This is a genomic window from Geodermatophilus telluris (genome assembly GCF_900102745.1).
Lineage (GTDB): Bacteria > Actinomycetota > Actinomycetes > Mycobacteriales > Geodermatophilaceae > Geodermatophilus > Geodermatophilus telluris.
The window spans coordinates 1-115,343 of the sequence record NZ_FMZF01000008.1 but is presented as its reverse complement, the minus strand read 5'-3'; the positions used below and the strand labels follow the sequence as shown (position 1 = coordinate 115,343).

The 115,343-nt window shown below is 77.2% G+C and carries 98 protein-coding genes, 1 pseudogene and 1 riboswitch (1 of these 100 running past the window's edge); of the genes and pseudogenes, 46 read left to right on the top strand and 53 right to left on the bottom strand.

Annotated elements, in window-relative coordinates:
• The 4 genes in view from BLQ97_RS21650 to BLQ97_RS24325 are tightly spaced (at most 34 nt apart) and all read right to left on the bottom strand, a layout consistent with a single transcriptional unit that may run on beyond the window.
• A protein-coding gene (locus tag BLQ97_RS21650; protein WP_217637314.1) for an alpha/beta hydrolase crosses the window boundary here: on the bottom strand, positions 1-717 show its 5' portion. It extends 333 nt beyond the left edge of the window; the window shows 717 of its 1,050 coding nt (coding positions 1-717); it begins with the start codon at positions 715-717; its stop codon lies off the left edge, out of view.
• A gap of 34 nt (positions 718-751) precedes the next feature.
• Entirely contained in the window at positions 752-1,957 is a 1,206-nt protein-coding gene (locus BLQ97_RS21645) for an MFS transporter (RefSeq protein WP_091368915.1), read from the bottom strand.
• Positions 1,958-1,981: 24 nt separating this feature from the next.
• On the bottom strand, positions 1,982-2,536 hold the full coding sequence (locus BLQ97_RS21640) for a TetR/AcrR family transcriptional regulator (RefSeq protein WP_091368913.1): 555 nt from the start codon (positions 2,534-2,536) through the stop codon (positions 1,982-1,984).
• Positions 2,533-2,814 carry an LbetaH domain-containing protein gene (locus BLQ97_RS24325; RefSeq protein WP_217637313.1) on the bottom strand — a complete coding sequence of 94 codons (282 nt, stop codon included), beginning with the start codon at positions 2,812-2,814 and terminating at the stop codon, positions 2,533-2,535. The genes BLQ97_RS21640 and BLQ97_RS24325 overlap by 4 nt, the downstream gene beginning before the upstream one ends.
• 78 nt (positions 2,815-2,892) lie before the next feature.
• Here BLQ97_RS24325 and BLQ97_RS21630 point away from each other — a divergent pair, with 78 nt between their 5' ends.
• Genes BLQ97_RS21630 through BLQ97_RS21620 form a run of 3 tightly spaced genes read left to right on the top strand, consistent with a single transcriptional unit; the run spans position 2,893 to position 6,063 of the window.
• The gene (locus tag BLQ97_RS21630; RefSeq protein WP_091368910.1) at positions 2,893-3,399 is read left to right on the top strand and encodes a helix-hairpin-helix domain-containing protein; all 507 of its coding nucleotides are present in this window, start codon (positions 2,893-2,895) and stop codon (positions 3,397-3,399) included.
• 10 nt (positions 3,400-3,409) lie between these two features.
• Positions 3,410-4,354 (top strand): phosphoglycerate dehydrogenase, encoded by a 945-nt coding sequence (locus BLQ97_RS21625; RefSeq protein ID WP_091368907.1) that lies wholly within the window; start codon positions 3,410-3,412, stop codon positions 4,352-4,354.
• Between the two features lie 50 nt (positions 4,355-4,404).
• Positions 4,405-6,063, top strand: a complete 1,659-nt coding sequence (locus BLQ97_RS21620) for a bifunctional 3'-5' exonuclease/DNA polymerase (protein ID WP_091368902.1) — start codon at positions 4,405-4,407, stop codon at positions 6,061-6,063.
• On the opposite strand, the gene BLQ97_RS21615 is transcribed toward BLQ97_RS21620, so the two are convergent.
• Both BLQ97_RS21615 and BLQ97_RS21610 read right to left on the bottom strand, forming a co-directional pair.
• Complete coding sequence (locus BLQ97_RS21615) at positions 6,060-7,460, bottom strand: MFS transporter (RefSeq protein WP_245692604.1); 1,401 nt, start codon at positions 7,458-7,460, stop codon at positions 6,060-6,062. The genes BLQ97_RS21620 and BLQ97_RS21615 overlap by 4 nt on opposite strands.
• A 68-nt stretch (positions 7,461-7,528) precedes the next feature.
• Positions 7,529-8,053, bottom strand: coding sequence for an ArsC/Spx/MgsR family protein (locus tag BLQ97_RS21610; protein WP_091368895.1), 525 nt, complete (start codon positions 8,051-8,053; stop codon positions 7,529-7,531).
• Positions 8,054-8,163: 110 nt separating this feature from the next.
• On the opposite strand from BLQ97_RS21610, the gene gdhA reads away from it, so the two are divergent.
• Positions 8,164-9,513 (top strand): NADP-specific glutamate dehydrogenase, encoded by a 1,350-nt coding sequence (gene gdhA / locus BLQ97_RS21605; protein ID WP_091368892.1) that lies wholly within the window; start codon positions 8,164-8,166, stop codon positions 9,511-9,513.
• 160 nt (positions 9,514-9,673) lie between these two features.
• A riboswitch (cyclic di-AMP (ydaO/yuaA leader) is annotated at positions 9,674-9,796 on the top strand.
• 202 nt (positions 9,797-9,998) lie between these two features.
• Positions 9,999-10,940 carry a VldE C-terminal domain-containing protein gene (locus BLQ97_RS21600; RefSeq protein ID WP_091368890.1) on the top strand — a complete coding sequence of 314 codons (942 nt, stop codon included), beginning with the start codon at positions 9,999-10,001 and terminating at the stop codon, positions 10,938-10,940.
• Here the strand turns inward: BLQ97_RS21600 and BLQ97_RS21595 are convergent.
• Genes BLQ97_RS21595 through BLQ97_RS21585 form a run of 3 tightly spaced genes read right to left on the bottom strand, consistent with a single transcriptional unit; the run spans position 10,924 to position 14,122 of the window.
• On the bottom strand, positions 10,924-11,790 hold the full coding sequence (locus BLQ97_RS21595) for a sugar phosphate isomerase/epimerase family protein (protein ID WP_091368888.1): 867 nt from the start codon (positions 11,788-11,790) through the stop codon (positions 10,924-10,926). The genes BLQ97_RS21600 and BLQ97_RS21595 overlap by 17 nt on opposite strands.
• Positions 11,787-12,968: a dihydrodipicolinate synthase family protein gene (locus BLQ97_RS21590; RefSeq protein ID WP_091368885.1), complete on the bottom strand. Its 1,182-nt coding sequence runs from the start codon at positions 12,966-12,968 to the stop codon at positions 11,787-11,789. Before BLQ97_RS21590 ends, BLQ97_RS21595 begins: the two co-directional genes overlap by 4 nt.
• Positions 12,965-14,122 (bottom strand): Gfo/Idh/MocA family protein, encoded by a 1,158-nt coding sequence (locus BLQ97_RS21585; RefSeq protein WP_091368882.1) that lies wholly within the window; start codon positions 14,120-14,122, stop codon positions 12,965-12,967. The genes BLQ97_RS21590 and BLQ97_RS21585 overlap by 4 nt, the downstream gene beginning before the upstream one ends.
• 169 nt (positions 14,123-14,291) lie before the next feature.
• On the opposite strand from BLQ97_RS21585, the gene BLQ97_RS21580 reads away from it, so the two are divergent.
• Complete coding sequence (locus tag BLQ97_RS21580) at positions 14,292-15,356, top strand: LacI family DNA-binding transcriptional regulator (protein ID WP_091368879.1); 1,065 nt, start codon at positions 14,292-14,294, stop codon at positions 15,354-15,356.
• A gap of 53 nt (positions 15,357-15,409) precedes the next feature.
• Here BLQ97_RS21580 and BLQ97_RS21575 read toward each other — a convergent pair whose 3' ends face one another.
• Entirely contained in the window at positions 15,410-16,801 is a 1,392-nt protein-coding gene (locus BLQ97_RS21575; protein ID WP_091368877.1) for an MFS transporter, read from the bottom strand.
• A gap of 321 nt (positions 16,802-17,122) precedes the next feature.
• On the opposite strand from BLQ97_RS21575, the gene BLQ97_RS21570 reads away from it, so the two are divergent.
• Positions 17,123-18,304 carry a Gfo/Idh/MocA family protein gene (locus BLQ97_RS21570; RefSeq protein ID WP_091368875.1) on the top strand — a complete coding sequence of 394 codons (1,182 nt, stop codon included), beginning with the start codon at positions 17,123-17,125 and terminating at the stop codon, positions 18,302-18,304.
• Positions 18,297-19,166, top strand: a complete 870-nt coding sequence (locus BLQ97_RS21565) for a DUF6807 domain-containing protein (RefSeq protein ID WP_091368873.1) — start codon at positions 18,297-18,299, stop codon at positions 19,164-19,166. The genes BLQ97_RS21570 and BLQ97_RS21565 overlap by 8 nt, the downstream gene beginning before the upstream one ends.
• 147 nt (positions 19,167-19,313) lie before the next feature.
• On the opposite strand, the gene BLQ97_RS21560 is transcribed toward BLQ97_RS21565, so the two are convergent.
• Genes BLQ97_RS21560 through BLQ97_RS21540 form a run of 5 tightly spaced genes read right to left on the bottom strand, consistent with a single transcriptional unit; the run spans position 19,314 to position 25,542 of the window.
• Positions 19,314-19,826, bottom strand: a complete 513-nt coding sequence (locus tag BLQ97_RS21560) for a class I SAM-dependent methyltransferase (protein WP_091368871.1) — start codon at positions 19,824-19,826, stop codon at positions 19,314-19,316.
• A gap of 11 nt (positions 19,827-19,837) precedes the next feature.
• Positions 19,838-20,989, bottom strand: coding sequence for an acyl-CoA dehydrogenase family protein (locus tag BLQ97_RS21555; RefSeq protein WP_091368868.1), 1,152 nt, complete (start codon positions 20,987-20,989; stop codon positions 19,838-19,840).
• Between the two features lies 1 nt (position 20,990).
• Entirely contained in the window at positions 20,991-21,935 is a 945-nt protein-coding gene (locus BLQ97_RS21550) for a hydroxymethylglutaryl-CoA lyase (protein WP_091368862.1), read from the bottom strand.
• Positions 21,932-23,905: an acetyl-CoA carboxylase biotin carboxylase subunit gene (locus BLQ97_RS21545; RefSeq protein WP_175471868.1), complete on the bottom strand. Its 1,974-nt coding sequence runs from the start codon at positions 23,903-23,905 to the stop codon at positions 21,932-21,934. The genes BLQ97_RS21550 and BLQ97_RS21545 overlap by 4 nt, the downstream gene beginning before the upstream one ends.
• Positions 23,906-23,910: 5 nt before the next feature.
• Positions 23,911-25,542, bottom strand: a complete 1,632-nt coding sequence (locus BLQ97_RS21540) for a carboxyl transferase domain-containing protein (RefSeq protein ID WP_139173782.1) — start codon at positions 25,540-25,542, stop codon at positions 23,911-23,913.
• A gap of 48 nt (positions 25,543-25,590) precedes the next feature.
• On the opposite strand from BLQ97_RS21540, the gene BLQ97_RS21535 reads away from it, so the two are divergent.
• Positions 25,591-26,196, top strand: a complete 606-nt coding sequence (locus BLQ97_RS21535) for an SACE_7040 family transcriptional regulator (RefSeq protein WP_091368856.1) — start codon at positions 25,591-25,593, stop codon at positions 26,194-26,196.
• 78 nt (positions 26,197-26,274) lie between these two features.
• Here the strand turns inward: BLQ97_RS21535 and BLQ97_RS21530 are convergent, their stop codons facing one another.
• The 3 genes from BLQ97_RS21530 to BLQ97_RS21520 form a co-directional block, all read right to left on the bottom strand.
• Complete coding sequence (locus BLQ97_RS21530) at positions 26,275-27,951, bottom strand: AMP-binding protein (protein WP_245692602.1); 1,677 nt, start codon at positions 27,949-27,951, stop codon at positions 26,275-26,277.
• 103 nt (positions 27,952-28,054) lie between these two features.
• Entirely contained in the window at positions 28,055-28,438 is a 384-nt protein-coding gene (locus BLQ97_RS21525) for a WhiB family transcriptional regulator (protein ID WP_425402623.1), read from the bottom strand.
• Positions 28,439-28,624: 186 nt separating this feature from the next.
• Positions 28,625-29,080, bottom strand: a complete 456-nt coding sequence (locus BLQ97_RS21520; protein ID WP_091368852.1) for a hypothetical protein — start codon at positions 29,078-29,080, stop codon at positions 28,625-28,627.
• 227 nt (positions 29,081-29,307) lie between these two features.
• Here BLQ97_RS21520 and BLQ97_RS21515 point away from each other — a divergent pair, with 227 nt between their 5' ends.
• The 3 genes from BLQ97_RS21515 to BLQ97_RS21505 all read left to right on the top strand — a co-directional run bounded on the left by BLQ97_RS21515 (position 29,308) and on the right by BLQ97_RS21505 (position 33,890).
• A complete protein-coding gene (locus BLQ97_RS21515; protein WP_091368851.1) occupies positions 29,308-30,003 on the top strand; it encodes a hypothetical protein in 696 nt (231 codons plus the stop codon).
• Positions 30,004-30,071: 68 nt separating this feature from the next.
• On the top strand, positions 30,072-30,695 hold the full coding sequence (locus tag BLQ97_RS21510) for a DUF6529 family protein (RefSeq protein ID WP_217637312.1): 624 nt from the start codon (positions 30,072-30,074) through the stop codon (positions 30,693-30,695).
• Between the two features lie 84 nt (positions 30,696-30,779).
• A complete protein-coding gene (locus tag BLQ97_RS21505; RefSeq protein ID WP_091368848.1) occupies positions 30,780-33,890 on the top strand; it encodes an FAD-dependent oxidoreductase in 3,111 nt (1,036 codons plus the stop codon).
• 6 nt (positions 33,891-33,896) lie between these two features.
• Here the strand turns inward: BLQ97_RS21505 and BLQ97_RS21500 are convergent, their stop codons facing one another.
• Positions 33,897-34,937 (bottom strand): FHA domain-containing protein, encoded by a 1,041-nt coding sequence (locus BLQ97_RS21500; RefSeq protein WP_091368847.1) that lies wholly within the window; start codon positions 34,935-34,937, stop codon positions 33,897-33,899.
• Between the two features lie 264 nt (positions 34,938-35,201).
• Between BLQ97_RS21500 and BLQ97_RS21495 the strand changes: the two genes are divergently transcribed.
• Positions 35,202-36,497, top strand: a complete 1,296-nt coding sequence (locus BLQ97_RS21495; protein ID WP_091368844.1) for a serine/threonine-protein kinase — start codon at positions 35,202-35,204, stop codon at positions 36,495-36,497.
• Positions 36,498-36,507: 10 nt separating this feature from the next.
• Here the strand turns inward: BLQ97_RS21495 and BLQ97_RS21490 are convergent, their stop codons facing one another.
• Positions 36,508-37,896: a cytochrome P450 gene (locus BLQ97_RS21490; RefSeq protein WP_245692600.1), complete on the bottom strand. Its 1,389-nt coding sequence runs from the start codon at positions 37,894-37,896 to the stop codon at positions 36,508-36,510.
• Positions 37,897-38,104: 208 nt separating this feature from the next.
• Here BLQ97_RS21490 and BLQ97_RS21485 point away from each other — a divergent pair, with 208 nt between their 5' ends.
• A complete protein-coding gene (locus BLQ97_RS21485; RefSeq protein WP_091368841.1) occupies positions 38,105-38,446 on the top strand; it encodes a YciI family protein in 342 nt (113 codons plus the stop codon).
• A gap of 1 nt (position 38,447) precedes the next feature.
• Positions 38,448-39,722, top strand: a complete 1,275-nt coding sequence (locus tag BLQ97_RS21480) for an RNA polymerase sigma factor (RefSeq protein WP_091368839.1) — start codon at positions 38,448-38,450, stop codon at positions 39,720-39,722.
• A 19-nt stretch (positions 39,723-39,741) separates the two neighbouring features.
• Here BLQ97_RS21480 and BLQ97_RS21475 read toward each other — a convergent pair whose 3' ends face one another.
• On the bottom strand, positions 39,742-40,917 hold the full coding sequence (locus BLQ97_RS21475) for an MFS transporter (RefSeq protein WP_175471867.1): 1,176 nt from the start codon (positions 40,915-40,917) through the stop codon (positions 39,742-39,744).
• 118 nt (positions 40,918-41,035) lie between these two features.
• Complete coding sequence (locus tag BLQ97_RS21470) at positions 41,036-43,165, bottom strand: molybdopterin-containing oxidoreductase family protein (RefSeq protein ID WP_091369136.1); 2,130 nt, start codon at positions 43,163-43,165, stop codon at positions 41,036-41,038.
• Between the two features lie 166 nt (positions 43,166-43,331).
• On the opposite strand from BLQ97_RS21470, the gene BLQ97_RS21465 reads away from it, so the two are divergent.
• Positions 43,332-44,267 (top strand): AraC-like ligand-binding domain-containing protein, encoded by a 936-nt coding sequence (locus BLQ97_RS21465; RefSeq protein WP_175471866.1) that lies wholly within the window; start codon positions 43,332-43,334, stop codon positions 44,265-44,267.
• A 22-nt stretch (positions 44,268-44,289) separates the two neighbouring features.
• Here BLQ97_RS21465 and BLQ97_RS21460 read toward each other — a convergent pair whose 3' ends face one another.
• Positions 44,290-44,559 (bottom strand): YciI-like protein, encoded by a 270-nt coding sequence (locus BLQ97_RS21460; RefSeq protein WP_091368833.1) that lies wholly within the window; start codon positions 44,557-44,559, stop codon positions 44,290-44,292.
• A gap of 187 nt (positions 44,560-44,746) precedes the next feature.
• On the opposite strand from BLQ97_RS21460, the gene BLQ97_RS21455 reads away from it, so the two are divergent.
• The 4 genes from BLQ97_RS21455 to BLQ97_RS21440 all read left to right on the top strand — a co-directional run bounded on the left by BLQ97_RS21455 (position 44,747) and on the right by BLQ97_RS21440 (position 54,076).
• Positions 44,747-45,562 (top strand): 3-oxoacyl-ACP reductase family protein, encoded by an 816-nt coding sequence (locus BLQ97_RS21455; RefSeq protein ID WP_091368831.1) that lies wholly within the window; start codon positions 44,747-44,749, stop codon positions 45,560-45,562.
• Positions 45,563-45,605: 43 nt separating this feature from the next.
• Entirely contained in the window at positions 45,606-51,110 is a 5,505-nt protein-coding gene (locus BLQ97_RS21450; RefSeq protein ID WP_091368829.1) for an ATP-binding protein, read from the top strand.
• 25 nt (positions 51,111-51,135) lie between these two features.
• Positions 51,136-53,094: a 3-oxoacyl-ACP synthase III family protein gene (locus BLQ97_RS21445; RefSeq protein ID WP_091368827.1), complete on the top strand. Its 1,959-nt coding sequence runs from the start codon at positions 51,136-51,138 to the stop codon at positions 53,092-53,094.
• Between the two features lie 82 nt (positions 53,095-53,176).
• Positions 53,177-54,076, top strand: coding sequence for an alpha/beta fold hydrolase (locus BLQ97_RS21440; protein WP_091368824.1), 900 nt, complete (start codon positions 53,177-53,179; stop codon positions 54,074-54,076).
• A gap of 4 nt (positions 54,077-54,080) precedes the next feature.
• On the opposite strand, the gene BLQ97_RS21435 is transcribed toward BLQ97_RS21440, so the two are convergent.
• The 4 genes from BLQ97_RS21435 to BLQ97_RS21420 all read right to left on the bottom strand — a co-directional run bounded on the left by BLQ97_RS21435 (position 54,081) and on the right by BLQ97_RS21420 (position 60,536).
• Complete coding sequence (locus tag BLQ97_RS21435) at positions 54,081-55,829, bottom strand: PHA/PHB synthase family protein (RefSeq protein WP_091369134.1); 1,749 nt, start codon at positions 55,827-55,829, stop codon at positions 54,081-54,083.
• Positions 55,830-55,981: 152 nt separating this feature from the next.
• Positions 55,982-56,965, bottom strand: coding sequence for an NAD-dependent epimerase/dehydratase family protein (locus BLQ97_RS21430; protein ID WP_091368822.1), 984 nt, complete (start codon positions 56,963-56,965; stop codon positions 55,982-55,984).
• Positions 56,962-59,499: an alpha/beta fold hydrolase gene (locus BLQ97_RS21425; protein WP_091368819.1), complete on the bottom strand. Its 2,538-nt coding sequence runs from the start codon at positions 59,497-59,499 to the stop codon at positions 56,962-56,964. Before BLQ97_RS21425 ends, BLQ97_RS21430 begins: the two co-directional genes overlap by 4 nt.
• Positions 59,496-60,536: a 3-oxoacyl-ACP synthase III gene (locus BLQ97_RS21420; protein WP_091368817.1), complete on the bottom strand. Its 1,041-nt coding sequence runs from the start codon at positions 60,534-60,536 to the stop codon at positions 59,496-59,498. Before BLQ97_RS21420 ends, BLQ97_RS21425 begins: the two co-directional genes overlap by 4 nt.
• Positions 60,537-60,730: 194 nt before the next feature.
• On the opposite strand from BLQ97_RS21420, the gene BLQ97_RS21415 reads away from it, so the two are divergent.
• Complete coding sequence (locus BLQ97_RS21415; RefSeq protein WP_091368815.1) at positions 60,731-61,924, top strand: YVTN family beta-propeller repeat protein; 1,194 nt, start codon at positions 60,731-60,733, stop codon at positions 61,922-61,924.
• 7 nt (positions 61,925-61,931) lie between these two features.
• Here BLQ97_RS21415 and BLQ97_RS21410 read toward each other — a convergent pair whose 3' ends face one another.
• The 7 genes from BLQ97_RS21410 to BLQ97_RS21380 form a co-directional block, all read right to left on the bottom strand.
• Positions 61,932-62,441 (bottom strand): phosphohydrolase, encoded by a 510-nt coding sequence (locus BLQ97_RS21410; protein ID WP_091368813.1) that lies wholly within the window; start codon positions 62,439-62,441, stop codon positions 61,932-61,934.
• A 20-nt stretch (positions 62,442-62,461) separates the two neighbouring features.
• Positions 62,462-63,319, bottom strand: coding sequence for an ABC transporter permease subunit (locus tag BLQ97_RS21405; protein WP_091368811.1), 858 nt, complete (start codon positions 63,317-63,319; stop codon positions 62,462-62,464).
• Positions 63,316-64,278: an ABC transporter ATP-binding protein gene (locus BLQ97_RS21400; protein WP_217637311.1), complete on the bottom strand. Its 963-nt coding sequence runs from the start codon at positions 64,276-64,278 to the stop codon at positions 63,316-63,318. Before BLQ97_RS21400 ends, BLQ97_RS21405 begins: the two co-directional genes overlap by 4 nt.
• A complete protein-coding gene (locus BLQ97_RS21395; protein WP_091368809.1) occupies positions 64,275-65,402 on the bottom strand; it encodes a hypothetical protein in 1,128 nt (375 codons plus the stop codon). Before BLQ97_RS21395 ends, BLQ97_RS21400 begins: the two co-directional genes overlap by 4 nt.
• Positions 65,386-65,895: a sigma-70 family RNA polymerase sigma factor gene (locus tag BLQ97_RS21390; RefSeq protein WP_091369128.1), complete on the bottom strand. Its 510-nt coding sequence runs from the start codon at positions 65,893-65,895 to the stop codon at positions 65,386-65,388. Before BLQ97_RS21390 ends, BLQ97_RS21395 begins: the two co-directional genes overlap by 17 nt.
• Positions 65,896-66,057: 162 nt before the next feature.
• Complete coding sequence (locus tag BLQ97_RS21385; RefSeq protein ID WP_245692597.1) at positions 66,058-67,368, bottom strand: D-arabinono-1,4-lactone oxidase; 1,311 nt, start codon at positions 67,366-67,368, stop codon at positions 66,058-66,060.
• 12 nt (positions 67,369-67,380) lie between these two features.
• A complete protein-coding gene (locus BLQ97_RS21380; RefSeq protein WP_091368806.1) occupies positions 67,381-67,851 on the bottom strand; it encodes a heme-degrading domain-containing protein in 471 nt (156 codons plus the stop codon).
• Positions 67,852-68,157: 306 nt separating this feature from the next.
• Between BLQ97_RS21380 and BLQ97_RS21375 the strand changes: the two genes are divergently transcribed.
• On the top strand, positions 68,158-68,409 hold the full coding sequence (locus BLQ97_RS21375; protein ID WP_091369122.1) for a hypothetical protein: 252 nt from the start codon (positions 68,158-68,160) through the stop codon (positions 68,407-68,409).
• Between the two features lie 79 nt (positions 68,410-68,488).
• Complete coding sequence (locus tag BLQ97_RS21370) at positions 68,489-69,271, top strand: AfsR/SARP family transcriptional regulator (protein WP_091368804.1); 783 nt, start codon at positions 68,489-68,491, stop codon at positions 69,269-69,271.
• An 803-nt stretch (positions 69,272-70,074) separates the two neighbouring features.
• On the opposite strand, the pseudogene BLQ97_RS24370 reads toward BLQ97_RS21370, so the two are convergent.
• Both BLQ97_RS24370 and BLQ97_RS21365 read right to left on the bottom strand, forming a co-directional pair.
• Positions 70,075-70,488: pseudogene (locus tag BLQ97_RS24370) on the bottom strand (hypothetical protein); the annotation flags it as partial.
• 64 nt (positions 70,489-70,552) lie between these two features.
• Complete coding sequence (locus BLQ97_RS21365) at positions 70,553-71,020, bottom strand: hypothetical protein (RefSeq protein WP_091368802.1); 468 nt, start codon at positions 71,018-71,020, stop codon at positions 70,553-70,555.
• A 153-nt stretch (positions 71,021-71,173) separates the two neighbouring features.
• Here BLQ97_RS21365 and BLQ97_RS21360 point away from each other — a divergent pair, with 153 nt between their 5' ends.
• From BLQ97_RS21360 to BLQ97_RS21335, 6 genes are all read left to right on the top strand, one after another.
• Positions 71,174-71,926, top strand: coding sequence for an AfsR/SARP family transcriptional regulator (locus BLQ97_RS21360; protein ID WP_091368799.1), 753 nt, complete (start codon positions 71,174-71,176; stop codon positions 71,924-71,926).
• Positions 71,927-72,050: 124 nt separating this feature from the next.
• Positions 72,051-72,845, top strand: coding sequence for an AfsR/SARP family transcriptional regulator (locus tag BLQ97_RS21355; protein ID WP_091368797.1), 795 nt, complete (start codon positions 72,051-72,053; stop codon positions 72,843-72,845).
• A gap of 63 nt (positions 72,846-72,908) precedes the next feature.
• Positions 72,909-73,625, top strand: a complete 717-nt coding sequence (locus BLQ97_RS21350; protein WP_091368794.1) for a peptidoglycan-binding domain-containing protein — start codon at positions 72,909-72,911, stop codon at positions 73,623-73,625.
• A 17-nt stretch (positions 73,626-73,642) separates the two neighbouring features.
• A complete protein-coding gene (locus BLQ97_RS21345) occupies positions 73,643-74,527 on the top strand; it encodes a DNA/RNA non-specific endonuclease (RefSeq protein WP_245692594.1) in 885 nt (294 codons plus the stop codon).
• A 98-nt stretch (positions 74,528-74,625) separates the two neighbouring features.
• Complete coding sequence (locus BLQ97_RS21340) at positions 74,626-75,000, top strand: hypothetical protein (protein ID WP_091368791.1); 375 nt, start codon at positions 74,626-74,628, stop codon at positions 74,998-75,000.
• Between the two features lie 18 nt (positions 75,001-75,018).
• Complete coding sequence (locus BLQ97_RS21335; RefSeq protein WP_091368789.1) at positions 75,019-76,467, top strand: S8 family peptidase; 1,449 nt, start codon at positions 75,019-75,021, stop codon at positions 76,465-76,467.
• A gap of 1 nt (position 76,468) precedes the next feature.
• Here the strand turns inward: BLQ97_RS21335 and BLQ97_RS21330 are convergent, their stop codons facing one another.
• Positions 76,469-76,831, bottom strand: a complete 363-nt coding sequence (locus BLQ97_RS21330; protein WP_091368786.1) for a hypothetical protein — start codon at positions 76,829-76,831, stop codon at positions 76,469-76,471.
• Positions 76,832-76,978: 147 nt separating this feature from the next.
• Here BLQ97_RS21330 and BLQ97_RS21325 point away from each other — a divergent pair, with 147 nt between their 5' ends.
• Positions 76,979-77,986: a toll/interleukin-1 receptor domain-containing protein gene (locus tag BLQ97_RS21325; protein ID WP_091368785.1), complete on the top strand. Its 1,008-nt coding sequence runs from the start codon at positions 76,979-76,981 to the stop codon at positions 77,984-77,986.
• Here BLQ97_RS21325 and BLQ97_RS21320 read toward each other — a convergent pair.
• Positions 77,943-78,554: a hypothetical protein gene (locus BLQ97_RS21320; protein WP_139173779.1), complete on the bottom strand. Its 612-nt coding sequence runs from the start codon at positions 78,552-78,554 to the stop codon at positions 77,943-77,945. The two genes, BLQ97_RS21325 and BLQ97_RS21320, sit on opposite strands and share 44 nt — an antisense overlap.
• A 161-nt stretch (positions 78,555-78,715) precedes the next feature.
• Between BLQ97_RS21320 and BLQ97_RS21315 the strand changes: the two genes are divergently transcribed.
• Positions 78,716-80,911 carry a tetratricopeptide repeat-containing protein gene (locus BLQ97_RS21315; protein ID WP_091368780.1) on the top strand — a complete coding sequence of 732 codons (2,196 nt, stop codon included), beginning with the start codon at positions 78,716-78,718 and terminating at the stop codon, positions 80,909-80,911.
• 10 nt (positions 80,912-80,921) lie between these two features.
• Entirely contained in the window at positions 80,922-81,842 is a 921-nt protein-coding gene (locus BLQ97_RS21310) for a DUF4231 domain-containing protein (protein WP_091368778.1), read from the top strand.
• Positions 81,843-81,852: 10 nt separating this feature from the next.
• Here BLQ97_RS21310 and BLQ97_RS21305 read toward each other — a convergent pair whose 3' ends face one another.
• From BLQ97_RS21305 to BLQ97_RS21280, 6 genes are read right to left on the bottom strand one after another with little or no spacing between them, the layout of a single operon-like run.
• Entirely contained in the window at positions 81,853-83,196 is a 1,344-nt protein-coding gene (locus BLQ97_RS21305; RefSeq protein WP_091368776.1) for a protein kinase family protein, read from the bottom strand.
• Positions 83,193-84,002 carry a hypothetical protein gene (locus tag BLQ97_RS21300; RefSeq protein WP_091368774.1) on the bottom strand — a complete coding sequence of 270 codons (810 nt, stop codon included), beginning with the start codon at positions 84,000-84,002 and terminating at the stop codon, positions 83,193-83,195. Before BLQ97_RS21300 ends, BLQ97_RS21305 begins: the two co-directional genes overlap by 4 nt.
• Positions 83,995-84,867 (bottom strand): hypothetical protein, encoded by an 873-nt coding sequence (locus tag BLQ97_RS21295; protein WP_217637310.1) that lies wholly within the window; start codon positions 84,865-84,867, stop codon positions 83,995-83,997. The genes BLQ97_RS21300 and BLQ97_RS21295 overlap by 8 nt, the downstream gene beginning before the upstream one ends.
• Positions 84,864-85,532: a hypothetical protein gene (locus tag BLQ97_RS21290; protein WP_091368771.1), complete on the bottom strand. Its 669-nt coding sequence runs from the start codon at positions 85,530-85,532 to the stop codon at positions 84,864-84,866. The genes BLQ97_RS21295 and BLQ97_RS21290 overlap by 4 nt, the downstream gene beginning before the upstream one ends.
• On the bottom strand, positions 85,529-86,023 hold the full coding sequence (locus BLQ97_RS21285; RefSeq protein ID WP_091368769.1) for a hypothetical protein: 495 nt from the start codon (positions 86,021-86,023) through the stop codon (positions 85,529-85,531). Before BLQ97_RS21285 ends, BLQ97_RS21290 begins: the two co-directional genes overlap by 4 nt.
• 6 nt (positions 86,024-86,029) lie before the next feature.
• Positions 86,030-87,610 carry a toll/interleukin-1 receptor domain-containing protein gene (locus tag BLQ97_RS21280; protein WP_091368766.1) on the bottom strand — a complete coding sequence of 527 codons (1,581 nt, stop codon included), beginning with the start codon at positions 87,608-87,610 and terminating at the stop codon, positions 86,030-86,032.
• A gap of 289 nt (positions 87,611-87,899) precedes the next feature.
• Between BLQ97_RS21280 and BLQ97_RS21275 the strand changes: the two genes are divergently transcribed.
• From BLQ97_RS21275 to BLQ97_RS21260, 4 genes are all read left to right on the top strand, one after another.
• Positions 87,900-89,084, top strand: coding sequence for a S8 family peptidase (locus tag BLQ97_RS21275; protein ID WP_091368763.1), 1,185 nt, complete (start codon positions 87,900-87,902; stop codon positions 89,082-89,084).
• Between the two features lie 134 nt (positions 89,085-89,218).
• Complete coding sequence (locus BLQ97_RS21270; RefSeq protein ID WP_091368760.1) at positions 89,219-91,219, top strand: cytochrome b5 domain-containing protein; 2,001 nt, start codon at positions 89,219-89,221, stop codon at positions 91,217-91,219.
• A gap of 129 nt (positions 91,220-91,348) precedes the next feature.
• Positions 91,349-91,882, top strand: a complete 534-nt coding sequence (locus BLQ97_RS21265) for a hypothetical protein (protein ID WP_091368756.1) — start codon at positions 91,349-91,351, stop codon at positions 91,880-91,882.
• Entirely contained in the window at positions 91,882-92,166 is a 285-nt protein-coding gene (locus BLQ97_RS21260) for a hypothetical protein (protein ID WP_091368751.1), read from the top strand. Before BLQ97_RS21265 ends, BLQ97_RS21260 begins: the two co-directional genes overlap by 1 nt.
• Here BLQ97_RS21260 and BLQ97_RS21255 read toward each other — a convergent pair.
• Positions 92,163-92,843, bottom strand: coding sequence for an MPN domain-containing protein (locus tag BLQ97_RS21255; protein ID WP_091368748.1), 681 nt, complete (start codon positions 92,841-92,843; stop codon positions 92,163-92,165). The genes BLQ97_RS21260 and BLQ97_RS21255 overlap by 4 nt on opposite strands.
• A gap of 77 nt (positions 92,844-92,920) precedes the next feature.
• Positions 92,921-93,805 carry an alpha/beta fold hydrolase gene (locus BLQ97_RS21250; RefSeq protein WP_245692592.1) on the bottom strand — a complete coding sequence of 295 codons (885 nt, stop codon included), beginning with the start codon at positions 93,803-93,805 and terminating at the stop codon, positions 92,921-92,923.
• Positions 93,806-93,949: 144 nt separating this feature from the next.
• On the opposite strand from BLQ97_RS21250, the gene BLQ97_RS21245 reads away from it, so the two are divergent.
• Positions 93,950-94,969, top strand: coding sequence for a TIGR03617 family F420-dependent LLM class oxidoreductase (locus BLQ97_RS21245; protein WP_091368743.1), 1,020 nt, complete (start codon positions 93,950-93,952; stop codon positions 94,967-94,969).
• A 12-nt stretch (positions 94,970-94,981) separates the two neighbouring features.
• Here the strand turns inward: BLQ97_RS21245 and BLQ97_RS21240 are convergent, their stop codons facing one another.
• Entirely contained in the window at positions 94,982-96,994 is a 2,013-nt protein-coding gene (locus BLQ97_RS21240) for a S41 family peptidase (RefSeq protein ID WP_091368741.1), read from the bottom strand.
• Between the two features lie 193 nt (positions 96,995-97,187).
• Here BLQ97_RS21240 and BLQ97_RS21235 point away from each other — a divergent pair, with 193 nt between their 5' ends.
• From BLQ97_RS21235 to BLQ97_RS21205, 7 genes are all read left to right on the top strand, one after another.
• On the top strand, positions 97,188-98,786 hold the full coding sequence (locus BLQ97_RS21235; protein ID WP_217637309.1) for a S8 family peptidase: 1,599 nt from the start codon (positions 97,188-97,190) through the stop codon (positions 98,784-98,786).
• 37 nt (positions 98,787-98,823) lie between these two features.
• Positions 98,824-100,227, top strand: coding sequence for a hypothetical protein (locus tag BLQ97_RS21230; protein ID WP_091368738.1), 1,404 nt, complete (start codon positions 98,824-98,826; stop codon positions 100,225-100,227).
• 95 nt (positions 100,228-100,322) lie between these two features.
• On the top strand, positions 100,323-101,063 hold the full coding sequence (locus BLQ97_RS21225) for an HpcH/HpaI aldolase family protein (RefSeq protein WP_091368736.1): 741 nt from the start codon (positions 100,323-100,325) through the stop codon (positions 101,061-101,063).
• A 58-nt stretch (positions 101,064-101,121) separates the two neighbouring features.
• On the top strand, positions 101,122-101,988 hold the full coding sequence (locus tag BLQ97_RS21220) for an SDR family NAD(P)-dependent oxidoreductase (protein WP_217637308.1): 867 nt from the start codon (positions 101,122-101,124) through the stop codon (positions 101,986-101,988).
• Positions 101,989-102,160: 172 nt separating this feature from the next.
• Positions 102,161-103,375, top strand: coding sequence for a phosphoglycerate dehydrogenase (serA, locus tag BLQ97_RS21215; protein ID WP_091368733.1), 1,215 nt, complete (start codon positions 102,161-102,163; stop codon positions 103,373-103,375).
• A gap of 4 nt (positions 103,376-103,379) precedes the next feature.
• On the top strand, positions 103,380-104,060 hold the full coding sequence (locus tag BLQ97_RS21210) for an ABC transporter ATP-binding protein (protein ID WP_091368730.1): 681 nt from the start codon (positions 103,380-103,382) through the stop codon (positions 104,058-104,060).
• Positions 104,057-105,628 carry a DUF6297 family protein gene (locus BLQ97_RS21205; protein ID WP_091368728.1) on the top strand — a complete coding sequence of 524 codons (1,572 nt, stop codon included), beginning with the start codon at positions 104,057-104,059 and terminating at the stop codon, positions 105,626-105,628. Before BLQ97_RS21210 ends, BLQ97_RS21205 begins: the two co-directional genes overlap by 4 nt.
• A gap of 7 nt (positions 105,629-105,635) precedes the next feature.
• On the opposite strand, the gene BLQ97_RS21200 is transcribed toward BLQ97_RS21205, so the two are convergent.
• The 6 genes from BLQ97_RS21200 to boxC form a co-directional block, all read right to left on the bottom strand.
• A complete protein-coding gene (locus tag BLQ97_RS21200; RefSeq protein WP_091368725.1) occupies positions 105,636-106,550 on the bottom strand; it encodes an LLM class flavin-dependent oxidoreductase in 915 nt (304 codons plus the stop codon).
• A gap of 40 nt (positions 106,551-106,590) precedes the next feature.
• Positions 106,591-106,923 carry a ferredoxin gene (fdxA, locus tag BLQ97_RS21195; RefSeq protein WP_091368723.1) on the bottom strand — a complete coding sequence of 111 codons (333 nt, stop codon included), beginning with the start codon at positions 106,921-106,923 and terminating at the stop codon, positions 106,591-106,593.
• A 29-nt stretch (positions 106,924-106,952) separates the two neighbouring features.
• Positions 106,953-108,020, bottom strand: coding sequence for an NAD(P)/FAD-dependent oxidoreductase (locus BLQ97_RS21190; RefSeq protein ID WP_091368719.1), 1,068 nt, complete (start codon positions 108,018-108,020; stop codon positions 106,953-106,955).
• On the bottom strand, positions 108,017-109,702 hold the full coding sequence (locus BLQ97_RS21185) for a benzoate-CoA ligase family protein (protein ID WP_245692590.1): 1,686 nt from the start codon (positions 109,700-109,702) through the stop codon (positions 108,017-108,019). Before BLQ97_RS21185 ends, BLQ97_RS21190 begins: the two co-directional genes overlap by 4 nt.
• Positions 109,703-109,837: 135 nt before the next feature.
• Entirely contained in the window at positions 109,838-111,319 is a 1,482-nt protein-coding gene (gene boxB, locus BLQ97_RS21180; protein WP_091368716.1) for a benzoyl-CoA 2,3-epoxidase subunit BoxB, read from the bottom strand.
• 2 nt (positions 111,320-111,321) lie between these two features.
• Entirely contained in the window at positions 111,322-113,052 is a 1,731-nt protein-coding gene (boxC, locus tag BLQ97_RS21175; RefSeq protein ID WP_217637307.1) for a 2,3-epoxybenzoyl-CoA dihydrolase, read from the bottom strand.
• Positions 113,053-113,188: 136 nt separating this feature from the next.
• On the opposite strand from boxC, the gene BLQ97_RS21170 reads away from it, so the two are divergent.
• Both BLQ97_RS21170 and BLQ97_RS21165 read left to right on the top strand, forming a co-directional pair.
• A complete protein-coding gene (locus tag BLQ97_RS21170) occupies positions 113,189-113,830 on the top strand; it encodes a GNAT family N-acetyltransferase (protein ID WP_175471864.1) in 642 nt (213 codons plus the stop codon).
• Positions 113,831-113,931: 101 nt separating this feature from the next.
• Positions 113,932-115,343: 13E12 repeat family protein (locus tag BLQ97_RS21165; protein ID WP_217637306.1), on the top strand; the 1,412-nt coding region annotated here is incomplete at its 3' end.

The following is a 115,343-nucleotide window of genomic DNA, read 5'->3' as shown; positions in this document are numbered from 1 at the left end:
GGGCGGGTGCCCGAGGTAGGCGGCCCAGGCCCAGGTGTTCGACCGCGGCGTCCACACCAGCCGGCCGCGGCGGCCGGGGGAGCCGCGCAGCGCCGTCCGGTCGTCGAGCATCGGGTACACCAGCAGCTGGAAGGCCACCGGGACGCCCTCGTCGTGCGCCCGCTGCGCCAGCGCCGCCGCCAGCCCGCCGCCGGCGCTGGCGCCGCCCACCGCCACCCGGGCGGGGTCGACGCCGAGGTCGGCGGCCGTGGCGTGCAGGTGGCGCAGCGCCGCGGCGAGGTCGTCGAGCGCCGCCGGGAACGGGTGCTCGGGCGCCAGCCGGTAGCGGGCGGCGACCACCACGACGCCGAGGTCGCGGGCCATCCGGCTGCACAGGTCGGCATCGCCCTCGGGCCGGCCGACGACCGTGCCGCCACCGTGCACCCACAGCAGCGCCCCGCCGGTGGGCTCGGCCGGCCGGTGCACGAGCACGTCCTGCCCGCCGGGGACGTCCTGCCGCACCACCTCGACGCCCTCGACCGCAGCGGTGGGGCCCAGGAACACGCGCCGGGCCAGCCGCAGCTCGGTGCGCGAGCCGATGCCGAGGGGCAGCCACAGACCGCGGGTCCGCAGCTCGGGCGGGACGGCCCGGACCGTGCGGGCCCGGCGGGCGACGGCGGTGGTCAGCGCGGCGAGCGCGGCCGCGGTGGCCAGCCGGCGCGGGGTGGAGGAGCTCACCGCAGGACCGTAGCGGCGCCGGTGGACGGGCCGGTCAGCCGCCCGCGGCCCGCCGTCCCGGCAGCAGGCGCCCCAGCAGCAGCGTGCCCAGCCCGGCCACCACGACGGTGAGCAGCGCCACCCGCAGGCTCGTCGCGTCGGCCACCGCGCCGATCAGCGGCGGGGAGAGCAGGAAGCCGATCCGCAGCAGCCAGTTGACCGCCGTCAGCCCCGTCCCGTGCCGGAGCCCGGGCAGCTCGTCGGCGGCCTCGTACACGGCCGGGACCAGCGTGGCCACGCCCAGGCCGGCCAGGGCGAAGCCGGCCAGCGTGGTGGGCACCGAGGGCAGCGCCAGGGCCAGGCCCATCCCCGCGGCGGTGAGCGCACCGCCGGCACGGGCCACCCGGCGCCGGCCGAACCGGTCGACGACGCGGTCACCGGTGAGCCGCCCGACGGTCATCGCCGCCGACAGCGCGACGAAGCCCAGGCCCGCGGTGGCCGCCCCCGTGCCGAGCTCGGTGCGCAGGTACAGCGCGCTCCACGAGGCCCCGGCGTCCTCGACCACCGCGCCGCAGGTGGCCAGCACGCCGAGCACCGCGAGCGCCAGGACGGCGGACCGCCGGCGCGGGGCCTCCCGCGGCGGCTCCGCGGCCGCGGTGCCGGGCTCCTGCTCCGGCTCGTCGCGGCCGGGCAGCACGGCCCGCGACGCGGCGAGTGCGACCGCCCCGAACAGGAGCGCCGAGGTCCCCAGGTGCACCACCAGCGGCACGCCCAGGCCCGCGGCGGCCGAGCCGAGCAGCCCGCCGGCGACCGCACCGGTGCTCCAGACGCCGTGGAAGGCGTTGAGGATGGAGCGCCCGTAGAGCCGCTGCACGCGCAGCCCGTGCGCGTTCTGCGCGACGTCGACGACCGCGTCGAGGGCGCCCACCACCAGCAGCGCGGCGGCCAGACCCAGCCAGTTGGGCGCCACCGACACCGTCCACACGGTGACGCCGAGCAGCACGAGACCGGTGGAGGCGACCCGGCCGGAGCCGAACCGGCGGATGAGCGCCGCCGCCGACAACCCGGCCAGCAGCGCGCCCAGCGGCAGGGCGGCCAGCGCCGTGCCCAGGGCGGTGCTGCTCAGCCCGAGCTGGGCCTTGACCTCCGGCAGCCGGGGCACCAGGCCGGCGTAGAAGACGGCGTTGAGGAAGAAGCAGGCGGCGACGGCGGCGCGGGCGCGGCGCAGCCGGGCGTCGACGGCGGGGGGAGCGAGGGGCACGGGCGGGGTCCTGGGGGCGAGGGCTCAGCCGGCGAGGCGGGTGAGCGCGGAGCGGATCTGGTCGGGGGTCATCGGGTCGGTGGACAGCGCGCTGTGCAGCACCAGCCCCTCGACGAGGGCGTCCACCTCCCGGGCGGTGACGGGGTCGAGGTGGCGCTCGAGACTGCGGCGGCTGCGGGACATCCAGTCCTGGGTGACCGCGCGCAGCGTCGGGTCCCGGGCCGCCGCGACGTGGAGCTCCACGGCCAGCACGAGGTCGCGCGAGGAGCCCAGCAGGTCGCCGGTGAGGTGCTCCACGAGCGCCTCGAGCGCGGCCGCCCGGTCGGGTGCGGCGCGCATCCGCTCGTCGAAGCGTGCGGCGACGGTGTCGACGTGCCGGGTGAAGGCCGCGGCCAGCAGTTCGGTGAGCGAGGCGAAGTGGTAGGTCAGCGAGCCCAGCGGGACGTCGGCGGCCCGCGCGATGGCCCGGTGGGTGGCGGCGGCGACGCCCTGGTCGGCGACGACGTCGAGCGCGGTGTCCACCAGCCGGTCGCGCCGGCCCGGGTCGTGCCGGCGGGGCCGCCGGGCCGGGACGCTCACGGCGCAGCCGGGTCCAGCGTGCGCACCACGCGGGCCGGGTCGCCCACGGCGACCACGTTCGCCGGCAGGTCGCGGGTGACCACCGCCCCGGCGCCCACGACGGTGTTCTCGCCGATGGCGACGCCGCCGAGCTCCACGTCGTCGCCGACGGTGATCGGCGCGACGTCGAGGGCGACCGGGCCGTGGTCGGCGGAGCAGCGGGCGCCGAAGCGCAGGTGGCTGCCGGAGTCGACGTGCAGCGGCGGGCGGATCTCGGTGCCCTCACCCGGCGCAGTCATAGGAACAACCGTACACAACGAGGCGCCGGAGCCGGGGCCCGCAGGCGGCGGGGCCGGTCGGCGCTAGGGTCGGCGGCCATGGTGACCAGGTCGCCGGGCAACCGGTCCGGACGGGGCGTGCAGGACCTCCAGCTCCCGGGACGGGCGGTCGCCGCGCTGGCCCGGGCGGGCGTCACCGAGGTCGCCGACCTCGCCGCGCTCACCCGCCGCGAGCTCGCCGCGATCCCGGGGCTCGGGCCGAGCACCGTCGCCGCGATCCGCGCCGTCGTGCCCGAGCCGCCGGCCCGGCTGCCGCGCGCCGAGCCCCTGCCGGAGCCCGAGGACGAGGGGCCGGCCTCGCCGGCGATCCCGTCGTTCGACTCCCTCCGGTCGCCGCAGCGGCGGACGGCGATCGACCTGCTGGTCCCCGGGACCGAGGGCGACCCGCCGCCGCCCGGCGACCCCGAGCCCGAGCGCTCCGTGCCGGACGCGCCCCCGGTGGCGCCCCGGCCGGCCGAGTGGGCCGACCTCTGGCGGCTCGGCTGGCGCGTGACCTGCTGGTGGGTGCAGCAGCCGGTGCGCACGGTGCGCCGCCTGCTCGGCTGAGGCCCGACGCGTGAAGATCCTGCTGCCCGACTCGATGCCGCTGGACCCGGCGCTGCCCGACGGCGTCGAGGCGGTGACCTACCCGGTCGCCGACCCGGTGCCCGAGGAGCACCGCGACGCCGAGGTCCTCGTCGTCTGGGGCAACGCGGCCGCGGACCTGCGCGCCGTCGCCGGGCGGATGCCCCGGCTGCGCTGGGTGCAGACCCTCGCCGCCGGGCCCGACGTCGTGCTGGCCGCGGGGTTCCCGGACGACGTCGTCGTCACCTCGGGGGCGGGGCTGCACGACGGCCCCGTCGTCGAGCACGCCGTGGCGCTGGTGCTCGCGCTGCTGCGCCGGCTGCCCGCGGCGCTCGCCGCGCAGGCCGAGCACCGCTGGGCCCGCGAGCTCGGCGGGCTGCAGCCGCTGCACCCCGAGGGCGCGGTGACCACGCTCATCGGTGCGCGGGTGCTCGTGTGGGGCTTCGGCTCCATCGGCCAGACGCTCGCGCCGGTGCTGCGCTCGCTGGGCGCCGAGGTGCGCGGGGTGGCGCGCAGCGCGGGGGAGCGCGGCGGCTTCCCCGTCGTCGCCGAGGACGCGCTGGCCGGCGAGCTGTCCCGCACCGACGTCCTGGTGATGATCCTGCCGTCGACGCCGGACACCGCCCGGGCCCTGGACGCCGGGCGGCTGGCCGCCCTGCCGCCGCACGCCCTCGTGGTCAACGTCGGGCGCGGCTCGACGGTCGACGAGCCGGCGCTCGTCGCGGCGCTGACCGAGGGCCGCATCGGCGGCGCCGCGCTCGACGTCACCGACGTCGAGCCGCTGCCGGCCGACTCGCCGCTGTGGGACGCGCCCGGGCTGCTGCTCACCCCGCACGCCGCCGGCGGCCGGCCGGTGGGCGCCGACGAGCTCCTGGCGGCCAACCTCGCCGCCTTCGTCGCCGGCCGGGAGCTGCGCAACGTGGTGCCGCGGGACTGACCGGCGCGTCGCCTGACGGGACCGTCGTGCCCCTCGCCGACACTGGGCCGGTGGAGCGGATCGTCCTCCGCCGCCGCGGGGACGCCGTCGAGGTGCGGCGGTGCCCCGACGCCGGTGCGGCCGAGGTCGCCCGGCTGCCCGCCGGCGCGCTCCCGGCCCTCGTCGCCGAGCGGGAGGAGGCGCCGGCGCCGGTGCGCTGGGTGTGGGACGACACCACCCGCTGGTACCCGGCGCTGCTGGCGGCCGGCGTCCGCGTCGAGCGCTGCACCGACCTGCGGCTGTCCCGCGCGGTGCTCCGCCGCTCGCCGTTCGCCGACCGGTCGCTGCTCGCAGGGGAGGACGCCGCCGGCTGGGACGCGCTGCAGCCGGTGACCGCCGCCGAGCACACGCTGTTCCCGCTGGCCGACCCCGCCGACCGGCTCGACCCCGCCGCCGAGCACGACCGGCAGCAGGCCGCGCTCGCCGCCTCGCCGCAGCGGGCCCGGCTGGAGCTGCTGCTGGCCGCGGAGTGCTCCGGCGCGCTGGTCGCCGCCGAGATGACCTCCGCCGGCCTGCCGTGGCGCGCCGACGTGCACGAGCGGCTGCTCACCGACCTGGTGGGCCCGCGGCCGCCGGCCGGCGCCCGCCCGCCGGTGCTGGAGCGGCTGGCCGCGGAGGTGCGGGCCGCGCTGGGTGCGCCCGCGCTCAACCCCGACTCGCCGGGCGAGCTGCTGCGGGCGCTGCAGGCGGCCGGGCTGGCGGTGGCCGACACGCGCTCCTGGACCCTCGAGCAGGTCGACCACCCCGCCGTCCCGCCGCTGCTGGAGTACAAGCGGCTGGCCCGGCTGCTGGCCGCGCACGGCTGGGCGTGGCTGGAGACGTGGGTGCGCGGGGGCCGCTTCCGCTCGGCGTTCCTGCCCGGCGGCGTGGTCACCGGCCGGTGGTCGGCGCAGGGCGGCGGCGCGCTGTCGGTGCCCGCGCAGGTCCGCCCGGCCGCGGTGGCCGACGACGGGTGGGCGTTCGTGGTCGCCGACGTCGCCCAGCTCGAGCCCCGGGTGCTCGCCGCGATGAGCGGCGACACCGCGATGGCCGAGGCGGCCCGCTCGGCCGACCTCTACCAGGGCATGGTCACCGGCGGGGCCGTCGCCACGCGGGCCGAGGCCAAGCTCGGGGTGCTCGGCGCGATGTACGGCGGCACCCGCGGGGAGAGCGGCCGCGTGCTGCCGCGGCTGGCCCGCCGCTACCCCCGCGCGATCGGCCTGGTGGAGGACGCCGCCCGCGCCGGCGAGCGCGGCGAGGTGGTGGCCACGCTGCTCGGCCGGGGGTCGCCGCCGCCCACGGGCGCGTGGGCGCAGCGCGGGGCCGACCTCGGCGAGGCGCCGGTCGACGAGGGCCCGCGGGAGGACCGCGACCGCGCCCGCCGGGCCCGGGGCCGGTTCACCCGCAACTTCGTCGTCCAGGGCACCGGCGCCGAGTGGGCGCTGTGCTGGCTGGCCGACCTGCGCAACCGGCTGTGGCGGCTGGGCGAGGGCCCCCTCGCCGAGCGGCCGCACCTGGTGTTCTTCCTGCACGACGAGGTCGTCGTGCACACGCCCGCGCACCTGGCGGGGGAGGTCGACGCCGCGGTGCGCGCCGCCGCGGCCACCGCCGGCCGGCTGCTGTTCGGCGGCTTCCCCGTCGACTTCCCGCTCGACGTGGCCGTCGTCCGCTCCTGGGCCGACGCGGGCTAGCCGGTGGCGGCCGCCCGCTCGCGCGCCGGCGCCGGCCGGCCGGTCAGCCCGGTGACGACGGCGGTCAGGAGGCAGACGCCGACGCCGACGACGGCCAGCGCCGTGTAGCCGCCGGCCGCGGGTGACCCCCCGCCCGCGGGCGTGGCGGCGGCCAGCACGGTGGCGGTGAGCGCGCTGCCGACGCTGAACCCGACGTAGCGCAGCACCTGGTTGAGGCTGGTCGCGCTGCCGGTCTCCGACGGCGGGACGGCGGCGACCACCAGCGCGGGCAGCGCCGCGAACGCCGCGCCCACGCCCAGCCCGGCCACCGCCATGACCGCGAACAGCTGCCACAGGTCGCTGCGAAGCAGCCCGAACAGCACGAACGCCGCGCCCTGCGCCAGCGCGGCGAGCGGCAGCACGCGGGCCTGCCCGGCGCGGTCGGCGACCACCCGGGCCAGGCGCCCGCCGACGACGCTGGCCGCCGAGAACGGGAGCAGCGCCAGGCCGGCGACGACGATCGACGTCCCGAAGCCGGCGCCGTCGGCCGGGGGCGCCTGGGCGATCACCGGCACCGCGGCCAGCAGCAGGTAGTTCGACAGTCCCACCAGCAGGGCGGAGGAGTGCGCGGTCAGCGCCACCCGGCCGCGGGCCAGCCGCAGGTCGACCAGCGGCTCGGGGGTGCGCAGCTCCCAGGCGGCCCACAGCGCGAGCGCGACCAGGGACGCGGCGGCCAGCGCCCACAGCAGCGGCGACGCCGGGCCCCACGTCTCGGCCTCGCCCAGCGCGAGCAGCAGCCCGGTCAGCCCGGCGCCGAGGAGCAGGGCGCCGACGACGTCGAGCCGCCGCCGGGGCGCCGCGGCCGGGGCGGGCAGGACGGCGGCCGCGGCGGCCAGCGCGGCGGCGCTCACCGCGGCCCCGGCCCAGAACGCGGCGTGCACCCCGCCCAGCTCGGCGACCAGCCCGGCCAGCGGGTAGCCCAGGCCCACGCCGGTGACCACGGTGACCGACAGCGCGGCGATGGTGGAGCGGGAGCGCTCGCCGGCCAGCGCCTCCCGCGCGGTGGCGATGGCCAGCGGCGTGAGCCCCAGCCCGACGCCCTGCAGGGCGCGGCCGGCGACCAGCCAGCCCAGGCCCAGCGGGAGAGCGGCCAGCACGCCGCCGAGGGTGACGACGGCGAGCACGGCGAGCACCACCCGCCGCCGGTGCGGCCCGTCACCGAGCCGGCCGACCACCGGGGTGGCCACCGCGCCCACCAGGAGCGTGACGGTCAGCGACCACTGCGCGTCGGGCAGGGCGGTACCGGTGGCCGCGGCGACGGCGGGGACCAGGGGCGCGCCCAGGCTGCTGATGACGGCGACGACCGTGCCGACGAAGACCAGGGTCGCGACCAGGGCGCGGGGGGAGCGGGGTGCCACGGTCCCAGCGTCCCAGGTCGTTGCAGACGGCAACCGGCGAGGCGGGCGCAGCGGGTCGGGGCAGCGGGTCAGAGCAGCCGGTCGAGGTCGTCGGGCCCGGGCCCGGTGCCGCCGGAGTCGCGCAGCGGGGAGGACTCGGGCCGGTCGTCGTCGGGCGGCTCGGGCGCGACGGGCCCCTCGGCGTAGAGGGTGGCGGGGTCGCGGGGGTCCATCTCCTGCCCGCCGGACCGGGCCGCGGCGACCACCTCGGTCAGGGTGCCGCCGTCGCGCGCGACCCAGGCGCGGCCGTCGTCGGCCAGCACGATCGGCCGCTGCAGCAGCCGCGGGTGCTCGGCGAGCACCCGGACCCAGGCGTCGGCGTCGTGGCGGGTCTCCCGCGGCGCGCCGGACAGCCCGAGCTCCCGGAACAGCGGCTCGGACGTCCGGGTGACGTCCCACGGCTGCAGCCCGAGCGCGGCCAGGGCGGCCCGCAGCTCGTCCTCGCTCGGCGGGTCGTCGAGGTAGCGGCGCAGCGTGTACCCGACGCCGGCCCGGTCGAGCTCGTCGCGGGCGGTGCGGCACCTCGAGCACGCCGGGTTGAACCAGACCTCCACGCCCCGACCCTAGGACCCCGGGTGGAGGGCCGCCGCGGAACTCTGCGACCGTTCCGAGAGCGCGGAACCGGACCGTCCGGGGGCCGCCGCGGACGCGAGGAGGCGCACGGATGGGCACCGACGTCACGGCGGTGGTGGAGCGGATCTACGGGGACGTGCTGCGGCGGAACAGGGGGGAGACGGAGTTCCACCAGGCCGTGCGCGAGGTGCTCGACTCGCTGGCCGTCGTCCTGGCCCGGCACGCGGAGTTCCTGGAGATGAAGACCGTCGAGCGGATCTGCGAGCCCGAGCGGCAGGTGGTGTTCCGCGTGCCGTGGCAGGACGACCGCGGCGAGGTGCACATCAACCGCGGCTTCCGGGTGGAGTTCAGCTCCGCGCTCGGCCCGTACAAGGGCGGGCTGCGCTTCCACCCCTCGGTCGACCTGGGGATCGTGAAGTTCCTCGGCTTCGAGCAGGTGTTCAAGAACGCGCTCACCGGCATGCCGATCGGCGGCGGCAAGGGCGGCTCGGACTTCGACCCCAAGGGCCGCTCGGACGCCGAGGTCATGCGGTTCTGCCAGTCGTTCATGACCGAGCTCTACCGGCACCTGGGCGAGTACACCGACGTGCCGGCCGGCGACATCGGCGTCGGCGCGCGGGAGATCGGCTACCTGTTCGGCCAGTACAAGCGGATCACCAACCGCCACGAGTCCGGGGTCATCACCGGCAAGGGCCTGGGCTGGGGCGGGGCGCTGGTGCGCACGGAGGCCACCGGCTACGGCGCCGCGTTCTTCGCCGACGCGATGATGGCGGCGGTCGGGGAGTCCTTCGACGGCAAGCGGGTCACCATCAGCGGGTCGGGGAACGTCGCCGTCTACGGCGTGGAGAAGGTGCACCAGCTCGGCGGCACGGTCGTCGCCTGCTCGGACTCCAGCGGCCACGTCGTCGACGAGGAGGGCATCGACCTCGACGTCCTCAAGCAGGTCAAGGAGGTCGAGCGGGCGCGGATCGCCGAGTACGCCGAGCGGGTCCCGTCGGCGTCCTTCGTCGAGGGCGGCAGCATCTGGGACGTCCCGTGCGACGTCGCCGTCCCCAGCGCCACGCAGAACGAGCTCGACGGCGACGCGGCCGCCGTCCTCGCCCGCAACGGGTGCCGCTACGTCGTCGAGGGGGCCAACATGCCCTCGACGCCCGACGCGGTCCGGGTCTTCCGCGAGGCCGGGATCGCCTTCGCCCCCGGCAAGGCGGCCAACGCCGGCGGGGTGGCCACCTCGGCGCTGGAGATGCAGCAGAACGCCTCGCGGGACCGCTGGACCTTCGAGCACACCGAGGCGCGGCTCGAGGAGATCATGCGGGCCATCCACGCGCGCTGCTCGGAGACCGCGGAGGAGTACGGCTCGCCGGGCGACCTGGTGCTCGGGGCGAACGTGGCGGGCTTCCTCGAGGTGGCCGAGGCGGTGCACGCCCACGGGCTGGTCTGAGCCGGCGGTGCCGCCACCCCCGGCGGTCGACCGCCGGCGCAGCGACGGTGGTCACTCGACGACGACCGTGTCGACTCGTTGTCACGATTGCATCACGACGGGTACCGTGGCGCCGTCCGGCCGGTCGTTCCGTCCCCCGACGGGGGAGCCCGGCGGACGCCGCCGAGTCGCCCTCCGGGGCGAGCCGGGGACCCACCGCACCACTGGGGTGAACCCCCGCCGGCCGCGTGCCGGAGGGGGCGGGCTGCTTGTCGCCCGAACCCGTCAGCTGACCCGGTAGGCGGCCACCGGAAGAACGGAGAGCCGCCCGATGGCGCGCGCCTGCCCTGCCGCACCCCCGCCTCCCCGGCCCTCCTCGACGCCGGCGCGCCCGCGCTGCTGACCGCCCGCGGCCGCCCTCCGCGGCCGCGGCCGCCCGGCCCCGCCGACCGCCTCCTGCGGCAGCCCCTGCGCTGCCGCGCCCGCACCCCCCGGAGCACCCCACCATGGACCCCCGCACGACCTCGTCCGGCCGCGCCACCCGATCGCGGCGGGCCGCCCGCCTCCGCGCCACCCGCCGGCCCGGCCTCCTGCTCGGTGCCGCCGCGGCCGGCGCCCTCCTGGTGAACGTCGTCGTCGGCGCCGACCCGGCGGCGCGGGCCGGCGCCGACACCCCGCGCTCGGTCGGCGTCGCCGCGGAGCTGGGCCTGACCGCGCAGTCGGGCGCGCTGGACGCCCCGGCCGACCTGCAGCCGCTGGAGGACCTGGCCGCCAGCCGCGGCAGCCGGGAGGTCGAGGAGGTCACCGCCCAGCAGGTGCAGGCCGCCGCCGACCAGGCCGCGCTCGACCAGCAGCGCGCCGCGGCCGAGGCCGCCGCCGCGGCCCAGCGCGCCGCCGAGGAGGCCGCGGCCGCCCAGGCCGCCGCCGAGGCCGCCGCCGACGCCGCGGCAGCGGAGGAGGCCGCAGCCGCCGAGGCCGCCGCGTCCGAGGCGGCGCCCGCCGCGTCGTCGTCCGGGTCGGCCGGTGGGTCGGCCGGTGGGTCGGCTGCCGGGTCGGTTTCCGGGTCCTCGACGGCGGCCACGGCCACCGCGCGCATCACCAACACCGCGGGCCCGGTGGCGGCCGTCGTCCAGGCGGCGGCGAACGCCGTCGTCAGCAACGTGGCCGGTGCCGGCTCGATCACCCTCGGCGGCACCCGGGCCAGCGCCGCCGACCCGGGCGGGCACCCCTCCGGCCTGGCCCTGGACTACATGGTCATGAGCGACACCGCGCTCGGGAACGCGATCGTGGCCTACCACGTCGCGCACTGGGACGAGCTCGGCGTCGACTACCTCATCTACCAGCAGGAGATGCTGAGCTCGCCCGGCGGCAGCTGGTCGGCGATGGCCGACCGCGGCAGCGCCACGGCCAACCACCTCGACCACGTGCACGTCAACTACGCGGGCTGACCCCGGAGGCCCGGGCGAAGGCGGTCGCCGTCCGGACCGCGACCACCGCGGGGTCGGCGTCCCACAGCGCGTGGGCGAAGACCTCCACCTCGACGTCGCCGCGGTAGCCGGCCGCCTCGACCAGGGCGCTGATCCCCGCCAGGTCGGCGTGGCCCTCGCCCGGCAGGCCGCGGGAGACCAGCACGTCGGGCCCGAGCGGGGTCACCCAGTCGGCCAGCTGGTAGCTCGCGATCCGCCCACCGCGGCCGGCCCGCGCCACCTGCGCCGGCAGGTCGGGGTCCCACCACACGTGGTAGGTGTCGACGACGACGCCCACCGCGTCGGCCGGGAACTGCTCGGCGACGTCGAGCGCCTGCGCCAGGGTGGAGACCACCCCCCGGTCGGCGGCGAACACCGGGTGCATCGGCTCGACGGCGAGCACCACGCCGGCCGCGCGGGCGTCGCCGACCAGGTCGCCGATCGCGTCGCGGGCCCGCTCCCGGGCACCGGCGAGGTCGCGGTCGCCGTCGGGCAGGCCCCCGGCGACGAGCACGAGGACCGGCGCCGAGCCGGGCGCCCCGGCCGCGGCCAGCGCGGCGGTCTCCTCGATCGCCCGCCGGTTCTCCGCCAGCGCCGCGGTGCGGGCCTGGCCGGGGGGCGCTGTGACGAAGCCGCCCCGGCACAGGCTGGACACGCGCAGGCCCGAGTCGGCCACCAGCGCGCAGGCCTTCTCCAGACCCACCTCGGCGACCGGCTCGCGCCACAGCCCGACCGCGCCGATGCCGGCCGCGCGGCTGGCGTCCAGCGCGTCGAGCAGGGACGCGTGCTTGACGGTGGCCTGGTTCAGCGACAGCCGCGGGTGCGCGCTCACGCGACCGGCTCCAGCACCGGGACCTCGACGCCGGCCAGCGCCAGCAGGCCGTTCCAGCGGCGGGCCGCCAGCTCCGGGTCCTCCAGGACGCCGGCCGCGTCGGCCAGCCGGACCACCTCCGACAGGTGCGGCAGGCTCCGGGCGCTGTGCAGCCCGCCGACCATGGCGAACGCCGGCTGGTGGCCGTTGAGCCAGGACAGGAAGGCGATGCCGGTCTTGTAGAAAGCCGTCGGCGCGGCGAAGACCTGCCGGGACAGCGCTTCCGTGGGCTCCAGCAGCCGCCGGTAGCCGGCCGGGTCGCCGGCGTCGAGGGCGGCGACGGCGGCACTCGCCACCGGCGCGATGGCGGCGAACGCCCCCAGCAGGGCGTGCGAGAACCGCTCGCCGTCGCCCTCGATCAGGTCGACGTAGTGGAAGTCGTCGCCGGTGAACAGGTCCACCCCGGCCGGCAGCCGCCGCCGCAGCGCCACCTCGGCGCCGGCGTCGAGCAGGCTCACCTTGATGCCGCGCACCCGGTCGGCGTGCCGCTCGAGGAGGCGGACGACGACGTCGGCGGCCGCGGCGGTGTCGGCCGAGCCGAAGTAGCCGCGCAGCTGCGGGTCGAAGGCCTCGCCGAGCCAGTGCAGCAGCACCGGGCCGCCGGCGCGGGCCAGCACCTCGGCGTAGACCCGCTCGTAGTCGGCCGGCCCCTCCGCTGCCCGCGCCAGGTGCCGGCTGGCCATGAGCACCACGCCGGCGCCGCGGTCCTCGGCGGCGTGCAGCTGCTCGACGTAGGCGTCGACCACCCGGGACAGCGGGACGACGTCGTCGGGGAGGTGGTCGGTGTTCACCCCGACCACCAGCGCGCCGCCCACCGACCGGGCCTCGGCCGCGCTGCGCCGCACCAGCTCGCGGGTGGCCGCCGCGTCGAGGCCCATGTTGCGCTGCGCGGTGTCCATCGCGTCGGCCACGCCCAGGCCCCACGACCACAGGTGGTGGCGGTAGGCCAGCGTGGCGTCCCAGTCGACGTCGGCCGGCGCGCCGGGGACGTTCTCCCCGGACACCCGGGGGACGACGTGCGCGGCGGCGTAGACGGTGCGCGACCGCAGCGGCGCCGTCGGGCGGCGCACCGCGGCCGGCTCGCCGAGCGGCAGCAGCCGGGTGCGCCCGTCGGCGCCCAGCAGGACGGCGGTGCTCATCGGGCCGGCACCCCCGCCTCGATGCTCACCCGGCGGCCGGTGCGCGAGCTCTCCAGGCCGGCCTCGGCCAGCCGCACGCCGCGGGCGCCGGAGGCGAAGTCGTAGGGGTGCGGGCCGTCCTCGACCACGTGCCGGACGAACTGCTCCCACTGCACCTTGAAGCCGTTCTCGACGGGGTCGTTGTCGGGGACCTCCAGCCAGCCGGCCCGGTAGTCGCGGGCGTCGGGGACGTCGGGGTTCCACACCGGCTTCGGGGTGGCGTTGCGCGGCTGGATGCGGCAGCCGAACAGCCCGGCCACGGCCGAGCCGTGGGTGCCGTCGACCTGGAACTCGACCAGCTCGTCGCGGTCGACGCGGACCGCCCAGCTGGAGTTGATCTGCGCGACCACGCCGCCCTCGAGCTCGAAGACGCCGTAGGCGGCGTCGTCGGCGGTGGCCGCGTAGGGCTCGCCGCGCTCGTCGACCCGGCTGGTGATGTGCGTGGTGGCCTTCGCGTACACCGACTCCACCCGGCCGAAGAGGTCCTCCAGCACGTAGTTCCAGTGCGGGAACATGTCGACGACGATGCCGCCGCCGTCCTCGGCCCGGTAGTTCCAGCTGGGCCGCTGCGCCGGCTGCCAGCCGCCCTCGAACACCCAGTAGCCGAACTCGCCGCGCACCGACAGCACCTGGCCGAAGAAGCCGGAGTCGAGCAGCCGCTTGAGCTTGAGCAGCCCGGGCAGGAACAGCTTGTCGTGCACGACGCCGTTCTTCACGCCCGCCGCCGCGGCCAGCTCGGCGAGCTCGACGGCCTCGGCGTGCGTCTCGGCGGTGGGCTTCTCGGTGTAGACGTCCCTGCCCGCGGCGATGGCCCGCTTGATGGCCGCCACCCGCGCGGAGGTGACCTGGAAGTCGGCGTACACCCGCCACCGCTCGTCGGCGAGCGCGGCGTCGAGGTCGGTGGTCCAGTCCTCGATGTCGTGCCGCTCGGCGATCTCCTGCAGCGCGGCGGCGCGGCGGCCCACGAGCAGCGGCCGGACCTGCACCCGCTCGCCGGTGGAGAGCAGGACGCCGCCCTGCTCGCGGATGGCCAGGATCGAGCGCAGCAGGTGCTGGCGGTAGCCCATCCGGCCGGTCACGCCGTTCATCACGATGCCGAGGGGTGCGGTGCCCATGGTGTCTCCTCGCGGTGGGGGAGCGCTGCCGTCGCGCGGCTGGAAAGCGCTTACCATCACCATAGGGGACGGGTGTGACGCAGGCAACCACCCGCGACCGTCGACCCGTCCCGGTCCCGCCCCCCGCGCGGGGGAGGTCGGGCCACCCGCGCGCCGCTAGACTGCGCCCGTGCAGCCCGGTGACGACCCGCGGGCCCGGCGGGGGCCGGGTGGTGTCACCCTGCGCGACGTCGCCGAGCGGGCCGGGGTGTCCCTGGCAACCGCTTCCCGCGTGCTCAACGGCAGCAGTCGCGTGGTCGGTCCCGACCTCGCCGCGCGGGTGGGCCGCGCGGCCGCCGAGCTGCGCTACGCCGCGAACGGCCCGGCGCAGGCCCTGGCCCGCGCCACCACCAACGTCGCGGGCCTCGTGGTCCACGAGGTCGACGACCCCTACTTCGCCTCGATCGCCGCCGGTGCGATGCGCGTGGCCACCGAGCACGGCCTGCTCACGATGATGGCCAGCACCTCCCGCGACGCCGGCCGCGAGGTCGAGTACGTGCACCGCTTCCAGGCCCAGCGGGTGCGGGCGGTGCTGCTCGCCGGCAGCGGGCGGGTCGGCGACGGCGAGGAGCTCGGCCGGGCGCTGGCCGACTTCGCCGACGGCGGCGGCCGGGTGGCCCTGGTCAGCGAGCACGACCTGCCCTTCGACACGGTGCTGCCCGCCAACCGGCGGGGTGCGGCGGCGGTGGCGCGGCTGCTGCGCGACCTCGGCCACCGCGAGGTCGGCGTGCTGGCCGGCCCGGGCGAGCTGCGCACGGTGGCCGACCGGCTCGCGGGCTTCCTCGACGCCTGGGAACAGCTCGGCGGCGACCGCTCGGAGCCGGTCGTGGTCGAGGCCGACTTCTCCCGGGCCGGCGGCCACGCCGCGACGCTGTCGCTGCTCGCCCGGGCGCCGCAGGTCACCGCCGTCTTCGCGCTCAACGACCTCATGGCCGTCGGCGCCCTCAGCGCGCTGCAGGCCGACCTGGGCCGCCGGGTGCCCGACGACGTCTCGGTGGTCGGCTTCGACGACCTGTGGTTCACCGGCGACCTGCAGCCGGCGCTCACCACGGTGCGGCTGCCGCTGGAGGAGATGGGCGCCCGAGCGATGGAGCTGGTCCTCTCCCCGGCGCCGGCCGACCCGCGCCGGGTGCCGGTGCCCGCGGAGCTCCTCGTGCGGGGCAGCACCGGCCCCGCCCGCCGGCCGGGCACCTAGACGGCGACGGCCGCCGCCCCCGGGTGGGGACGGCGGCCGCCGGGGAGTGCGGGTCAGGCGGTGCCGACCTCCACCCGGGAGGCCGTCCCGGTGGAGCCCGCCGCCGGGGCCGGCCCGTCGAGGTCGCGCAGGTCGGTGCGCGCGGTCTCCGGCGCCGACCAGGCGGCGATCGCCGAGACGACGCACAGGAGGAAGGTCAGCCCGCCGATGACCAGGGGCACGTTCGTCGACCCGGGCGGCGCGATGAACGCGAACACCGAGGGCAGGAAGGCCACCAGCATCAGGCCGACGTTCTGCGAGACCGCGAAGCCGGTGACCCGGTGGCGGGTGGGGAACAGCTCCTGGAAGTAGCTGGCGAAGGTGGCGTTCCACAGCTGGTAGAGCACACCGAACATGAGGATCGCCAGGACGACGGTCAACACCACGTTGGCCTGCCCGACGGCGTAGAGGTAGGCGAAGGACAGCACGCCGGCGCTCAGCGGGCCGACGATCATCAGCGGCCGGCGCCCCACCCGGTCGGACAGCTTGCCGAAGGAGGGGATGAGCACGACGGCCGCGACGTTGGCCGCCAGCGGCAGCCAGAGGTAGGTGGCCGCGCTCATCCCGACGCCGTAGGCCTCGTTGGTGGCGTACGCGGTGCCGAAGACGACGACGGTGGTGCCGACGACGTTGGCCAGGGCCATGAGCACGCAGCGGACGATCGTGCCGCCGCTCTCGCGGACGACGGCGAGCACGGGGGCCTTCGGCGCGGCGTCGCGTGCTGCCTCCTCGAGGAAGACCGGGGTCTCGGCGACCCGGCGGCGGATGAGGTAGCCGGCCACGATGACGACGAAGCTCAGCAGGAACGGGATGCGCCAGCCCCACGTCTGGAACGCCTGGTCCGACAGCAGCGCGGACAGCGGGATGAAGCTCGCCGCGGCGAGGATCGAGCCGGCCTGGGTGCCCTGCAGGCTGAAGCTGGCGTAGAAGCCGCGCCGGTCGGCGGGGGCGTGCTCGACGATCATCGCGCTGGCGCCGCCGAGCTCACCGGCGACGGCGAAGCCCTGGACCAGCCGCAGCAGCACCAGCAGCGCGGGTGCCAGCAGGCCGACCTGGCCGTAGGTGGGCAGGAGGCCGACGGCCAGCGTGGAGACGCCCATCAGCATCATCGCGAGCACGAGGACGTTCTTGCGGCCGTGCCGGTCGCCCCAGCTCCCGAGGACGAACGCGCCCAGCGGCCGGGCGACGTAGCCCACCGCGTAGGTGGCCAGGGAGGCGATGAGGGCCACCGTCGGGTCCTCGGAGGGGAAGAAGACGGCGGGGAAGACCAGCGCCGCGGCCTGCCCGTAGATCGCGAAGTCGTAGTACTCGAGCGTGCTGCCGATCCAGCCGCTCATCGCGGCCTTGCGGGACATGGCGCGGTCGTGGGCCGGGGGGCCCGACCGGTCGCGCAGCTCTCCGTGCATGACGCCTCCTGGGTGCTCGGCGACGGGTCGCCGGGTGCTGGGGCCGGGCTCCCGCGGTGTCCGCGCCGTCCCGGTAAACGCTTGCCGGGAACAGGGTGCTGTGACCCAGGGCACGTGTCAAGTGCGACGTGTGCTGCGCCTCACGGAGGCCCCGTCGCCTCAATGCGCACGGCACGGGACGCGCCGGCGCGGGCGGGACGGACGGCCGGCCCCGGAGCACGGCTCCGTGGCGAACGCGGCAGCCACGGTGAGCAACCGCTTTCCCGGGTGGCCCGCGCCACGCTACGGTGGCGGGCGACCGCCGAGCCGAGGAGACGCCGCATGGTCGCGCCGAGCCCCGACCGGGACCGCCCCGTCCCCGTCCCCGTCCCCGTCCCCGTCGTCCTGGTGGGCGTGCACGGCCACGGCCGCTGGCACCTGGACAACCTCGCCCGCGCCACCCGCGCCGGGGTGCCGGTGCGGCTGGCCGGCGTCTGCGACACCCGCCCGCTGACCGCCGAGCAGCGCGCCCTGGCCGGCGACGTCCCGGTGGGTGCCCGGCTGGCCGACCTGCTCGAGGCCACCGGCCCCGGCATCGCGATCGTCAGCACGCCGATCCACACCCACGCCGAGCTGGCGCTCACCGCGGCGCGCGCCGGGTCCGCCGTGCTGCTGGAGAAGCCGCCCACGCCCACGCTGGCCGGCTTCGAGCAGCTCGCCGCCGATCTCGCCGGCACCGGCCGGCCCTGCCAGGTGGGTTTCCAGAGCCTGGGCTCGCAGGCCCTGCCCCACGTGCGCCGACTCCTCGCCGACGGCGCGATCGGCGAGGTGCTGGGCATCGGCGCGGCCGGCGCGTGGCAGCGGGACGCCGCCTACTACGCCCGCGCGCCCTGGGCCGGCCGGCGCAGCCTCGACGGCGTCCCGGTGGTCGACGGCGCGCTGACCAACCCCTTCGCCCACGCCGTCGCCACCGCCCTGGCGGTCGACGGCGCCGCGGCGGTCGCCGACGCGCAGGTGGAGCTCTACCGCGCCCACCCGATCGAGGCCGACGACACCTCGTGCCTGCGGGTGGTCACCGACCGCGGCACGGAGGTCACCGTGGCCGTGACCCTGTGCGCCGACCGCGACGTCGAGCCCCACCTCGTCGTGCACGGCACCCGCGGGCGCGTCGTGCTGCACTACCGGCCCGGCCGGGTCCGCCTCGAGCGGGACGGGGAGGTGGAGACGACGGAACACCCCGCCACCGACCTGCTGGAGGACCTCGTCGCCGCCGTCCTCGAGCCGGGCCGCCCGGTGCTCGTGCCGCCGGCCGCGACGCGCGCGTTCATGCAGGTGGTGGAGGCGGTCCGCCTCGCCGACGAGCCGGTCGAGGTGCCGCCGGCGCACCGTCGCGCCGGGACGGCGGGCGCGCGCGTCGTCCCCGGGGTGGCCGACGCCGTGGAGCGGGCGGCCGCCGGCCGGCTGCTGTTCTCCGAGCTGGGGCTGCCGTGGGCGCGGGCCGGGGCGGGCGCCGCCCGTGGCTGACCGCCCGGCCGCCGTCCTGCGGGTCGGCGGGGTGGTGGTGGCCCGGTACCGCGACGGCCGCGACCTGGACCCGTCGCTGGCGCCCCGGCCCTTCCTGCACCCGGTCAGCACGCTGGGCGGGCTGCCGGTGACCGACGCGCTGCCCGCCGACCACCCGTGGCACCTGGGGGTGTCGGTCGGCATCCCCGACGTCGGCGGCGCCAACCTGTGGGGCGGACCCACGTACCTGCGCGACCGCGGCTACACCCCGCGCGCGGACCACGGCCGGGTGGAGTCCGCGCGGCTCTCCGCCCACACGGACGGCGGCTTCGACGAGGCGCTGCACTGGCTGGGCTCGGACGGGCGGCTGCTGCTCGGCGAGCACCGGCGGGTGCGGGCGCGCGCGGTCGCCGGCGGGTGGGAGCTGGGGTTCAGCACCGCGCTCACCAACGCCACCGGCGGCGAGCTGGCGCTGGGCAGCCCGGCCACGAACGGCCGCCCGGGCGCCGGCTACGGCGGGTTCTCCTGGCGGCTGCCGCCGGTGGCCCGACCGCACGTGCGCACGCCGGCGGCGGTCGGGGAGGAGGCCGTGCACGGCTCACCCGCGCCGTGGCTGGCCCTCACCGACCGGGCGGCCGGGTACACCGTCGTCCTGACCGGTGCCGACGACGCCACCCGCGCCGACCCGTGGTTCGTGCGCGTCGCCGACTACCCGGGCCTCGGGTCCTCGCTGGCGGCGCGCCACCCGCTGCGGCTGCCGCCCGGCGGCACCGTGCGGCGGGCGTTCCGCGCCCTGGTGGCCGACGGCGACCCCGGGGACGAGGCGATCGCCGCGTGGGCCGGGGTCACACGCGCGCGAGCAGCTCCCGCACCCGTCCGGTGAGCGGCGCGGTGGCCGCGGCGTCGGAGGAGGGCAGCGAGCGATCGGTGGACAGGTGCCGATCACCCGCCGGACTCCGCGGCCGGCAGGCAGGCCCCGGGGAACCGGACGTGCGCCCCTGGGCGTGGTGGAACAGCACGACCTCGGCCGTCAGCGGTGCTCCTCCCGGACGGCGCTGACGTAGACCTGACGGGTGCGCTCGGGCGGCTCCGGGGCGCCGCCGGCGAGCACCCGGCGCAGCTCGGCGCACACGCCGGACAGCAACGCGGGCGGGGTGTGGATGACCGAGTACCAGGCGAGCGCGCCGGCGAGCACCCCGTCGGCCAGCGGCAGCGCGGCCAGCGTGCCGACGGCCAGCGGGAGCCCGGGGGAGTCCCGGCGGGCGACCCGCAGCATGGCCGGCGAGAGGTCGACGCCGACGACGTCGAGCCCGAGCCCGGCCAGGTGCGCGGCCACCCGCCCCGTCCCGCAGCCGAGGTCGCCGACCGGCCCGCCGCCGCGCCGCTGCACCTGCTCGGCGAGGACGGCGAGCAGCGCCCGGTCCAGCGGCTTGCCGGCCAGCTCGTCGCGCGGCAGGTCGGCGTAGTCGTGCGCCACCGCGTCGTAGGCGGCGCGGGTGCGCGCCGGGAGGTCGGTCCCGCCGGCCGGCCGGTCACCGACCACCGGCCGGCCGGTCAGAGGCCGAGCTCGCGCGCGATGAGCATGAGCTGCACCTCGGTGGTGCCCTCGCCGACCTCGAGGATCTTCGAGTCGCGGTAGTGCCGGGCCACCGGGTACTCGTTCATGAACCCGTAGCCGCCGTGCACCTGGGTGGCGTCGCGGGCGTTGTCCATGGCGGCCTCGCCGGCGACCAGCTTGGCCACCGCGGCCTCCTTCTTGAACGGCAGCCCGGCGAGCATCCTGGCCGCGGCGTCGTAGTAGGCGGCGCGGGCGGCCAGGACCCGGGCCTCCATGCGGGCGATCTTGAAGGCGATGGCCTGGTTCTGCACGATCGGCCGGCCGAACGCCGAGCGCTCCCGCGCGTACCGCACGCTCTCGTCCACGCAGCCCTGCGCGGCGCCCACCGACAGCGCGGCGATGGCGATGCGGCCCTCGTCGAGGATGCGCAGGAAGTTCGCGTAGCCGCGGCCGCGCTCGCCGAGGAGGTTCTCCTCGGGCACCCGGACGTCGTCGAAGGACAGCGGGTGGGTGTCGCTGGCGTGCCAGCCGACCTTGTCGTAGGCGGGCTCGGCGGTGAACCCGGGCGTGGGCACCGGCACCAGGATCGAGCTGATCTCCTTGCGGCCGTCGGCGAGCTGCCCGGTGACGGCGGTGACGGTCACCAGCCGGGTGATGTCGGTGCCGGAGTTGGTGATGAACGCCTTGCTGCCGTTGATCGTCCACTGCCCGTCGGCGAGCACCGCCGTCGTCCGGGTACCGCCGGCGTCGCTGCCGGCGCCGGCCTCGGTGAGCCCGAACGCGCCCAGCGCCTGCCCGCTGGTCAGCAGCGGCAGCCACTCCTGCTTCTGGGCCTCGGAGCCGAACCGGTACACCGGCATGGCGCCCAGCGAGCACCCGGCCTCGAGCGTGATCGCCACGCTCTGGTCGACGCGGGCGAGCTCCTCGATGGCCAGGCAGAGGGCGAAGTAGTCCCCGCCCATGCCGCCGTACTCCTCGGGGAAGGGCAGGCCGAACAGGCCCATCTCGGCCATCCCCCGCACGACCTCGTACGGGAAGGTCTCGTCGCGGTCGTGCTGGTAGGAGACCGGCGCGACGACCTCGCGGGCGAACTCCTCGACGGTCTTCTTCAGCTGCAGCTGCTCGTCGGTCAGGCGGGTGTCGAGCACGTCAGGACTCCTGGTCCGTGGGGGCGGTGAGGGTGGGGGCGAGCGCCGCGAGGGCGCGGGAGGGGCTGGGGCGGCCGAGCTGCCCGGCCATCCAGAGGCTGGTGCGGGCCAGGGCCGGCAGGTCCACGCCGGTGTCGACGCCGAGCCCGTCGAGCTGCCAGACGAGGTCCTCGGTGGCGAGGTTGCCGGTGGCGCTGCCGGCGTAGGGGCAGCCGCCGAGGCCGCCGGCCGACGCGTCCACCGTGGTCACGCCGTGCTGCAGGGCGAGCAGCGTGTTGGCCAGCGCCTGCCCGTAGGTGTCGTGGAAGTGGACGGCGATCCGGTCGGCGCCCAGCCCCTCTCGGTCGAGCAGCGCCAGCAGCGCGGCCACCTGCCCGGGGGTGCCCACGCCGATGGTGTCGCCGAGGCTGATCTCGGCGCAGCCGAACTCGACCAGCCGCAGTGCGACGGCGGCCACCTGGTCCAGGGGCACCGCGCCCTCCCAGGGGTCGCCGAAGCACATGGACACGTAGCCGCGCACCGGCAGCCCGGCCGCGCGGGCCTGCTCGACGACGGGGGCGAACGCGGCCAGCGACTCGGCGACGCTGCGGTTGAGGTTGCGGCGGGCGAAGGACTCCGTCGCGGAGGCGAACACCGCGACCTCGCGGGCGCCGGCCGCCACCGCGCGGGCCAGCCCCTTCTCGTTGGGCACCAGGACCGGCGCCCGGGACGGCTGGTCGTCGCCGAGCAGCGCGAGCAGCTCCTCGGCGTCGCCGAGCTGGGGGATCCACCGCTTCGGCACGAAGCTGGTCAGCTCCACCGTGCGCAGCCCGGCGGCGACCAGCCGGCGGACGAACTCGGCCTTGACCTCCACCGGCAGCGCGGCGGCCTCGTTCTGCAGGCCGTCGCGGGGGCCGACCTCGTAGACCTCGACCCGCGGCGGCAGGCCGGCCAGCGGGGTGCTCACGACGCCTCGCCCGGGTGCACGACGGCGAGCTCCTGGTCGACGGCGACCCGGTCGCCCACCCGCACCGGGACGTCCACCGTGCCGTCGGCTGGCGCGGTCAGCGTGTGCTCCATCTTCATCGCCTCCACCACCACGAGGGGCTCCCCGGCGCGGACCACGGCGCCGGGGGTCACCGGCACCGCGACGACGGTGCCGGGCATCGGGCTGCGCACGGTGCGGTCGGCCGAGGCGGCGTCGGCGTGCAGCCGCGCGGGCGGCAGCTCGGCCAGCGCCGCGGTGACGCCGTCCACGTGCACCCAGGTGACCGCGCCGTCGACCGCCGTCCGGGCGTGCGCGGTGCGGCCGTCGACGGTGACCAGCAGGCCGCCGTCGACCGGGGTGCCGGCGACCACGTGCTCGTCCCCGTCGCCGACCCGCAGCCGGTCGCCGCCGGTGAGCGTGACGGTCAGCCGCTCGCCGTCGGGGCCGGCGAGGTCCCAGCGCAGCGGCGCGCGCCGGCCGCCGGGGCGCCAGCCGCTGGGGACGTCCCAGGGGTCGACGACCGGGCCGGCCGGCCGCAGCGCCGCCAGCCGGGACAGCGCGAACGCGGCGTGCGCCGCCACCGGCACGGGGGCGCCGGTCAGCCGGTCGAGCTCGCGCTCGACCAGGCCGGTGTCCAGCCGCCCGGCGCGCACGTCGCCGTCGGCGAGCAGCGCGCGCAGGAAACCGGTGTTGGTGCCGACGCCGAGGACGACGGTGCCGGCCAGCGCACGGTCGAGCCGGGTGAGCGCGGTGTCGCGGTCGGGGCCCCAGGCGACGACCTTGGCCAGCATCGGGTCGTAGGCGCTGCCCACCTCCAGGCCCGCGAGCAGGCCGCTGTCGACCCGCACCCCCTCGCCGGCGGGCTCGGCGAGCGCGCGCACCGTGCCGCCGGTGGGCAGGAAGCCGCGGGCGGGGTCCTCGGCGTAGAGCCGGGCCTCGACGGCGGAGCCGGTGAGCACGACGTCGGCCTGGCCGAACGGCAGTGGCTCGCCGGCGGCCACCCGCAGCTGCTGCTCGACCAGGTCGATGCCGGTGACCAGCTCGGTGACCGGGTGCTCGACCTGCAGCCGGGTGTTCATCTCCATGAAGAACGGCTCGTCGGGGGTGTCGCCGCCGACGATGAACTCCACGGTGCCGGCGCCGGTGTAGCCGACGGCGCGGGCGACGTCGACGGCCAGCGCGCCGTAGCGCTCGCGCTGCGCCGGGGTGAGCAGCGGCGAGGGCGCCTCCTCGACGATCTTCTGGTGCCGCCGCTGCAGGCTGCACTCGCGCTCGCCGAGGTGCAGCACGGTGCCGTGGGTGTCGGCGAGCACCTGCACCTCCACGTGCCGCGGGTTGCGCACGAACCGCTCGAGGAACAGCGTGTCGTCGCCGAAGCTGGTCGCCGCCTCGCGGCGGGCCGACACCAGCGCGGCGGGCAGGTCCTCGGGCCGGTGCACCAGCCGCATGCCCTTGCCGCCGCCACCGGCCGACGGTTTGACCAGGACGGGGTAGCCGACCTCCGCGGCCGCGGCCACCAGGTCCTCGTCGGTCATGCCGAGGTCGGCGCGGCCCGGGACGACCGGGACGCCGGCGGCGCTGACGGTCTGCTTGGCGCGGATCTTGTCGCCCATCACCTCGACGGCCTTGGCCGGCGGGCCGACGAAGACCAGCCCGGCGTCGGCGCACGCCTGCGCGAACGCGGTGTTCTCCGACAGGAACCCGTAGCCGGGGTGCACGGCCTGCGCGCCGGTGCGGGCGGCGGCGTCGAGCAGCCGCTCGATCGACAGGTAGGACTGCGCGGCCGGCGTCGGCCCGAGCCGGACGGCGACGTCGGCCTCGCGGACGTGGCGGGCGTCGGCGTCGGCGTCGGAGTGGACGGCGACGCTGCGCACGCCGAGGCGGCGCAGCGTGCGGATCACGCGGACGGCGATCTCGCCGCGGTTGGCGACCAGGACGGTGTCGAACACGGCGCTCACATCCGGAAGACGCCGTAGCCGACGTCGTCGAGCGGCGCGTTGGCTGCGGCCGACAGGGCGAGGCCGAGGACCGTGCGGGTCTCGGCCGGGTCGATGACGCCGTCGTCCCAGAGCCGGGCGGTGGCGTGGTAGGGGTGCCCCTGGCGCTCGTACTGGTCGCGGATGGGGGCCTTGAAGGCCTCCTCGTCCTCGGCCGGCCACTCCTCGCCGCGGGCCTCCAGGCCGTCGCGGCGCACCTGGGCCAGCACGCTGGCGGCCTGCTCGCCGCCCATGACCGAGATGCGGGCGTTGGGCCAGGTGAACAGGAAGCGGGGTGAGTAGGCCCGGCCGCACATCGAGTAGTTGCCGGCGCCGAACGAGCCGCCGATGACGACGGTCAGCTTGGGCACCCGGGCGCAGGCGACGGCGGTGACCATCTTGGCGCCGTGCTTGGCGATGCCGCCGGCCTCGTAGTCGCGGCCGACCATGAACCCGGTGATGTTCTGCAGGAACAGCAGCGGGATCGAGCGCCGGTCGCACAGTTCGATGAAGTGCGCGCCCTTCATGGCCGACTCGGCGAACAGCACGCCGTTGTTGGCCACGATGCCCACGGGGTGGCCGTGGATCCGGGCGAAGCCGGTGACCAGCGTCGGGCCGTAGAGCTCCTTGAACTCGCCGAACCGGCTGGCGTCGACGATCCGGGCGATCACCTCGCGGACGTCGTAGGGCGTGCGCGGGTCGGTGGGCACCACGTCGTACAGCGACTCCGCCGGGTGCAGCGGCTCCTCGGCGGGGGCCACGTCCCACGGCCGCGGGCTGCGCGGGCCCAGCGTGCCGACGATCCGGCGCAGCAGCCGCAGCGCGTGCGCGTCGTCGTCGGCGAGGTGGTCGGTCACCCCGGAGGTGCGGCTGTGCAGCAGCCCGCCGCCGAGGTCCTCGGCGCTGACGACCTCGCCGGTGGCCGCCTTCACCAGCGGCGGGCCGCCCAGGAAGATCGTGCCCTGGTCGCGGACGATGACCGCCTCGTCGGCCATCGCCGGCACGTAGGCCCCGCCGGCGGTGCACGAGCCGAGGACGGCGGCCAGCTGCGGGATGCCGGCCCGCGACATGGTGGCCTGGTTGTAGAAGATCCGGCCGAAGTGCTCCCGGTCGGGGAAGACCTCGTCCTGCAGCGGCAGGAAGGCGCCGCCGGAGTCGACCAGGTAGACGCAGGGCAGCCGGTTGTGCAGCGCCACCTCCTGCGCCCGCAGGTGCTTCTTCACCGTCATCGGGTAGTAGGTGCCGCCCTTGACCGTGGCGTCGTTGGCCACCACGACGCACTCCCGGCCGGCCACCCGCCCGACCCCGGTGACGATCCCGGCGCCGGGGGCGTCGCCGCCGTACATGCCGTGCGCGGCCAGCGGGGAGAGCTCGAGGAAGGGGCTGCCGGGGTCGAGCAGCGCGTCGACCCGCTCGCGGGGCAGCAGCTTGCCCCGGGACACGTGCCGCTCGCGGGCCCGCGCGCCACCGCCCTCGGCCACCCGGGCCAGCTGGTCGCGGAGGTCGGCGACGAGGGCGCGGTGCGCGTCCGCGTAGCCCGTGCCGCCGGGGGAGGAGCCGGCGACCGTCGTGGCCTCTCCCGGCTCGCTGTTAACCGTCGTTAACGCCACGCGCCGGAGGTTAACGCACGTTCACACGCCACGGCTAGCATCCGGGGCATGACCGATGCGCCGGCCGCCAGCGACACGGCGCTGGCCGCCGACGCCACCCGGCTGTCCCGGCGCGAGCAGATCCTGCGCGCGGCCGCGCGGCTGTTCGCCGAGCGCGGCTCGCGGTCGGTCGGGGTGGACGACGTCGGGGCCGCCATCGGCGTGACCGGCCCGGCCATCTACCGGCACTTCGCGAGCAAGGACGCGATGATCGCCGAGATGCTGCAGGGCATCAGCGAACGGCTGCTCGCCGGCGGACGGGCCCGGGTGGCGGCCGCCGGACCCGACCCCGCCGCGCAGCTGCGGGCGCTGGTGGCCTTCCAGGTCGACTTCGCGCTGGACAACCCGGCGCTGATCACCGTGCACGACCGCGACCTCGGCTCGCTGGCCCCCGGCGACGCCGCCCGGGTGCGCCGGCTGCAGCGCCGCTACGTCGAGGTGTGGGTCGACGTGCTGCGCCGGCTGCGGCCCGGCGAGGACGCCGACGCCTGCCGGGCCCGCGCCCACGCGGTCTTCGGGCTGGTCAACTCCACGCCGCACAGCGCCGGGCGGCTGCCCCGGGACGAGATGGGCGCCCTGCTCGCCGAGATGGCCGAGGCCGCCGCCACCGCCTGAGGAAGGACCCCCCTGCCCCCACCGCTCGCGAGCTCGCGGCGGGCCCCTGCAGGGGGGCCGGGGGCAGGGGGTCCTCCCTCAGGCGTTCTGGATCGCGGCGGCCTGCTCGAGGCCGAGCTCGTGCACCGACACCTCGCGCATCTCCACCTTGCGCACCTTGCCGGTGACCGTCATCGGGAACGCCTCGACGACCTTGACGTAGCGGGGGACCTTGTAGTGCGCCAGCTTGCCCGCGCAGAAGGCCCGCAGCGCCTCGGGCGTCAGCGGCTCGGCGCCCTCGCGCAACCGCACCCACGCCATGAGCTCCTCGCCGAACCGCTCGTCGGGGACGCCGATCACCTGCGCGTCGACCACGTCGGGGTGGGTGTAGAGGAACTCCTCCACCTCGCGGGGGTACACGTTCTCGCCGCCGCGGATCACCATGTCCTTGATCCGGCCGACGATGTTGAGGTAGCCGGCGTCGTCCATGACGGCGAGGTCGCCGGTGTGCATCCAGCGGGCCCGGTCGATGACCTCGGCGGTCTTCTCCGGCTCCTGCCAGTAGCCGAGCATCACCGAGTAGCCGCGGGTGCAGAACTCACCCGGGGTGCCGCGCGGCACGGTGATCCCGGTGGCCGGGTCGACCACCTTGACCTCCAGGTGCGGGTGCACCCGGCCGACCGTGGAGGTGCGCCGGTCGAGGTCGTCGTCGGCGCCGGTCTGGGTGGACACCGGCGAGGTCTCGGTCATGCCGTAGCAGATGGTCACCTCGGTCATGCCCATCTCGGCGACCACCCGCTTCATCACCTCCACCGGGCACGGCGAGCCGGCCATGATCCCGGTCCGCAGCGACGAGAGGTCGTAGGTGGCGAAGTCGGGCAGCGCCAGCTCGGCGATGAACATCGTCGGGACGCCGTAGAGCGACGTGCACCGCTCGTCCTGCACGGCGCGCAGCGTCGCCGCCGGGTCGAACGCCGGCGCGGGGATGACCATGGTCGCCCCGTGGCTGGTGGCGCCGAGGTTGCCCATCCCCATGCCGAAGCAGTGGTAGTAGGGCACCGGGATGCAGATCCGGTCGGCCTCGGTGTAGCCGCAGCCCTCGCCCACGAAGAACCCGTTGTTGAGCAGGTTGTGGTGCGAGAGCGTGGCGCCCTTGGGGAAGCCGGTCGTGCCCGAGGTGTACTGGATGTTGATCGGGTCGTCGGGGGAGAGCTCGGCGGCGCGCGCGGCGAGCAGGCCGCGGTCGGCGGCGCGGCCGGTGGCCATCAGCTGCTCCCACCCCGGGTCGCCGAGGAAGACGACCTCGCGCAGCTCCGGGCACTCGCCGCGGACCTCGGCGACCATCGCGCGGTAGTCGCTGGTCTTGAACTCCGGGGCGGCCACCAGCACCGAGATGCCGGCCTGGCGCAGCACGTAGGCGAGCTCGTGGGTGCGGTAGGCGGGGTTGATGTTCACCAGGACGGCGCCGAGCTTCGCCGTCCCGTACTGGACGAACACCCACTCGGCGCAGTTGGGCGACCAGATGCCGACCCGGTCGCCCTTGGCCACGCCGAGGGCGTCGAGGCCGAGCGCGCAGGCGTCGACCTCGGCGACGAGCTGCGGGTAGGTCCAGCGGCGCCCGGTGGCGCACTCCACGAGCGCCTCGTGGTCGCCGACGCGGGCCGCCGTCCGGTCGAGGTCGGCGCCGATGGTGTCGCCGAGCAGCGGCACGGTGCTGGTCCCGCTGGCGTAGGACGGCAGTGCCGGGGCGCCCGCCCCGGGCAGGGTCTCGGTCACGTCGGGCTCCTCGTCCGTCGCGGCGTCGGGTGGGACCCGACGACGATGGACCCGGGGAGCCCGCCGCGCCACCCCCGGACGGCGGTGGTGTCGGGAGCGGGGGTCAGGCGGAGAGCGAGGTGCGGCGCTGCAGGCGGACGCGGCGGCGCTCGCGCTCGGACAGGCCGCCCCAGATGCCGAAGCGCTCGTCGTTGGCCAGCGCGAACTCCAGGCACTCGGCGCGCACCGAGCAGCCCGAGCAGACGCGCTTGGCCTCGCGGGTCGAGCCGCCCTTCTCCGGGAAGAAGGCCTCGGGGTCGGTCTCCGCGCACAGCGCGTCCAGCCGCCACGACTCCTCGCCGCCGGGGGCCTCGCCGAGGGCGATCTGCGACCAGGAGGTGGCGTTCCAGCCGTCGCCGTCCCAGGAGACCGGGGCGGGCTCGTAGGCCGGCTGCGCGGCGTAGGCGGTGTCGGGAAGCAGGCTGAGGTGGTGGCGCGACGGGGACACGGGGGCTCCTCTGGGGCGGGGTGTGCGCACCGGCAGTGACGGACCGGTACGACCTGGCTGCTGTCAGTGACATTACGGAGAACGCCTCCCGCAGCGCACTGCCGGAAGTCGCCGAAACGTCGCCGTCCGGTTGTCGGATCGTGACCGACACACCGGGCCGCCTCCGCGCGGTCCGCGGCGGGCGCGTCAGCCGATCCCGCACTCCTCGCGCAGGTAGGTGTCGACGTTGGCGCTCGCGGTGTCCAGGTCGCCCTCGAGCTGGTCGAGCGCGGCCAGCGAGCCGGGGTCGGTGAGGTCGACCTCGGCCAGGGCGCCGGCCAGCTGGTCCAGCCCGTCGGCGAGCGCGGTCCAGTCACCGGCGATCGGGGCGGGCGCCTCGACCGAGCGGAGGTCGGTCCCGAGCTCGCGCATCGTGTCCGACAGCGAGGCGTCGTCGCCGAGGTCGGTCAGCGCGGCCTCGACCCGCTCGTCGATCCCCGCCGCCTGCGCGCAGAAGTCCGACCCGCCGGACGTCGTGGTGCCGGCGGCCGCCGCACCCTGGGAGGCGGCCGGCTCTCCGGCGGGCTCCCCGCCGTCGCCGCCGCACGCGGACAGCAGGACGACGGCGACCCCGCCGAGGGTCAGGTGCAGGCGACGGGACACGGGGACCTCCCGGGGTGCGGGGACGCGGGCCGTCTGCGAGGGTCCGCCGCCGCGCGTCGCCCGACCAGGGTCCCGTGCGCGCCACGCCGGGCGGGTTCGCGCGGCGCCGTAACCGGTTCCGCCGTCCCGGCGTCCGTGGCACGGTGGGCGCCGGATTCCACCCCGGCGAGACCGTGCCGGGGCCGCGGGGGACACGCACGGCGGCGACGTGGACCGGACGGTGACGCATGAGCGCGCGACGCAGGCGAGGAACGGGCCCGCTGGCGACCCTGGCCGCCGTCGTCCTGCTGACCGTGGTGCTGCTGGCCGCGAACAGCCGGGTGGACCGGCCGGCCGGTGCCGCGTCGACCTACCCGTCCGGCTCGTCAGGGAGCGCGACGGCCACGGCCACGGCGACCCCCTCCGCCGCGCCCACCACCGAGGCGCCTCCGCCGCCCGCGCAGCAGGCCGTCTTCGCCGGCGTGACCAGCGGCGGGGAGGCCACCCTCGCCCTCGCCGTCGACGGCGGCGCGGCGGCCGCCTACCTGTGCGACGGCGACGCGATCGAGGCCTGGCTGCAGGGAACCGTCGACGGCGGGGCGATCAGCCTGGCCGGCCGCAACGGCGCCGGGCTGTCCGGGACGGTCACCGACTCCGCGGTGTTCGGCACGGTGACCACCAGCACCGGGCTGGCGCTGCCGTTCTCCGCGACGCTGTCCGCGCCGCCCGCCGGGGTCTACGAGGCCCGCCTGACGCTCGACGGCCTGGCCACCCGCATCGGCTGGGCCGTGCTGCCCGACGGCACGCAGGTCGGCGTCGCCACCGTCGGCGACGACAAGCAGCCGGCGCCGCCGCTCGACCTCGGTTCCGGCGGCTTCGAGCTCGACGGGACCACCGGCATCGCCGACCCGGTGGCCGGGTCCGACACCGTCGTCGGGGGCTGAGCCCGCGCCCCCGTCCCCGACCCGCTCCGGCGCCCCACCGCCCTCCCGCCCGCGAGGAGACCCGCGCCATGACCGAGACCCGCCCGACGCCCGACGCCCCGGTGCGCCCCGCCGAGGCGGCCGCCGTGCCGGTCCCCACCCCGCGGCGCGCACCGCGCCCGGAGCCGCGGGACGCCTTCCGGCTGCCCCTGCTGGCCTTCCTGCTCACCGGCTGCGCGGTCGCGGTGGTGCTCGGGGTGTACGCGGCCGAGCACGAGCCCGCCGGCTACTCCCTCGACGTCCCGGGCTTCTCCTCGCCGCTGTACGTCAAGACCTGGCTGACCACCGTGGCCGCCGTGCTCGGCGTCGTCCAGCTGCTGTCCGCCGGCCGGATGCACGACGCCGGCGCGCGGCCCTGGACGCGCACCCTGCACCGCTGGTCGGGGCGGGTGTCGGTGCTGCTGACCGTCCCGGTCGTCGTGCACTGCGTGTACGCGCTGGGCTTCCACACCGACTCGACCCGGGCCCTGGTGCACTCGGCGCTGGGCTGCTTCTTCTACGGGGTCTTCGTCACCAAGATGCTCGCCCTCACCCGCCCCGGCCTGCCGCGGTGGGTCGTCCCCGTGCTCGGCGGTGTCCTGTTCACCACCCTGCTCGGGCTCTGGTTCAGCTCGTCGCTGTGGGTGTTCACCTCCAGCGGCTTCCGCCTCTGAGGCGCCGTCCGGCGGCGCGCGCACACCCCCGGAGGGACAGGCCATGCCGGCGTCCACCACCACCCCGACCGCGCGGGCACCGCGGTGAGCAGCCCACCGGTCATCGAGGTCCGGGAGCCCGGACGCGAGCCGCGGCGGGTCGCGCTCACCCGCGCGCTGGAGGTCGGCCGCGACGCCGACGGGCTCGCGCTCGCCGACGGGCTCGTGTCCCGCCGGCACCTGCGGCTGGTGCCCAGCCCGGTCGCCCTGTCGCTGGTCGACCTGGGCAGCCGCAACGGCACCCTGGTCAACGGCCGGCCGGTCACCGGCCGGGTGACCCTCGAGGCGGGCGACGTCGTCCGCCTCGGCACCACCGAGATCCTCGTCGTCGGCCGGCCGGAGCGGATCCCGGTGCCCGCGGCGGCGCGGGCCACGGTGCTCGCCGGCGGCGCCGCGGTCGCCCTGCCCCCGCCGCCCCCGCCACCGGCGGTCCCGGCCGCGCCGTCGCGGACCGCCGCGCTGTGGGACCGGGCGCTGGGCCGCACCGCGCGCCCGGGCGAGGAGCTCTTCCCCGTCTACACCGAGATGCGCGCGCACGTGCCGCCGGGCGCGTGGCGCGCCGTCCGGGTGGTCAGCCTGCTGGCCTACCTGGCGCTGGTCGTGGCGCTGTTCGTCCGGCCGGCCGGCGGGCTGTTCGTGTTCTTCGGGATCGTCGTACCGCTGCTGCCGGCGCTGTTCTTCGTCGCGCCCGGGCTGTGGCGCAACATCTGCCCGCTGGCGGCGGCCAACCAGACGCCGCGGGTCCTCGGGTTCACCCTGGGCCGCACCCTGCCCGAGTGGTTCCGCCGCCGCGCGTTCGTCGTCGCGATGGTGCTGTTCTTCGGCATCGCCGGCGCCCGGCTGGCGGTGTTCAACGGCAGCGGGACGGCGACCGGCGTCCTGCTGGCCGTGATCATCGCCGCGGCCTTCCTCGGCGGGCTGCTGTTCAAGGGCAAGAGCGGCTGGTGCAGCCAGATCTGCCCGCTGCTGCCGCTGCAGCGCGTCTACGGGCAGACGCCGTTCGTGCGGGTGCCCAACGCCCACTGCCGGCCCTGCGTCGCCTGCACCGCCAACTGCTACGACTTCGCGCCGATCGGCGCCTACCAGGCCGACCTGCACGAGGACGACCCGGTGTGGACCGCGCCGCGCCGGCTGTTCGTCGCCGCGCTGCCGGGCTTCGTGCTGGGCTTCTTCGTGCTCGCCGGCGCCGGCGACCAGCCGCTGACGACGACCTACGGCGAGCTGGCGCTGTTCTTCCTCGGCAGCGTCGGGCTGTTCTACGCCGTCAGCGCGCTGCTGCCGCTGAGCCCGTCGGTGGCCGTGGCGCTGTGGGGCGCGGCGGCGCTGAACCTCTTCTACTGGTTCGCCGCGCCGGTGCTGGCCTCCTCCTTCGCCACCGTCACCGGCGTGTCCGTGCCGTGGCTGCGGTGGCCGGTCTCGGGGCTGGTCCTGGTCCTGTCGCTGCTGTGGATCGCCCGCACCGCGGTCAAGGAGCGCCAGTACACCGAGCAGTTCCACCCCGAGCTGCTGCCGGTGGTGCCGGTCAGCCGCCCGGCACCGGCCACCGAGGCCGCGCCCGAGGCGGGGGGGACCGTCGAGGTGCGCATCGCCGGCACCGACGCCCCCGTCGAGGGCGAGGTCGGCACCAGCCTGCTGGAGACCGTCGAGCGGGCCGGCCAGCCGATCGAGGCCGGCTGCCGGATGGGCGTCTGCGGCGCCGACCCGGTCGCCGTCCTCGAGGGCGCGTCCTGCCTGTCCGAGCCCGAGGAGGAGGAGCTGTCCACGCTGCGCCGCCTCGGGCTGGCCCGGAACACCCGCATGGCCTGCTCGGCGCGGCTGCAACCCGGGGCGGTGACCGTCTCGCTCACCCCCGAGCCCGGCGGCCCGGACGACGGGGAGGCGCCGCGGGAGTTCGACCGGTCGATCGTCAGCGTCGTGGTCCTCGGCAACGGCATCGCCGGGGTCACCGCCGCCGACTTCGTGCGGCGCGGGCACCCCGAGTGCGAGATCCACGTCGTCGGCCAGGAACCGCACGTCCTCTACAACCGGATGGGCATCTCGCGGGTCGTCTACGGCCGCTCGGCCATGCAGGGCCTCTCGCTGCTGCCCGAGACCTGGTACGACGACCACCAGGTCACCGCCTGGCTGAACACCGTGGCCACCCGGATCGACCTGGAGTCGCGGCGGGTGTTCCTCGGCACCGGCGAGGTGCTGCCCTACGACCGGCTGGTGCTCGCCACGGGCAGCCGGGCCGTCGAGCCGCCGGTCGAGGGCTTCGGCCGCCCGGGCAGCTTCGTCCTCCGCTCGGCGGCCGACGCGGGGGCGCTGCGGGCCCACGTGCAGCGGCACGGCTGCCGCGACGCCGTCGTCGCCGGCGGCGGGCTGCTGGGCCTGGAGGCCGCGCACGCGCTGCAGGAGCTCGGGCTGCGGGTCACCGTGCTCGAGCGCGGGGCGCGGCTGCTGTCCCGGCAGATCGACCCGCGCTGCAGCGAGCTGGTGGACGGGTGGTTCCGCCGCATCGGCCTGCAGGTGCTCTACCGGGCCGAGGCGCAGGCGCTCACCGGCGAGTCCACGGTCACCGGGGTGCGGCTCACCGACCGCCGGGCGCTGCGCTGCGACGTCTTCCTGGCCGCGGTCGGCATCCGCCCGGACGTCGACCTGGCCCGCGAGGCCGGCATCCCGGTCGGGAAGGGCGTGCTCGTCGACGACCGGATGGAGACCGCGGTGCGCGGCGTCTTCGCCGCCGGCGACGTCGCCGAGCACGGCGGGCGGGTCTGGGGCCTGTGGCCGGTCGCGGCCAAGCAGGGCGAGGTGGCGGCGGTCAACGCGCTCGGCGGCGACGAGCGGCTGGTGTCCGAGGTCCCGGCCACCCTGCTCAAGGGCGTGGGGCTGGACCTGTTCGCCGTCGGCCGGGTGGAGCCCGAGGCGGGGGAGGAGGTGCTGGTCGACGAGGACGAGTCGCTGCCGTCCTACCGGCGGCTGGTGGTCGCGGGGCGCACCGTCGTCGGCGGCGTCGTGCTCGGCCACCACCCCGAGGACGTGACCGCGGTGACCGCGGCGGTCAAGCGGGGCCTCGAGCTCGACGACGCCGTCCTCGCCGGGCTGCGCGCCGGCGACTGGGCGGTGCTGCGCGACGTCGGCCGGCGCCGGCCGACCTCGCAGCCGGCGCCGGCCTGAGGCCGGTCAGCGGACGTCGGCGGCGGCCCGCGCGGGACGGAAGGTGAACACCTGCGTGCCGATGCGCAGGCTCCAGTCGGGCGGCAGCAGGGTGGGCCCGGTGCCGATCCGGGTCCACTCGCTCGCCCCGGGGCCGGCGACGTAGGTGCCGCTGACCGACGGCGCGTCGCGCACCCAGACCCGGCCGTCGTCGACCTCCACCCGGGCGTGCACCCGGGAGACGAGGTTGCCCGGGTCGTGGATCACCACGGGGGAGGCGAGCGCACGCTGCACGTCGGGGTCGTTGTGCGGCTCCCGGCCGAGGACGTAGGGCCGGTCGAGCAGGACGGTCGGGCCGCCGTCGCACACCAGCGCCCCCACCGGCGCCGGCGCCATCGCCGTCTCCTGCACGTTCACCGTCCGCGCGTGCTCCGGCTCCGCGCGGTCCTGGGTGGTCAGGTCCTCGGCGCGGGTGACGAGCGTCTCCTCCGGCTCGGCGGCCGGCGGGACCCCTCCGGCGGCGATGAGCGTCTCCTCCGGCTCGGCGGGCGGGGTCTCGGTGGGCGGGGTCTCGGCGGCCGGGGTCCCGGCGGCGGGGTGGGCGTCGTCCCCGTCGGTGGGACTGAGCACGAAGCCCCCCGCGGGCACCACGCCCTCGCGCAGCGCCGAGCGGGGGTGCGGGGGCGCCGGTGCGTCCCCGGCCCCGACCGCGACCCGGTCGAAGGGCAGCGCGACGACGTGGTCGACCCAGGTCAGCGCCTGCCGGCCGGACAGCTGACGGGTGCCCCCGGGGCCGGCCACCTCCGCCGACACCGCGCCGCGCAGCAGCACGACGACCCCGTCGGCGACCGGGGCCACCACGCCGAAGGGGGTGCCCTCACCCGGCCGCCGCCCGCCGGCCCAGCCCAGCAGGCGGGTGGCCAGGGCACTGCCCGGGTCGTCCTCGGCCGCGGCCGCCTCCACGAGGCCGAGCAGCTCGGCCACCCCGTCGTCCGCGCCGTCCCCCGGGACCAGGAGCACGACGTCGCCGAAGCGGGCGACCAGGTCGTCCCCGGGGGTCAGGCCCACCCGTGCCGTCCTCGTCCGTGGCATGACGGTCCCTCCCGACCGGCTGACGACGTGCCGCGCTCCTGCGCCCCCGTGGCCGGCGGGCCCAGGCTAGGGCCGGACGGCGACCCGGAACAGGACACCGGCCCCGCCCTCGGGGAGGCGCGCGACCCCCCGGACCCCGCCCGGCGGCCGGTAGACTCCCCGCGCCACCGACGCCGGAGCCATGACCGGCCCGGCCCCCCGGCAACGGGCGTCGGCCGGGTGGTCCGAGGAGTCCTGACGATGCAGGCCGAACGGCAGCGGATCGCCGACGCGCTCCCCGCGTACGACATCGGTGAGGTCCTCGGCCGGGGCGGCTGGGGCGTGGTGTTCGCCGGTCACCACCGCCAGCTCGACCGCAGCGTCGCCATCAAGCAGCTGCCCACCGCGGCCGCGGCCGACGTCGCCGTCCGGCGGCGGTTCACCGCGGAGGCGCGGGTGCTCGCCTCGCTCGACCACCCGCACGTCGTCCCCGTCTACGACTTCGTCGAGCGGGAGGACCTCTGCCTGCTGGTGATGGAGCTGCTGCCCGGCGGGACGCTGCGCGAGCGGGCCACCACCACCGGCTTCGCGGCGACCGACGCGGTGGCGGTGTGCCTGGCCTGCGCGGCGGGGCTCAACGCCGCCCACGTGCGCGGCGTGCTGCACCGCGACGTCAAGCCGGAGAACATGCTCTTCGGCGCCAGCGGGACGGTGAAGGTCACCGACTTCGGCATCGCCAAGGTGCTCGGCGGCGCCGACACGATGCTCACCCGGGCCGGTGACGTCGTCGGCACGCCGTCCTACGTCGCGCCCGAGCAGGTGCGCGGCGGGGAGCTGTCCCCGGCCACCGACGTGTACGCGCTGGCGACGATGCTCTACGAGCTGCTGTCGGGCGTGCTGCCGTTCACCGCCGACGGCGACGTGATGTCCCTGCTGTTCAAGCACGCCTACGAGGCGCCGGTCCCGCTGCGCGACGTGGCGCCGGACGTCCCCGCCGAGGTGGCCGCCGTCGTCATGCGCGGCCTGGCCACCGACCCCGCCGAGCGGTACCCCACGGCGGAGGCCTTCGGCGTGGCGCTGGCCGAGGCCGGCACGCGGGCCTGGGGGGCCCACTGGCTGTCGGCGGACGGCATGCCGGTGGTGCTCGGCGCCGAGCGCATCGTCGCCCCGACCCGCGGCGCGACGCCGCCTGCTCCCGCGCCCGCCGGCCCGGCCGCGTCCCCGCCCCCGGCCACCGCCCCGCCTCCGGCCACCGCCCCGCCTCCGGCCACGGGGACCGCGGCCCGCCCCGCGGTCACCGCCGGGCCGGCCCCGGTGCGCGAGCAGACACCGGCCGCCGTCCCCGCCCCGGAGCGGGACCCCGCGCGGCCGGCGGGGGAGGAGCCCGCCGAGGAGGAGGAGCCCCCGCGCCGCCGCCCCGCCGTGGTGGCCGTCGTCGTGGTGCTCGTCCTGCTGCTGGCGGTGCTGGCCGTGTGGCTGCTGCCGCGGGTGCTCACCGTGTACGGCGCCCCGGCCGGCGGACCGGGCGGCGACCCGCCGGCGGTGACGGCGACCTGAGCGGCGCGGCTCAGCCGACGACGGCCGCCCGGGGGCTGAGGACGACGGGCAGCGACTCGTAGCCGCGCAGGATGATCGTGCGGCGGTGGCGCCCGCGGCCGGCCGGGGCCAGGCCGGGGAACCGCTCGAACAGCGCGCGCAGCGCCACCTCGCCCTCCATCCGCGCCAGCGCCGCGCCCAGGCAGTAGTGGATGCCGCTGGAGAAGGCCACGTGCTCGCGGGCGTTGGCGCGGGTGACGTCGAAGGCGTGCGGGTCGTCGAACACCAGCGGGTCGCGGTTCGCGGCGGCCAGCACGAGCAGCACCAGCTCGCCCTCGCGGACGCGCGTGCCGGCCACCGTCGTGTCGCGCCGCGCCCGCCGCCCGGTCCGCTGCACCGGGGAGTCCACCCGCAGCACCTCGTCGACGGCGTTGGGCCACAGCGACGGGTCCTCGGCGAGCAGGCGGCGCTGCCCGGGGGCGGCGAACAGCTGCGCGGCGCCGTTGCCGATGAGGTTGACCGTCGTCTCGAAGCCCGCGCCGAACACCAGCGCGGCGGTGGCGAGCAGCTCCTGCTCGCCCAGCGCGCCGCCGTCCTCGTCGACCGCGGTGACCAGGCCGGAGAGCAGGTCGTCGCCGGGCTCCCGGCGCAGCCGGCGCAGGTGGCCGCGGAACCACGCGTCGAGCTCCCCGAGGTTGCGCTCGACCTCGCGGTGCGCGCGCCAGCCCAGGCCCATGTCCAGGCTCGGGGTGGCCGCGTCGCCCCAGGCGAGGAACTGCTCCCGCATCGCCACCGGCACGCCGAGCACCTCGGAGATCACCGTGACCGGCAGCAGGCTGGCGTAGCGGGCGACCAGGTCGATCTGCCCGCCGCGGGCGGCCGCCTCGCGCTCGAGGTCGTCGAGCAGCTCCTCGGCGACCTCGCGGGTGCGCTCGCGCAGCCGGGCGACGGCGCGGGCGCTGAACGCCCGGCTCACCAGCCGCCGGTAGCGGGTGTGCTCGGGCGGGTCGACGGCGAGCATCGACGGCGGGTCGACCGGGCCGACGCTGGGCCGCGGGCCGGCCAGCCGCAGCGCTGCCGCGAGCACCGGGGGCAGCCCGTCGGTGCGGCCGCCGGCGATCTGCCCGAACGCGTCGCTGCGCAGCACCTCGGTGACCACGGCGTGGTGGACGCTGGCCTTCGCGAACGCCCCCGCGGCGAACGGCGCCGCCTTCCGCAGCCGCTCGTAGTGGGGGAAGGGGTCCTCGCGCACGGCCGGGTCGCGCAGCACCTCGGCGTCGGGGTTGCCCGCGCGGGCCCGGGCCCGGATGGCCAGCCGCATCGCCCCGTGGGTCGCCGCCCACCGCACCGCACTGCGCACCGTCGAGTCCCGCACCGCCGAGTCCCGCACCGTCGACTCCTGCACCGTCGAGTCCCGCACCGTGCCGCCTCCCGCCCGCGCCGTCCGTCGTCCATCCTCTGGTGTCCCGCGCACCGCCGTCAGGTCGTCCTGCACCGATCGACCGGCCTGCGCGGTGCAGGCTGCACCCGATCCGGACCCGTCGGCGCGGAGCTGTCGATCCGGGAGCCGGCCGGGTGTCGGAGAGGTGAGGGCCCGGCAGGCGGGCCCCGGAGTCCGGGAGGACGAGATGGCGCGGTACCTGATCCTGATCTACGAGGACGAGGCGCGGTACGCGACCGCCACGCCGGAGGTGTTCGGCGAGATCACGGCCGAGCACGACCGGTTCGCGGCGGGCGTGGAGCAGCACGGCGCGAAGCTGCTGGGCGGGGATGCGCTGGAGCCGACGGCGACGGCGACCAGCGTGCGGGGGACGGAGGTCACCGACGGCCCGTTCGCCGAGACCAAGGAGGCCCTGGGCGGCTACTACCTGCTCGAGGCACCCGACCTCGACACCGCGCTGGCCGTGGCCCGGACGGTGCCGGCGCGCTTCGGCGGCGTCGAGGTCCGTCCGGTGATGACCTTCGACTGACGTGCCTCCCGCTGCCGACGCCGCTGCGGGTGCCGGTGCCGTCGCGGCCGCGGTCGCCGACGCGCACCGCCGCGAGTGGGCCTTCGTGCTCGCCGCGACGGTGCGCGTCACCCGCGACATCGACCTCGCCGAGGAGTGCGTGCAGGAGGCCTTCGCCACCGCGCTGACCGACTGGCGCCGCACCGGCGTCCCGGCCCGACCCGGCGCCTGGCTGACCACCGCGGCCCGGCGGCGGGCGCTGAACGTGCTGCGCCACTCCGGCGTCGAGCGCCGCGCCCTGCCGCTGCTGGTCGAGGAGGAGACGGCCCCCGACCCGCGGGACGACGGGGCGCACGGCTACCCCGACGACCGGCTGCGGCTGGTGGTGACCTGCTGCCACCCCGCGCTGGACCGCCCGGCGCAAGTGGCGCTCACCCTGCGCCTGGTGTGCGGGCTGACCACCGCCGAGGTGGCGCGGGCCTTCCTGGTGGGCGAGCCGACGATGGCCGCCCGCCTCACCCGCGCGAAGAAGAAGATCGCCGTCGCCCGCATCCCCTACCGGGTGCCGCCGCCGGAGGAGCTGCCCGCCCGCGTCGACGCCGTCCTGACGGTGGTGCACCTGCTGTTCACCACGGGGCATGCCGCGCCCGCGGGGGAGGAGCTGGTGCGGCGCGACCTCGTCGAGCGCGCGGTGCAGCTGTGCCGGATGCTGCGCGGGCTGCTGCCGCGGGACCCGGCGGTGGCCGGCCTGCTGGCGCTGCTGCTGCTCACCGACGCCCGCCGCGAGACCCGCACCGGCGAGGACGGCCGGCTGCTGCTGCTGGAGGAGCAGGACCGCTCGCGGTGGGACCGGCCGGCGATCGCCGAGGGCGTGGCGCTGGTGCGCGAGGCGCTGCGGTCGCGGCCGCCGTCGCGGTACGCGCTGCAGGCCGCCATCGCCGCCGTGCACGCCGAGGCGCCGGCGTGGACCGACACCGACTGGGCCGAGATCGTGGCGCTCTACGGCGTGCTGGCCTCGGTGTGGCCCTCCCCGGTGGTCGCGCTCAACCGGGCGGTCGCCGTCGGGTTCGCCTCCGGCCCCGCGGCCGGGCTCGCCGCGCTCGACGCGCTGGCCGCCGAGCCGCAGCTGGCCGGCTACGGCTACCTGCCCGCGGCGCGGGCCGACCTGCTGCGCCGGCTGGGCCGCGACGCCGAGGCCCGGGAGGCCTACACCGAGGCGCTGCTGCTCACGCCGAACGCGGTGGAGCGGGAGTTCCTGGCCGGCCGGCTGCGCGCGCTCGACGGCGGTCCCGGCTGAGCGGCCGCCGACCGCGCCGTCAGCCGCGCCGGGTGCGCAGCTCGCGCCACAGCCAGGCGGCGATCCCCAGCGGCACGGCGGCGAAGACCGACACCACCGGCACGGTGCCCAGCCGCCCGCCCAGCCAGGCCAGCAGCAGCGGGGTGCCGAACCCGGCGTAGGCGAAGGCGTAGAAGGCGCTGTTCATCGCGCCGCGGGTGTGCGGCGGGGCCAGCCGCGCGGTGAGCGTGAGCCCGGCGGTCAGGCACAGCCCGGCGCCGGCGCCCATCAGCAGCGAGGCGGGCACCAGCAGGGGCTGCGCGCGGGCGACGATCGCCAGCACGCCGAGCGCGGTGCCGGCCGCGCACACGAGCATCCCGAGCGGCGCGGCGCCCCGCTCGGCCCGCCGCCCGACCCGCGCGGCGGCCGCGCTCGCCGCCAGCGCCAGCCCGGCGATGACGCCGGCGTAGGCGACGCCGACCCCGCCGGGCACCACCAGCAGCGGCAGCAGGGTCGCGGCCACCGTGGGGAAGGCGAACACGCCGACGGCGGTGGGCGCGAGCACCGCCCAGAACGGGCGGCGGGCCTCCGGCGGCAGGCCGAGGGTCATCAGCCGGCCGGGGTGCCGGACGGTCACGGTCTCGGGGACGGTGAGCAGCGCGCCGAGCCCGACGACCAGGACGGCGACGTGCACCAGGTAGGGCAGCGTCGTCGGGGCGGGGCCGTACTGCGCGAGCACCCCGCTCATCGCGGGCGCCACGGCGAAGCCCAGCGACGTCGACACCGCGCCGCGGGTGGCCGCCGACTGCTGCCCCCCGGGCCCGGCCAGGTCCTGCAGCCAGGCGTTGGCCACCGAGAACACCACCCCGGACACCACGCCCTGCAGCAGCCGCCCGGCGTAGAGCAGCGGCAGGTGGGTGACGGCCGGGACGAAGAGCAGCGACACCAGCCCGGCGAGCACCGCGAAGGGCAGCACCAGCGCCCGCCGGCCGAACCGGTCCGAGGCCGCGCCCGACACGGTGAGCGCGGCGACCAGGCCGACGGCGTAGCAGCCGAAGACGGCGGTCAGGTCGGCGTCGGACAGGCCCAGCGTCCGCCGGTAGACCAGCAGCAGCGGCGTCGGGATGTTGGTGCCCAGCGCGACGGTGAACAGGCCGAGGGTCAGCGCGTCCAGGCGGCGCCGGGTGCGGCGCGGGTCGACCGGGGCCTCCGTCACCGCGCGGACGGTAGCGGACACCGCGCCCGCCGGTGACCGCCTCGCCGGGGGAGGCGCCCGGCCCGTGCACGCCGCCTCCCCGGGGTGAGGGGGGGGCACCCGGGGAGGCGGCGGGTCCTCAGGCGGGTTCGACCTGCACCCGCGTGTCGGAGAAGGTCGGTGCGTTGCCCAGGTCGGCGAACCCGGGCGGGGTGACGGCGTTGACCGTGGCCTGCGCGCGGCTGTTGCGCCGCCAGGTGCCCATCGGGCACACCGCGACGCCGGAGACGACCGCGTCGGTGACCCGGAGGCGGGCCACGAAGGAGCCGCGGTCGTTGCAGACGCGCACGTCCTGGCCGTCGGCGAGCCCGCGCTCGGCGGCGTCCCGGGGGTGCAGCAGCACGGTCTGCTCGCCCTGCACCCGCTGCTGCGCCGGCATGTCCCCGGCGCTGGAGTTGAGGTAGGCGTGCGACTTCGGCGAGATCAGGTACAGCGGGTGGCGCTGGTCGGCCGGCTCCCGCGAGGCGACGTGGTGCGGCAGCGGGTCGACCGTCCCGCCGGGCTGGTGCTCGGTGGAGCCCTGCCGGAACAGCGGGACGACGAAGTTGCCGGCCTGCTCGGCGAGCGACGAGCGGAGCTCCGTCTTCCCCGACGGCGTCGGGAAGCCCCCCTCGGCGTGCGGCGCGTACTCGTCGCGCGAGGGCAGGTTCAGCCGGGCCCACCCGGTGCGGCGCAGCGACTCCACGGTGATGCCCGCCATCTGCGGCGCCGACCAGTCGAAGGCCTCGGCCACCATCTCCTCGTCGGTGCGCGAGAAGCAGGGCTCGGTGAACCCCATCCGGGCGGCCAGCCGCCGGAACAGCTCGGTGTTGGGCACCGCCTCGCCCAGCGGGGCGACCGCGGGGGTGTTGAGCGAGACGTAGAGGTGCCCCCAGCTGAACATCACGTCGAGCTGCTCGAGCTGGGTGGTCGCGGGCAGCACGAGGTCGGCGTACCGGGCGGTGTCGGTGAGGAACTGGTCGCTGACCACGGTGAACAGGTCCTCGCGGGCCAGCCCGGCGGCCACCTTGTCCTGCTCGGGGCAGACGACCAGCGGGTTGGAGTTGTAGACCACCAGCGCGGTGACCGGCGGGTCCAGGCCGAGCTCGCCGGTCAGCGCCTGCCCGAGCAGGTACTGGTTGACCACCCGGGTGCCCGGGGTGATCAGCTCGGGGTGCATGAGCGCCCCCCAGTTCACCGGGAAGGCCCACAGCGGCAGCTGCAGCAGCCCGCCGCCCACCCGCCGCCAGGCCCCGACCAGCGCGGGCAGGCAGGCGATCGTGCGCACCGTCTGGCCGCCGCCGGCGTGCCGCTCGACGGCCACCCCGATCCGGATCATCGACGGCTGGCTCGTCGCGTACTCGCGGGCGAGCGTGCGGATGTCCTCGGCCGGGATGCCGGTCTCGCCCTCGGCCCACTCCGGCGTGTACTGCCGCACCCGCTCGGCGAACTCCTCGAAGCCGACGGTGTGGTCGCGGACGTACGCCTCGTCGGTGAGCCCCTCGCCGATGATCACGTGCGCGAGCGCCAGGGCGAGGGCGCCGTCGCTTCCGGGCCGGATCGGGATGTGCCAGTCGGCCCGGGCCGCCGTCTGGTGCCGGACGGGGTCGATGACGACGACCTTCGCGCCCCGCCGCTGCGCCTCGGCGATCACCGGCCACAGGTGCAGGTTGGTCGAGACCACGTTGCAGGCCCAGACGACGATGTAGCGGGAGTGCACGAGGCTCTCGGGGTCGACGCCGGCGGTGGCGCCGATGGTCATCGTGTAGGCGGTGCAGGCCCCCGAGTCGCAGTAGGTGCGCTCGGTGACGGTGGCGCCGAGCCGGTTGAAGAACGGATCGCCCACGTTGAGCCCGTTGAGGACGCCCTCGGTGCCGAGGTAGCTCACCGGCATCACGGTCTCGGCGCCGTGCCGCTCGATCGACTCCCGGAACCGGCCGGCGATCTCGTCGAGCGCCTCGTCCCAGGAGACGCGGGTGAACTCGCCGCTGCCCTTGGGCCCGGTGCGCCGCAGGGGGTGCAGCACGCGCTTCGGGCTGTAGACGCGGTCGACGTAGTCGTTGACCTTGACGCACAGCGCCCCGCGGGTGAACGGGTGCTCCGGGTCGCCGCGGACGGCGGTGGCGCGGCCGTCCTCGACGGTCACGAGCATCGCGCAGGTGTCGGGGCAGTCGTGCGGGCAGGCGCCGCGCACCGTGGTGGTGGCGGGCCGGTCCTCGGTGGTGGTCATCGCGGCTCCCGGCGGGGCGGTGGTGCGGGCAGTGTCGGCCGCCCGGCGGGGCCCGGCGTGGCCGACGGCGCCCTGCGACTTGTCGCTGGGCGCCAGGATCGACCACACTCGTGCGTCCCTGTGGTCGTGCGGTCCCCGACCGCCGGATCCCACCTGCGAGGTGGCCGTGGTCGTCACGACCGGGTCCACCCACCGGCTGGACCGGTGGCGCGACCTCATCCGCGAGCACTTCGTCGCGCTCGACATCGACGCCACCGACCGCGACGCCCCGTTCGCCGGGTCCGTGCGCAGCGCCCCGGTCGGCCACCTGTCGGTCGCCACGGTCGCCACCACCGGCGCCGAGTACCGGCGCACCCCGGGACTGGCCCGCGCCGACGGCGAGGCCTACCTGCAGGTCGGGCTGGTCAGCCGCGGCGCGGCGGTGCTCCGCCAGGACGGGCGGGAGGCGGTGCTCCGGGCGGGGGACTACGCGCTCTACGAGACCGAGCGGCCCTTCTCCTGGCACATGGGCGGCGACGTCGGGCTGCTGGTGCTCACGTGGCCCCGCAGCACCGTCGCCGTCGACGCCGCCGGGTCGCAGCGGCTGACCGCCCGGGCCATCGACGGCGGCAGCGGGCTCGGCGCGATCGTCGGGCGGGTGCTGCGGGAGCTGGTGACCGGCCCTCCGGACCTGTCGCCGGCCGGTGCGGTGCGGCTGGCCGGTGAGGTGGCCGAGCTGGTCACCACCGTCGCCGCCGAGCAGGCCGCGCCGGAGCCGGCCGCCGGCCCGGCCGGCGAGCTGCTGTGCCGCATCCACGGCTGGGTCGCCGAGCACCTCGCCGACCCCGGCCTCGACCCGGCCGCGGTCGCCCGCGCGCACTACCTGTCCACGCGCCACCTGCACCGGCTGTTCGCCGGGGCGGGCACCACGGTCGCCCGCCACATCCGCGCCGAGCGGCTCGACCGCTGCCGCCGGGAGCTCGCCGACCCGCGCGGCACCGCGCCGGTGTTCGACATCGCCCGCCGCTGGGGCTTCCCCGACGCCGCCAGCCTCAGCCGGGCGTTCCGCCAGGCCTACGGCACCAGCCCCAGCGACTACCGGCGGCAGCACCGGCCGGGCTGACCGGCGCCGGCGGTCGGGATCGTCAGCCGACGACGACGTCCCACCGGCGGATGCTCCAGCCGGTCACCAGCCCGTGGACGACGTAGGGGTCCTGCTCGGCGAACCGCTCGACGACCTCGCGCTCGGCGGTCCAGACCAGCAGCGCGCGGTCGTGCGGGTCGGGCAGCGCGCCGGCCAGCAGCAGCTCGCCGCGCTCGTGCGCCGCGCGCGCGAGCGCCAGGTGGTCCTCGCGCAGCGCCGACCGGCGCTGCAGGTAGTCGGGGGCGAGGGCGTACTCCAGCAGCAGGTGCACCCCGTCACCGTGCCCTGCCCCGGGCCGGGGTGCGACCCGGCTCACGGAACCCGAGCGGCCCTCGTCTTGTCCTACTGGCGGGTCACCACGATGCTCGGGACACCCCGATGCCGGAGCACCGAGGCCTGCTGCGACCCCGGCTCCGGCCAGGAACGAGGCGTCCGCGCCCCAGCCCCAGGAGGAGCCGGTGACAGCGACCCAGGAACGGACCAGCAGGACCGGGGACAAGCTCTCCGGCCGGGTGGCCTTCGTGACCGGCGGCACCCGAGGGATCGGCGCGGCCATCTGCCGCAGCATGGCCGCCCAGGGCGCCGACGTCGCGGCCGGCTACAGCGGCAACGACGAGGCCGCCGAGCGCTTCCGCAAGCAGTTCTGCGACGACTTCCCCGACCAGGGCTTCTCCGTGCACAAGGGCGACATCGGCAACGCCGATGACTGCCGGCGCACCATCGACGAGGTCATCGAGAAGCACGGCCGGCTCGACGTCCTGGTCAACAACGCCGGCATCACCGCCGACCGCACCGTGCTGAAGATGACCGACGACGACTGGCGCCGCGTCGTCGACGTCAACCTCTCCGGGGCCTTCTACCTGTCGCAGGCCGCGCTCAAGCACATGCTCGAGCGGGGCAGCGGGCGGATCGTGATGATCTCCTCGGTCATCGGCGAGACCGGCGGCATCGGCCAGGCCAACTACGCCTCGGCCAAGGCCGGCCTGCTGGGGCTGACCAAGACGCTGGCCCGCGAGGCCGCGATGCAGGTGCAGCGCTCCGGCAAGACCGACGGCCTCGGCATCACCGTCAACGCCGTCACCCCGGGCTACACCGCCACCGAGATGCTCGGGACGGTGCCGGAGAAGGTCCTCGACGGGCTCAAGGCCAAGATCCCGCTGGGCCGGCTGGGCGAGCCGGAGGAGGTCGCGCGGGTCGTGCACTTCCTCGCCGCCGACGCCTCGGGCTACATCACCGGGCAGGTCTGGGGGGTCAACGGCGGGCTGGACATGTAGCCGCACACCCGACGACCGAGACACCACCGAGGGAGGGGACCGGGTGTTCGACCGCATCGCCGTCGTCAACCGTGGGGAGCCCGCGCTGCGGTTGATCCGCGCGGTGCGCGAGCTCGACGCCGAGCACGGGACGCGCACCCGCGTCGTCGCGCTGCACACCGAGGCCGAGCGGCGCGCGACCTTCGTGCGCGCCGCCGACGAGGCGGTGCAGCTCGCCGACACCGGCGGGGTCAACCCCTACCTCGACCACGCCGAGCTGCGCCGGGCGCTGCAGGCCAGCGGCGCCGACGCGGTGTGGGTCGGCTGGGGCTTCGTCGCCGAGGACCCCGCCTTCGCCGAGCTCTGCGCCGAGCTGGGCATCACCTTCGTCGGTCCCTCGCCGGAGGCCATGCGGCTGCTCGGCGCCAAGATCGAGGCCAAGGTGCTGGCCGAGAAGGTCGGCGTCCCGGTGGCGCCGTGGAGCCACGGCCCGGTCGAGGGCCCCGACGACGGGCGCCGGCACGCCGAGGCCATCGGCTACCCGCTCATCGTCAAGTCCCGCAGCGGCGGCGGGGGGCGCGGGATCCGCGTCGTCCGCGACCCCGCCGAGCTCGAGGAGGCGCTCGCCCGCACGCAGGCCGAGGCGCAGCGCACCTTCGGCGACCCGGCGGTGTTCCTGGAGCGGCTGGTCGAGGGCGGCCGGCACGTCGAGGTGCAGGTCATCGCCGACCGCCACGGCACCGTCTGGGCGCCCGGCGTGCGCGACTGCTCGGTGCAGCGGCGCAACCAGAAGGTCCTCGAGGAGTCCAGCTCGCCGGCGCTCACGCCCGAGCAGGACGCGGCGCTGCGGGAGTCGGCGATCGCGCTGGTGCGGGCCGCCGGCTACGTCGGCGCGGGCACCGTCGAGTTCCTCTACCAGCCCGAGGAGCAGCTCACCACCTTCCTCGAGGTCAACACCCGGCTGCAGGTGGAGCACCCGGTCACCGAGGCCACCACCGGCCTGGACCTGGTCAAGCTGCAGCTGCACGTCGCTGCCGGCGGCCGGCTCGAGGGCGACCCGCCGCCGGCCACCGGGCACGCCGTCGAGGCCCGGCTGACCGCCGAGGACGCCGAGCAGGGCTTCGCGCCGGCCCCCGGCCGGGTGGAGCTGCTGCGGATGCCCACCGGCCCCGGCGTCCGGGTGGACACCGGCCTGAGCGTCGGCGACGCCGTCCCGCCGCAGTACGACTCGATGATCGCCAAGGTGATCGCGTGGGGCCGCGACCGCCCCGAGGCGCTGGCCCGGCTGCGCTGCGCGCTGCGCGAGACCACCGTCGTCCTGCGCGGCGGCACCACCACCAAGTCCTTCCTGCTCGACCTGCTCGACCGCCCCGAGGTGGTCGCCGGCACCGCCGACACCGGGTGGCTCGACCGCACCGGCACCGGTGCCCCCCGCCTGTCGGACACCGCGTGGGTGGCGCTGGTGCAGGTGGCCGTCGACCTCGCCGAGGCCGAGGAGGCCCGTGAGCGGCAGGCGTTCCTGGTCTCGGCCCGCGGCGGCCGGCCGCGGGCGCCGCACGAGGTCGGCCGCACCATCGAGCTGGGCCTGCGCGGGCAGGTGTACCGGCTCACCGTGGCCACGGTCGACCGCGACCGGCACCGGGTGGCCCTCGACGGGCGGGAGGTCGACGTCGAGGTCGACCGGCTCGGGCCGCTGGAGACCCGACTGGCCGTGGGCGGCCGGCGGCACGCGGTGGTCGCCGTCGAGGCGCCCGGGTCCACCCTCGTGGAGGTCGACGGCGAGACCCACCGCGTCGGCCGCGACGTCGGCGGGCTGGTCCGCGCGCCCGCGCCGGCCGTGGTGGTCGCCCTCCGGGTCGCACCCGGCGACGAGGTCGAGGCCGGCCAGCCGGTCGCCGTCGTCGAGTCGATGAAGATGGAGACGGCGGTGCGCGCGCCGTTCGCCGGCCGGGTCCGCGAGGTGCGCGCCGCGGTCAACAGCCAGGTCGACGCCGGCGCCCCGCTGCTGGCCCTCGACCGCATCGGCGGCGAGGCCGAGGAGGCCGCCGGCGAGCGGGTCGCGCTGCCCGGGGACGCCACGGCGCCCGACGGCGACCCCCGCGCGCGGGCGCTGGCCCGGCTGGCGGCACTGCGCGCGCTGGTCACCGGCTACGACGTCAGCAGTGGACACGCCCGGCGGCTGGTCGCCGAGTACGCCGCCGCCCGCGAGGAGCTGCCCGCCGACGACGTGCGGCTGCTGGCCGCCGAGCTCGACGTGCTGGTCACCTTCGCCGACGTCTCCGAGCTCTCCCGCAACCGGCCGGCCAGCGCGGAGGAGGAGGCCGACACCCAGGTCCACAGCCCGCGGGAGTACTTCCACGCCTACCTGCACTCCCTGGACGCCGACCGGGAGGCGCTGCCGGAGGCCTTCCGCGCCCGGCTGCGGCGCGCGCTGGCGCACTACGGGGTCGAGGACCTCGAGCCCACGCCGGCGCTGGAGGAGGCCGTGCACCGGCTCTTCCTCGCCCAGCAGCGCGTCGGCGAGCAGCTGCCCGCCGTCTCCGCCCTGCTCGACCGCTGGCTGACCACCGACCGGCTGCCCGACGGGCCCGCCCGCGGCGAGGTGGGGGAGGTGCTCGACCGGCTGGTCGTGGCCACCCAGCTGCGCCACCCCTCGCTCGGCGACCTGGCCCGCGCCGTCCGCTACCGGCACTTCGAGGAGCCGGTGGTGCGGGCCGCCCGGCAGGAGGTGCTCGACCGGGCCGCCCGGCTGCTCGACGAGCTCGACGAGGCCGGCGCGCGCGGTGACACCGCCGAGAGCATCCGGCGGATGGAGGCGCTGGTCGCCAGCCCCGAGCCGCTGATGCGGCTGCTGGCGCAGCGCCTCGGCCGCCCGACCGCCGTCCCCGACCCGGTGCTGGAGGTGCTCACCCGCCGCTACTACCGCAGCCGCAGCCTCGAGGACGTGCGCGCGACGCTGCTCGACGGCGACACCTGCGTCACCGCCGACTACGACCTGGCCGGCCGGCGGCTGCACCTGCTGGCGCTGATGACCTCCGCCGCGCGGCTGCCGCGGGCGCTCGAGGCGGTGTCCGGCGCGCTGGCCGGCCTGTCCGGCCGCGAGGCCGACCCCACCCAGGCGGTCGTCGACCTCTACCTGGACTGGCCCGACCGGCCCGCCGGCGACGACGAGCTCTCCGACCGGCTGCGCGGCGTGCTCGACGAGGTCCCCGCGCTGCGCGCCGGCCGCCGGGTGACCGTCACCGTCTGCACCCCCGACGGCGGCGTCGAGACGCTCACCTACCGCCCCGACGACGCCGGCCGGCTGGCCGAGGAGCGCATCATCCGCGGGCTGCACCCGCTCACCGCCCAGCGGCTGGACCTGTGGCGGCTCAAGGAGTTCGACGGGGAGCGGGTGCCCTCGCCCGAGGACACCCACCTGCTGCACGTCACGGCGAAGGACAACCCGGACGACGAGCGGTTCATCGCCATGGCCGAGGTGCGCGACCTGACCCCGGTGCGCGACGAGCGCGGCCAGGTCGTCGGCTACCCGACCGTGGAGCGCCAGCTCACCTCCTGCCTCGACGGCCTGCGGCGCGCGCAGTCGCTGCGGCGCTCCCGGCGGCCGCTGGAGCACAACCGCGTCCACCTCTACGCCTGGCCCTCGATCGAGGTGCCGCTGGCCGAGGTGGCCGAGTTCGCCCGCACCGCCGCGCCGCTGACCGTGGGCGCGGGCCTGGACCAGATCGTGCTGCTCGCCCGCCTGCAGGAGGAGGAGGGCCGTCCGCCGCGCGAGGTGGCGGTGCGCTTCTCCAACCGCCCCGGCACCGGCGTCCGGATGCAGGTCACCGACCGGCCGTCGCAGCCGCTGCGGCCGCTGGACGACTACACCGCCAAGGTGCTCAGCTCCCGGGCCCGTGGCGCGCCCTACCCCTACGAGCTGGCCACCCTGCTGGCCGGGCCGGACGGCTCCTTCGTCGAGCACGACCTCGACGAGGGCCGGCTGGTCCCCGTGCAGCGCCCGCCGGGGCAGAACCGCGCCGGCATCGTCGTCGGGCTGGTGACCACGCCGACGGAGCGCTACCCGGAGGGCATGACCCGGGTGGCCCTCTTCGGCGACCCCACCAAGCAGCTGGGCACCGTGTCCGAGCCGGAGTGCTCGCGGGTCGTGGCCGCGCTCGACCTGGCCGAGGAGCGTGGGGTCCCGGTCGAGTGGTTCGCGCTGTCGTCGGGCGCGCGCATCTCCATGGACAGCGGCACGGAGAACATGGACTGGGTCTCCCGGGCGCTGCGCCGCATCATCGAGTTCACCCAGGCCGGGCACGAGATCAACGTCGTGGTCACCGGGATCAACGTCGGCGCCCAGCCCTACTGGAACGCCGAGGCCACGATGCTCATGCACACCAAGGGCATTCTGGTCATGACGCCGGACAGCGCGATGGTGCTCACCGGCAAGCACTCCCTCGACTACTCCGGCGGGGTGTCGGCGGAGGACAACTTCGGCATCGGCGGCTACGACCGGGTCATGGGCCCCAACGGGCAGGCGCAGTACTGGGCGCCCGACCTCACCGGCGCGCTCGACGTGCTGTTCCGGCACTACGCGCACGCCTACCGGGCGCCGGGGGAGCGCTGGCCCCGGCCCGCGCCCACGGGCGACCCGGTCGACCGCGACGTGCGCGCCTTCCCGCACAGCCACCCCGACAGCGAGTTCACCACCGTCGGCGACGTCTTCTCCGCCGAGGCCAACCCCGAGCGCAAGAAGGCCTTCGACATCCGCACGGTGATGCGGGCGGTCACCGACGCCGACCACCCGGTGCTCGAGCGGTGGGCCGGCATGGCCGACGCCGACACCGCCGTCGTCCTCGACGCCCACCTCGGCGGGTACCCGGTGACCCTGCTGGGCATCGAGTCGCGGCCGATCGTGCGCCGCGGCAGCCACCCCGCCGACGGGCCCGACCAGTGGACGGCGGGCACGCTGTTCCCCCGCTCGTCGTGGAAGGCGGCGCGGGCGATCAACGCCGCCAGCGGCAACCGGCCGCTGGTCGTGCTGGCCAACCTGTCGGGCTTCGACGGGTCGCCGGAGTCGCTGCGCAGGTGGCAGCTGGAGTACGGCGCCGAGATCGGCCGGGCGATCACCAACTTCGACGGCCCGGTGGTGTTCTGCGTGGTCTCCCGCTACCACGGCGGCGCCTTCGTCGTCTTCTCGGCCGTGCTCAACGACAACATGCAGGTGCTCGCCGTCGAGGGCTCCTACGCCTCGGTGATCGGCGGCGCCCCGGCCGCGGCGGTGGTGTTCTCCCGCGAGGTGGACAAGCGCACCGCCGCCGACCCGCGGGTGCGCGAGCTGGAGGCGGCCATCGGCGCGGCCGACGCCGTCGAGCAGGCCCACCTGCGCGCGCAGCTGGCCGGCGTCCGCAGCGGCGTCCGGTCGGAGAAGCTCGGCGAGGTGGCCGCGGAGTTCGAGGCCGTCCACGACATCGAGCGCGCCCGCCGCGTGGGCTCGGTGCACGACATCGTCCCCGCCGCCGAGCTGCGGCCCCGCCTCGTCGCCGCCGTCGAGCGGGGCATGGCCCGCGCCTCGACCACCTGACCCACCCGACCTGAGAGGACTCGGCGTGAACGCGTTCGTCCTGAACCGGCACGGCCGCATGGTGTTCCCCTCGAACGTCATGCCCGAGCTCGACTTCTCCACCGTGGAGACCCTCGAGCAGCTCGACAGCGTCATCCGGCGCGACTTCGAGACCAAGGCCCCCAGCGGCACGGAGATCCTCGAGCGGGTGCGCACCGGCGCCTACGCCACGCGCTACGACCTGATGCGCGACCTGGCGCTCAACCTGTTCTGGGCCAACCGCTTCTCGATCACCATGTACGACAAGCGGCCGACCCGCTGGGGCGACCTGCCGCGCACGCGCCCCGACGTGTTCCTGCCCGTCCTGGAGCCCTGGGAGGACGGCGAGGCGAAGGTCTCCGGCGTGCAGGAGGCCTACCCGCAGCTGCCGTCGCGGTGGGACGGGGCCTGCGAGGACCGCATCTTCGAGGTGCTCTTCGACGTGTTCGCCAACCGGCGGCACCACGCCTCGACGCTGCCGGCCGTCAAGCCCACGGTGGCGGAGTTCCTCGAGCAGCCCGGCGCGCTGACCTTCCGGCTGCCGCACTACGACCCCGACTACCCGGTGTACGACTACGCGGACATCCTCGACGTCTCCGAGGACGTGCCCGAGCTCGAGGCGCTGCACCGCTGGGCGATGGTGCTGCACAACCAGTACCCGTGGGAGCGCTCGCAGGTCGAGCTCGCCTCGGCCGACCAGCTGCGCGACGACGACTGGGTGGTCGCCTTCCACCCGCGGGACAAGGAGGTGCGCGGCTTCCTGCGCCGGCTGCGCGCCGGGGAGGTCCCCCGCCAGGTCGCCGGGCCGCGGGAGTCCCGGCCGCCGGTGCGGCCCTACCCGGAGCTCGACGTGCGCCGACGCTTCGCGGTGCAGCCGCGGCTGGAGGCGCTGGCCGCGGTGCACGGCGACCAGGTGTGCGGCAACGACGACCTGATCCGCAACACCGCCTACAACTGGTCGCCGATGAGCGCGGAGGAGATCCGCTCCAAGACCGGCATCGAGCAGCGCGAGTACAGCTCGCTGCCGCTGGAGGAGCTCGCCCTGCAGGCGGCCGAGGCGGCGCTGGACAAGGCCGGCCGGCAGCCGGAGGAGATCGGCGGGGTGCTGGTGTGCACCTGCACCAGCTCGCGGCTGATCCCGTCGCTGGCCACCTACCTGTGCGGCCAGCTCGGCATGCACCAGGTCTACGCCGCCTACGACCTCATCGCCGCCTGCGCCGGCATGCCCTACGGCGTCGCGGACGCCGTCCGGCTGCTCCAGGAGGTCGAGCGCCCGGTGCTCGTCGTCTGCGTGGAGAAGTTCTCCGACAAGATCGGCAACGTCCGCACCTCGCGGATGATCTTCGGGGACGGCGCGGCCGGCCTGGTGATCGGTCCCGCGCCCGAGGGCACCGACGGCGACGTCGACTACCTCAAGACCTACGCCAGCGGCCCGGCGAGCGAGGTCAACTCGATCCTGTGGCCCAACCCGGAGTTCGACAACAACATCACCGTGTTCGGGCCGCAGGTGAAGGCGCTGGCCGGCCGCTACCTGTCGCAGATGATCGACGAGCTCGGGCGGCTGCCGGCCCCCGACGGCCGGGACGGGTCGCTGATGGACGCGATCGACCTGATCGTGCCGCACCAGGCGAACAAGACGATGGTGATCGGCCTGGCGGAGAAGGCCGGGCTCACCGCCGACCAGCTCTACTTCAACATCGAGCAGGTGGGCAACACGTCCTCGGCGAGCATCCCGCTGGCCATCTCCGACGCGGTCCGCGACGGCGTGATCACCGAGCCGCTGCGGGTCTTCGCGCCCGGCTTCGGCGCCGGCGCGGTCGCCGGGTACGCCGTCCTGCGGGTCGACCCGGCGGTGGTCGCCGTCGAGGGCATGGCCGGGCGGTCGCAGCACGAGGAGGGCCAGCTGCCCGCACCGGCGGGGGACACCGGGTCGGCCTCGGAGGGCATGCGCGAGGCGTTCGGCTGATGGAGGACCTCCCTGCCCCCCTTGAAGGACCTCCCTGCCCCCCGCCGCTCGCAGGCTCGCGACGGGCCCCTGCAGGGAGGCCATGAGCGCTCGCGGCGGGACCCTGCAGGGAGGGCACAGCACGGTCCGGGCTGCGGACGGGACGCGGCTGAGGGCCTGGAGCAACGGCGGGGACGGCGTCCCGGTCCTGCTGTGCAACGGCCTCGGCGCGCCGCCCGCGGCCTGGCCGCGGCTGGTCGCGCCGGGCAGCGGCTTCCGGGTGGTGACCTGGTCCTACCGCGGGCTGGCCGGCTCGCAGCGCCCGGCCGACCGCGACCGGGTGCGGGTCGAGGACCACGCCGCGGACGCCCGCGCCGTGCTCGACGCCTTCGGGCTGCCCTCGGCCACGGTCGTCGGCTGGTCGCTCGGGGTCAACGTGGCCTTCGAGCTGGCGCTCGAGCACCCGGCGCGGGTGCGGTCGCTGCTGGCCGTCGCCGGGGTGCCCGGCGGCTCGTTCTCCGCGCTGTTCGCCCCGCTGGGCGTGCCGCGCCGGCTGCGGACCCCGGCGGGCCGGCTGAGCAGCCGGCTGCTGCCGCTGGTCGGGCCGCTGCTGCCGGTGCTGGTGGGCAGCCTGCCGCCGTGGCCGGAGCTGCTCACCGCCGACGGCGTCCGCGGCCCGGCGCGGGAGGCGGGGCACCCGGCGGCCCTCTACTCGGTGCTGCGCGAGTTCTCCCGGCACGACTGGCGCTGGTTCCGGCACCTGGTGCTCGCCGTCGCCGAGCACGCGCCGCTGGACGTCGCGGCGGTGCGCTGCCCGGCCACCTTCGTCGCCGGCAGCCACGACGCGCTGGTCGACGTCGCCGACGTGGCGGCCGCGGCGCGCGCCGTCCCCGGCGCCCGGCTGCGCACGGTGCCGGCCACCCACTTCGTTCCGCTGCAGTACCCGCAGCTCATGCGCGCCGAGCTGCGGGCACTGGTGGCGCGGGAGCCCCGGCCGGCCTGACCGGTCAGCCGCGGGCCGGCACCCGGTCGCGGACGTAGGAGCCGGGCGCCGCCTCCAGCACCGGGTGCGCGGTGCTGCCGAGGGACTCCGGCGCGGGCACCTCGTCCCCGGAGCGCTCGATCGCCCACTCCGACCACGGCTCCCACCAGCTGCCGGTGTGCTCCTCGGCCGCCGCGCGCCAGGCGTGCGCGTCGGGGCCGGGCTCGCCGCCGGTCCAGTAGCGGGCCTTGGGGTTGCCCGGCGGGTTGACCAGGCTCTGGATGTGGCCGCTGGAGCTGAGCACGAAGGTGCTCGGCCCCGACAGCAGCTGGGTGGTCCGGTAGCAGCCGTGCCACGGGGTGAGGTGGTCGGTGAGCGCGCCGGTGACGAAGGTGGGCACGGTGATCCGGCTCAGGTGCACCGGCGTGCCGAGCACGGTGAGCGCTCCCGGCTTGACCAGGGCGTTGTGCTGGAAGATGTCCAGGAACTGCTCGTGCAGCCGCGCGGGCAGGTTCGTGCCGTCGGCGTTCCACGCCAGGATGTCGAACGCGGGCGGGGCCTCGCCCATGAGCCACTGCCGCACCAGGTAGTTGAAGACCAGGTCGTCGGGGCGCATCCAGGTGAACACCGAGCCCATCTGGCGGGCGGTGATGACCCCGCGGCGGCGGGAGTTGCGCCGGGCGACGTCGAGCAGCCGGGGACCGGAGAAGGCGCCGAGCGGGGCCCGGCTGGCGAAGTCGAGCAGCGTCACCGCGTAGCCGGCGGCGGCCACCCGCTCGTCGCCCTGGGCGGCGAGGTGGTTGAGGGCCGTCGTCATCACCTGGCCGCCGGCGCACAGGCCCAGCGTCGTGACGTCGGGGGAGCCGGTGATCTCGCGGGCGGCGTCGACCGCGCTGAGCACGCCGCCGGCGTAGGTGTCGAGGTCCCACTCCGACTGCGCCTTCGTGGGGTTGCGCCAGCTGATCATGAAGACCTGCAGGCCGCGGCTCACCGCGTACTCGACCAGGCTGCGGCCGGGGCGGAGGTCGAGGAAGTAGAAGCGGCCGATCGGCGGCGGCACGACGACCAGCGGGCGGGCCCGCACCCGCGGCGTCGAGGGCGTGTACTGGATGAGCTCGACGATCTCGTCGCGGTACACGACGGCGCCGGGGGTGACCCCGAGGTCCTCGCCCACGGTGAAGGCGCTGCGGTCGACCTGCGACGGCATGCCGCCGTTGTGCACCAGGTCGCTGAGCATGTTCCGGGCGCCGCGGGCCAGGCTGAGCCCGGCGGTGTCGAAGGCCCGCTTCAGCGCGGCCGGGTTGCCCGGCAGGGTGTTGGTGGGGGCCAGCGCGCTGGACAGCGCGGTGAGCACGAAGCGGACCTGCTCGACCTCGCGCCAGTCGGCGCCGCCGGCCGCGAAGTCCTCGACCAGGCGGTCGAGCGCGCCGGTGGTGGCCAGGTAGGACTGGGCGAGCCGCCGGTAGCCCGGGTGCAGCGACCAGGCCGGGTCGGCGAAGCGCGCGTCCTTGGGCGACGGCGCGATCTCGTCGGTGCCCCGGAGGATCCGCAGGGCGTCGCGCCCGAGCCGGACGGCCTCGCGCGCCAGCGGCCGCGGCTGGGCCAGGGTGGCGGCCACCCCGCGCACCATCCCCCGCGGGGAGGGCATCGCGACCGGCTCGCCGCCCTCGACCGGGATGCCCTGCGGCGTGTCGCGCGGGGCGCGGCCGGCGTCCGCGGCCGGCCGGTCGGCGGCCCGGCGCGGGCGGGGCGGTGTCGTCGTCGTGGTCGTCACGGGGACCCCCTCTGTGAGCTGCATCACACGCCGTCGACCGTAGCCGGGGTGCGCGTCCTGGTGCCAGCACACCGGGAGAGCGGGGTCCCGCGGAAGACCTGCGCGCAGTGAGACCGGCGACACCGGGCCGGCCGGCGGCGGTCGGGCGGCGGTCAGGCGGGGACGGCGGCGGTGCGCGCGTACCAGGTGGCCAGCCGGGTGAAGCCCTCCTCGAGGGACACCGCGGGCCGCCAGCCGAGCGCGGCCCGCGTGCGGCGCTGGTCGAACCAGTGCGCGGTGGCCAGCTGCTCGGCGAGGAAGCGGTTCAGCGGCGGCACCGACCGCCGCCGGGTCGCCTCCCAGACCGCCTCGACCGCGGCGCCGGCGGCCCAGGCCGCGGCGAAGGGCACCCGCCGGCGCGGGCCGGGGACGCCGGCCGCCCGGCACAGCCGGCCCAGCACCTCGGCGACCGGGCGCGGCTCGCCGTTGGAGACGACCAGTGCCTCGCCGTGCACCGGCCCGCACGCGTCGACGGCGGCGACCAGGGCGGCCGCGGCGTTGTCCACGTAGGTGGTGTCGACCAGCGCCGCGCCCGAGCCGACCACCGGCAGCCGGCCGGCCCGGGCCCGCGCCACGATCCGCCCGACGAGCTGGGTGTCGCCCGGGCCCCACACCAGGTGCGGGCGGACGGCGAGCACGGCCAGGCCGGCCGAGTCGGCGGCCAGCGCGTCGAGCTCGGCGACCGCCTTGCTGCGGGAGTACCGGCCGCGGGCGCGCCCGGGGTCGGCCGGGTCCGCGCCGACGCCGGCCAGCGCCGTCCCGGCGTGCGCCACCGACGGCGAGGACACGTGCACCAGCCGGCCGACGCCGGCCGCCCGGCACGCGTCGAGGACGGCCCGGGTGCCCTCGACGTTGGCGTGCCGGTACTCCGCCCACGGCCCGGTCACGTCGACCTTCGCGGCCAGGTGCAGCACGGCGTCCTGCCGCGCGGCCGCCCGGCGCACGACCGCCGGGTCGGCGACGTCGCCGAGCACCTCCGCGCACGGCAGCCCGGACGGCCGGCGCTGCAGCACCGTCACCTCGTCGCCGCGCCCGAGCAGCGCGGTGGCCGTGGCCCGGCCGAGCATCCCGCTGGCGCCGGTGACCAGCACCCTCACGGCCGGGCGCCGGCGAGGAACCGGGCGGCGCGGCGGGCCACCTCCGCGCGGTCGACCTTCGACTGGTGGCGCACGTCGACCGGCAGGCGCGGGGCGGTGAGCACCGCGGCCACCTCGACGCCGGCGGCGGCCCGCACGGCGTCGGCGAGCGCGGGACCGGCCAGGCCGAGCCGCCGGCGCCGGCCCGAGGGCACGACGACGACCGCGACCACCTGCGCACCGGCCGGCCCGATGCCCACGGCCGCGGCCGCCGCGACGCCGTCGAGCCGCTCCACCCGCTGCTCCACGCCGACCGGGGTGACCACCCCGGCGGCGGTCGTCACCACGTGCTGCAGCCGTCCCTCGACCCACAGCCGGCCCGCGGCGTCGAGGTGGCCGACGTCGCCGGTGCGGTGGAAGCCGGGGTCGCGCGAGGCCGCCCGCTCCAGCGCCCACAGCGCGTCGTAGCGGTCCTTGACGTGCGCCGCCGACACGCAGACCTCGCCGGTCACGCCGGGGGCGTCGGTGAGCGGGCCGTCGGCGGTGCCGTCGGGTGACAGCGGGGCGACCCGCACGGTGACGCCGGGCAGCGGGGCGCCGACGCAGACGCCCTCGCCGTCGCCGGCGGCCTCGATGCCGGCCAGCGAGACGTCGGTGACCGGCAGCGCCTCGGTCATCCCGTAGGGGGTGTGCGGCTCGGCGGCGGGCAGCACCTCCCGCAGCGACCGCAGCAGCGCCGCCGGCACCGGCGCGCCGGCCGACACCAGCAGCCGCACCCGCGCGAGCGCCGCCCGCTGCGCGGGCGACAGGTCGCCGGCGGTGGCCGCGACCCGCCGCAGCGCCGCCGGGGAGGCGAAGACGACGGTCGCGTCGACGGCGGCCGCGGCGTCGGCCAGGGCGGGCGCGGTCAGCGACCCGGGTGCGGTGACGTCGACGTCGGGGACGGCCGAGCCGATGCCCAGCGCGGGGCCGAGGATGGCGAACGGCGCGAACGCGGCGACGAAGCGGTCCCCGCCGGTCAGGCCGTAGGTGGCCCGCACGAGCTCCTGCTGGGCGGCGGCCTGCCGGTGGGTGTAGACGACGCCCTTGGCCGGCCCGGTGGCGCCGGAGGTGAACAGCACCGCGCAGTCGTCGTCGACCGCCGGTTCGCCGGGCACCGGCGCCGTCCGGCCGAGCGCCTCGAGGCCCTCGAGGGTGTGCGCCGCGCCGCGCCCGGCGCCGGCCCGGCCGGCGGCGATCCGGGTCCCGGGCAGGCCCATGACCCGGGCCGCGGCCAGCCCCGCGCGGCTGCCGACGACGTGCCGCACGGCCGCGCCGCGCAGCGCCCGGCGCATGCCGCGCAGGCCCAGGCCCTTGTCGGCCACGACGACGACGGCACCGGCGCGCCACACCGCGTACACGGTGGCGGTGAGGTCGGCCGAGGGCTCCACGAGCAGCGCGACCCGGTCGCCGGGCCGGACCCCGGCGGCGGCCAGCCCGGCGGCGAGGTCGCGCACCCGCCGGGCCAGCGCCGACCAGGACACCGTCGCGCCGCCGACCTCGGCGACCGCCGCGGTGTCCTCGCCCGACCGCTCCTCCAGGGCCGACCACAGTCGCCGCCCGCCGTCGCCCGCGGGGCGGGCCGGGGCGGCGGGCCGGCCGAGGTCGGTCACCCACTGCGCGACCGCCCGGGCGCACTGCGGCGCGTCCTCGGGCAGCAGGTGCGAGGCGCCCGCGTAGCGGTGCAGCTGGGCCTGCGGCAGCCGCTCCCGCAGGTCGGCGAGGTAGCGCTCGCCGAACACCGGGTCGCGCGGGCCCCACAGCAGCAGCGCCGGGACGTCGAGGCCGCGGATCCCCTCGGCGACGGCCTCCTGCGCCGGGCGGCTGGGGTGGCCGGGGGAGAAGGGGATGTCGGCCACGAAGTCGCCCACCGACCGCCGGCGGGCCGCGGTCCGGTAGGGCGCGGCGAACGCGCGCCGGACGGCGGCCGGCAGCGGCGGGCGGGACAGCGCCGTCGTCGCCCGGACGAACACCGGCGTGCCGACGGTGACCGCCGCGCGCACGCCGGGCGCGTCCGCGGCGCGGATGAGCAGCGGGCCCCAGTCGCCCGGGGGCATGGCGACGGCGGTGTTGGCGAGGACGACGCCGCGCAGGTCCGCGCGGTGCTCCAGCGCCCAGCCCAGCGAGATCACGCCGCCCCAGTCGTGGCCGACGGTGACCACCGGCCCGGTGACGCCGAGCGCCGCGGTGAGGTCGCCGAGGTCGGCGATGCGCTGGGCCAGCGGCCGGGGCCCGTCCAGCCGCTCGGAGAAGCCCATGCCGAGCTGGTCGGGGGCGACCACCCGCCAGCCGGGGGGCGCGGCGGCGAGCAGCCGCCGCCACAGGTAGGACCAGGTGGGGTTGCCGTGGACGCACAGCAGCGTGCCGGCGGGGTCGGGGACGCCGTTGTCGAGGACGTGCCAGGTGTGCTTGGCCCCGGTGGCGTCGGCCACGGTGATGGTCCGCGACCAGGCGGGGTCCAGGCCCGGCAGGTCCGGCGGGAGGCCGGTGCCGTCAGGACTGTCGGGGGCCGTCACCAGGCGAGCTCGAGGCAGGAGACGTTGAGGCCCGAGCCGATGCCCATGAGCAGCACGCGGTCGCCGTCGGTGAGGGAGTCCTGCTGACCGGCCAGCGTGTAGGGCACCGACGCCGGGCCCAGGTTGCCCCGGGTGGGGAACGTGGTGGGCACCAGCGCCGGGTCGATGCCGAACCGGTCGCACATCGCCTGGGTGTGCACCTTCGACACCTGGTGGACGACGTAGCGGTCCATGCCCGCCGCCCAGTCGACCTGCCCGGCGGCCTCGGCCCACATGTCCTCCGACAGCTGCAGCCCGGCGTCGAGCAGGCCCTTGAGGTCGGTGCGCATGAGGTCGTTGTCGCCGGTGCACAGCTCGTGGTGCTCGGTGCCGGCGCGGCTGACCGAGGCGACCAGGCGGTGCCCCTCGGGGTGCCGGTCGGCCCGGCCGAGCACCATCGCGACCGCGCCGGAGCCCAGCGTCAGCGTGGCGAACTGCGCGATCACGTCCTTGGAGACGGTGCCCGGCCCGTTGAGCCGCTCGACCGTGCGCTCCTGGACGGGGCGGGCGTCCTCGCCGTTGACGACGAGGGCGTACTCGACCATCCCGGACTCGATCATCGCCGCCGCGAGCTCCATGCCGTTGACGAAGCCGAGGCAGGCGTTGGTCACGTCGAAGTTCTGGCAGGAGCGCGGCAGGCCCAGCGCGTGGTGCACGGCGACCGCCGTCGAGGGCTCCAGGTACCGCCGGCTGACCGAGGTGTTGACCATCAGGCCGATCGCGGCCGGGTCGACGCCGCTCTCGCTGACCGCCTTGGCGCCGGCCTCGGCCGCGCCGTCGACGAAGGTGACGCCCTCGGCCCACCAGCGGCGCTCCCGGATGCCGGCGAGGCGCTCGAGCAGTCCCGGGCGCAGCCCCACCCGCCGGTAGGTGTCGGCCAGCGCGTCGTCGAAGGCGTCGGAGGTGACCACCCGGCTGGCGTCGGCCGTCTGCACCGCCAGGACGGCGGTGTTGCCGAACCGGTGCGTGGTGTTGCCGTTCGTGTACAGGCCGCTCATCCCTGGATCCAGTCCTCGGAAGGGCCGACCCCCTGCGCGCCGCCCTCGGTGCGGGGCCACTACCCGCGCACCCCCACCGCACACGGCCGGAGCGCAGGTCCCGGCGCCGTCCCTACTTGTCGCGGGGCCCGGACGCCCCGACGATGCACGTCCGGAGAGACTATGCGGAACGGGTGTGAGCGACGGGGGCGGCCATGGACACCCACACCTCCCACGGCAGGCACCGCCGCCGGCGGGCGCACCGCCGGGCCGCCGTCGCCGTGCTCACCGCGCTGCTGCTCGCCGGCGCCGCGGTCGCCGTCCTCCTCTGGCGCGGCGGGGGGTCCGGGTCGGAGGCGGCCGCGGAGGGGACCGCGACCCCGGCCGCCGCGGACGGCGGCCACGGGGAGCACGGGGGCGGCGGGCCCGCCACGTCCGGCGCCGCGACGCCGCCGCCGATCGCCCCGTCGCCGGCCGGACCGTCGGCCAGCGCGGCCACCCCGGTGTCCGGGCCCGCGGTCGCCGTCGGGCAGGCGCCGCACCACCTGGCCCTCGCCCCCGGGGGCGGGTTCGGCTACGTCGCCGACCCCGCGGGCGGCGCGGTGGTGCGCATCGACGCGGCGAAGGCCGAGCCGGTGGCGACGATCCCCGTGCCGCAGGCGCCGCCGCAGATGGTCACCTTCTCCCCGGACGGCACGCGGGCCTACGTGTCGGCCTTCGACGAGGAGTACACGGTCAACGCCGTCGTCACGATCGACACCGTCGCCGACCGGGTGCTCTCCTCCGTGCCGGTGGGCCGCGGCCCCTACGCGCTGTCCACCGGCCCCGACGGGCGGCTGCTCTACGTGCCCTACTTCGACGAGGACCACCTCGACGTCCTCGACGCGGCCACCGGCGCCCTGGTCGAGCGGGTGGACGTCCCGCCGTCCCCGCACTGGATCGCCTTCGCGCCCGACGGGTCCACGGCCTACGTCACCAACCACTTCTCCGACGTCGTCACGGTGCTGGACCTGGCCGCGCACGACGTGGTCACCACCATCCCCGTGGGGGACGGGCCGCACAGCCTGGAGTTCTCACCCGACGGGACCCGCCTGGCGGTCGTCGACTACATCGGCGACGACGTCGTGCTCGTCGACCCGGCGACCGACACCGTCGCCGCGACCGTGGCCGGCGTCGGGGCCGGCCCGCAGGACGTCACCTGGGCCCCCGACGGCCGGCACCTGTACACGGCCAACGTCGACGAGGGCACCGTCGGCGTGGTGGACGTCGCCGCGGGCGCCGTCACCGCACGCGTGCCCGTCGGCGCGGACCCGACCAGCGTGACGGTCACCCCGGACGGCGGTCGGCTGCTGGTGACCAACTTCGGCGACGGCACCGTGCAGGTGCTCGAGGCCGCCCCGGCCGGGTGAGGGCGGCTCAGACGAGCACGCGGCCGCCGTGCACCGGGTCGGCGGCCTCGGCGGCCAGCAGGATCCGCCGGGCCGGGCGGTAGCGGCCCTCGCGGAGGCTGCGCGCCTTGTCCGGGTCGACCCGGGCGAGCTCGGCGTTGGCCGCCAGGTTGTGCTTGTTGTCGGCGAGCTTGACCAGCCGGCCCAGCGGGTGGGCCGCCGAGCGCCGGATCAGCCCGGAGATGTAGGGCTCGCCGGGGCGGCGGGTGACCGCGTCGACGGCCTCGACCACCACCTCCGGCACGCCGAGGGCGCGCAGCCGGGTGAGGTCGTAGCGGCGGTCGGGGTCGGGGTGGTCACGGGTGTCCTCGACGACGTCGTGCAGCACGCCGGCCATCTCCGCGTACGGCCCGTGCGGGCGCAGCGCCTCGGCGATCGGCCGCAGGTGCGCCAGGTAGTAGTCGCGCCCCTGCGCGTCGACCTGCCCCTCGTGCGCCCGCAGCGCGAGCAGGTGCGCATCGGGAACGCTGAACCCCACGGGAGCGAGGTTACGGCGGCTCACACGTCGCGGCGGGCGAAGACCGTCCCGGCGAGCCCCAGCACCAGGGCCACCCACAGCAGCGACCAGGCGAGGTAGGCCGGCGTGAGCCCGGCCTCGCTGAGGAACGGGAAACCCGCGAACTCCGCGCCGGCCGCCAGCACCGCCGAGGGGTCCTGGAAGGCGTGCATGGCGCCGCGCCACAGCCCGTCGGTGGGCAGCAGCATCCGGGACACGGTGCCCACCCGGGCCACGCCCTCGTTGCCCAGCGCCGCGCCGACCCCGCCGACCACGCCGGCGATCCACGTGGCGCCGAACAGGCCGACCGCCACCACGCCCGAGGCCATCGGCGAGACCGCGGTCGCCAGCAGCAGGCCCAGGGTGAGCAGCACCGCCGTCTGCCCGGCCAGCAGCGCCAGCCCGACCACCGGCTGCGCTGGCCAGTAGTCGACGGTCACCCGGACGACGAGGAACTGCGCCAGCCCGGCCAGCACGACGTAGGCGCTGCCGAAGGTGGCCAGGCCCAGCCACTTGCCCAGCAGGACGGCGCTGCGCCGCACCGGGCGGGCCAGCAGCACCAGCGCCTGCCCGGACTCCACCTCCCCGGACAGCGTGGGCCCGGCGAGGAAGGCGGTGCCCAGCGCGGCGATGAGGCTGAGCCCGAACATGACCAGGTTGAGCAGCTGCGAGGCCACCAGCCGGACCTCGCCGCTGGTGAGCGCCCCGGCCTGCGACTCCAGCCCGGCCAGCTTGGCGAAGCCCCAGGCGGACAGGCCCAGCAGCGCCAGGGTGAGCACCGCGAGCGCCCGCAGCACCTTGCGGCGGGCGGCCTCGCGCAGGGTGAGCCCGGCGACGGTGAGCACGGTGCGGGCGGTCACGGCCGGTCCCCGCGGAGGATGCCGAGCAGCCGCTCCTCGAGGGTGATCCGGCCGGGCTCGACGGCGTGCACGCGCACCCCGAGGCCGACCAGGTCGGCCACCAGGCCGGGCACGTCGGCGTCCTCCCCGTCGCCGGGCAGCTCCACGGTCCACGCCTCCCCGCCGTGCGTCAGCCGGCCGGCGGCGGCCAGCCGGGCCTCGGCGTCGGCACCGACGCCGGTGAGCCGCAGCCGCAGCTCGCGGCGGCCGAGCAGCTCGCCGAGGGTGCCCGCGGCGGCCACCCGCCCCCGGTCGAGCACGACGACCCGGTCGCAGACCCGCTCCACCTCGCCGATCAGGTGCGAGTTGAGCAGCACCGCGACCCCCTCCTCCCGCAGGGCCAGGACGACGTCGCGGACGTCGGCGCGGCCCAGCGGGTCCAGCGCGCTGGTCGGCTCGTCGAGGACGACCAGCTCCGGGCGGGCCACCAGCGCGACGGCCAGGCCCAGCCGCTGCTGCATGCCCTTGGAGAAGCCGCCCACCCGGTCGCCGGCGCGGTCGGCCAGGCCGACGAGGGCCAGCCGGTCGCGCTGCTCGGCGCCGGGCACCGCCGTCCCGGACAGCCGCACGTGCAGGGCGAGCACCTCGGCGGCGGTCAGCCACGGCTGGTAGCGGAACAACTCGGGCAGGTAGCCCACCCGCTCCCGGGCGCGGGGGTCGCGCCCGGGGCGGCCGAGCAGGTGCACCTCCCCGGCGTCGGGCCGGACCAGGCCGAGCAGCATCTTGATCACGCTGGTCTTGCCGGCGCCGTTGGGGCCGAGCAGGCCCACGACCTCGCCGCGGCCCACGGTGAAGGAGACGCCGTCGACGGCGGTGCGCCGGCCGTAGCGCTTGCGCAGGTCCGAGCACCACACCGCCGGCGACGGCGGCAGGGAGGCCAGCAGCCCGCGGGCCGCGGCGAGGTCGGGGCCGGCGCTCACCCGTCCAGGCCCCGCGCGACGGCGAGCACCTCGTCGGCGCCCAGCGAGCCGGCCACCGCGGTCACCACGCCGTCCTCGACCCACACCACGCCGGCCACCAGGCCGTCGCGGGAGGTGAGCACGGTGGCGGGCACCCCGTCGACGTCGGCGGGCTCACTGGTGGCCAGGCCCGCCGGCACCGGCAGCGGCAGCGTCGTCCCGGTGCCGCCGAAGCCGCGCAGCTGGGCGGCGAGGTCCTCGGGGATGCCGGGCAGCGACAGCAGGTAGTCGCGGGCGGTGGCGAACGGGACGCCGGACGACTCGCCGGTGGGGGCGACCGCGCGGGCCACCACGAGGGCCGGCACGCCGTTGGCGCTCGGCCACACCGCGGCCACGCCCGGGCCGGCGGTCAGCCGGAACCGCCCGCCGTCGAGCCCCGGCGGCGGGGGCGGCAGCTGCTCGCCGACCGCGGCGGCGGCCTGTGCCGCCCGCTCGGCGGAGAAGGTGAACACCGCGCTCACCCGGCCGCCGGCCTGGTAGGACGGCTCGCCGGTGACGCCGCGCGGCAGCTCGGCCACCTGCGGCACGGCCAGGCCGGTGGCCGCCTCCGCGGCGGCGGCGTCGGGCACCCCGTGGACGTCGGGCTCCTCGAGCACCTCCACGTCGCCGTAGGCGGTGAGGTCGGGCAGCGCGACCAGGTCGGCCTGGGTGACCGTCACCGGCGCGACCTGCTCGGTGCGGAACACCTGCAGCCAGTCACCGGCGGCCGCGACCCCGCCGCCGGCCAGGACGACGGCCACCCCCAGGCCGGCGACCAGCGGCCGCCGCAGCGTCCACCGCCGGCGGGGCGCGGCCGCCGGGCGCGGCCGCCCGGCGGCGACGGCGGCCGACAGCCGGTGCCAGGCGGCGTCGGTGCCGGCGTCGGCCCCGCCGGGGGCGCCGGCGGTCAGCGCGGCGGCCGCGGCGGCGGCGTCGCGCTGGGCGGCGGCCAGGCCGGCCAGGCAGGCCGGGCAGCCGGCGACGTGCGCGCGGTCGGCGTCGGCGACACCGGCCGGCTCGTCGACCAGCCGGCGCAGCGTGCCCTCGGACGGGTGGCGCTCGGTGGTTCGGCGCCCAGTGGGTCGGCGCTCAGTGGTTCGGCGCATGGCGGGTCAGCTCCTCACGCAGGGCGGACTCGGCGCGGCGGACGGTGGTGCCGACGCTGCCGGGGGAGAGGTCGAGGGCGGCGGCGACCTCGGCGTAGCTCAGGCCGCTGTGCCGCAGGACGAGCGCGACGGCCTGTCGGCGGGGCAGCCGGCCCAGCGCCGCGCGCACGCGGCGCCGCTCGTCGCGGGTGACGACGTCGTCGGCGACGTCGGGGGTGGTGGGGTCGGGCCGGTCGGCGGCCTCCTCGCGGGTGGCCCGCCGGCGGTCGGCGCGCAGGTGGTTCAGGGCGGTGTGCGCCGCGGCGACGGCCAGCCACCCCGCTGCCTCGCCGGCCGGCACCGACGAGCGGGCGAAGGAGAGGAACACCTCCTGGGCGACGTCCTCGGCGCGGTGCCGGTCGCCGACGACGCGGGTGGCGACGGCGACCACCCGGGGCCAGGCCGTGCGGAAGACCTGCTCGAGGTCGGCCCGGACGGCGTCGCCTCCCGCCACGGTCCCGCCGTCCTCCCGTCGCGCCCGCCCGGCCGCCCGGCCGCCCGCCCGTCCCGTGCGGGACAGGACGGCCGGCGCGGTCGCCGCCGGTGCGCTCCCACCGTGCCCGATGATCCCCACGTCCTCTGAGCACCGCCGGGCCCGGGGGTGTGACACGGCCGGTCAGGCGGGGCCGAGCGTCCGGTCGAGCCAGTCGTTGCGGAAGGCCCCGCGCGGGTCGTAGCGGCGGACCAGGTCGCGGAAGTCGGCCATCCGCGGGTAGAGCCGGTCGAGCTCGGCGGCGCCGGTGGTGAACAGCTTGCCCCAGTGCGGCCGGGCCCCGAACGGGCGCAGCGCGGCCTCGAGCTCCGGGAGGAGGGCGGTCACCGCGGGCTGGTCGGGCAGCCAGGTGAAGTGCAGCGCCAGCACGTCGCCGCCCTGGGCGGGGCTCAGCCACAGCTCGTCGGCGGCCACGGTGCGGATCTCGCCCACCTGCAGCAGCGGCGAGATCCGCCCGGCCAGCGCGCGCAGCGCCTCGCAGGCCGGCCGCGCGTGCTCGCGGGGGACGAAGTACTCGCTCTGCAGCTCCTCGCCCCGGCTCGGGGTGAACTCGGCCCGGAAGTGCGGCAGCCGCTCGTGCCACTCCCCGGGGAGGTCGAGCTGGTCGGTGAGGTTCTCCACCGGCGCGTCGGGGAGCATGTGCGTGGGCTCGGTGGCCGCGCGGGCGCCGAAGAACTCCCCGGGCGCGACGGCGAGCTCGTCGGTGCGGGACTTGACGTACACCGAGGTCACCCGGTGCCAGTCGGTGAACACGCTGACGCTGTAGGCGGCGGCGGTGACGGCGTCGAGGTCGGCGAACAGCCGCGCCCAGGTCAGCCCGAGGTAGGCGCTGGTGCGCACGTCGAAGGTCGGCTGGGTGCGCAGCAGGACGCGGGTGACGACGCCGAGAGCCCCCAGGTGGACCACCGCGCCGGGCAGGTCGGCGTCGTCCGGGCCGAGGACCACCAGCTCGCCGTCGGAGCGGACCAGCTCCAGGCCGGCGACCGAGGTGCTCAGCGAGCCGTTGCGGTTGCCCGAGCCGTGGGTGCCGGTGGCGGTGGCTCCGGCGACGGTGATGTGCGGCAGCGAGGCCAGGTTGTGCAGCGCCCGCCCGCGCCCGGCCAGCACCCGCACGAGCTCGCCGTAGCGCATCCCGGCCGGCACCCGCACCAGGCCGGCGGCGTCGTCGACCTCGACGGGCAGCGCGAGCTCGTCGAGCAGCACGTGGTCGGCGGTCGTGTCGGCGATGTCGTTGAAGCAGTGCCGCGAGCCCAGGGCCTTGACCCGCTCGCTGCCGGCGACGACGTCCTGCACCTCGGCGACGGTGCGCGGCCGGTGCACCCGCGTGGAGCGGTAGGTGAGGTTGCCCGCCCACGTGCGCAGCGGCGCGCCGACCGCGTCCTCCTGGGTGACCGTGGCGGGCTCCTCGGGGTGCGGCGGGCCGGGCGCCGACACGCTACCCCCGGCTCAGCGGCCCAGGTGCGCCCGCAGGGCGGCGACCACCGTGCGGTGGTCCTCCAGCTGCGGCAGCCCGGACACGACCACGACGCCCACCGGGCCGACCGAGCGCACCACCACCGGGAACGCCCCGCCGTGTGCGGCGTACCGCGCGGGGTCGAGGCCGGTGCCCTCCTCGAAGGTGCTGCCGCGCTCCACCCACGTCTGCCGGACGTGCAGCGAGCTGTGCCCGAAGCGCTCCACCACCCGGGTCTTGCGCTCGATCCAGGCGGCGTTGTCCGGGGTGGCGCCGGTCAGCGCCGCGGAGAACAGGCGGTGGCCGGCGCGGCTGACCTCCACCGCGACCGGCGCCCCGGCGCGGCGCGCGGTGGCCACGAGGGCCGCGCCGACGTCCCACGCGTCGTCGTTGGTGAAGGAGGTGAACTGGAGGGCGTCCTCCTCCGCGGCGAGCTCGGCCACGGACGGGAAGTGGGTGTCCACGGGGGCATCCTGGCCCAGGACCGCCGGTCGGGGTCGGCCGCGCGCCGCCGTGGTGACGGTCCCGTGACGGGGGGCCCGGAGACTGGCCGGGTCACGACGGAGGTGCAGCGTGGGGGTGCCCGGGACCGGGAGGTCGTCCCGGCGGCTGTCGTCCCGGCGGCTGTCGTCCCGTCGGCTGTCGTCCCGTCGGGGGAGTGCGCCACGCAGCGTCACGGGTGAGGATCGGGTCCCGCTGTCATGACCAGCCGCGGGCCACGGACCGTCCGCCGGGACGGGTGGCAGGGACGACCCCGATGGACGGTGACCGTGGACGGCGACCGCAGCGCGGCCCTGGTCGTCCGGGTGTGGCTGGAGGACGGCGCCGGCACCTTCCGCGGCCGGCTGACCGGCGTCGACACCTCGCCCGGTGCCCGGGGGACGGGGGAGACCACGGTGGCCCTCGTCTCCTCGCCCCGGGAGACCGTCGAGGCGGTGCGCCGCTGGCTGGAGGCGTTCCTCGACGACGTGCCCGACGGGGTGGCGGGCGGCGTGCCGGACCCGATTGACGGCGGCGAGTGACCGGTCGGACGATCACGGTGCCACGAGCCTGACCTCGTCCGGCTCACCGTCCGACGGGTGCCCGAGGGGGTGCGCCCCGGTGAACCCCGCTCCGCCGCCCCGGCTGACCCTGCTGCACGGCTTCTCCCTCGAGCCCGGCGGCGGCGTCCCGCCGCCCGACCTGCCCCGGGCCGTGCAGCGCCTCCTCGCGCGGCTGGGCCTGTCCCGCTGCCCGGACCGCACCGCGATCGCCGGCCAGCTGTGGCCCGACGTGCCGGAGGACCACGCCCACGGCAGCCTGCGCTCGGCGCTGTGGCGTCTGCGGCGGGTGGCCCCCGGCACGGTGGAGGTGTCCGGCGGGACGCTGTGCCTGGCCCCGGCCGTGCGCGTCGACGTCCGCGAGCTGGAGACGTGGGCGGCGCGGGTGCTCGACCCGCAGGGCGGGGACGCCGGCCTCGCGGTGCCGGGGGAGGCGCTGCGCGGGCCACTGCTGCCCGGCTGGTCGGAGGAGTGGGTGCTGCTGGAGCGGGAGCGGCTGCGCCAGCTGCGGATGCACGCCCTGGAGGCGCTGGCCGACCGGCTGGCCGTGGCCGGGCGGTTCGCCGAGGCGGTCGAGGCGGCCTACGCCGCGGTGGGCGAGGAGCCGCTGCGGGAGAGCGCGCACCGCGCCGTCGTCCGGGTGCACCTGGCGGAGGGCAACCTGGCCGAGGCGCGGCGGGCCTACGCGTCCTTCCGGGACCTGCTCGCCGGCGCGCTGGGGGTGGCGCCCACGCCGTCCATGACCGCGCTGGTCCGGCGGCCCGCGGGGCCCGCGGTGGTCGACGTCCCCGTCGCGCGGCCGGCGAGGTGGGCGATCGCGGGGAGGCTGGGCACGAAGCAGTAGGCGCCGCCGCGGGTGGTGACCAGCCGGGGCAGGCCGGTGAGCGCGGTCCGCCCGCCGCCCGGGATGGCCAGCGGCAGCGTCCCGCCGGCACCGAGGAACGGGTCCTGCGTCCGGCCCAGGCCCGGCGCGAAGCGCCCGTCGATGACCCACTCCCGCATCACGAACTCGAACTGGTCGCGCAGGCTGACGCCGAGGAACAGCCCGAGCAGGCCGCGCTCGTGGCCGTCCCGCGGGTGGGCGGGGTCGTACGGCGGGCCGTAGGGCAGCCCGCGCCGGACGACACGGTGCCGGTGCCCGCCGCCCCCGGCGACGCGCGAGTCCCGCGGGTGCACCCGCCGGACGTGCGAGCCGATCGGGCACCGCTCGCCGCGGGGGTCGTCGGCGTAGCCGAAATCGTTGAGCGCCTCGGGCGGCAGCGGCGGGTCGGGGGACCCGGTGTGTGGGGACAGGACCAGCGGCACCCCGGTGCGCCAGCGCCCGCACAGCCAGGCGGCGACGAGCTCGGGGTCCGCGCCCGTGCGCCGGGACTGCTCGGCGAGCAGGTCGACGAAGGCGTCGACGTCCTGGGCCAGCACCCGGAACGCCGCGAAGCTGCCGTCGCGACCCAGTACCTCCGGCTGCGGCACCGGGTAGGTGTGGCCCGGGAACTGGCTCGGGTGACCGAGCAGGAACGCCCCCGCCGGCGCCACGGGCAGCCGGTCGGGCGGACCCGGCGGGGGGGCGCCCTCGACCGTGGGCTGGGAGATGCCGTCGACGTAGCCGAAGTGGTCGACGCGGCCGCCCAGCAGAGCGGCGTCGAACCGGCCGAGCTCCCGCACGCCGGGCGCGGTGCCCGCCAGGAGCGCGTCGGTGGCCCGCTCCACGGCCGCCGCGCTCTGGCCGGACAGCGACACGAGGAGGTGGAAGCCGGGGTCCCGGAAGACCGGCAGCCAGTGCTCCGGGGCTGCAGGGCCGACGTCGCCCACCCACCCCGCCCGGGCGACGGCGCCGGCGGTGAACTCCTCCGGGAAGGTGGCCAGCGACTCGTCGGGCACGCCGAGGGCGCGCAGCCCGCCGGCGGTGACCGCCACGTTCAGGCAGCACTCCGGCTTCCCGGTCCAGGGCGTGCCCGGGGTGACCTGCGGGCGCCCCGGCGTGCCGTCGACGAGCGAGCCGAGCAGCTCGCGGCCGGCGGGGGCGGCGTCCACCCGCAGCACCAGGTGCCGCGCGTGCGGCATGCCGTAGCCACGCAGCACGAGGCCCTGGACGTCGGCGAGGTCCGGCACCGGGGGCTGCCGGCGCTCAGCCGCCGGCCTGGACGATGTCGAGCACCGTCCTCTCCGGGTAGGCGCTGTAGAACGGCGGCACGCACGCCAGGTCGTGCCGGCGGACGAAGTCGAGGAACTCCTGGCGGTGTTCGGCCACCGGCAGCGGCGGGCCGCCGGCGACGTGCTGCAGCAGGTCGGTGAAGACGTCCCCGACGTGGTCGACGAAGTCGTGGAGGTAGGCCTCGAAGTCGCCGTCGTAGGTCGTGATGACGGCGAGCCGCTGCTCGTCGAGGAGGACGAACCGCGCGAAGTGCACCGTGCCGATCGCGTCGAGCGCCCGGACGACCGGGTTGTGCTCGCGCGGCAGCGCCTGCAGCGCCTCGATCTTGACCTGCAGCGCCCGGCGGTCGTCGGCGGAGCGCGCGGTCAGCACCAGCGTCAGCGGGTGCTGCACCGGCTGGTCGGTGGTGCTCGTGCTCGTGGTGGTGCTCGTGGCGGTCATGCCCGTGCTCCCTCGGATCGTCCTTCTGTCCGCGCCGACCCTGCGGCAGGCGGCGTCACCGCGCCGTCACGCCGCCGTCCGCGCCGGCGTGTATCAGCGGCGCCCCGCCCGCCTCTGCCGCACAGAGGTCGCCGCACAGGAGGGGAACCGCCCATGGACCGGGTCGCGCACGCCGTCCCGGACGGCGGACCGCGGGTCACGCTGCTCGACGGGTTCGCCGTGCGGGCCGCCGGGTCCGCCGGCGTCGCGGGGGACGAGGAGCTGCCCCCGTCGGTGCAGCGGCTGGTGGCCCACCTGTGCCTGGCCGGCGGGCCGGCGCGCACGGCCGTGTCCGGCCGGCTGTGGCCCGACGTCCCCGAGGAGCGCGCCCGGGCCAGCCTGCGGTCGGCGCTGTGGCGGCTGCGCCGGACGGTCCCCGGCCTGCTCGACGACTCCGGCAGCCGGCTCCGGCTGGCCCCGGGCGTCCGCACCGACGTGCGCGACCTGCAGGCGTGGGCCGAGCGGGTGTGCGACCCGGGCGCCGGGCCGCTGCGGGCGGCGCTGCCCGCGCCGGCGCTCCTGGGTGACCTGCTGCCCGGCTGGTACGACGACTGGGTCCTGCTCGAGCGCGACCGGCTCCAGCAGCTGCGGCTGCACGCGCTGGAGACCGTGGCGGCGCGCCTGGGCGAGGCCGGCCGGTACGCCGAGGCGCTGCAGGCCGCCTACCTGGCGATCCGGACCGAGCCGCTGCGGGAGAGCGCCCACCGCACCGTCGTGCGGGTGCACCTCGCGGAGGGCAACCTGGCCGAGGCGCTGCGCGCGCACGACGTGTTCGCCGGCCTGCTGCGCGAGGAGCTGGGGGTGGCCCCGACCGAGCGCATGGCCGGGCTGGTCCGCGGTCTGCCGCGCCTGCGGCGGGTCTCCTGAGCCGGCCGCGGCACCGGACGGGCGGGGCAGGGTCCAACGACCGTTGTCCCGCGCGCCGCGCGCCGGGACGATGCCCTCGCGTTCCCGCTCGCGAGCGCCCACGGGCGGCCGGGGGAGGGACCCCATGAGCACGACCACGCGTGTCTGCCTGCTCGACGGCTTCCGCGTCACCGTGGACGGCGCCGACGCGGGCCCGGGCGGGCTGCCCCGCGGGGTCCAGCGCCTCGTCGCCCACCTGGGCCTGTGCGGCCGGCCGGTCCGCGGGGTGGTCGCCGGGCGGCTGTGGCCCGACGTCCCGCAGGCCCAGGCGCAGGCCAGCCTCCGCTCGGCCCTGTGGCGCGCGCAGCGGGCGGTGCCCGGGCTGGTCGACGCGACGGGGAGCGCGGTGGCGCTGGCCCCCGGCGTGCGCGTCGACGTCCGCGAGCTCCTCGACCGGGTGCACGCCGTGCTCGACCCGGCCACGCCCGTCGAGCGCCTCGGCACCCCCGCCGCCGCGCTCGCCGGCGAGCTGCTCCCCGGGTGGTACGACGACTGGGTGCTGCTGGAGCGCGAGCGGCTGCGCCAGCTGCGCCTGCACGCCCTCGAGGTGCTGGCCGGCCGGCTGGTGGTCGCCGGGCGGCACGGCGAGGCGGTGCAGGCCGCCTACGCCGCCGCCCGGGACGAGCCGCTGCGCGAGAGCGCCCACCGGGCCATCGTGCGGGTGCACCTCGCGGAGGGGAACGTGACCGAGGCGGTGCGGGCCTACGAGTCCTTCCGGGACGTGCTCGCCCGCGAGCTCGGTGTCCCGCCGAGCCGCCAGATGCAGGAGCTGGTGGCCCGGTGGCGGGTGCGCGCCGCGACCGGCCGCCGGGTGCCGGCAGGTGTCCCGCGGCCCCGGCCGGCCCCCGCCGACGCGCCGGCCGGGCTGCCGGGGAGCTGACCGCCCCGGGGCCGGTGACGCGCCGGTGACGGCCCGGTGACGACCGCGGTGTGAGCTGGGGCCATGACCGACGTGCTGACGCAGACCGCCCCCGAGGAGACGTCCGAGCGACTGGTGCCGGGGCTCGGCGACGAGCCCGGGGGCGCCGCCGCGGAGGTGCTGCCCCCCGCCCTGCTGCGCCGGGTCCGGGCCGGCCGCAACACGGCCTTCGACCGCCTGGTGTTCGACCTCGACGGCCCGGTCCCCGGCGTCCGCGTGCAGTACGTGCCCGAGCTGCGCCACGAGGGCTCCGGCGAGGTCGTCCCGCTGCGCGGCCGCGCCGTCGTGCAGGTCGACCTCAGCCCGGCGGCCGCGCACACCGACGACGGGCGGCCCACGCTGACCGGCCCCCTGCCCGACCTCACCGGGTTCGCCGCGTTCCGCCAGGTGGCCGACGCCGGCGACTTCGAGGCCCAGCTGACCTGGGGGATCGGCGTGGCCGCCCGCACCGGCATCCGGGCGACCACCCTGACCGGCCCGACCCGGGTCGCCGTCGACGTGTGGCACGCCGAGCCGGGCACCGGCGACCAGCTGCTGCGGCGCGGTGACGTCGGCGCGGGCGTGGCCACCTGGCAGTGGCGGCTGGTCCAGGCCCTCCGCCGGCCGCTCGCCGTCGACGAGCACTTCGGGCCGGCCACCGAGCGGGCGACGCGCGACTTCCAGCACGCGCAGCACCTCACCGCCGACGGCGTCGTCGGGCCGCGCAGCCGGGCGGCCATGGCGGCCGTCCTCGGGCTCTGACCCCGGGGGAGGCTGCCGTGTCCACGGACGCCACGAGCGCCACGAGCGCACTGCGCCCGCCCCCGCCGCGCGGGGCCGGGGCCGGCACCGAGGTCCGCGCCGGCTACGACCCCGCCTTCCTCGGCGTCGACGTGCCGGCCCCCGCGCCCGGCCCGGCGGTCCGCGCCGACGTGGCGCGCACCGTGGCCGGCGGCACCGTCGTCGACCACGTGCACTTCTCGCTGCAGATGAGCGCCTCGCGCAGGTTCGCGCTGTGGGTCGGCTGGAACGTCGACGGGGGCAGCCTGCAGGCGCTCAGCCGCCGGGGGCTGGCCTTCGTCCCCGATCCGCAGGTGGCCGGCGACGGGCAGGTCGGCGACGAGCTGTACGCGGGCAACCGGCTCGACCGCGGCCACCTCGCGCGCCGCGCCGACCTGCTCTGGGGCAGCCGGGCGGCCGCCGAGCGGGCCAACCGCGACTCCTTCCTCTTCACCAACATCACGCCGCAGCTCGACGACTTCAACCAGAGCGCCAAGCACGGCGTGTGGGGCCGGCTGGAGGACGCGGTGTTCGCCGACGTCGACGTCGACGACCTGCGGGTGAGCGTCTTCGGCGGCCCGGTGTTCGCCGCCGACGACCGGTCCTACCGCGGTGTCCTGCTGCCCCGCGAGTACTGGAAGGTGATCGCCTTCCGCGAGGGCGGGACGTTGCGGGCCCGGGCGTTCCTGCTCACCCAGGCGCTCGACCGGTTCGAGGTGCTGGAGCTCGACGAGTTCCGCGTCTTCCAGGTGGCGGTCGGCGAGCTCGAGGCGCGCACCGGGCTGGTCTTCCCCGACGTGCTGCGGGCCGCCGACACCCTCGCCCTGCCCGAGGCCACGGCCGACCGCGCGCCGCTGGACCGCCTCGCCGACATCCGCTGGTGACCGGGCGCCGTATCAGCGCGGCCGGCCCCCGCCTCCGGAGGGTGTGCAGCACCGCGGCCCGGGCGGCCGCGGACCCCGCGAGAGGTCTGGAGGCGGCCGTGAGCACCCACGAGAGCGGGACGTCGCCCCACCGGCGCGCCCTGGAGGCGGCCCTCGCGCTGGGCCGCGCCGACGGCCGCCTGGCCGTCGACCTCGAGCCCGACGGGGAGCCCGCGCCGGTGGGCCCGTGGTGCCACGGTCTCGACCCCGAGGGCCTGGCCCGCCTGGTCTGGGGCCCGGACGGCGGGCCGGCGCCCGCGGGCGTCGTGCTCAACGCGCCGCTGTGGTACGCGCAGGGCTTCCGCGAGGCCCTGGCCTGCGCCCGCGCCCGACGGGCCGGCCGGCCGTGCGCGCCGGCCCGCGCGGCGGTGCCCGTGCCCCGGCGGCCTCCCGACGACTCCCGGCCGGCCGACCGCCGGCAGCACCGGCCCTGACCCCGCGAGGAGGACGCCGTGTCGGCACCCCGGAACGACCCCGACGAGGTGCGGGCGGCCCGCGCCGGTCTGCGCGCGGCGCTGGGCGGCCGCGCGGCCGAGAAGGCCAGCGACGCGTACTGCCTGGCGTTCGCCCGCCGCACGCGGACCCTCGGCGCCGGGGCGCTGGGGCCCGCCACCGCGGCCACGTCGGCACCCGTCGCCGCGACCGTCGTCGAGTTCGGCGGGGGAGCCCCGGTCCCGGCGCTGCCGCGGCTGACCGAGCGCCCCGGCTGGGCGCAGCAGCGCGCCGCGGTCGAGGAGCTGCTGCCGGGCGGGACGTCCGGGGCCCCGGTGCGGCTGCGGACCGCGGTGCGCCAGAAGCTCGTGGAGGACGCCCGCGCCGCCGCCCTCCGCGCGCTGGGGGAGGTGTACCAGGAGGTCGAGCGGCTCGCCGGGAGCCTGCTGCGCCCGCCGCCCGCGGTGCTCGGCGACCCGCAGATCCCGACGGCGGTCACCGCGGTGTGCTGGCTCAACCGCACGCTGCGCACGTTCGCCCCGCCGGAAGCGCTGGCCGAGGTGGCCGCCGCGGAGGCCGTCACCGCGCTCGACGTCCCGCGGCGGCTGTCCGCGGACGCCGACGTCCCCAACCACCGCTGCCTCGGCCTGCCCGCCTTCCAGGAGCGCACCGGGCTGACCGGCCGGGGCGTGACGGTGGCGGTCCTCGACGGCGAGGTGGCGCTGACCCACCCGGCGCTGGCCGGGCGGGTCGTGCAGCGGCGCAACCACACGCCCGAGGCGTGGGGCAACCCCTCGCCGCACGGGACCGCGGTCGCCGGGATCATCGCCGCCGCCGACCCGCTCGACGCGGGGGTCGCCCCGGAGGCGCGGGTCACCGGCTACAAGGTGCTGGCCACCGCCCCGGCCGGCCACGCCGACGACTTCGGCGGCGCGGTCGCCCTCCAGCAGGCGCTGGAGGACGGCGCGGACGTCGCCAACTGCTCCTGGGGCGCCGGCCCCGCCGGCGACGGCACGGGCCGGGAGGCGCGCGCCGCCGACACCGCGTGGCGGCTGGGCCTGGTCGTGGTCAAGAGCGCCGGCAACCGCGGTCCCGGCGAGGGCACGATGACGACGCCGGCCGACGCGCCCGGGATCCTCGTCGTCGGCGCGACCGCCCTCGACGGCGGCCGGGTGGAGGACTACAGCAGCCGCGGCCCGGCCGGGCCGAAGCCCGGGCCCGACCTGGTCGCCCCCGGCGGCGGGCGGGCCGCCCGGATCCGCTGCTGCCTCGTCGGCGGCGGGTTCGGCGACGCCGGGGCCGGGACGAGCTACGCCGCGCCGCACGTCTCCGGCATCGCGGCGCTGCTCCTGCAGGCCGAGCCCGACCTGGTGCCCGACCAGGTGCGGGAGCGGCTGCGGGCCGGTGCCCGGCCGCTGCCCGGGGTGCCGGAGGCCGCCCAGGGCGCCGGGCTGGTGTGCCTGGCCTGACTCAGGAGGCGCCGGCGTCGGGCTGCAGCGGCCGGGGCAGGTCGATCGCGGTGACCGCGTCGTCCTCGGCCACCGCGAGCAGCCCGGCGGCCGGGACGCTGCCGCGCACCGTCTGGTCCACCCACGCGGTCTCCAGCACCACGCCCCCGGCGGCGGCGATCCGCTCGGCGACCCCGGCCAGCTCCCGCTCGAACGCGGCCCGGACGGCGCGGGTGCGCTCCGCGCGCGAGCCGGTGACGGGCACCTCCACCGGACGCAGCTCGACGACGACCTCGACGGGGCTGCCCGCACCCGCCTGCGCCAGGCGCTCGGCCACCCGCGCGGTCAGCTTGCCCGCCGGACCGCCGGCGCCGTCGTCGTCCACCGCGTCCTCCCGGGTCCCTGCCGGCGTCCGACGCTACCCCCGGCCGGCCCGCGCCCGCGGTGACGCGACGGTGACGGCGTCCCCCCAGCATGCCCAGGGGGGACGTCCGCCCTCCCGTCGGCAGACCACGGCCCCAGGGGGAACGCGGTGAGGATCGTCATCTCCTACGCCCGCGAGGACCGCGCGGTCGTGGAGGAGCTCGTCGAGACGCTGCGGCTGCTCGGCCACGACCCGTGGACCGACGCCGGGGCGCACTCCGGGTCCCGGTGGTGGGACGAGATCGTGCTGCGCATCCAGCAGTGCGACCTGCTGCTCGCGGTGACCTCACCGGCGTCGCTGGTGTCGAGGGCGTGCACGCTGGAGCGGCGGTACGCGCTGGAGCTCGGCCGGCTCCTGCTGCCGGTCCAGGTGGCGCCGGTGAACATGCAGGGACTGCCGTCGGAGTTCGCCCAGATCCAGTTCTTCGACTACCGGACCCGCGACTCCGCGTCGACCGGACGGCTCTACCGCGCGCTCGCCCAGCTGCCGCCACCGCGGCCGCTGCCGCGCCCGCTGCCACCGCCCCCGCCGCCGCCGCTGTCCTACCTGAACCAGATCTCCGACCTGGTCTCCGCGCTCGTCCCCGACGCCTACCTGCAGGACCGCATCGTCACGGACCTGACGACGGGGCTGCGGTCGGCCGACCCCGAGGAGCGGACCACGGCGGCCGACCTCCTGCGGCGGTTCGCCGAGCACCCGCAGAGCCTCCAGGGCCCGGCCGAGCGCGCCCGGCAGGCGCTGGCCGGCGCCCCCCGGGACCGGCCGGCGTGGCAGGGGTGGCAGGGCGGGCCGCCGCTGCCCGGACCGGCCACGCGCTCCCGCGTCACCCGGGTGCTGGCCTGGATCGGCGGGGTCACCGTGGTGCTCGTCGGGCTCGGGATCTGGGGCGCGGTCGAGATGGGCGGGACGTCGACCCTGTCGGGGGACGTCGTCGCGCAGCGCGTGTACGACGAGCTGGTGGCGCAGGGGTTCGTCCCCACCGCGGTGCAGTGCGGGAGCCTGTCGGCGGAGGTCGGCGCGTCGACGTGGTGCCAGACCGCCGGCCTGACGTTCCCCGGCGTCACCGTGACGGTCAGCGCCGTCCGGGGGTCGGAGGTCGACCTGCTCCTCGAGTGACGGGTGCCTCCCGGTGGCCGGGGGTCGGGTCGATCACCCGCACCCTCGGGTCGGGAGCGCCCAGGCCGAGGAGCGCCACCATGTCGGCGGTCCCGCCGGGGCCGTCGCCGCGCCGGCCGTCCCAGACGACGACCGCGTGCGGGTGCGGGTCGAGGCGGCGGGCCACCTCGACCATCCAGGCGTTGGCGCGGGCGAACACGTCGTCGGGCGCGCCGCCGTCGACCCCGTCCAGCACGCGGACCTCGGCGGCCGCCGCGACGCGGTCGAACCGCTCGGCCCAGTCGGTGCCCGGGATGTCGACCGACCGGCGGACGAAGTCCTCGCGCGGCAGCGCCAGGCACAGCACGACGTGCGCCCCGCGCGCCCGGGCCTCCTCGGCCACGATCAGGTCGGCGCCCCGGGCGCCGCCGCACACCACCGTGCTCCCCGGGCCGACCTGCCAGGCCCGCAGGACGTCGCGCACCTCCGCCGTGACCCGGGGCACCTGGTCCTGCGGGAACCGCGGCGAGGCGCGGTCGGGCAGGTCCACCATGTGCCCGGTCACCAGCACGGCACGGGGGGCGCTCATGGCACGAGCGTGGGACACCGGCCGCCGGAGCGGAAGGGCACCGGCCGGCGTGCCCCCGGCCCGCGGTGACGCCGCGGTGACGGCCGCGTGCTGGCATCGGCGACCAGCGGTGCGAGGGCCCCGGGCAGCGCCGGGACCCCTGCCGAGCGGGAGGGGGAGCCGTGCGCGCCTTCGTCATCCGGGGCTTCGGCGTCAAGGCCGGGGTGGACTTCGACCGGGTCCACGAGGACCTCATCGGGCCGGCGCTGGACGCCGTGGGGCTCGAGGGCGGCACCACCGGCCTGATCGTGGAGGCCGGCAACGTCCGCGACGACGTCATCCACGAGCTCCTGGTGGCCGACCTCGTCGTCGCGGACGTCTCGATCCACAACGCCAACGTCTTCTACGAGCTCGGTGTCCGGCACGCGGTGCGCGACCGCGCCACGGTGCTCGTCCGCGCCCGGGTCGACGAGGTGCCCTTCGACCTCCGGGGGGAGCGCTACCTCTCCTACGACCCGACCGCCCCGGCGGAGGCGGCGCCGCGGCTGGTGCAGGCGCTCCGGGAGACGCTGGCCAACGAACGCGTCGACAGCCCGGTGTTCACCTACGTGCCCGGCCTGGCCACCGGCGACCGCAGCGCCCTGCTCGAGGTCCCCCGGGACCTGGCGGAGGACATCGAGCAGGCCCGCGACCAGAAGTGGGCCGGCGCCCTCCGGCTGATCGCCGAGGAGGTCACCGGGCTGCGCTTCGAGGAGGCGGCCCTGCGCGCCGTCGCCCAGGCCAGCGCCGACGTCGGCGACGACTCCGGGGCCAAGGACGCGTGGGAGCGGATCCGGGCCGCCCACCCCGACGACTTCGAGGTCAACCGGGCGCTGTCGGACACCTACCGCAGGCTCGGCGACCTCGTCGCCTCCGACCAGGCGATCGAGCGCGCCCTGGGCGGGGCGGCGCTCGGGAGCCGGGACCGGGCCGAGCTCTACGCGCTGCGTGCCAGCAACAGCAAGCGGCGCTGGGCCAAGCAGTGGCGCAGCGCCGAGGACGAGGACGCGCGCGTGCGGCTGGCCCTGCGGTCGCGGGAGCTGGAGACCGCCGTGCGGTCCTACGGCCGCGGCTTCGAGGAGGACCTCAACCACTGGTACTCCGGGGTCAACGCCCTCGCGATGGGGCGGATCGCGCTCGAGCTCGCCCTGCGCGACGGCGCCACCTGGCAGACCCGGTTCGACACCGACGAGGACGCCGAGACCGACCTGCGCCGGCTCCGGTCGCACGTCGCGTCCCTGACGTCCACCGTCCGCGCGTCGCTGGACACCGCCCGGGCCCGGTGCCACCGCGAGGGGACCACGGACCCCTGGCTGGACATCAGCCGCGCGGACCTCCGGTTCCTCACCAACGACGACCCCGAGCGGGTCGGTGCCGCCTACGAGGCGGCGCTGAGCCCGGACCTGAGCCGGGCCACCATCCGGTCGATCAAGGAGCAGGCGGAGATCTACCGCGACCTCGGCATCCTCGTCGACAACGCCGAGGCCACCCTGGCCGTGCTGCCCGAGGCCGGCGTGCAGGAGGCGGCGCGGGTCCACCCCCTCGTCTTCTCCGGCCACATGATCGACGCGCCCGGCCGGGCGCAGCCGCGGTTCCCGCCGGACGCCGAGGAGGTCGCGGCGCGGGCGATCCGGGAGCGGGTCAGCGGGATCAAGGCCGCAGTGGAGGCGGAGCCCGGGGTGGCGCTCCTGGGGATCGCCGGCGCCTCCGACGGGGGCGACCTGCTCTTCCACGAGGCCTGCCACGAGCTCGGCGTGACCACGCACGTGCTGCTCCCGGTGCCCGAGCTCGTCTACCGGGCCACGGCGCTGTCCCGGCAGGCGTCCCGCTGGGCCGAGCGGTACCACACGGCGCTCCGCCGGGCCGCGGAGGTCCGCACGCTGGCCCGGAGCCACACCATGCCCGGGTGGCTCGCCACCCGCCCCGACTACGACACCTGGCAGCGCAGCAACCGCTGGGTCCTGCACTACGCGTGGGCGGCGACGACGACCGGGCGGGTCACCGTGCTCGCGCTGTGGAACGGCCTGGTGGGCGAGGGCCGCGGTGGCGTCTCGGACATGGTGGCCACCGGCCTGCAGCGCGGCGCGGAGGTCGTCACCGTGGACACCGTCGGGCTGTTCGGCTTGCCGGAGGCGGCGGCGGAGGAGCCGGGAGCCGCGGCGGTGACGTCGGGCGAGGTCGGCGACCCCACGCGGGCGCCGGAGGGCCCCGGCGCCGTCCCCGCCGAGGCCGACCGGGTCGGCCCGCTCGGGGGCGCCGTCGGCACCCTCCCCACGGCGGCCACGGCGCCGCGGCCGCCGGCGGGCGCCGCCGTCCACAGCGGCGCCCCGGACCGCTGAGGAGGCGGCGGTGCACACCGGGACCCCGGAGCAGTCCCCGACCGGGCCGGCCCCGTCCCCGGACGGCGTCCTCGACGTGGTCTGGTCCCACCAGCGGCAGTGGTCCGCGGCGGCCGACGCGGGCAGGAGGCGGGTGGAGCGGGCCCGGCTCGGCAACCTGGTGCTCCTCGTGCTCGGGGCCCTCGCCGGGGCCCTCGCGGCGCAGACCGGGCCGGACTCCGCCACCGCCACCGGGGCGGCCGCCGTCGCCGCGGTCGCCCTGGCGCTCGCGGGGCTCCTCCAGGCCCACGCGCTCACCACGGGGCAGACCGCCCGGTGGACCCGGGCCCGGGCCGCCTCGGAGGCGCTGAAGGCGGAGGTGCACCGCTACCTCCTGCGCGTGGCGCCCTACGCGGGACCCGACCGCTCCCGGGTGCTGCAGGCCCGCCTGGACGAGGTGCGGGCCCGGGCGGCCGGCTCCCTGGTCGACCGCCAGCAGGCGCCGGCCGACGGGCGCCCGCTGCCGGCGCTGCGCACCGTGCGGGAGTACGTCGACCTGCGCGCCCGGGGGCAGGCCGCCTGGCACCGGGAGCGGAGCGCCGCGCACGCCCGCCGGGCGTGCCGCCTGCGCACCGCGCAGCTCGCCGCCACGGGGACCGGCGCCGTCCTCGCCGCGCTCGCCGGCACCGTCCCCTCCTGGGGGCTGTCGGCCTGGACCGCGGCCGCGACGACGGTCGCCACCGCCGTCGGCGCGCACCTGGCCGCCACCCGGTACCAGGGCGTCGCCGCGGCCTCCGCGGGCACCGCCGACCGGCTCGAGGCCCTCGTCGCCGGTTTCGACCTGGCCGCCGCGACGCCGGAGCAGGAGGCGCACCTCGTCACCGAGGTGGAGCGGGTGCTCGCGGCGCAGAACGAGGGCTGGGCGGACCTGTTCGGCGACGGGCCGGCCTGAGGCGCTCCCGTCACCGTCCCCGGTGCCGGGAGACCGCCAGGGTCACCAGGAACGCGACGAACCCGGCGACCAGTGCCACGCCGACGGCCGAGCCGGGGTCGGTGGGCGCGACCAGGACGAAGAGCACGAGGGCGGTGAGCGCGGCGACCCCCGCCGCGACCGGGGTCCCGCTGCGCGCTCCCGGGGGGACGCGGCCGGGCGGTGGGGGCGGCGGGACCGGCGGCGGGACGAACGGGGGCCGCGGCTGTCCCCGGGGTGGTCCCGGCGGCGCCGAGACGCCGCCGAACAGCGGCCGGTCCTCCTCGTGCGCCGCCCCGGACCACCCCGCCGCCCCGTGCCCGCCGCCCGGAGGGGCGGGGGCGGGCGAGGTCCACCACTCCGCCGGCGCCCCCTGCTGCGGCAGGTGCCAGACCGGCGGGGGCGGGGGCGGGGGCTGCGCGTGCCGCCCGTGGACCCGCTCCCGGTCGAGCAGCGCCTCCAGCGGACCGTCGGCGTCCCAGCCCGGGGCGCAGCACGCCCGCAGCCGCCCCACGACGTGGGCCACCTCCGGGTCCTCGATGTCGCGCAGCAGGGCCCAGGCCCGCGTCGCGTCGACGCGCGCGAAGTCGTCGGAGGACAGCAGGAGGTTCTCGCCGGTGTGCAGGTCGCGCCACGCGTCGGGACGGCGCGACAGCGCGAGGAGGCTCGTGTAGACGACCAGGCCGGGGAAGGTGTCCATCCAGCGGCCCCAGGTGCGGCCGGTGCGCTGGTAGTTCGGCTGACCGGTCTCGGCCGGGGCGGGCCAGCCGGCGAACGGCGTGATCCAGGACCCGTCGAAGTCCACCAGGCGCAGCGCCGACGAGGACTGGACGAGGACGTTGCCGTGCTGCAGGTCGCCGTGCGCGAAGTCGGCCTGCTGCAGGCGGCGGAGCTGCTCGCGCCACCGGCCGGCCAGGGCGTGCAGCGCCCCGACGTCGCCGCTGCGGGCGAGCTCGCCGACGTGCACCTCCAGCGTGCGGCCCTCGATCCACTCCATCTGCACCATGGGCCAGGTCCGCCCCCCGATCTCCACCGCGTCGTCGACCCAGTGCACGCCGGCCACGCAGTCGAGCAGCCCGTGCTCGGCGAAGTGGCGGGCCAGCGCCCCGTAGCGGCGGCCGTCCGAGGCGTCCTCCCGGATGAAGAAGCGCAGCGCCTGGTCCCGGCCGTCGACCGTCGCCTTGAAGACCACGGCCGCGTTGCCGGAGGCCGGTGAGGGGATGCCCCACACCGGGTGCAGGGCGAACACCGCCCGGCGCAGCGAGGGCGTCCGGAAGGCGTTCTCCGGGTCCTGCACCGCGGCGACGTAGTCCTCGATCGTGGGGTGGGTGCTCATCGGCAGATCACCAGCACTCCGGCCTCGGTGGGGGTGACGTGCGCCCGCAGCAGCGTCACGTCGTCGTTGCGCACGTCGCCGGCCGCGCGCAGCCGGTCGACCAGGTCCCGGAAGACCTGCGGGTGGTCGACCGAGGTGAGCTCCCGCCACCGCGCGTCCCCGTCCCGCACGGCCCGCACCACCCACTCGGCGAGGGCGTCGGTGGCGAGCAGCAGGCAGTCACCGACCCGCAGGGCGCCGTCCCGCGTGCGCAGCGCGCCGCGCATCCGGGCGCGCTGCCCGGGCTGGGTGGACACCCCGTCCGGCGTCACGCCGAAGTCCTCGGCGGCGAGGTCGGGGACCTGGGCGAGGACCCGGCCGTCGCGCACGTGGAAGAGCACCGTGTCACCGAGCGCGGCGGCCACCCAGCGCGGCTCGGGACCGCCGAGGCCGTGCACCTCGCACCCGAGGAAGGTGGCGAACGAGCCGGACTCGAGGAACTTGTGCTCCTCGAAGACCGTGGCGAACGCGCGGGGCGCACCGGCCCACACCTGCTGCTGCCGGCCGAACCACGCGTCGAGCCCGGCCGGGTCCAGCGCGGGCGCGCGGCCGTCGGGCGCGAGGAAGGCGTCGACGAGCTGCCCGACCCAGTGGGCCGCGTCGTAGGCCTCGGTGGCGCCGTCGGCCACCACCAGCCGGGCGGGCCGGCCGGTGCGCGGGTCGCCGGGGTCGTAGCCGGTGCCGTCCTCCCACTCCGCGTCCGCCGAGCCCGCCTTGGCGACGGCGAAGGCGACGAGCTCGACCGCCGTCGTCACGCGGTCAGCCATCGCGCACCTCGTACCGGGTGCCGATCTCGAGGAACCTGACCAGCATCGCGAGGTCGGCGTTGAACACGAAGCCGCGGGCGCCCGGCTCGAGGTCGATGTGCTCCGCGCGGGCGTTGCGGACCATCTGCTCGGGCAGCTCGCTGCTGATCGCGAACAGCTCCGGTGCCGGCTCCGGCAGGTCCCGCACGTGCGCCGGGAAGGCCGTGATCGGCGCGGGGTCGGCCGAGAGGAAGGCGTTGAGCAGCACCGTGTGGCCCAGGTCGGTCCGGACCGACCGCAGCCGCGCCGCCCAGCCCGCGAGGTCGACGCCCTGGTAGGGGCTGTCGGTGACCAGCCCGTCGGTGATGTTGGCGACGATCGGCGGCAGGGACCGCGGGAACGCCCGCGCCCACTCGGCGACGTGCGCGCCGGCGAGGGCCATCGCGGCGCACATCGGGGTGCGGAAGCCGTGCGCCGGCTCGTACCAGACCGGCATGCGGGAGCGGCGCGGCAGCGCGTCCGCGGAGGGGTCCGACCGGACGTCGATCGGGCTGTCGGCCAGCTCGGGCAGCGGCACGATGGCCCGCTGGGCGAGCGCGCCCGGCAGCGCGGACTCCACGCCCTCCAGGCCCGTCCGCGGGCAGAGCCCGTAGCCGTAGACGCCGACGTAGAAGTACGGGCGCAGGGGCTTGCCCGCCTCCTTCGTGGACTTGACGCACAGCTGGAAGAGGAGCTTGTTGATCGCCCGGGCCGCGCCCTGGGCCAGGGTGAGGCCCTCCGACCCCGCCCACGGCATGCCCATGGAGTCCGAGCGGTCGACCAGCAGGACGATGCAGCCGGGTGTCTGGCGGGAGAACACCGGTGCCTGGCTGTACGAGGGGTTCACGGGGACCTCCTGGGCGGGACCGGACCGGGGCCGCGCTCGGCCCCCGGCGGACGGACGACGGTCGCCGGCCACGGCGACCCGCGGCCCCACTGCCAGGTGTGCGCGCACCGGCGACAGGTGAAGGCGAACACCGCGGCCCGCCGGCGCGCCTCGACGCCGAAGTCGCCGCAGCGGGGGCACTGGACGAGCCGGCGGACCGCGCCGGCGTCGCGCGCGGCGCCGGGGACGGGGTGGGTCTCCCAGGTCGGCGGCGAGGCGGCCCGCACCGGCACCGGTTTCGGCGGCGTGAACACCGGCAGGGCCGGGGCGGGAGCGGCCCGTCCGGGTCCGCCCCCCGCCGGGTCGTACCGGCGGCCGGACGGGAGCGCGGGTGCCGGGGGGAGCGCGGGCGGCGCCGGGCGGGGCGCGGCCGGGTGCGGCACGGGCGGGACCGGGCTGCCGGCGGGGGGCCCGGGGGACCGGCGGTCGGACACCAGCGCCGCGGAGGCCAGCACGCTGAGGACCGTCACCAGCAGGACGAGGGCGAGGAGGACCCCTGGCTGCGGGAGGCCGTCCTCGGCCACCCACAGCACGACGACGGCGGACAGCCCGCCGGCCAGGCTCGCGGCCGCGACCCGCAGCAGCAGGAGCAGGTCCGCGACCGTCCGGCCGCCCGAGGCGCTCACGACCGCACCAGCTCGAGCTCGAGGGACTGCCCGCGGGTGGCGGTCCGGCAGTGGATCGGCCCGACCGCGTCCTCCCAGCCGTCGCTGCCGATCTCGAAGCCCTCGGGCACCTGGATGCACAGGTACACCTGCTCATCCCCGTCCCGCCACACCACCGGGTGCAGGTCGCGGAGGTCCTCGTCGTCCTCCCCGGCAGGACCCGGCACGAGCAGCGACGACAGGTCGTACGAGCGCGACGACTCCCCCCCGCTCGGGGACGTCGTCTCGGAGGGCCTCGTCTCGCTGGGCGTCTCGGAGGACGTCGTCCCGGGTGCCGGCTCGCTGGTGGGCGGCTCGGTGGGCGTCGTCGTGGGCGTCGGGGCGGCGCCCGTGGACGGGGCCGGGTCGGCCGTGGACCCCGACGGGAGGGCCTGGCCGAGCGCGAGCACCACGGCGAAGGCCAGCCCGAAGGCGGCGATCGACGCGGCGGCGAGCCGCTTCCGGGCGGGCACCGCGCGTCACCCGCTCGCGTAGTCGACGGCGGCGAGCACGAGGACCCCCACCACGGCCGCGACGAGGGTCAGGGCGACCGCGGCGAGGACGACCGCGGTGTGCGAGGCGCTGCGGGCGCCGTCGAGGTCGCCGGCGGCGGAGCGGCGGACGACCCGCGCCGAGGAGCGGAGGGCGAGTCCCGCGGTCACGGCGGAGACGGCGAACGGCACGACGAGGTAGGTCGCGCCGAGCAGGGCGGCGAGCACGCCGAAGCCGACGGACAGCAGCAGCCCGGTGACCCCCAGGGCCCGGCGGGTCGGGGGTCGCGGGGCGGCGGGGCCGGGGGCCGCGGTCGTCGACGCGCGCGCCGGTCCCGCCGCGGTGCCGGTGGGGGACCACGCGGGACCTCCGGGCTCGGCGGGTGCGTCGTGCTCCCCGGGCCCGGTCCGTCCTCCGGGCGCGCCCGGGGGCGGCCAGGGGTCCGCCGCCGGCGGGGGCGGCTGCGGGGTGTGCGACACCCCGGGGAAGGTGGGGGGCGGGCCGTCCGCGTCGCCGTCCGGTGCCGGTCCCCGCGCCGCCCGGGCGGCGGTCCCCGAGCGCAGCTGGTCGAACACCTCCTCGGTCCGGCGGGTGAAGACGTCCTCCGCGGTCCCGGCCGGGTCGGGCGCGGCGGTGTCGCCGGTCCCGGGTCCCCGCCGGTGGGCGTGGAGCTCGGCCACGCGGGCCAGGAAGAGCCCCTCGGCGTCGGGCTCCCCGGCGGCCGGCCCGGTCCACCCGGACGCGGGGGGCGGCCCCGCCCCGGGACCCGGACCGGGCGGAGGCCCGGGGTCCGGCCGTGTCCCCGCAGCCTCCGCAGCCCCGTGGTCGGGCGGGGGCGCCTCGGCGGACGCTCCCGGCGGACCGGCACCGGGCGCCGCCTGGTCGGTGCCCGTGTCCCGCGCGATCTCCTCCTCCAGCAGGCGGAGGGCCTCGAGCGTGGCCCGGATCTCCAGGCCCGCCGCGTTGGTCCGCCAGGGCTTGCCCATGATCGTGTGCAGGATCGCCACGACCTCCTGGCGCACCGCCCGGTCGGTCTCCTCCGCGATCGTCCGGCGCAGCTCCGCGATCACGTCCAGCTGGGCCTTGGGGGTCAGCTCGGTGCTCTCCACCTGCTGGCTGATCTGCCGGACGTAGGCGCCGGGGATGGGCGGCTCCGGGGGGAGCGGCTCGGGCAGCGGCGGGCAGCGCGCGGCGGAGCTCTCGGCGGCGGCGAGCACCTCGATGGCGGCCACGGCGTCGTCCGCGCGGAACGGCACGAAGTGCCGCTGGGCGAGCGGGTTGCCCTGCTGCTTGACGACCGGGCCGACGCGCACCGGGAGGACCGGGCGCTCCAGCCGCTCCGCGTAGTCCAGCTCCGACAGGCACGCCCGCGACTCCAGCGATCGGTCCGACAGCGCGAACACGAAGACGCTGCACGAGCGGATGTGGTCCAGGATCGTCGGCCACCAGACGTCACCGCCCCGGAGGTCGTGGTCGAACCACACCTCCCGCCGGGCGGCCTCGAACACCCGGGCCATCGTCTTCACGAGGTCCTCGTCGTCCCGCGCGTAGCTCAGGAAGATCGTCATCGGGGCGCGGTCTCCCTCCCCGGGTCGGGCCGGCGGGTGTCTGCTCACCCCTCCCGGCGGCGCGGCCGGTCGGTCGGTCGGTCGCCATGGCACTCGCCGTCCATCACCACGGCGTCACGACGGCGTCACCGCGTCGTCACCGCCGTCCGGCGGCACCGGGACGCCGTGACGCGCAGGTGACGGCGCGGTGATGCGCGCCGCCGACCCTGGGCGCACACCGCCGCCCGGCCCTGCACCCGCCGGCGGCGGACCAGCCACCCGGCGGCCGAACTCCTCGAGGGGGAGCAGCATGCGCACCTACACCGTCCTGCGGGACCTGACCGACGCGAGCACGGGCGAGCCCTTCGGGGGAGCGGCGTCGCTGGACGCCCCGGACCTCGGCGCGGTGGGGCTGCGGGTCGACACCGAGCGGCTGGACAAGGCCGACGTCCGGTCGATCAGCCGCGACCCGTCGGTGCGGGCCATCGCACCGGTCATGCCCACCACGCTCGTCCACCCGGTCGACCAGGCCGAGGACCACGACGGCGAGGCGGGCGGGACCGCCTGGGGCGTGACCGCCGTCGGCGCGGACCGCTCGGCGCGCAGCGGCGCGGGGGTGGTCGTGGCCGTCCTCGACACGGGCATCGACGCCTCGCACCCGGCGTTCACCGGCGTGACGCTCACGCAGGTGGACTTCTCCGGGTCCGGCAACGGCGACAAGCAGGGGCACGGCACGCACTGCGCGGGCACGGTCTTCGGCCGGGACGTCGGCGGCACCCGCATCGGCGTCGCCCCCGGCGTCGAGCAGGCCCTGATCGGCAAGGTGCTCGGCGACGACGGCAGCGGCGACTCGGACATGATCTTCCGCGGCATCCAGTGGGCGCTGGACAACCACGCCCAGGTGCTGTCCATGTCGCTGGGCTTCGACTTCCCCGGCCTGGTCGAGGACCTCACCGGCCAGGGCTGGCCGGCGGACCTCGCCACCTCCGTCGCGCTGGAGGCCTACCGCGCCAACCTGCGCATGTTCGACGCGCTCATGGCGGTGGCCCGGGGCCGCGAGCCGTTCGGCGGCGGCTGCGTGCTGGTCGCGGCCGCGGGCAACGAGAGCCGGCGCACCGTCGACCCCGACTACGAGATCGCCGTGTCCATCCCGGCGGCCGCCGACGGCGTGGTGTCGGTGGGCGCCCTCGGCGAGAGCCCCGGCGGGCTGCAGGTGGCGCCGTTCTCGAACACCTTCCCCCAGGTCAGCGGGCCGGGCGTCAAGGTGCTGTCGGCCAAGGTCGGCGGCGGGCTGGCCACCCTGAGCGGGACGAGCATGGCGACGCCGCACGTGGCCGGGGTGACGGCGCTGTGGTGGGAGGAGCTGGCCGCCTCGAACGTCCCGCTGTCGGCCCGGGCGGCCACCGCCAAGGTCCTGGCCACCGCGACGACCGCCGGCCTGGCCGACGGCGTCGACCCCGCCGACCGCGGCCTGGGCCTCGTCCAGGCGCCCTGACCGCCTCCTGACCGCCCCCCGACCGCCCCGGGGGCGCGCCCGGCGCCGGCCGCGCGCCCCCGGCCGCGTATCAGCGGCCACGTCCCGGGTCTCTGCACCGGTGGAGCACCGGTGCAGAGACCCGAGGAGCCGCCGTGCGCCCGACCCACACCGCGCCCGCGGCCCGGGCGCTCGCCGCCGCGCAGGCGACCACCGACCGGCCGGGCCACGAGCACCTCGGGCCGCTGTCGGCGCACCGCGGGTTCCTGCCGACCCGCCCCCCGCTGCCGCGGCTGCCCGCCAGCCACGCCGCCTGGGACGAGGCGGCGGCCGCGCTGCCGGCGCTGTTCCGCGACGTCGCCGTGCGCGAGGCGCTCGACGGGCTGCCGGTGCTGCCGGCCGGTCCGGACGCGCTGCCCGACGCGGCCCTGCAGCGCGCGGCGACGGTGCTCGGGCTGCTGGGCCACGCCTGCGTGCACGGCCGCGCGACCGGCCCCGCGGACCTGCCCGCGGGCGTCGCCGTCCCGTGGGCGCAGGTGCGCCGCCGGCTCGGGCGGTCCCCGGAACCGGTGCTCACCTACCCCGACCTCATCGTGCACAACTGGCGGTCGGCAGGCGGGCGGGACGCGCTCCCGCTGCTGTCGGACGACCTGCGGCTGCTGGTGCCGGTGGCCGGCAACGAGGAGGAGCGGGTCTTCTACCTGACCCAGGTCGAGATCCTGGCGCGCTGCGCACCCGTGGTCACCGCCGCCGTCGCCGCGCAGCAGGCCGTGCTCGACGACGACGCCGAGGCCCTCGCCGCCGCGCTCGCCACGGTCACCGCCGCCCTGGAGGCGGCCACCCGCCGGTCGCTGCCGCTGATCGACCCGCGCCCGGGCGCCCGCACCGCCGTCGACCCGGTCGTGTGGGCCAAGACGGTCGCGCCGCTGGCCGTGCCGTTCCGGGCCGGCGTCCTCGGCCCGAGCGGCACCGCGAGCCCCGTGTTCGGCCTGCTCGACGCGCTCCTGGGCCGCCGCGGGCACGCCAGCCAGCTCGGCCGCGAGATCCTGCTGCACCGCCGCAGCGCCCCGCCGCACTGGCGCCGGTTCCTCGACGCCGTCGACGAGGTGCCGGTGCCCGCCTACGTCGCCGCCCGCGCCCGGCCGGGCCTGGTGGCCGCCCTCGACGCGGCGCGGGAGGCCTACGCGGGACCCGAGGGGTTCCTCGGCCGGCACCGGCGGAAGGTGTCGGGCTACCTCGCCGTCGCCTTCCTGGTCGGCCGGGGCGTCACGATCGGCGGGTTCGCCGGGACCCCCGGCGAGCACACCTGGCACACCGTCGACGCGGCCCTCACCGCCTCGCGCACGGAGCGGCCGGTCCCGCCGGACGCCCGCCGGCCCGCCGCCGGCGGCGGGCACCGGGCGCGCGGGCGGCGGCTCTCGGTGGCCGACGTCGCGGAGCACAACGACGACGCGCACGGCTGGTGGGTCGCCGTCGACGGCCGGGTGCACGACGTCACCGGGTTCCTGCGGCGCCACCCCGGCGGGACGGCGGCGCTGCGGGCGCACGCCGGCCTCGACGCCACGGCGGCCTTCGGCCGCGCGCACCCCGACCGCCCGGCGGTGCGCCGGCTGCTCGCGGCCACCGACACCGGGGCGCTGACCCGGCCGGCGCTGACCCGGGCCCGCCTCCTGCACGAGGAGTGGGGAGCGGCGCTGGCCGGTCTCGTGCAGCTGCAGAACGCCTTCCGGCTGGACCGCTCGTTCGGGCGGGGCACCGAGCTGTGCCGGGCCGGCGGCGACCGGCCCACCGCCCTGCAGGCCGACCGGGCCGCCGACACCGCGGCCCGCTTCGGCGACGGGTACCTGCCCCGCTTCGCCGTCGAGGTCCTCGCGCCGCTGGCCGAGCACGTGCTGCGGGAGCAGCAGGCGGTGCCGCGGAGGATCCGGGCCGTCCCAGGTCCGCCGCCGGGGCCGGGCGCGCCGCGGCAGCGGCTGGACGGGGTCGACCGGCGGATCGCGGCCACCAAGGAGCTGCTCGTCGCCGGTGCCCGGGCCTTCGACACGTGGGGTGACGCCGTCCTCGGCCGGGGCGAGCTGTGGCGCCTCGCCGCCTCCGCGGTCCCGGTCTGCGCGGGTGCCGCGACGGTCGCCGTGTCCGTGCCGCGGGCCGCCTGAGGACCCCGGTCGCGGCTGTATCAGGCGCGCGGCTGCCCGCTCCGTCCCGACGAGGCCGCGCCGGGGATCGCGCGGCCTCCCCGGGCACCGCCCGGGTCCTCCCGATCCCGCGGACACGAGGGGGACATCATGACGTACGGCGCACCGCCGTCGCAGGGGTGGCAGCAGCAGCCCCCGCCGCCGGTCCAGGACCCGTCGGCCCCGGGCGCACCGCGCCCGGGCGGGGGCTTCTTCACCAGCCTCCCCGGGATCCTGACCGCGGTGGCCGGCCTGGTCACGGCGGTGACCGGCGCCGTCGGCATCTACGTCAGCCAGGGCGACGACGCCACCGGCGGGCAGGGCACCCCCAGCAGCACGGACGCGCCCGCACCGGTCCCCGAGGACACGGGCGGCGAGGCCGACGTCGGTGACCTGCCGGCCGACTTCAGCGAGACCTCCCTCGACGACGAGGCCACCACGCTGCTCGACGCCTGCGCGGCCGGGGACCTCGGTGCCTGCGCCACCCTGCTCGACACGCTCGCCACCGAGTGCGCCGACGGCTACGGGATCAGCTGCGACGCCCTCTACTACCTCTCGCCCGTGGGGTCGGCGTACGAGGACTACGGCGCCACGTGCGGCGGTCGCTACGACTGGACGTACGTCGGCGTCTGCCGGGAGCTGTGATGGGCGGCCCGCTCCCGCTGCCGCACCCGGGACACCGCAGCCCGGTGTCCCGGGTCGGCCGGGCCGTCGACCGGCCGCTGTTCTGGTGGAGCGCCGGGGCGGTGTTCCTCGCCAACGCCGGGCTCTCGGTGGCCGAGGACCGCTGGGCCCTGGCCGTCCTGCACGTCCTCACCTGCCTGTGGGCGGTCGTCGCCGGGGTGAGCGCGGGCCGGCCGGCCCCGGGCACCCCGGAGCCGGCCGGCGGGGACGGGGGCCGGGGCACCCCGGCGCAGCTGTCGCCCTAGCCGCGGGCGAGCCCGGCCGGCACCGGGGCGGCGTGGCGGGTGTCGTGGGGCGTGTCGGCGACGGTGTCGACGACGGTGTCGACGACGAGGCGCATCGGGGTGACCTCGGGACCGCGGTAGGACAGCTCGCTGCCCTCGAGCCAGTCCCGGGGGCTGATGTCGACGTCGGCGTCGAGGTCCTTGCAGACGGCGAACGGCTGCACCACCGGGGCGCCCGCGTCGCGCAGCGAGATGATCAGGTGCCACGGGTAGGCCGGGTTGTGCAGCCGGAAGTCGATGAGCGAGAAGTTCGCCGGCTGCCGCCGGTGGACGTGGAACAGCGCGACGGGCTCGAGCCCGCAGGACTCCAGCCGGCGGTGCACCGCGAGCTGCTCGGCGGGGTCGGCGACGAAGCCCGCGTCCTCGTGGGCACGGAAGTAGGACCCCTGCGCCTCGAAGGCCGGCCGGGCCCACTCGGCGTTGCGGCGGTTGCGCGCGGGGTCGAAGAACACCACGTCGGTGGCGGTGAAGGGGAAGCGCGGCGCGTCCGGGTCGGCGACGAGCAGGCCGAAGGACTTCAGCCCGGCGGCGTGCACGGTGGCGGCCGTCGTGACGAGCCGGTCGACCAGCGGCCGGGACAGGTGCAGCTCCGGACGGCCGGCGGACTCACGGACGACGGCGGCGGGCGAGGTGGGCACGGGGAGGCTCCAGCGGGGCGCGACGGGGGATCCGGACGCACAGCAGAGGCGCCCGGGCGCCCGCTGATACCCCCGGGTCAGCCCCGGGCCGGCCCGCCGTGCGGCCAGAACGCCAGCAGCGTCCGGATGCCGGTGACCAGCGCCAGCGGCCGGTCGAGCATCGGGTGGTGCCCGGCGTCGGGCAGGTCGACGACCGGCAAGCCGCCGGCGGTCAGCGCGGCCATCTCGGCGGCCATCGCCCGGTCGACCAGGCCCTTCTCGCAGCGGAACAGCGCCGCGGGGCGGGTCAGCTGCGGCAGCAGCTCGGCCAGCAGCGGTGGCGGGCCCCACAGCTGCGGGTCGAACTTCCACGTCCAGCCGTCCTCCTCCCGGCGCAGCGAGCCGCGCGCGACGTGCTCGCGGACGTGGGGCAGCAGCACGTCCTGCGGCGGCAGGGTGCGGAAGCGGGCCAGCGCCTCCTCGGCGGTCGGGTACCGGCGGTGCGGCCGCCGCCGCTCGCGCAGCCGGTCCTCCTCCGGGGGCCGCGAGACCAGCGGCGCGTCGATGACGGCGACCGCCGACACCGCCCCGGGGTGCTCGACGCCGGCCACCAGCGACACCCAGCCGCCCATGCTGTGGCCGAGGACGACCGGGCGGTCGAGGTCCTCGGCCGCCGCCACCGCCACCACCTCGCGGGCCCAGGTCGCCATGTCGTAGGAGGCCCGCCGGCCGCTGTCGCCGTGCCCGCTGAGGTCGAGGGCGACGACCCGGTGCGAGTGCAGCTGCGGGGCCACGTGGTCCCACCAGCCCGAGTGCGCCGCGCCGCCGTGGACCAGCACCAGCCCCGGCCGCCCGGGCTCGCCCCACACCCGGTAGTGCACCGGCGTCCCGTCCACCGCGACCTCCCGGTGGGCGGGCGCGGCCGCCAGCGCCTGCACGAACCAGGCGGGCGGGCCGGCGGGGTCGGGATCGGGGGCGGACACGGGCGGCTCCTCGGGAGTGGACCAACGGTCCGCCATCATCCGGATCCCCCTCCGCCGGGTCCGCGGTGCCCCCGGTGTCGTGCCCCCGGAGCGGTGCCGTGCCAGGGTGGCGGGAACGGGACGGAGGGGGACGGAGGGGACCGGGTGCAGGTCGACCGGGGCGCGGCGCTCGACGGGCCCGTCGACGTCCGGGCCGACGCGCGGGCCGCGGAGGACGGCGGCTACGACGGCTTCTGGGTGAGCGAGGTCGCGCACGACCCGTTCGTCGGGCTCGCCGTCGCGGCCCTGGCGACGGAGCGGGTGCGGCTGGGCACCGCGATCGCGGTGGCCTTCGCCCGCACCCCGATGACCACCGCCGCGGCCGCCGACGACCTGCAGGCCCTCTCCGGCGGCCGGCTGGTGCTCGGCCTGGGCACCCAGGTCAAGGCGCACGTCACCCGGCGGTTCTCCATGCCGTGGTCGCACCCGGCGGCCCGGATGCGGGAGTACGTGCTCGCGCTGCGGGCGATCTGGGACACCTGGCACACCGGCGCCCCGCTGGCGTTCCGCGGCGAGTTCTACACGCACACGCTGATGACCCCGGTGTTCACGCCGCCGCCGCACGGGTTCGGCCCGCCGCCGGTGCTGCTGGCCGGGGTCGGGGAGACGATGACCGAGGTGGCCGGCGAGGTGGCCGACGGCTTCCTCCCGCACGGCTTCACCACCGAGCGCTACCTGCGCGAGGTCAGCCTGCCGGCCCTGGAGCGCGGCCGGGCGCGGACCGGCCGGACCCTCGAGGGCTTCGTGGTCGCGGGCTCGCCGATGGTGGCGGCAGGCCGCACGGAGGAGGAGCTGGCGGCGGCCACGGCCGCCGTCCGCGCGCAGCTGGCCTTCTACGGCTCGACGCCGGCCTACCGCCCGGTGCTGGAGCTGCACGGCTGGGGCGAGCTCGGGGAGCGGCTGCACGCGCTGTCGCTGCGGGGGCGCTGGGAGGAGATGGGCCGGCTGCTCGACGACGAGGTGCTCGACGCCCTCGCCGTCGTCGGCAGGCCGGAGGAGGCCGGCCGCGAGGTCGTCCGCCGCTACGGCGACCTCGTCGACCGGATCTCCCTCGCCACGCCCCGCGGCGCCGACCCCGGGACGACGGCCCGCGTCGTCGCGGCGGTGCGGGAGGCCGCCGGCTGACCGGCCGCTGCGCTACACCGGCCGCGTGCGCGCGGCGACCAGCTCCCCACCGGCCCAGCCCTCGACCCGCACGACGGCGGCACCGGCCACCCCGGCCACGGTGACGGTGGGCGTCGTCCCGCCCGGGGGGACGTCGACGCTGGCCCGCGGCCGGCCGTCGACGTACACGTCGACCCGCTCCACCCCGCGCGTCCCCAGCTGGAGGGTGAGCGTGCCGCCGGCGTCCAGCGACGGCGTCACCTGCAGGCTCCGCGCGGGCATCGCGGCCAGCAGCGCCCCCGCGGCGTCGAGCAGGTCGGCGTTGTCCTCCAGCACGTCGCGGCGGGTCAGGTCGTGCCGCCGGTCCGGGACGACGCCGAGGTCCTCCACCGGGGTCCCCGCCAGCTCGTGCACCCGCAGCGTCCGGCGGATGGAGACGCGCATGGCCGCTCCGTTGGGCAGGGCCCGGTACGGGCTCTCGGGATCGGGCGCGGGCAGCTCCAGCAGCTGCTTGAGCAGGCTGTGCGTCCACACGTTCGCGCCGCCCGCCCCGGTGTTGTCGTCCACCCCGAGCACCGGGCCGATCCGGTGGTCCTGGAAGCCGGCGGTGAAGATGTCGGTCGCCGAGTAGCACCGGGCGTCGGTGACCAGCACCACCGGGCCGCAGTACTGCTGCCCGCGCCGGTTGACGCCCTCGACCGGGGTGATGGAGAAGGCGGAGGAGAAGACCGACCCGGTCTCGACGGCCTGCTCCATCGACCGCAGCCAGGGGCCGAGGTCGATGCCGCTGGGGTTCTCCGCGTGCTGCCGGACGACGGACAGGTTCAGCGGGGTGCAGATGAACTGCACCGGCTCCGGCGTGATCGGCCGCGGAGTGAGCGTCTGCAGGAGGAACTCGCTGGCGTGGATGTGGCCCCCGCCGTTGCCGCGCACGTCGAGGACGAGGCCCTCCTGCGGGAGCAGCCCGGCCAGCCGCACGAACTCGTCGACGAAGGCGTCGGGGTCGTTGACGTTGAACGTGAAGACCCGGAGGTGCCCGAACGTGCCCGAGGAGGTGACGACGCTGCGCGCCCGGAAGACCAGCGGCATGGTGGTCGTGAGGTCCGCGCCGGCCTCGGCGGGCTCGGTCTCGACCTCGGCCTGGACGTCGGAGAGCTGCGCCTCCACGGCCTGCGGCGCGAACAGCAGCGCGCGGGCGCGGCTCGCGTCGTCGGCGTAGAGGTCCAGCCCCTGCGACGCCGCCGCGGTGGTCGGCACGTCGGCGTCGGCCATGGGCGGCACGTTCGGGCCGACCAGCCACGGCTGGCGCAGCTCGTGGCGCACCCCGCCGGCGTCGAGGTAGCTGACGGTCACCCACTCCTCGTCGGGCGGCAGGTGCAGCCGCAGGGGGCGCAGCGTCAGCGCGTCGACCCCGCGCGCCAGCCGGGCGGCGCGGTTGCTGCCGGCGAAGCGGTCGGCGCTGACGGCCACGGCCAGGCCGATCGGCACGCCGTTCCAGTGGGTGATCTCGACGCCGCGGGTGAACGTGGGGGCGCCCACGCCCGCCGCCGTCCGGCTGACGAGGTAGCGCTCCTGCCCGCCGTCCACGCAGCGCTCCACCTGGAACGGCAGGTAGGCGATCATCCCGGCGAACGGGGCCGGCAGCACGTAGTTGGTGTGCAGGTCGCGCACCGAGTGGAAGATGCTCGACATCTCCCGGTGGAAGTCCCGCTCCGGGCCCATCGTCGCGTCGGTCTGCTGCCGCAGGCGGGCCCGCAGCAGCCGCAGCCGCTGCACCGGGTTGACCGCGTGCATGGCCGCCTTGAGCGGCAGGTGCACGTAGTTGCCCTCGAGCAGCACCAGGGCCTGCTGGACGAGCGTGCTGCGCTGGGCGTGGGTGAGCGTCCCCGCCGCGGCCACGAACTCCTGCAGCGGGACCGAGCCGGGGATCGGCGCCCCGGCACTGCCCACCTGCACGGTCAGGTCGGCGGGCAGCGACTCGTCGGCGGCGGCGTCGTCGAGCGGACGCCGCGGCGCCAGCACCTCGACCCGGGTGCTCGTCGTCATGGTCCTCACTCCTCGTGTCCCGCGGCCCGCGTGTCGGGCCGTCGCCGGGGCACAGGGGAGCGCGGCGACCGTCACCGCCGCGTCACCGGCCGCGCGGTGACGGCGGGGTGACGCCCTGGTGACGCCGGCTGCCTAGCGTGCCGGCGGGGCCGCCGACCGGCGGCTGCGCGCCGACGCCGCGCCGGGGGGTGCCTTGTCCTACGAGCCCGACCGCCGGACCACCTCGCCGCTCATCGGCGACCTGCACCTGCCGCCGGACACCGACGACGAGGCGCTGCTGCACGACCGCGTCCCGGCCCTGGTCGAGCTCAACGTCATGTACCCGGGCGGGCTGGTCGAGGTCGCCGGCCGCTTCTGCCTGGTGGTGTGGGAGCGGGACTACCGGTCGTGGGCGGGCGAGCCGCTCCCGCCGGAGGACGCGAGCAGCCCGCAGAGCGTCACCGAGCCGCGGGTGCCGGCCGGCCTGCGGCGGGTGACGCCGAAGCTCTACCAGTGCGTGCTCACCCGACCGCAGCTGCGGGCGCTCGTGGCGCACGACCGGCGCACGGCCGCGTCCCAGGGCCTGCCGCCCACCGTCTTCAAGGTGTGGCCGGACTACCAGCTGCAGCCGCAGATCGACCGCTCCGCGCCGACGGTCAAGGCCGACGCCGCCTGGCGGTCCTACAGCGCGCGCGGGCGCGGCGTCGTGTGGGCGGTGCTGGACTCCGGCATCGACCAGCGGCACGGCCACTTCGCCGCCCTGGAGCTCGCCCGGGAGGGCCGCGACGCGGGCCGGGCACCGGCCGGCGACGGCGACCCCGGCCCGCCGCTGCTCACCGCGGGCCTGCACCGCGACTTCCGGGACCTGGTCGTGCTGAAGCACGCCGACGCGATCGGGGAGCCGGCCCCGCTGGAGGACGACCTGGGCCACGGGACGCACGTGGCCGGCATCATCGCCGGCTGCACCCCGGCGGACCGGGCCGCCGTCGTCGCCTCCTCGGAGGAGCCGACCGCCGGTGGCTACGTCCAGCGCCGGCGCGTGCAGGTGCTCTCCGGCATGGCGCCGGAGTGCGAGCTGGTCAGCCTGCGGGTGCTGCGGCGCACCGCGCAGGGCGACCACGTCACCTCGTCCGCGGCGCTCATCGCGGCGCTGCACCACCTGCGCCACGACGTCAACGTCGACCCGAACGTGCTGCGGGTGCACGGGGTGAACATCAGCCTGGGCTGCCCGTGGGAGCCGAGGGACTACGCCGCGGGCCGGTCCCCGCTGTGCCAGGCGGTCGACCAGCTCGTGGACTCCGGTGTCGTGGTCGTGGTGTCGGCCGGCAACTCCGGCGCGGGCGACCCGCTGGCGCCGCGGCCGGTCGCGGCGCTCGGCTCGGTCACCGAGCCGGCGCACGCCGAGAACTGCATCGCGGTGGGGTCCACCCACCGGGAGGCCCCGCACGCCTTCGGCATCACCTGGACCTCGAGCAAGGGCCCCACCCTCGACGGCCGGGTGAAGCCCGACGTGGTCGCACCCGGCGAGTGGATCACCTCGGCGGCCACCGGGACGGTGCGGGCCCGGGCCGGCCTCCCGGACGACCCCGAGGCCGATCCCGACCTCTGCTACGCCGAGCAGTCGGGCACCTCGATGGCCGCGCCCCACGTGTCCGGCGTGATCGCCGCCTTCCTGTCGGCCCGCCCGGAGTTCACCGGGCGCCCCCGGGCGGTCAAGGAGCTGCTCATGCGGTGCGCCACCGACCTCGGCCGCGAGCGCTACGCGCAGGGGGCGGGCCTGGTCGACCTCATGCGGATGCTGTCGAACGTCTGACGCCGTCCCGGTGGGGGACGGGGGCGAGGAGGTCCACGTGGACAGGGTGGCCGGGCGGCCGTTCTGGCGCCTGCACTTCACCGGGGACGGCGGGCTCGCGCGCGGCGCCGCCGAGGACCTCCTGCGCCGGGTCGCCGACGAGGGTGTCACCGACCTCGTCGTGCTGTGCCACGGGTGGAACACCGGGCCCGACGACGCCGAGGACCTCTACGGGTCCCTGGGACCGCTCGTCGCCCGGCAGGCGGCGCGGGCCGAGGGCCTGGGCCGGGTGGGTCTCGTCGGCGTCCACTGGCCCGCGATCTGGTGGCCGGACGGTCCCGGGGCGGCCGCCCGGCCCCACGGCTCCGGTGACGCCCTGAGCCCCGGCGACGCCCTGAGCACCGGCGACGGGCCGGGGGACGAGCCGGGGTCCCCCGCGGAGGTGCCGGGGCCCGTGCTCGCCGCGGCGCTGCGGCCGGCCTTCGAGGGGGAGGAGCAGCGGTCCGCCCTCGACCGGCTGGGCGCCCTGATCGAGGAGGGCGAGGCGGCCGCCGCCTCGGGCGTCGAGCCCGACGCCGCGCAGCGGGCCCGGCTGGCCGAGTTCTCCGCCCTGCTCACCAGGCTGCTCCCGGCCGACCCCACCCCCGAGGAGGACGCCGGGGAGCGGGACTTCCTCGACCGCGGCGACGACCCCGAGGCCTACGTCGAGCTGGCCCGGGCCTTCGGCAGCGTCCCCGAGGGCGGCGCGGCCCAGGGAGCCGGGGACGTGTTCCGGACGGTGTGGCGGGGCGCCCGCGACGGGCTGCGGGTGTTCAGCTACTACACGATGAAGTCCCGCGCCGGGGTCGTCGGCGCCCGGGGGCTGGCCCCCGTGCTGGTCCGGCTGCACGCCACGGAGGCGCTGGCCGCGGTGCGCGTGCACCTGGTCGGGCACAGCTTCGGCGCCCGCCTGGTGTCCTTCGCGCTGCAGGGGATCCCGTCCGCCGACGCCAGTCCGGTCGCCTCGCTGGTGCTGGTCCAGGGGGCCTTCTCCCACTTCTCGTTCGCCACGGCGCGGGGCAACCCGTTCGGCCGCCAGGGGGCGCTGCAGCCGTGTGCTGACCGGGTGCACGGCCCGCTGGTGGCGACCTTCAGCGCGTTCGACTGGGCGGTGGGCCGCTGGTACCCGAAGGCGTCGGCCCTCGCGCGGCAGGACAACCAGGCCGACCCGGACGTGAGCCGCTGGGGGGCGCTGGGCTCCGGCGGCTTCCGGGCGGTGCGGCCGCTCGAGTCGGTGGACATGCTCGCCCCCGGGAGGCCCTACCCCTTCACGGCGGGCTCCTACTACGCCGTCGACGGGTCGGGCGTCATCGCCGACCGGCGGCAGTCGGCGTTCGCCGGCGCCCACTCCGACATCCGCCACCCCGAGGTCGCCTGGCTCGTCGCCGCGGCCGCCGCCGCGGGCGCCCGGGCCGCCGGCTGACGCCGGGCCTCCCGTCGCGCGTGGCCGCGCCGCCGCGCAGGATCGACGCGGGCCGGTGCACGGCGCCCGCTCGGGCCGGCCGGGAGGGAGTCGGGATGGCGACCAGCGAGGCGGACCTGCGGCGGCGGTGGGCCGGGGGCGAGCCGTGCCACGGCCTGTGGAGCCTGCTGCCCGGCGCGGTGACCGGCGAGCTGCTGGCCCGCTCCGGGGCGGACTACGTCGTCGTCGACCTGCAGCACGGTGCCGCGGCCGAGGCCGACCTGCCCGGCGTCGCGGCGGCGGTGACGGCGGCCGGCGCGGTGCCGCTGGTCCGCACCCGCAGCCCCGCCTTCCCCGACGTCGGCCGCCCGCTGGACCTGGGCGCCCGCGGCGTGGTCGTGCCCAACGTGCGCGACGCCGGCCACGCGCGGGAGGTGGTGGCCGCCTGCCGCTACGCGCCCGCCGGCGGGCGCTCCGTCGGCCGGCTCTCCGGCGGCGCCGACCGGCCGCTGGTGGTCGTGATGGTGGAGGCCGCCACGGCGCTCGACGACCTCGACGCGGTGCTCGCCGTCGAGGGGCTCGACGGCGTGTACGTGGGCCCGGGTGACCTGTCCCTGTCGCTCGGGCTGACGGGGGAGGACCGGCGGGCGGAGCTGCGCGGCGTGCTGTCCTCGATCGTCGCCCGCGCGGTCGCCGCGGGCGTCCCGGTGGGCGTGCACGCCTCCTCCGGCGAGGAGGCGGCCGGCTGGGCCGCCGAGGGCGCCACGATCGTCACCGTCGCCGTCGACGCCACCGCGCTCGGCGAGGCCGCGGCGCGTCACCTCGGCACCGCCCGCGGCGGGGTCGGAGGGCCCTGACGGCGGGGCACGGCCGCGGCCAGGGTGGGGGCAGCGACGACCCCTGGGGAGGCCGACCGTGACCCGCCGACTGCCGACCGCCACCCACCCCTCGACCGCACTCGTCACCGGGGCGTCGTCGGGCATCGGCGCGGAACTGGCCGCCGCGCTCGCCGCCCGGGGCTGCGACGTCGTGCTGGTCGCCCGGCGCCGCGACCGGCTCGACGCGCTGGCCCGCCGCCTGTCCGGCCTCGGCGTCCGCGCGCACGCGCTGCCCTGCGACCTCACCGACGAGGCCGCCCGCCGGGAGCTGCCCGCAGCGGTGGCCGACCTCGGGCTGGAGGTCTCGATCCTGTGCAACGGCGCCGGGGTGGGCGCCGCCGGGGACTTCGTCACCGTGCCCGAGGAGCACCGGACCGCCGTCCTCCGGCTCAACGTGGAGGCCACCGTCGACCTGTGCGGGCGCTTCGTGCCGCCGATGGTGCGGCGGGGCAGCGGGGCGGTGCTCACCGTCTGCTCGCTGCTGAGCTTCCTGCCGATGCCGCGGATGGCCACCTACGCGGCGTCGAAGGCCGCGCTGCTGTCGTTCACCGAGGCGCTGCACGCCGAGCTCCGGCCGCACGGGGTGGCCGTCACCGCGCTGTGCCCGGGGACGGTGCCCACCGAGTTCATGGACCTGGCCGGCCTCGGCCCGCAGGTCGGGCGGATGCCCGCCTGGGCCCTCGACGACGCGCGCCGCGTGGCCGAGCGCGGCCTGGACGCGTTGGCGCGCAACCGGCGCGTCGTCGTCCCGTCGGCGCTGTACCGGGCGTCCGCGGCGTCGGCCCGGGTGCTGCCGCACGCGGCCCTCCTCGGCCTGCTGCGCCGCGGCTCGCCGTTCCCGGCCCGGTGGCCGGGCGCCACCGCTGCCGAGGCGCGCGACGCGGGGGCGCTGCCGGTGCCCTGACCTGCGCGCACGGGTGCCGTCCCGCCGTCCGGTCGACGACCCGGAGCGCCCGGCACCGGCGACACGACGGACCGGGCACCGGGCCGGGAACGGCGATGGTCGATCATCGGAGGTCAGCACGGCCGGCGCGCGGAGCCCGCCGCCGGCCGCCCCGCCCCCGAGGAGGACGTCGTTGGACAGGCGCAGAGCCCTGCTGCTGGAGAACATCGACCCGGTGGCGGCCGAGCTGCTCGGGTCGGCCGGCTACGAGACCGAGTCGGTGCGCGGCGCGCTCGACGAGGACGACCTGATCGCCGCGCTCGACGGCGTCGAGGTGCTCGGCATCCGGTCGAAGACGCAGGTCACCGCGGAGGTGCTGCGCCGCCGCCCGGACCTGGCGGCGGTGGGCGCCTTCTGCATCGGCACCAACCAGATCGACCTGCGCGCCGCGGCCGGCGCCGGCGTGGCGGTGTTCAACGCGCCCTACTCCAACACCCGCAGCGTGGTGGAGATGGCGATCGCGGAGATCATCATCCTGGCCCGCCGGCTGGTCGACCGGGACCGCGCGCTGCACGCCGGCTCCTGGGACAAGTCGGCGGCCGGCAGCCACGAGGTGCGCGGGCGGACGCTGGGCATCGTCGGCTACGGCAACATCGGCAGCCAGCTGTCGGTGCTGGCCGAGGCGCTGGGCATGCGGGTGCTCTTCCACGACCTCGAGGACAAGCTCGCGCTGGGCAACGCGCAGCGCTGCGACACCCTCGAGGAGCTGCTCGAGCAGGCCGAGACCGTCACGCTGCACGTCGACGGGCGGGCCGGGAACGCCGGCCTCTTCGGCGCCGAGCAGTTCTCCCGGATGCGCCGGCGCAGCCTGTTCCTCAACCTCTCCCGCGGCTTCGTCGTCGACCACGAGGCGCTGCGCGAGCACATCCTGAGCGGCCACATCGCGGGGGCCGCCGTCGACGTCTTCCCCGACGAGCCGCGCGAGCAGGGCGACCCGTTCACCTCGGTGCTGCGCGGGTTGCCCAACGTCATCCTCACGCCGCACGTCGGCGGCTCGACGCAGGAGGCGCAGCACGACATCGGCCGCTTCGTCGCCGGCAAGCTCGCCGACTACGCCGGCTCGGGGACGACGACGCTGAGCGTCAACCTGCCCACGGTGGCGCTGCACGGGTCGTCGGCCGACCGGTTCGCGCTGCTGCACCGCAACGTGCCCGGCGTCCTCGCCCGGGTCGACGCGCTGGTCGGGGAGCACGGGCTCAACGTCGACGGCCAGGTGCTGGCCACCCGCGGCGAGCTGGGGTACGCGGTCACCGACGTCAGCGCGGCGCTGTCCCCGGACCTGCTGGCCGCGCTCCGGGCGCTGCCGGAGACCGTCCGGCTGACCACCTTCGGCCGCCGCGCCGACTGACCGGGTGACCGCACTCCTCGCGGCGCGCGACCTCCTGGTCGGGCACGGCGCCGAGCCGGTGTGCGCGCCGGTCGACCTCACCGTGGCCCCCGGGCGGGCGCTGGGACTGGTCGGGGCCAACGGCGCCGGCAAGTCCACGCTCCTGCAGACCCTCGTCGGGCTCCTGGCCCCCCTGGGGGGCACGGTGCTCCTGGCCGGCCGCGAGGTCGACGAGCGGCGGGCCGACGTGCGCCGCGACGTCGCCGCCGTGCTCGACGACGAGGCGTTCTTCCCCTCCCTGACCGGACGCGAGCACCTGCTGCTCACCGCCCGCGGCCACGGGGTGCGCGACCCGGAGACGGTGGTGGACGCCGAGGTGGCCGCCTTCGGGCTGGGCGGGCGGATCGACGCGCTGCCCTCCCGGCTCTCCTCCGGGCAGCGCCGCCGCCTGGCGCTGGCCGCGGCCCTCGTCCGGCCGGCCCGGCTCGTGGTGCTCGACGAGCCCGAGCGCCGGCTCGACGCGGGGATGCGCACCCGGCTGGCGGCGCGGCTGGCCCGGCTCCGGGACGGCGGGACCGCGGTCGTCTTCGCCTGCCACGACGCGGGGTTCCTGCGCACCGTGGCCGACGACGTGCTGCTGCTGGCCGAGGACGCCTGCCCGCGGCTGGACCCGGCCGAGGCCGCCGACCTGCTGCCGGCGCTGTGAGCGCCCCGGCGTCCGTGCTCGCCGACCGGGGCGCCGAGCTCTCCGGCGCCGCCGTTCGGAGGCTGACCCGCCGGGCGACGGCCGCCCGCGCCGACACCACCGCGGCGGCCCGGCTCGCCGAGGTGTGGAGCTCGCTGGTCTCGGGGGCGATCGGGGTCGCCGTCGTCGCCGGGGCGGTGGCCTCGGTGCGCGAGCGGGTGACGCTGGCCGGCGCGCCGGTCACCGCGACGGTGCTGCCCGCGTCGGTCACCGCCGCCGTCGCCGCGGTGCTGGCGCTGGCCGGCCTCGCCGTCGCGCTGGCCCGGCTCGGGCCGGTCAGCAGCACGCCCGCGGCCGCCGCCTGGTGGCTGCCGCTGCCGGCCGGCCGCCGAGACCTCCTGCGCGGCGAGCTGGCCCGGGTCACCGCGGCCGTCGTCGGCGTCGCCGCCGTGGCCGCGCTGCCGCTGGCCCTCACGCTCACCGACGCGCCGTCCGCCGGCGGGGTCGCCGCCGCGCTGGCCGCGACGGCGGGGACCGCGGCCGCCCTCGTGGGAGCGGTCGCCCGGGCCCAGACCCGGGGCGGCCCCGGCCGGGCGGCGCCGCTGGCCGGTGCGGGAGCCGTGGCCGTCGCGGGGGCGGCGGTCGCGGGGGCCACCGCCCTGGCGGCGACCGGCGGCGGGGACCTCCCGGCCCTGCCCGGCGTGCCGGCGGGGTGGGCGGCGGTGCCGGTCGCCGCCGCCGTCCTCCTGCTGGCCGGCGCCGTGGCGGGACTCGACCGGCTGGGCGCCGGGCAGCTGCGGGCGCTGGGCGCGACGGCGCAGTACGCGGCGGTCTCGGCCGTCTCCCTCGACGCCCGCGAGCTGGGGCGGGCGCTGGCCGCCCGCGACCGCCGCGAGCCCCGGCGCGGCCGCCGCTTCCCGCGCGTCGCGGGGGCCTGGCAGGCGGTGGTCGCCGCGGACCGGACCGCCCTGGCGCGCTCCCCGTGGCACCTGGGCCAGGCCGCGGTCGCGGTCGCCGTCCCCGTGCTGGTCGCGCGCACCGACGGGCTGGGCGCGCTGCCGCCGGCCGTCTGGGTCGCCTGCGTGGCGGGCTGGGCGCTCGCGGCGGTCGCGGCCGGGCACCCGGCGCGGCAGGCCCAGGCCGTGCCGGCGCTCGACCGGCTGCTGCCGCTGTCGGCCGCCGGGGTCACGGCCGCGCGCGTGGTCGTCCCGCTCGCCCTGCTGGTGGCGGTGACCACGCTGACCGGCCTGCTCCTCGGCGTGGGCAGCGGCGCGCCGGCGCTGTGGACCGCGCTGTGCGCCGCGACGGCCCCGGCCTGGGCCGCCGCCGCGCTGCGCGGCGCGTTCCGCCCGGAGGTCGACTGGTCCGGCCCGGTCGTGTCGACGCCGATGGGCGCGCTGCCCACCGGGGTGGGCGCCACGCTCGTGCAGGGGCTCGACGCCGGCCTCGTGGGCAGCCTGCCGCTGGCGGCGGCGCTCGTCTCGGGCGGGCCGACCCCGCTGCTGGTGGCCGTCCAGCTCGGCTGGTCGGTGCTGCTGGGCGCGGGCGTGCTCACCCTGGTGGCCCGCCGCCGGGGCGGCCCCGGCTGACCGGGGTTCAGCCGCCGGCGAGGCGGGGGAGCACGGCCCGGGTGAACAGGTCGACCCCCTCCTGCCGGCGGGCACCGGCGCCGACGGGGGAGAACACCAGGGTGTCGGCGCCCGCGTCGGCGAACTCGCGGGCGCGGGCGGCCACCCGGTCGGGGTCGCCGTGCAGCAGGTAGCGGTCGGCGAGCGGGGCGAAGTCCTGCTGGTACACCGCGCTCACCCAGTCGACGACCTCCTGCCGCGCCCGCGCCGCGTCGTCGTCCACCCCGCCCCAGCAGAAGACGGCGCCCCGGACGTCCGACGGGTCCCGGCCGGCCTGCTCGGCGGCGTCGCGGACCTCGCCGAGGCTGCGGGCCAGCTGCTCGGGTGTGTACATGTAGGGCATCCAGACGTCGGCGAAGCGGCCCGCCCGCCGGATCGCCGGCGCCCTGCGGCCCCCGAGCCACAGCGGCGGGCCGCCGGGCTGCACCGGACCGGGGGAGAGCTCGAGGCCCTCGACGCGGGCGTAGCGGCCGGCGTGGTCCACGGCGCCGCCGCCCCACAGCCGGCGCAGCAGCTCCAGCGCCTCGTCGGTGCGCGGCCCGCGCTCGGCGACGTCGACACCGGCCGCGACGAACTCCGGCGGGTACTCGCCACCGACGCCCACGCCCATGTCGAAGCGGCCGCCGGAGACCTGGTCGAGCGTGGTGGCCAGCTTGGCGGCGAGCGCGGCCGGGTACAGCGGCAGCACGGTGAGCGAGCTCAGCAGCCGGATCCGGCTGGTCGCCCCGGCGGCCGCGGCGAGCGCGACGAAGGCGTTCGGGTGCGGGCTGTGGAAGAACAGGTGCTCGCCGGTCGCGATCCCGTCGTAGCCCGCCTCCTCGGCGGCGCGCGCCTGGGCGGCCACCGTCTGCTGGTCGGCGCCCAGCGTCAGGACCACGCGCACGGCTGCCCCTCCCTCCGCGTCCGGCCGGTCCGCGGCGGGGTCACGAGCCCTCGGCCACCAGCTCGGTGTCCACGCCGATCCTGCCCACCTTGGACGCGCCGCCCGGGCTGCCCAGCGGCGCGTCGCGGCCGGGGAGCAGCTCGACGAAGAAGCGCCGGTTGTCGGCGATGTGCGGCTCGTTCTCGTCGGTCACCCGGCGGTCCTGGGCGATGGCCTCCACCGGGCAGACCGGCTCGCACGCGCCGCAGTCGATGCACTCCTTGGGGTTGATGTAGAGCTTGCGGTCGCCCTCGTAGATGCAGTCCACCGGGCACTCCTCGACGCAGGACATGTCCGTGGTGTCGATGCACTCGGCGCCGATGACGTAGGGCACGGGGTTCCTCCTGGCTGGGGTCGGGTGGCTCAGGCGTGGGCGGCCGCGCCGGTGCCGGCGGGGTCGTCGCTGCTGTGCCCGGGGAACAGTGGCTGGTCGGGGTCGAGGTAGGTGGCCGCGTTGTTCACCGCGGTGGCGGCTTCCCCGAAACCGACGGCGATCAACCGCACCTTGCCGGCGTACTCGGTGATGTCGCCGGCGGAGTAGACGCCGGGCACGCGCGTGCGCATGGCGGTGTCCACGAGGATCCGGCGGTCGGCGATCTCGACGCCCCAGCGCTCCAGCGGCCCGATGTCGGCGGTGAAGCCGAGCGCGGCGACGACCGCCTGCGCGGGGTGGGGGGTGACCGTGCCGTCCTTCGTGCGGACGTGCACCGTGTGCAGCCGGTCGTCGCCGGCGAGCTCGTGGACCTGGGCGTCGGTGACGACGACGGTCCGGCCGCGCTCGACGTCGGCGACGCTGGCGGCGTGCGCGCGGAACTGCCGGCGCCGGTGCACGAGGGTGACCGAGGCCGCGACGTCCTCCAGTGCCAGCGCCCAGTCGACCGCGGAGTCCCCGCCCCCGACGACCACGACGTCCTGGCCGGCGTGCGCGGCCGGGTCCCGGACCACGTAGGTCAGCCCGCGGCCCTCCCAGCGGTCGCCGCCGGGCAGCGGCCGCGGGGTGAAGGTGCCGATCCCGCCGGTGACGACGACGGCGCCGCAGTGCACCCGGGTGCCGCGGTCGGTGGTGACGACGAGCCGATCGCCGTGGCGGGGGCGCTCGCCGGCCTCGTTCGCGAGGGTCTCCGCCCGCTCGCCGAGGACGTACACCGGGTCGAAGCGCGCGGCCTGCTGCACGAGGTTGGCGACCAGGTCGCGGCCCTTCACGCCCGGGAAGCCGGCGACGTCGTAGACCAGCTTCTCCGGGTAGAGGGCCGTCACCTGCCCGCCGGGCTCGGGGAGGCTGTCGACGACGGCGGTGCGCAGGCCGCGGAAGCCCGCGTAGTAGGCGGCGTAGAGCCCGGCGGGGCCCGCGCCGACGACCAGCAGGTCGACGTGCACCTCCCGGCCGGCCGCCGCGGGGTGCTCCGGGGCCAGCGCGTCGGTCGCGGTCACGCGGGACCCCCGGTGACGGGCGTGAGGTCGGGCCTGGCGGCGCCGCCGAGGCGCTCGACCGCCAGCTCGCGGATGCGGAAGCGCTGCAGCTTCCCGGTGGCGGTGGTGGGCAGCTCGTCGAACACGACGATGTGGCGTGGCCGCTTGAAGGCGGCCAGCCCGTCGCGGCACCAGGCCACGAGGTCCTCGGGGCCGGCGGCGGCGCCGGGGGTGAGCACGACGCAGGCGACCGGCTTGTCCAGCCCGGTCTCGTCGGGCACCGAGACGACGACGACCTGCGCGACGTCGCCGTGGGCGCGCAGCCGCTCCTCCACCTCGGTGGGCGAGACCCAGATCCCGCCGGCCTTGATGATGTCGTCGGTGCGGCCCAGCGAGCTGTAGAAGCCGTCGGCACTGCGCACGTAGGTGTCGCCGGTGCGCACCCACTCGCCCTGGAACACCCGACGCGTGACGGCGGTGCGCGACCAGTAGCCGGTGGCCGCCGACGACCCCTTCACCCACAGGTTGCCCGGGGTGCCGTCGGGGACCGGCTGACCGTCGTCGTCGAGGATGCGCGCCTCGTAGCCGGCGACCACCTCGCCGGTGGACCCGGGCCGCGTGCGGCCGGGGCGGCCGCTGATGAAGATGTGCAGCATCTCGGTGGAGCCGATGCCGTCGAGCATCTCCACGCCGAAGGTGCCGGTGAACCGCTCGAACAGCGCGGCGGGGAACGCCTCGCCGGCCGAGACGCAGGCGCGCACGCCGGCGAAGGCGTCGGCGGGCAGGCCGGCGGCGAGCAGCGCGGCGTAGTAGGTGGGGCCGGCGAAGAACAGCGTCGGCCGCTGCTCGCGCAGCACCCGCAGCGTGCCGGCCGGGCTGGGTCGCGACCGGTCGAGCACGGTGCTCGCTCCCACCGAGAACGGGAAGGTCAGCGTGTTGCCCAGGCCGTAGGCGAAGAAGAACTTGGCGACGGAGAAGGTGACGTCGTCCGGGCCGATCGCGAGCACGTCGCGCGCGTAGGTCTCGGCGGTGTCCCGGAGCGACCCGTGCCGGTGCATCGCGCCCTTGGGGGTGCCGGTCGTGCCGGAGGTGTAGAGCCAGAACGCGGGGGAGTCGGCCACCGTCGGGTAGGGCTCGGCGACCTGCCCGGCGAAGTCCGCGCCGGCGGCGGTGAACTCCGCCCAGGTGCGCACGCGGGCCCCGGGGACCTCGGGCAGGTCGCCGTCGGTGAGGACGACGACGTCGGTGAGGTCGCGGCTGCCGGCGACGGCGCTGCCGAGCGCGGCGAACTCGGCGCTGAGCAGGACCAGGCGGGCGCGGCTGTCGGTGGCCAGCACCGCGATGTCCTTGGGCGTGAGCATCGTGCTCACCGGTACCGGCACCGCGCCGACGCGCAGGCCGGCGAGGAACGCGGTGAGCAGCTCGGGGCAGTCGCCCATGCACAGCAGCAGCCGCTCCTCCGGGCGGATCCCGGCGGCGACGAGGGCCGCGGAGCAGGCGGTCACCGCCGCGTCGAGCTCGGCGTAGCTCAGCGTCCGGACGGTGCCGTCGAGGTCGATCGCGGTGATCGCGCGGCGGTCCGGGGTGGCCCGCGCGTGCCGGGTGACCAGCCACTCGGCGGCGTTGAACGGCTCACCGGTCGGCGCCGGCGCCTCGGGCAGCAGCGGGGCGGGGGAGGAGGGGGCGGTGTCCAGGGTGGCCACGGTGCACGCCCTTTCGATGCCGGGGGACCGAGCCGGCGGACCGCTCGGGGGAGGGTGGCCGGCCGCGCCGGCCGGCGTCGTGCGGGCTGCGGCCGGGCCCCGGGGGGCCCGGCCGCAGCCGGGTGCGCGACGGGCTCAGAAGCGCACGTAGTCGTACTCGACGGGCAGGGAGTTGATCCCGACCGACGGCGGGGCGATCCAGCCGGCGAACTCACCGGGCTCGTAGTGCGGCACCATCAGCTCGGCCACGCGCGCCCGGTCCTCGGCGGTGGGCAGGAACTCGCCCACCCGCTGCTCCCAGGCGGCCTCGTCGACGATCTCGCCGGTGGGCGTGACGTGGTGCCCGGCGAAGGCGCCGACCTTGCGGTTGAAGCCCTGGTGCGGCAGGTAGAGGCGCTGCTCCAGGCCGGCGTCCTCCAGCTCCTGGTTCCACCGCTTGACGCCGTTCTCGCAGTCGGCGGCGTACTCGTTGCGCAGGTCGAGGTTGAGCGCGGTGAGCATCGGCACGGTGCGCGTGGTGAGCTGCCCGCCCTCGATGACCGGGACCTCCATGGTCAGGTCGTGCAGCTGGTGGTCGTCCTTGCGGCGGGTCTCCATCCAGCGGCCCTTGAGGCCGGCGGTGTAGTAGGCCGCCACGTTGGACGAGGTCTCCGAGCCGAAGAGGTCCATCGAGACGGAGAACTGGAAGTTCAGGTACTTCTGGATCACCGACAGCGGGATGCCGCCGTACTGCCAGATGTCGTCGGTGCCGTGCTCCTTCATCAGCTGCGCGGTCCGCTGGACGGTGCGCTGCACGCCCGTCGTCCCGACGAACATGTGGTGCGCCTCCTCCTTGAGCATGAACTCGCAGGTGCGCGCCAGCGGGTCGAAGCCGCTCTCCTTCAGCGTGCCGAGCTGGTACTTGCCGTCCCGGTCGGTGAAGTAGGTGAACATGAAGAACGACAGCCAGTCCGTCGTCTCCTCGTTGAACGCCCCGAGGATGCGCGGCGAGTCGTAGTCACCGGAGTTGCGCTTGAGCAGCTCCTCGGCCTCCTCGCGGCCGTCCTTCCCGAAGTAGGCGTGCAGCAGGTAGACCATCGCCCAGAGGTGGCGGCCCTCCTCCACGTTGACCTGGAAGAGGTTGCGCATGTCGTACAGCGACGGCGCGGTCATGCCCAGGTGCCGCTGCTGCTCGACCGAGGCGGGCTCGGTGTCGCCCTGGACGACGATCAGCCGGCGCAGGTCCGAGCGGTGCTCACCGGGGACCTCCTGCCAGGCGGGCTCGCCCTTCTTGTCGCCGAAGTTGACCTTGCGGTCGGGGTCGCGCTCGGCGAGGAAGATGCCCCAGCGGTACTCCTCCATGGGCACCCGGTCGAAGTGCGCCCAGCCGTCGCGGCCGACCGCGATGGCGGTGCGCAGGTAGACGTCGTGGGTGGGGATGGAGGGGCCGAGGTTCTTCCACCAGTCGAGGAACTTCGGCTGCCAGCCCTCCAGCGCGCGCTGCAGCTTGCGGTCGCCGGCCAGGTTGACGTTGTTCGGGATCCGCTCCGAGTAGTCGATCTTCGACAGCGGCCCGGTGGGCGTGGGGGCGTCCCCGGTGACCGTGCCGGACTGGGGGGTGGACTCGGTGGTGGTCATGGTCAGACCCGCTTCCTGTCGTAGTCGGCCCGCTTGCCGGTTCCGTAGCGGCGGAGCGCTCCTTCGGGGCCAGCGGCGTTGGGCCGCTGGAAGATCCAGTTCTGCCAGGCGGTGAGCCGGCCGAAGACCTTCGTCTCGGGCGTCTCGCGGCCGGCGAAGCGGAGGTTGGCCTCCATGCCGGTCAGCGCGTCGGGCGAGAAGCTGGCCCGCTCCTCGATGACCAGGCGGATCTCGTCCTCCCAGTCGATGTCGTCGGGCGTGCTGGTGACCAGCCCGAGCGCGGCGGCGTCGGCGGCGAGCAGGTCGCGCCCGGTGGCGGCCTCCGCGGCGGCCAGCTCCTCGTCGCTGCCGAGGAAGCGCACCTGCAGGCGGGTGAGGTCGTTGCTCATCGGCAGCAGGCCGGTGTTGAACTCGTCGAGCCGGACCACCGCGGGCGGCTGGGGGTCCTCGTCGTCCTCGAACTGGCCCTCGAGCATGTACTGGCGGTCGGCGGCGAGGGCGATCTCGGCCAGCGAGCCGACGAAGCAGGAGCCCGGCTCGATCAGCGCGAAGAGGCTGCGGCTGGTGGTGTCCAGGCGCTTGACCGTGCGGCGGTAGAAGCCGATGGTCTCGTTCACCAGCCAGTGGTCGCGGTGGGCGAGCAGGAACTCGTCGTAGGCGGCCACCGTGGCGCCGTCGCCCTCGGTGCGCAGCAGCCAGCTGCCGATCTCGAGCTCGTTGGTGCGCAGCCGCAGGATCGCGTCGTCCAGCTCGCGGGTGGTGGCCAGCAGCCAGGCGGCGTCGCCCTGCTCCTGCAGCTCCTCGACGCTGCCGGGCACCGAGTCCGGGCCGAGGACGGTCAGCGTCGCGGTGCCCGAGGCGCGGTCGAGGACCACGCGCACGTGGCCGTAGCGGGTCGTGTCGCCGTCGACCTCGCGCTGCAGCGGGGTCAGCGCGACCCCGGCGGTGCCGGCGCCCGGCCGGCCGGAGGCGGCGGCGGCCTCGGTGGCCCGGCGGGAGACCTCGGCGTCGAAGTCGCGGGCCTTGACGCTGGCGTCGACCAGCCGCCACTGGACGGCGCGCTCGCCGCGGATGCCCTCGGCGGTGGTGGAGAAGACGTCGGCCAGGTCGCGGCGCACGCCGCGCTTGTCGACCACGCGGGTCAGGCCGCCGGTGCCGGGCAGCACGCCGAGCAGCGGGACCTCGGGCAGCGAGACGGCCGAGGAGTTGTCGTCGACGAGGACGATCTCGTCGCAGGCCAGGGCCAGCTCGTAGCCGCCGCCGGCCGCGGTGCCGTTGACCGCGGCGATGGAGCGCAGGCCGGAGTGGGCGGAGGCGTCCTCGATGCCGTTGCGGGTCTCGTTGGTGAACTTGCAGAAGTTCACCTTCCAGCTGTGCGGGGACGCCGCGAGCATCTTGATGTTGGCGCCGGCGCAGAACATGCGCTCCTTGGCGCTGGTGACGACGACGACCTTGGCCTCGGGGTGCTCGAAGCGGATGCGCTGCACCGCGTCGTGCAGCTCGATGTCCACGCCCAGGTCGTAGCTGTTCATCTTCAGCTCGTAGCCCGGGACGATGCCGCCGTCCTCGGCGACGTCGAGGGTCAGGGTCGCGACCTCGCCGTCGACCGACAGCCGCCAGTGCCGGTACTGGTCGGGCGAGGTGTCGAAGGACACCTCGGTCGTCGCGGCCGGCTCCGCGACGGGGGCCGGGCCCTCCGCCGTCGTCGCCGAGCGGTCTTCCACGGTGGTCACGGTGCCTCCAGGGGGTGCGGGCGCGACGGCCCCGAGAGGCCGGCCGGTCCCATGGTGACGTGCTACACGACCTTGCGCAAGTGGGTCGTCGGCTGTAGACATGTGGCCCAGGCCACACGACGTCCCGGAGGTCACCATGCCCGCTGCCGAGACCCTGCGCTGGGTGCACGAGGACGACCCGCGGTGGGACGACGACCGCGAGCGGGTGTTCGCGAGCGTGCCGGAGGGCGTGTTCCGCACCGAGGCGCGCCGGCCGGGCGAGCGGCTGTCCAGTGACTGGTGGCGGGTGGAGCGCGAGGGCGTCGTCGTCGGCTACGGCTGGCTGGACGACGTGTGGGGCGACGCCGAGGTGCTGCTCGCCGTGGAGGCGGGCGCGCGGGGCTCCGGCGTCGGGGTGTTCGCGCTGCGGCGACTGGAGGAGGAGGCCGCCGCGCGGGGGCTGAACTACGTGCTCAACGTCGTCCGCGAGACCCACCCCGAGCGCGCCGGGGTGACCGCCTGGTTCGAGCGCCACGGCTTCGTCGCCGGTGAGGACGGGCGGCTTCGCAAGCGGGTCGGCGACCGGGCGCGGGACATCGGCCAGCACCAGGACGGCCGACCCGGGACCGGCGAGGCGATGCCGCCGTCCGCCGGCCAGCAGGAGCGCTACCTCGCCGAGCGCGAGCGGGCCGCCGGCCGGCCGCGCCCGGAGGTCGAGCCGGCCGCCGTCGGCGCCGACCGCGGTCCCGGCGAGGAGGAGATGGGCGGCTACGTCGACCCGGAGCAGCACCGCTACTGAGTCGCCCGCTCGGCTCCCCGGCCGGCTAGGTGCGCCGCTGACCTGGACGTTCTCCGTCCACAGGACTTGCCCGGCTATCCGTTCGAACATATGATCGAACGGTGACGACGGGGACCCGGCAACTGCAGGCGCCGGTCGTCGCGCCCGCGGTGGGGTGGGCGTCGGGTCCGCTGAGTGTGGCGCAGGCCGCGCACCGGGAGATCGCCCGGCAGACGGCGGTGCGGGCGCGGGCGATCGCGGCGTTCGCCGCGACCCGGTCGGCGTCGGCGGATCGGGCGCAGGGGGAGCGCGGGGCGATGGCGGCCGAGCGGTGGGCGGCGCGCGCTGAGGTGCTGCGGCCGGTGAGTGAGTGGGCCGCGCAGGAGGTGGCGGTCGCGCTGGACCTCACCACGCAGGCCGCCGAGGCGGAGCTGGAGCGGTCGCTGACGCTGGTGCAGCGGTTGCCGGCGGTGCTCGACGCACTCGAGGCCAGGGTGCTGCACCCCGGGCACCTGTGGTGCCTGCTGGAGCACGTCGCCCCGATCGGCGACGACGCCCTCCGCGCCGGCGTGCAGCGGGAGCTGTTGGCCTGGGTGGCCGCCCGCCGGGGGGTGACCACGCCGGCGCAGCTGGCCGAGCGGGTGCGCCGGGTGGTGACGCGGGCCAACGCGCGCGACGCGGCGCGGGACCTGGCGCGGGCGCTGCGCCGGCGCGGGGTGTCGGTGCGGCCGGAGCGGACGGCGGGGATGTCGGCGGTGACGGTGGTGTGCGCCACCCCGGAGGCGCAGGTGCTGGTGCGGGCGCTGGCCGCCTACGTCGACGCCCTCGACACCGACCCCGCCGACACCCGCAGCCGCGGGGAGAAGACGGTGGACTGCCTGCTGGACCTGGTGCTGCGGCCGGGGGAGTGCGACCTGCCGCCGGTGCAGGTGCTGCTCACCGTCGTCGCCTCGGTGCCCACGCTGCTCGGCGGGGACGCGCCGGGAGAGGTGGACGGGCAGGTGGTGCCGGCGGAGCTGGCCCGCCGGCTCGCCCGCGCCTTCGCCGGCCTGACGCCGGTCGCCACCGATGACTCGAGCGGCACCACGGACGCCCCGGTCGCCACCGACGACCCCGCCGACGCCTCGGCCGACGTTGGTGCGGCCGCTTCGGCCCCAGCACGCGCGGATGAACCCGGCGACCCGTCGTGGGATGCCGTCGGTGGTCCGATCGAGCGGGCCGCCGCCGACCTGAGCGCCGAGGACTTCGACCGCTGGCTCGACGACCTGGTGCGCGAGGCGTTCGGCGACGATCCGCCACCGGATCCCGCGACCGCCGATCCCGGTTGGGACGCCGCACCACCGGGCGGCCAGGACGACACCGCCCCCGAGGACCTCCTGGACTACGACCCCGACCGCGAGTTCCACCAGGCCAGCCCGACCGACGGCCTCCCCGGCTGCGCAGGCAAGGAGACTTCCGCCGGCTGGGGCTGGTGGGCGGCGGCCGATCGCGCCGTCGACGAGGCCGGCACCGCACTGCTCGACCTCGAACGCGC

Coding starts and splice junctions, on each gene's coding strand:
- BLQ97_RS21570 (WP_091368875.1), top strand. CDS start 17,123: ATGGTCGCGCCGAGCCCCGACCGGGACCGCCCCGTCCCCGTCCCCGTC.
- BLQ97_RS21575 (WP_091368877.1), bottom strand. CDS start 16,801: ATGCACGGAGAGCTGCGCGACCGGTCGGGCCCCCCGGCCCACGACCGC.
- BLQ97_RS21260 (WP_091368751.1), top strand. CDS start 91,882: ATGGGCGGCCCGCTCCCGCTGCCGCACCCGGGACACCGCAGCCCGGTG.
- BLQ97_RS21440 (WP_091368824.1), top strand. CDS start 53,177: ATGAGCGCTCGCGGCGGGACCCTGCAGGGAGGGCACAGCACGGTCCGG.
- BLQ97_RS21355 (WP_091368797.1), top strand. CDS start 72,051: ATGAGCACGACCACGCGTGTCTGCCTGCTCGACGGCTTCCGCGTCACC.
- BLQ97_RS21240 (WP_091368741.1), bottom strand. CDS start 96,994: ATGACGACGAGCACCCGGGTCGAGGTGCTGGCGCCGCGGCGTCCGCTC.
- BLQ97_RS21350 (WP_091368794.1), top strand. CDS start 72,909: ATGACCGACGTGCTGACGCAGACCGCCCCCGAGGAGACGTCCGAGCGA.
- BLQ97_RS21485 (WP_091368841.1), top strand. CDS start 38,105: ATGGCGCGGTACCTGATCCTGATCTACGAGGACGAGGCGCGGTACGCG.
- BLQ97_RS21510 (WP_217637312.1), top strand. CDS start 30,072: ATGACCGAGACCCGCCCGACGCCCGACGCCCCGGTGCGCCCCGCCGAG.
- BLQ97_RS21365 (WP_091368802.1), bottom strand. CDS start 71,020: ATGACCGCCACGAGCACCACCACGAGCACGAGCACCACCGACCAGCCG.
- BLQ97_RS21280 (WP_091368766.1), bottom strand. CDS start 87,610: ATGACGATCTTCCTGAGCTACGCGCGGGACGACGAGGACCTCGTGAAG.
- BLQ97_RS21395 (WP_091368809.1), bottom strand. CDS start 65,402: ATGCGCCGAACCACTGAGCGCCGACCCACTGGGCGCCGAACCACCGAG.
- BLQ97_RS21470 (WP_091369136.1), bottom strand. CDS start 43,165: ATGACCACCACCGAGGACCGGCCCGCCACCACCACGGTGCGCGGCGCC.
- BLQ97_RS21600 (WP_091368890.1), top strand. CDS start 9,999: ATGGACCCCCGCACGACCTCGTCCGGCCGCGCCACCCGATCGCGGCGG.
- BLQ97_RS21265 (WP_091368756.1), top strand. CDS start 91,349: ATGACGTACGGCGCACCGCCGTCGCAGGGGTGGCAGCAGCAGCCCCCG.
- BLQ97_RS21515 (WP_091368851.1), top strand. CDS start 29,308: ATGAGCGCGCGACGCAGGCGAGGAACGGGCCCGCTGGCGACCCTGGCC.
- BLQ97_RS21170 (WP_175471864.1), top strand. CDS start 113,189: ATGCCCGCTGCCGAGACCCTGCGCTGGGTGCACGAGGACGACCCGCGG.
- boxB (WP_091368716.1), bottom strand. CDS start 111,319: ATGACCACCACCGAGTCCACCCCCCAGTCCGGCACGGTCACCGGGGAC.
- BLQ97_RS21320 (WP_139173779.1), bottom strand. CDS start 78,554: ATGAGCGCCCCCCGTGCCGTGCTGGTGACCGGGCACATGGTGGACCTG.
- BLQ97_RS21225 (WP_091368736.1), top strand. CDS start 100,323: ATGGCGACCAGCGAGGCGGACCTGCGGCGGCGGTGGGCCGGGGGCGAG.
- BLQ97_RS21305 (WP_091368776.1), bottom strand. CDS start 83,196: ATGAGCACCCACCCCACGATCGAGGACTACGTCGCCGCGGTGCAGGAC.
- BLQ97_RS21585 (WP_091368882.1), bottom strand. CDS start 14,122: ATGGGCACCGCACCCCTCGGCATCGTGATGAACGGCGTGACCGGCCGG.
- BLQ97_RS21300 (WP_091368774.1), bottom strand. CDS start 84,002: ATGGCTGACCGCGTGACGACGGCGGTCGAGCTCGTCGCCTTCGCCGTC.
- BLQ97_RS24325 (WP_217637313.1), bottom strand. CDS start 2,814: ATGACTGCGCCGGGTGAGGGCACCGAGATCCGCCCGCCGCTGCACGTC.
- BLQ97_RS21590 (WP_091368885.1), bottom strand. CDS start 12,968: ATGAGCACCGCCGTCCTGCTGGGCGCCGACGGGCGCACCCGGCTGCTG.
- BLQ97_RS21415 (WP_091368815.1), top strand. CDS start 60,731: ATGGACACCCACACCTCCCACGGCAGGCACCGCCGCCGGCGGGCGCAC.
- gdhA (WP_091368892.1), top strand. CDS start 8,164: ATGGGCACCGACGTCACGGCGGTGGTGGAGCGGATCTACGGGGACGTG.
- BLQ97_RS21535 (WP_091368856.1), top strand. CDS start 25,591: ATGACCGATGCGCCGGCCGCCAGCGACACGGCGCTGGCCGCCGACGCC.
- BLQ97_RS21420 (WP_091368817.1), bottom strand. CDS start 60,536: ATGAGCGGCCTGTACACGAACGGCAACACCACGCACCGGTTCGGCAAC.
- BLQ97_RS21275 (WP_091368763.1), top strand. CDS start 87,900: ATGCGCACCTACACCGTCCTGCGGGACCTGACCGACGCGAGCACGGGC.
- BLQ97_RS21360 (WP_091368799.1), top strand. CDS start 71,174: ATGGACCGGGTCGCGCACGCCGTCCCGGACGGCGGACCGCGGGTCACG.
- BLQ97_RS21630 (WP_091368910.1), top strand. CDS start 2,893: ATGGTGACCAGGTCGCCGGGCAACCGGTCCGGACGGGGCGTGCAGGAC.
- BLQ97_RS21495 (WP_091368844.1), top strand. CDS start 35,202: ATGCAGGCCGAACGGCAGCGGATCGCCGACGCGCTCCCCGCGTACGAC.